The organism is Roseivirga thermotolerans (assembly GCF_014653175.1).
Lineage (GTDB): Bacteria > Bacteroidota > Bacteroidia > Cytophagales > Cyclobacteriaceae > Roseivirga > Roseivirga thermotolerans.
In genome coordinates, this window is the sequence record NZ_BNAG01000001.1 from 1,038,089 (window position 1) to 1,153,431 (window position 115,343).

General features: G+C 44.0%; 102 protein-coding genes and 1 tRNA gene (2 of these 103 running past the window's edge). 56 read left to right on the forward strand and 47 right to left on the reverse strand.

Translation table 11 applies throughout. The annotated features are described in order from the left end of the window. The 3 genes in view from rnr to IE164_RS04450 are tightly spaced (each overlapping or abutting the next) and all read left to right on the forward strand, a layout consistent with a single transcriptional unit that may run on beyond the window. Positions 1–505: the end of a ribonuclease R gene (gene rnr / locus IE164_RS04440; protein ID WP_189628967.1), read on the forward strand. Its footprint begins 1,664 nt before the window's first position; the window shows 505 of its 2,169 coding nt (coding positions 1,665–2,169); its start codon lies off the left edge, out of view; its stop codon occupies positions 503–505. After that, positions 495–1,469, forward strand: coding sequence for a polyprenyl synthetase family protein (locus IE164_RS04445; RefSeq protein WP_189629292.1), 975 nt, complete (start codon positions 495–497; stop codon positions 1,467–1,469). Before rnr ends, IE164_RS04445 begins: the two co-directional genes overlap by 11 nt. After that, positions 1,469–2,080, forward strand: coding sequence for a rhomboid family intramembrane serine protease (locus IE164_RS04450; RefSeq protein ID WP_189628968.1), 612 nt, complete (start codon positions 1,469–1,471; stop codon positions 2,078–2,080). Before IE164_RS04445 ends, IE164_RS04450 begins: the two co-directional genes overlap by 1 nt. 122 nt (positions 2,081–2,202) lie before the next feature. Here IE164_RS04450 and rpmA read toward each other — a convergent pair whose 3' ends face one another. Continuing rightward, the gene (gene rpmA / locus IE164_RS04455; protein ID WP_189628969.1) at positions 2,203–2,478 is read right to left on the reverse strand and encodes a 50S ribosomal protein L27; all 276 of its coding nucleotides are present in this window, start codon (positions 2,476–2,478) and stop codon (positions 2,203–2,205) included. 9 nt (positions 2,479–2,487) lie between these two features. Beyond that, the gene (gene rplU / locus IE164_RS04460) at positions 2,488–2,799 is read right to left on the reverse strand and encodes a 50S ribosomal protein L21 (RefSeq protein WP_189628970.1); all 312 of its coding nucleotides are present in this window, start codon (positions 2,797–2,799) and stop codon (positions 2,488–2,490) included. A gap of 471 nt (positions 2,800–3,270) precedes the next feature. Here rplU and IE164_RS04465 point away from each other — a divergent pair, with 471 nt between their 5' ends. The 11 genes from IE164_RS04465 to IE164_RS04515 all read left to right on the forward strand — a co-directional run bounded on the left by IE164_RS04465 (position 3,271) and on the right by IE164_RS04515 (position 16,164). Further along, on the forward strand, positions 3,271–4,272 hold the full coding sequence (locus IE164_RS04465) for a ribonucleotide-diphosphate reductase subunit beta (RefSeq protein ID WP_189628971.1): 1,002 nt from the start codon (positions 3,271–3,273) through the stop codon (positions 4,270–4,272). Between the two features lie 34 nt (positions 4,273–4,306). After that, a complete protein-coding gene (locus tag IE164_RS04470) occupies positions 4,307–6,676 on the forward strand; it encodes a ribonucleoside-diphosphate reductase subunit alpha (RefSeq protein WP_189628972.1) in 2,370 nt (789 codons plus the stop codon). Between the two features lie 421 nt (positions 6,677–7,097). Further along, complete coding sequence (locus tag IE164_RS04475) at positions 7,098–7,481, forward strand: MerC domain-containing protein (protein WP_189628973.1); 384 nt, start codon at positions 7,098–7,100, stop codon at positions 7,479–7,481. Continuing rightward, a complete protein-coding gene (locus tag IE164_RS04480; RefSeq protein ID WP_189628974.1) occupies positions 7,478–7,894 on the forward strand; it encodes a hypothetical protein in 417 nt (138 codons plus the stop codon). The genes IE164_RS04475 and IE164_RS04480 overlap by 4 nt, the downstream gene beginning before the upstream one ends. A 1-nt stretch (position 7,895) precedes the next feature. After that, positions 7,896–8,261: a hypothetical protein gene (locus tag IE164_RS04485; RefSeq protein WP_189628975.1), complete on the forward strand. Its 366-nt coding sequence runs from the start codon at positions 7,896–7,898 to the stop codon at positions 8,259–8,261. Further along, positions 8,258–9,454, forward strand: a complete 1,197-nt coding sequence (locus tag IE164_RS04490; RefSeq protein WP_189628976.1) for a GTP-binding protein — start codon at positions 8,258–8,260, stop codon at positions 9,452–9,454. The genes IE164_RS04485 and IE164_RS04490 overlap by 4 nt, the downstream gene beginning before the upstream one ends. Positions 9,455–9,458: 4 nt before the next feature. Further along, positions 9,459–10,331, forward strand: coding sequence for a hypothetical protein (locus tag IE164_RS04495; RefSeq protein WP_189628977.1), 873 nt, complete (start codon positions 9,459–9,461; stop codon positions 10,329–10,331). A 119-nt stretch (positions 10,332–10,450) separates the two neighbouring features. Then, the gene (locus IE164_RS04500) at positions 10,451–11,152 is read left to right on the forward strand and encodes an ABC transporter ATP-binding protein (protein WP_189628978.1); all 702 of its coding nucleotides are present in this window, start codon (positions 10,451–10,453) and stop codon (positions 11,150–11,152) included. A 3-nt stretch (positions 11,153–11,155) separates the two neighbouring features. Then, a complete protein-coding gene (locus tag IE164_RS04505; RefSeq protein WP_189628979.1) occupies positions 11,156–12,544 on the forward strand; it encodes a DUF3526 domain-containing protein in 1,389 nt (462 codons plus the stop codon). Between the two features lies 1 nt (position 12,545). Beyond that, positions 12,546–13,946 carry a DUF3526 domain-containing protein gene (locus tag IE164_RS04510; protein WP_189628980.1) on the forward strand — a complete coding sequence of 467 codons (1,401 nt, stop codon included), beginning with the start codon at positions 12,546–12,548 and terminating at the stop codon, positions 13,944–13,946. A gap of 10 nt (positions 13,947–13,956) precedes the next feature. Further along, on the forward strand, positions 13,957–16,164 hold the full coding sequence (locus IE164_RS04515; protein WP_189628981.1) for a DUF5916 domain-containing protein: 2,208 nt from the start codon (positions 13,957–13,959) through the stop codon (positions 16,162–16,164). 488 nt (positions 16,165–16,652) lie between these two features. On the opposite strand, the gene IE164_RS04520 is transcribed toward IE164_RS04515, so the two are convergent. From IE164_RS04520 to IE164_RS04530, 3 genes are all read right to left on the reverse strand, one after another. After that, positions 16,653–17,483, reverse strand: a complete 831-nt coding sequence (locus IE164_RS04520; RefSeq protein WP_229838544.1) for a cation diffusion facilitator family transporter — start codon at positions 17,481–17,483, stop codon at positions 16,653–16,655. Between the two features lie 90 nt (positions 17,484–17,573). After that, on the reverse strand, positions 17,574–18,320 hold the full coding sequence (locus tag IE164_RS04525) for a ZIP family metal transporter (RefSeq protein WP_189628983.1): 747 nt from the start codon (positions 18,318–18,320) through the stop codon (positions 17,574–17,576). A 71-nt stretch (positions 18,321–18,391) separates the two neighbouring features. Then, a complete protein-coding gene (locus IE164_RS04530; protein ID WP_189628984.1) occupies positions 18,392–19,429 on the reverse strand; it encodes an FAD:protein FMN transferase in 1,038 nt (345 codons plus the stop codon). Positions 19,430–19,543: 114 nt separating this feature from the next. On the opposite strand from IE164_RS04530, the gene ruvB reads away from it, so the two are divergent. Beyond that, on the forward strand, positions 19,544–20,572 hold the full coding sequence (ruvB, locus tag IE164_RS04535; RefSeq protein ID WP_189628985.1) for a Holliday junction branch migration DNA helicase RuvB: 1,029 nt from the start codon (positions 19,544–19,546) through the stop codon (positions 20,570–20,572). 46 nt (positions 20,573–20,618) lie between these two features. Beyond that, positions 20,619–21,554 (forward strand): tRNA epoxyqueuosine(34) reductase QueG, encoded by a 936-nt coding sequence (gene queG / locus IE164_RS04540; RefSeq protein WP_189628986.1) that lies wholly within the window; start codon positions 20,619–20,621, stop codon positions 21,552–21,554. A gap of 37 nt (positions 21,555–21,591) precedes the next feature. On the opposite strand, the gene IE164_RS04545 is transcribed toward queG, so the two are convergent. Continuing rightward, positions 21,592–21,780 (reverse strand): hypothetical protein, encoded by a 189-nt coding sequence (locus IE164_RS04545; RefSeq protein ID WP_189628987.1) that lies wholly within the window; start codon positions 21,778–21,780, stop codon positions 21,592–21,594. A 147-nt stretch (positions 21,781–21,927) separates the two neighbouring features. Here IE164_RS04545 and IE164_RS04550 point away from each other — a divergent pair, with 147 nt between their 5' ends. From IE164_RS04550 to IE164_RS04570, 5 genes are all read left to right on the forward strand, one after another. Further along, the gene (locus IE164_RS04550) at positions 21,928–23,388 is read left to right on the forward strand and encodes a BatD family protein (protein ID WP_189628988.1); all 1,461 of its coding nucleotides are present in this window, start codon (positions 21,928–21,930) and stop codon (positions 23,386–23,388) included. Continuing rightward, positions 23,388–24,467 (forward strand): chorismate synthase, encoded by a 1,080-nt coding sequence (gene aroC / locus IE164_RS04555; protein ID WP_189628989.1) that lies wholly within the window; start codon positions 23,388–23,390, stop codon positions 24,465–24,467. The genes IE164_RS04550 and aroC overlap by 1 nt, the downstream gene beginning before the upstream one ends. A 46-nt stretch (positions 24,468–24,513) precedes the next feature. Further along, complete coding sequence (locus IE164_RS04560; protein ID WP_229838522.1) at positions 24,514–25,878, forward strand: dicarboxylate/amino acid:cation symporter; 1,365 nt, start codon at positions 24,514–24,516, stop codon at positions 25,876–25,878. A 49-nt stretch (positions 25,879–25,927) separates the two neighbouring features. After that, the gene (locus IE164_RS04565) at positions 25,928–26,497 is read left to right on the forward strand and encodes a NifU family protein (protein ID WP_189628991.1); all 570 of its coding nucleotides are present in this window, start codon (positions 25,928–25,930) and stop codon (positions 26,495–26,497) included. Between the two features lie 99 nt (positions 26,498–26,596). Then, positions 26,597–27,490 carry a DUF72 domain-containing protein gene (locus IE164_RS04570; protein ID WP_189628992.1) on the forward strand — a complete coding sequence of 298 codons (894 nt, stop codon included), beginning with the start codon at positions 26,597–26,599 and terminating at the stop codon, positions 27,488–27,490. Positions 27,491–27,507: 17 nt separating this feature from the next. On the opposite strand, the gene acs is transcribed toward IE164_RS04570, so the two are convergent. From acs to IE164_RS04585, 3 genes are all read right to left on the reverse strand, one after another. After that, entirely contained in the window at positions 27,508–29,406 is a 1,899-nt protein-coding gene (gene acs, locus IE164_RS04575; protein ID WP_189628993.1) for an acetate--CoA ligase, read from the reverse strand. Between the two features lie 154 nt (positions 29,407–29,560). Then, entirely contained in the window at positions 29,561–30,136 is a 576-nt protein-coding gene (locus IE164_RS04580) for a type 1 periplasmic binding fold superfamily protein (protein WP_189628994.1), read from the reverse strand. A 150-nt stretch (positions 30,137–30,286) separates the two neighbouring features. Next, positions 30,287–30,853 (reverse strand): type 1 periplasmic binding fold superfamily protein, encoded by a 567-nt coding sequence (locus IE164_RS04585; protein ID WP_189628995.1) that lies wholly within the window; start codon positions 30,851–30,853, stop codon positions 30,287–30,289. Positions 30,854–31,031: 178 nt separating this feature from the next. Here IE164_RS04585 and IE164_RS04590 point away from each other — a divergent pair, with 178 nt between their 5' ends. Together IE164_RS04590 and IE164_RS04595 are read left to right on the forward strand one after the other, a co-directional pair. Next, complete coding sequence (locus IE164_RS04590; RefSeq protein WP_189628996.1) at positions 31,032–31,364, forward strand: PadR family transcriptional regulator; 333 nt, start codon at positions 31,032–31,034, stop codon at positions 31,362–31,364. Further along, positions 31,361–34,021, forward strand: coding sequence for an ABC transporter permease (locus tag IE164_RS04595; RefSeq protein WP_189628997.1), 2,661 nt, complete (start codon positions 31,361–31,363; stop codon positions 34,019–34,021). The genes IE164_RS04590 and IE164_RS04595 overlap by 4 nt, the downstream gene beginning before the upstream one ends. Positions 34,022–34,029: 8 nt before the next feature. Here the strand turns inward: IE164_RS04595 and IE164_RS04600 are convergent, their stop codons facing one another. From IE164_RS04600 to IE164_RS04610, 3 genes are all read right to left on the reverse strand, one after another. Then, the gene (locus IE164_RS04600) at positions 34,030–35,733 is read right to left on the reverse strand and encodes an amidohydrolase (RefSeq protein ID WP_189628998.1); all 1,704 of its coding nucleotides are present in this window, start codon (positions 35,731–35,733) and stop codon (positions 34,030–34,032) included. After that, positions 35,723–37,093: an amidohydrolase family protein gene (locus IE164_RS04605; RefSeq protein WP_189628999.1), complete on the reverse strand. Its 1,371-nt coding sequence runs from the start codon at positions 37,091–37,093 to the stop codon at positions 35,723–35,725. Before IE164_RS04605 ends, IE164_RS04600 begins: the two co-directional genes overlap by 11 nt. An 85-nt stretch (positions 37,094–37,178) precedes the next feature. After that, the gene (locus tag IE164_RS04610) at positions 37,179–37,871 is read right to left on the reverse strand and encodes a LiaF transmembrane domain-containing protein (protein ID WP_189629000.1); all 693 of its coding nucleotides are present in this window, start codon (positions 37,869–37,871) and stop codon (positions 37,179–37,181) included. 124 nt (positions 37,872–37,995) lie between these two features. Between IE164_RS04610 and IE164_RS04615 the strand changes: the two genes are divergently transcribed. Then, positions 37,996–38,079: transfer RNA gene (locus IE164_RS04615), tRNA-Leu, on the forward strand. Between the two features lie 47 nt (positions 38,080–38,126). Here the strand turns inward: IE164_RS04615 and IE164_RS04620 are convergent. The 3 genes from IE164_RS04620 to IE164_RS04630 all read right to left on the reverse strand — a co-directional run bounded on the left by IE164_RS04620 (position 38,127) and on the right by IE164_RS04630 (position 39,893). Continuing rightward, positions 38,127–38,816, reverse strand: a complete 690-nt coding sequence (locus IE164_RS04620; protein ID WP_189629001.1) for an NRDE family protein — start codon at positions 38,814–38,816, stop codon at positions 38,127–38,129. After that, positions 38,804–39,319 (reverse strand): hypothetical protein, encoded by a 516-nt coding sequence (locus IE164_RS04625; protein WP_189629002.1) that lies wholly within the window; start codon positions 39,317–39,319, stop codon positions 38,804–38,806. Before IE164_RS04625 ends, IE164_RS04620 begins: the two co-directional genes overlap by 13 nt. Before the next feature lie 61 nt (positions 39,320–39,380). Beyond that, the gene (locus tag IE164_RS04630; protein WP_229838523.1) at positions 39,381–39,893 is read right to left on the reverse strand and encodes a YHS domain-containing (seleno)protein; all 513 of its coding nucleotides are present in this window, start codon (positions 39,891–39,893) and stop codon (positions 39,381–39,383) included. Between the two features lie 42 nt (positions 39,894–39,935). Between IE164_RS04630 and IE164_RS04635 the strand changes: the two genes are divergently transcribed. Then, the gene (locus IE164_RS04635) at positions 39,936–41,837 is read left to right on the forward strand and encodes a sigma 54-interacting transcriptional regulator (protein ID WP_189629003.1); all 1,902 of its coding nucleotides are present in this window, start codon (positions 39,936–39,938) and stop codon (positions 41,835–41,837) included. 109 nt (positions 41,838–41,946) lie between these two features. Here the strand turns inward: IE164_RS04635 and IE164_RS04640 are convergent, their stop codons facing one another. Further along, positions 41,947–42,762 (reverse strand): hypothetical protein, encoded by an 816-nt coding sequence (locus IE164_RS04640; RefSeq protein ID WP_189629004.1) that lies wholly within the window; start codon positions 42,760–42,762, stop codon positions 41,947–41,949. Positions 42,763–43,106: 344 nt separating this feature from the next. On the opposite strand from IE164_RS04640, the gene IE164_RS04645 reads away from it, so the two are divergent. The 5 genes from IE164_RS04645 to IE164_RS04665 all read left to right on the forward strand — a co-directional run bounded on the left by IE164_RS04645 (position 43,107) and on the right by IE164_RS04665 (position 46,984). Beyond that, complete coding sequence (locus IE164_RS04645; RefSeq protein ID WP_189629005.1) at positions 43,107–44,195, forward strand: ATP-grasp domain-containing protein; 1,089 nt, start codon at positions 43,107–43,109, stop codon at positions 44,193–44,195. Next, a complete protein-coding gene (locus IE164_RS04650; RefSeq protein ID WP_189629006.1) occupies positions 44,173–44,802 on the forward strand; it encodes a LysE family translocator in 630 nt (209 codons plus the stop codon). The genes IE164_RS04645 and IE164_RS04650 overlap by 23 nt, the downstream gene beginning before the upstream one ends. Positions 44,803–44,805: 3 nt before the next feature. Then, on the forward strand, positions 44,806–45,489 hold the full coding sequence (locus IE164_RS04655; RefSeq protein WP_189629007.1) for a Crp/Fnr family transcriptional regulator: 684 nt from the start codon (positions 44,806–44,808) through the stop codon (positions 45,487–45,489). A gap of 218 nt (positions 45,490–45,707) precedes the next feature. Further along, positions 45,708–46,385 carry a head GIN domain-containing protein gene (locus IE164_RS04660; RefSeq protein ID WP_189629008.1) on the forward strand — a complete coding sequence of 226 codons (678 nt, stop codon included), beginning with the start codon at positions 45,708–45,710 and terminating at the stop codon, positions 46,383–46,385. Between the two features lie 122 nt (positions 46,386–46,507). Then, a complete protein-coding gene (locus tag IE164_RS04665; protein WP_229838524.1) occupies positions 46,508–46,984 on the forward strand; it encodes a nuclear transport factor 2 family protein in 477 nt (158 codons plus the stop codon). A 538-nt stretch (positions 46,985–47,522) separates the two neighbouring features. On the opposite strand, the gene IE164_RS04670 is transcribed toward IE164_RS04665, so the two are convergent. Next, positions 47,523–49,016 carry a RagB/SusD family nutrient uptake outer membrane protein gene (locus IE164_RS04670; RefSeq protein WP_189629009.1) on the reverse strand — a complete coding sequence of 498 codons (1,494 nt, stop codon included), beginning with the start codon at positions 49,014–49,016 and terminating at the stop codon, positions 47,523–47,525. A 12-nt stretch (positions 49,017–49,028) separates the two neighbouring features. Continuing rightward, on the reverse strand, positions 49,029–52,187 hold the full coding sequence (locus IE164_RS04675; RefSeq protein ID WP_189629010.1) for a SusC/RagA family TonB-linked outer membrane protein: 3,159 nt from the start codon (positions 52,185–52,187) through the stop codon (positions 49,029–49,031). Between the two features lie 261 nt (positions 52,188–52,448). Here IE164_RS04675 and IE164_RS04680 point away from each other — a divergent pair, with 261 nt between their 5' ends. Both IE164_RS04680 and IE164_RS04685 read left to right on the forward strand, forming a co-directional pair. Continuing rightward, positions 52,449–53,192, forward strand: coding sequence for a lysophospholipid acyltransferase family protein (locus IE164_RS04680; RefSeq protein ID WP_189629011.1), 744 nt, complete (start codon positions 52,449–52,451; stop codon positions 53,190–53,192). A gap of 50 nt (positions 53,193–53,242) precedes the next feature. Then, positions 53,243–54,391 (forward strand): hypothetical protein, encoded by a 1,149-nt coding sequence (locus IE164_RS04685; protein ID WP_189629012.1) that lies wholly within the window; start codon positions 53,243–53,245, stop codon positions 54,389–54,391. 353 nt (positions 54,392–54,744) lie between these two features. Here IE164_RS04685 and IE164_RS04690 read toward each other — a convergent pair whose 3' ends face one another. From IE164_RS04690 to IE164_RS04720, 7 genes are all read right to left on the reverse strand, one after another. Beyond that, positions 54,745–56,121, reverse strand: coding sequence for a pyridoxal-phosphate dependent enzyme (locus IE164_RS04690; protein ID WP_189629013.1), 1,377 nt, complete (start codon positions 56,119–56,121; stop codon positions 54,745–54,747). 202 nt (positions 56,122–56,323) lie between these two features. After that, positions 56,324–57,304 carry an alpha/beta hydrolase gene (locus IE164_RS04695; protein WP_189629014.1) on the reverse strand — a complete coding sequence of 327 codons (981 nt, stop codon included), beginning with the start codon at positions 57,302–57,304 and terminating at the stop codon, positions 56,324–56,326. Positions 57,305–57,395: 91 nt separating this feature from the next. Continuing rightward, a complete protein-coding gene (locus tag IE164_RS04700; RefSeq protein WP_189629015.1) occupies positions 57,396–58,322 on the reverse strand; it encodes an aspartate carbamoyltransferase catalytic subunit in 927 nt (308 codons plus the stop codon). Then, positions 58,323–58,871, reverse strand: a complete 549-nt coding sequence (gene pyrR / locus IE164_RS04705; RefSeq protein ID WP_189629016.1) for a bifunctional pyr operon transcriptional regulator/uracil phosphoribosyltransferase PyrR — start codon at positions 58,869–58,871, stop codon at positions 58,323–58,325. An 85-nt stretch (positions 58,872–58,956) separates the two neighbouring features. Beyond that, positions 58,957–60,423, reverse strand: coding sequence for a hypothetical protein (locus IE164_RS04710; RefSeq protein ID WP_189629017.1), 1,467 nt, complete (start codon positions 60,421–60,423; stop codon positions 58,957–58,959). Between the two features lie 18 nt (positions 60,424–60,441). Continuing rightward, positions 60,442–61,992 carry a hypothetical protein gene (locus tag IE164_RS04715; protein ID WP_189629018.1) on the reverse strand — a complete coding sequence of 517 codons (1,551 nt, stop codon included), beginning with the start codon at positions 61,990–61,992 and terminating at the stop codon, positions 60,442–60,444. After that, positions 61,989–62,396: an EVE domain-containing protein gene (locus tag IE164_RS04720; protein WP_189629019.1), complete on the reverse strand. Its 408-nt coding sequence runs from the start codon at positions 62,394–62,396 to the stop codon at positions 61,989–61,991. Before IE164_RS04720 ends, IE164_RS04715 begins: the two co-directional genes overlap by 4 nt. Before the next feature lie 98 nt (positions 62,397–62,494). Here IE164_RS04720 and polX point away from each other — a divergent pair, with 98 nt between their 5' ends. The 3 genes from polX (at position 62,495) to IE164_RS04735 (ending at position 65,606) form a co-directional block, all read left to right on the forward strand. Next, positions 62,495–64,204, forward strand: coding sequence for a DNA polymerase/3'-5' exonuclease PolX (gene polX, locus IE164_RS04725; protein WP_189629020.1), 1,710 nt, complete (start codon positions 62,495–62,497; stop codon positions 64,202–64,204). Next, positions 64,197–65,210 carry a glycosyltransferase family 9 protein gene (locus IE164_RS04730; protein ID WP_189629021.1) on the forward strand — a complete coding sequence of 338 codons (1,014 nt, stop codon included), beginning with the start codon at positions 64,197–64,199 and terminating at the stop codon, positions 65,208–65,210. The genes polX and IE164_RS04730 overlap by 8 nt, the downstream gene beginning before the upstream one ends. 126 nt (positions 65,211–65,336) lie before the next feature. Continuing rightward, positions 65,337–65,606, forward strand: a complete 270-nt coding sequence (locus IE164_RS04735) for a hypothetical protein (protein ID WP_189629022.1) — start codon at positions 65,337–65,339, stop codon at positions 65,604–65,606. 309 nt (positions 65,607–65,915) lie between these two features. Here the strand turns inward: IE164_RS04735 and IE164_RS04740 are convergent, their stop codons facing one another. From IE164_RS04740 to IE164_RS04785, 10 genes are all read right to left on the reverse strand, one after another. Beyond that, the gene (locus tag IE164_RS04740; protein WP_189629023.1) at positions 65,916–66,836 is read right to left on the reverse strand and encodes a M23 family metallopeptidase; all 921 of its coding nucleotides are present in this window, start codon (positions 66,834–66,836) and stop codon (positions 65,916–65,918) included. Positions 66,837–66,875: 39 nt separating this feature from the next. Then, a complete protein-coding gene (gene argH, locus IE164_RS04745; RefSeq protein ID WP_189629024.1) occupies positions 66,876–68,207 on the reverse strand; it encodes an argininosuccinate lyase in 1,332 nt (443 codons plus the stop codon). 259 nt (positions 68,208–68,466) lie between these two features. Continuing rightward, positions 68,467–69,561 (reverse strand): M20 family metallo-hydrolase, encoded by a 1,095-nt coding sequence (locus tag IE164_RS04750; protein ID WP_189629025.1) that lies wholly within the window; start codon positions 69,559–69,561, stop codon positions 68,467–68,469. Positions 69,562–69,850: 289 nt separating this feature from the next. After that, positions 69,851–70,627 carry an acetylglutamate kinase gene (gene argB / locus IE164_RS04755; protein WP_189629026.1) on the reverse strand — a complete coding sequence of 259 codons (777 nt, stop codon included), beginning with the start codon at positions 70,625–70,627 and terminating at the stop codon, positions 69,851–69,853. 133 nt (positions 70,628–70,760) lie between these two features. Further along, positions 70,761–72,098, reverse strand: coding sequence for a hypothetical protein (locus IE164_RS04760; protein ID WP_189629027.1), 1,338 nt, complete (start codon positions 72,096–72,098; stop codon positions 70,761–70,763). 176 nt (positions 72,099–72,274) lie between these two features. Beyond that, entirely contained in the window at positions 72,275–73,216 is a 942-nt protein-coding gene (locus IE164_RS04765; protein WP_189629028.1) for an N-acetylornithine carbamoyltransferase, read from the reverse strand. Positions 73,217–73,393: 177 nt separating this feature from the next. Continuing rightward, positions 73,394–74,521: an aspartate aminotransferase family protein gene (locus tag IE164_RS04770; RefSeq protein ID WP_189629029.1), complete on the reverse strand. Its 1,128-nt coding sequence runs from the start codon at positions 74,519–74,521 to the stop codon at positions 73,394–73,396. Between the two features lie 125 nt (positions 74,522–74,646). Next, the gene (gene argC, locus IE164_RS04775) at positions 74,647–75,600 is read right to left on the reverse strand and encodes an N-acetyl-gamma-glutamyl-phosphate reductase (RefSeq protein WP_189629030.1); all 954 of its coding nucleotides are present in this window, start codon (positions 75,598–75,600) and stop codon (positions 74,647–74,649) included. After that, the gene (gene argG / locus IE164_RS04780) at positions 75,597–76,796 is read right to left on the reverse strand and encodes an argininosuccinate synthase (protein ID WP_189629031.1); all 1,200 of its coding nucleotides are present in this window, start codon (positions 76,794–76,796) and stop codon (positions 75,597–75,599) included. The genes argC and argG overlap by 4 nt, the downstream gene beginning before the upstream one ends. Continuing rightward, positions 76,786–77,469: a GNAT family N-acetyltransferase gene (locus IE164_RS04785; protein ID WP_189629032.1), complete on the reverse strand. Its 684-nt coding sequence runs from the start codon at positions 77,467–77,469 to the stop codon at positions 76,786–76,788. The genes argG and IE164_RS04785 overlap by 11 nt, the downstream gene beginning before the upstream one ends. Positions 77,470–77,825: 356 nt before the next feature. Between IE164_RS04785 and IE164_RS04790 the strand changes: the two genes are divergently transcribed. The 9 genes from IE164_RS04790 to IE164_RS04835 all read left to right on the forward strand — a co-directional run bounded on the left by IE164_RS04790 (position 77,826) and on the right by IE164_RS04835 (position 87,420). After that, on the forward strand, positions 77,826–78,764 hold the full coding sequence (locus tag IE164_RS04790) for a hypothetical protein (protein WP_189629033.1): 939 nt from the start codon (positions 77,826–77,828) through the stop codon (positions 78,762–78,764). Between the two features lie 5 nt (positions 78,765–78,769). Continuing rightward, on the forward strand, positions 78,770–79,660 hold the full coding sequence (locus IE164_RS04795) for a hypothetical protein (protein ID WP_189629034.1): 891 nt from the start codon (positions 78,770–78,772) through the stop codon (positions 79,658–79,660). A 5-nt stretch (positions 79,661–79,665) separates the two neighbouring features. After that, positions 79,666–80,652: a hypothetical protein gene (locus IE164_RS04800; protein ID WP_189629035.1), complete on the forward strand. Its 987-nt coding sequence runs from the start codon at positions 79,666–79,668 to the stop codon at positions 80,650–80,652. A gap of 5 nt (positions 80,653–80,657) precedes the next feature. Then, the gene (locus IE164_RS04805) at positions 80,658–81,980 is read left to right on the forward strand and encodes a hypothetical protein (protein ID WP_189629036.1); all 1,323 of its coding nucleotides are present in this window, start codon (positions 80,658–80,660) and stop codon (positions 81,978–81,980) included. A 5-nt stretch (positions 81,981–81,985) separates the two neighbouring features. Continuing rightward, positions 81,986–83,059 carry a hypothetical protein gene (locus IE164_RS04810; RefSeq protein WP_189629037.1) on the forward strand — a complete coding sequence of 358 codons (1,074 nt, stop codon included), beginning with the start codon at positions 81,986–81,988 and terminating at the stop codon, positions 83,057–83,059. Positions 83,060–83,064: 5 nt separating this feature from the next. Beyond that, positions 83,065–84,045, forward strand: coding sequence for a hypothetical protein (locus IE164_RS04815; RefSeq protein WP_189629038.1), 981 nt, complete (start codon positions 83,065–83,067; stop codon positions 84,043–84,045). Positions 84,046–84,050: 5 nt separating this feature from the next. Beyond that, positions 84,051–85,139: a hypothetical protein gene (locus tag IE164_RS04820; protein WP_189629039.1), complete on the forward strand. Its 1,089-nt coding sequence runs from the start codon at positions 84,051–84,053 to the stop codon at positions 85,137–85,139. A gap of 5 nt (positions 85,140–85,144) precedes the next feature. Continuing rightward, positions 85,145–86,098, forward strand: coding sequence for a hypothetical protein (locus IE164_RS04825; RefSeq protein WP_189629040.1), 954 nt, complete (start codon positions 85,145–85,147; stop codon positions 86,096–86,098). 386 nt (positions 86,099–86,484) lie between these two features. Beyond that, a complete protein-coding gene (locus IE164_RS04835) occupies positions 86,485–87,420 on the forward strand; it encodes a formylglycine-generating enzyme family protein (protein ID WP_229838525.1) in 936 nt (311 codons plus the stop codon). Positions 87,421–87,464: 44 nt separating this feature from the next. Here the strand turns inward: IE164_RS04835 and IE164_RS04840 are convergent, their stop codons facing one another. After that, positions 87,465–88,574, reverse strand: coding sequence for a TolB family protein (locus tag IE164_RS04840; protein ID WP_189629043.1), 1,110 nt, complete (start codon positions 88,572–88,574; stop codon positions 87,465–87,467). Positions 88,575–88,640: 66 nt separating this feature from the next. Here IE164_RS04840 and IE164_RS04845 point away from each other — a divergent pair, with 66 nt between their 5' ends. From IE164_RS04845 to IE164_RS04865, 5 genes are all read left to right on the forward strand, one after another. Next, entirely contained in the window at positions 88,641–89,873 is a 1,233-nt protein-coding gene (locus tag IE164_RS04845; protein ID WP_189629044.1) for a M28 family peptidase, read from the forward strand. A 143-nt stretch (positions 89,874–90,016) separates the two neighbouring features. After that, the gene (locus IE164_RS04850; protein ID WP_189629045.1) at positions 90,017–90,769 is read left to right on the forward strand and encodes an SDR family oxidoreductase; all 753 of its coding nucleotides are present in this window, start codon (positions 90,017–90,019) and stop codon (positions 90,767–90,769) included. Positions 90,770–90,815: 46 nt separating this feature from the next. Then, entirely contained in the window at positions 90,816–91,397 is a 582-nt protein-coding gene (locus tag IE164_RS04855) for a TetR/AcrR family transcriptional regulator (protein WP_189629046.1), read from the forward strand. 57 nt (positions 91,398–91,454) lie between these two features. Beyond that, positions 91,455–91,895 (forward strand): hypothetical protein, encoded by a 441-nt coding sequence (locus IE164_RS04860; RefSeq protein ID WP_189629047.1) that lies wholly within the window; start codon positions 91,455–91,457, stop codon positions 91,893–91,895. 166 nt (positions 91,896–92,061) lie between these two features. Further along, positions 92,062–93,036 (forward strand): YpdA family putative bacillithiol disulfide reductase, encoded by a 975-nt coding sequence (locus IE164_RS04865; protein WP_189629048.1) that lies wholly within the window; start codon positions 92,062–92,064, stop codon positions 93,034–93,036. Between the two features lie 23 nt (positions 93,037–93,059). Here the strand turns inward: IE164_RS04865 and IE164_RS04870 are convergent, their stop codons facing one another. The 7 genes from IE164_RS04870 to recF all read right to left on the reverse strand — a co-directional run bounded on the left by IE164_RS04870 (position 93,060) and on the right by recF (position 103,575). Beyond that, positions 93,060–95,420, reverse strand: a complete 2,361-nt coding sequence (locus tag IE164_RS04870) for an ABC transporter permease (RefSeq protein ID WP_189629049.1) — start codon at positions 95,418–95,420, stop codon at positions 93,060–93,062. Between the two features lie 126 nt (positions 95,421–95,546). Continuing rightward, positions 95,547–98,192, reverse strand: a complete 2,646-nt coding sequence (locus IE164_RS04875; protein ID WP_189629050.1) for an ABC transporter permease — start codon at positions 98,190–98,192, stop codon at positions 95,547–95,549. Then, complete coding sequence (locus IE164_RS04880; protein WP_189629051.1) at positions 98,186–98,524, reverse strand: PadR family transcriptional regulator; 339 nt, start codon at positions 98,522–98,524, stop codon at positions 98,186–98,188. Before IE164_RS04880 ends, IE164_RS04875 begins: the two co-directional genes overlap by 7 nt. Positions 98,525–98,788: 264 nt before the next feature. Further along, a complete protein-coding gene (locus IE164_RS04885) occupies positions 98,789–101,446 on the reverse strand; it encodes an FtsX-like permease family protein (protein WP_189629052.1) in 2,658 nt (885 codons plus the stop codon). Then, positions 101,439–101,780: a PadR family transcriptional regulator gene (locus tag IE164_RS04890; RefSeq protein WP_189629053.1), complete on the reverse strand. Its 342-nt coding sequence runs from the start codon at positions 101,778–101,780 to the stop codon at positions 101,439–101,441. The genes IE164_RS04885 and IE164_RS04890 overlap by 8 nt, the downstream gene beginning before the upstream one ends. Positions 101,781–101,935: 155 nt before the next feature. Beyond that, positions 101,936–102,421: a DinB family protein gene (locus tag IE164_RS04895; RefSeq protein WP_189629054.1), complete on the reverse strand. Its 486-nt coding sequence runs from the start codon at positions 102,419–102,421 to the stop codon at positions 101,936–101,938. A 41-nt stretch (positions 102,422–102,462) separates the two neighbouring features. Beyond that, entirely contained in the window at positions 102,463–103,575 is a 1,113-nt protein-coding gene (gene recF / locus IE164_RS04900) for a DNA replication/repair protein RecF (protein WP_189629055.1), read from the reverse strand. A 110-nt stretch (positions 103,576–103,685) separates the two neighbouring features. Between recF and pdhA the strand changes: the two genes are divergently transcribed. The 5 genes from pdhA (at position 103,686) to IE164_RS04925 (ending at position 108,008) form a co-directional block, all read left to right on the forward strand. After that, complete coding sequence (gene pdhA / locus IE164_RS04905) at positions 103,686–104,717, forward strand: pyruvate dehydrogenase (acetyl-transferring) E1 component subunit alpha (protein ID WP_189629056.1); 1,032 nt, start codon at positions 103,686–103,688, stop codon at positions 104,715–104,717. A 59-nt stretch (positions 104,718–104,776) separates the two neighbouring features. Further along, positions 104,777–105,463, forward strand: coding sequence for a tetratricopeptide repeat protein (locus IE164_RS04910; protein WP_189629057.1), 687 nt, complete (start codon positions 104,777–104,779; stop codon positions 105,461–105,463). A 63-nt stretch (positions 105,464–105,526) separates the two neighbouring features. Continuing rightward, the gene (ribH, locus tag IE164_RS04915) at positions 105,527–106,003 is read left to right on the forward strand and encodes a 6,7-dimethyl-8-ribityllumazine synthase (RefSeq protein ID WP_189629058.1); all 477 of its coding nucleotides are present in this window, start codon (positions 105,527–105,529) and stop codon (positions 106,001–106,003) included. A gap of 16 nt (positions 106,004–106,019) precedes the next feature. Next, positions 106,020–107,339 (forward strand): aspartate kinase, encoded by a 1,320-nt coding sequence (locus IE164_RS04920; RefSeq protein WP_189629059.1) that lies wholly within the window; start codon positions 106,020–106,022, stop codon positions 107,337–107,339. Between the two features lie 225 nt (positions 107,340–107,564). After that, positions 107,565–108,008: a hypothetical protein gene (locus IE164_RS04925; RefSeq protein WP_189629060.1), complete on the forward strand. Its 444-nt coding sequence runs from the start codon at positions 107,565–107,567 to the stop codon at positions 108,006–108,008. Positions 108,009–108,025: 17 nt separating this feature from the next. On the opposite strand, the gene lpdA is transcribed toward IE164_RS04925, so the two are convergent. From lpdA to IE164_RS04945, 4 genes are all read right to left on the reverse strand, one after another. Then, positions 108,026–109,426, reverse strand: a complete 1,401-nt coding sequence (gene lpdA / locus IE164_RS04930) for a dihydrolipoyl dehydrogenase (RefSeq protein WP_189629061.1) — start codon at positions 109,424–109,426, stop codon at positions 108,026–108,028. A gap of 150 nt (positions 109,427–109,576) precedes the next feature. Further along, positions 109,577–109,810: a four helix bundle protein gene (locus IE164_RS04935; RefSeq protein WP_189629062.1), complete on the reverse strand. Its 234-nt coding sequence runs from the start codon at positions 109,808–109,810 to the stop codon at positions 109,577–109,579. Between the two features lie 43 nt (positions 109,811–109,853). Continuing rightward, positions 109,854–111,404, reverse strand: a complete 1,551-nt coding sequence (gene odhB, locus IE164_RS04940; protein ID WP_189629063.1) for a 2-oxoglutarate dehydrogenase complex dihydrolipoyllysine-residue succinyltransferase — start codon at positions 111,402–111,404, stop codon at positions 109,854–109,856. A gap of 12 nt (positions 111,405–111,416) precedes the next feature. Continuing rightward, positions 111,417–114,161 carry a 2-oxoglutarate dehydrogenase E1 component gene (locus tag IE164_RS04945; protein WP_189629064.1) on the reverse strand — a complete coding sequence of 915 codons (2,745 nt, stop codon included), beginning with the start codon at positions 114,159–114,161 and terminating at the stop codon, positions 111,417–111,419. 244 nt (positions 114,162–114,405) lie between these two features. Between IE164_RS04945 and IE164_RS04950 the strand changes: the two genes are divergently transcribed. Both IE164_RS04950 and rimM read left to right on the forward strand, forming a co-directional pair. Further along, positions 114,406–114,972 (forward strand): 30S ribosomal protein S16, encoded by a 567-nt coding sequence (locus IE164_RS04950; RefSeq protein WP_189629065.1) that lies wholly within the window; start codon positions 114,406–114,408, stop codon positions 114,970–114,972. Positions 114,973–114,980: 8 nt separating this feature from the next. Next, positions 114,981–115,343, forward strand: the 5' portion of a protein-coding gene (gene rimM / locus IE164_RS04955) for a ribosome maturation factor RimM (protein ID WP_189629066.1). It continues 180 nt past the right edge of the window; only the first 363 of its 543 coding nucleotides appear in the window; its start codon is at positions 114,981–114,983; its stop codon lies off the right edge, out of view.

Consider the following 115,343-nt stretch of genomic DNA (forward strand, 5'->3'; position numbering starts at 1 on the left):
AACCGAAAAAGGACACTTTGGCTTGGCATTTCCACACTACACCCACTTTACCTCACCCATTCGAAGATACCCCGATATGATGGTGCATAGGCTATTGCAGCACTATCTGGACGGGGGGAAATCGGCCGATAAAGAAGCCTATGAAGAGCTTTGTGTTCATTCTTCCGAACGTGAAAAGCGCGCGGCCGATGCTGAAAGAGCCTCCATTAAGTACAAGCAGGTAGAGTACATGTCTATTGTAGAAAAGAAAGACTTTGCCGGTATAGTGAGCGGTGTTACCGAATGGGGTATTTATGTAGAAATTACAGAAACAAAATGCGAGGGAATGGTTCGTATTTCCGATATGTCAGACGATTTTTACGAGTTCGATGAACAAAACTATCGTGTGGTGGGTAGAAGAAACAAGCGAATGATAAGCCTGGGCGATAAGGTGACCGTACGAGTAAAGGCAACAGATATTGATCGCAGGACTATCGACTTAATTTTTGTAGATGATGACAAATGATTTTAAGGCCCTTGCAGGCCTGATCAATAATAGGCTAAGCCAGATGTCCTATGGCAACCAGCCTATAGAACTTTACGAACCCATTCGGTATATCATGTCTTTAGGAGGTAAGCGCCTACGTCCGTTGTTGGTGCTCATGTCTTATCAACTGTTTAAAGACAACCCCGAAGAAGTGCTCGATCAAGCCTTGGCTGTAGAGGTTTTTCACAACTTTACCCTCATGCACGATGATATAATGGACGATGCCCCTCTGCGCAGAGGCCAGCAAACCGTGCATGAGAAATGGAATAGCAACACAGCCATACTTTCGGGCGATGTAATGCTGGTTAAAGCCTATGATCTTTTGATGGATTCGCCAGGCAACTTAAAAGATATTATTAGAGCCTTTAATGCTTGTGCTGCAGGTGTGTGCGAAGGCCAGCAATTCGATATGAATTTTGAGCACCTACCACAGGTAACCGAAGCCGACTACCTTAATATGATCAGGTTAAAAACAGCGGTCTTGTTAGGTTTTAGCCTGGAATTGGGCGCTATGCTCGCAGGGGCAAAGCCTTCGGAGAGCAAAGCCTTGTATGATTTTGGTGTTGATGTGGGCATAGGCTTCCAGCTTAAAGATGATCTGCTAGACGTATATGGCGACCAGAAAAAGTTCGGAAAACAAGTAGGTGGAGATATTCTTTCTAATAAGAAGACTTTTCTGCTGTTGAAGGCTCTGGAGTTGGCCAATCCTACCCAATTACAAGTGTTGAGTCACTGGTTAAGTCAAACAAGTTTTGATGCCAACCAAAAGGTAAAAGAAGTTACGGCCATCTATGATCAAATAGGCATAAAAGAACTCACCCTTGCAAAAATGAACGAGTACTTTGCCAAGGGTTTTGAGAGGCTCGGTGCCATAGATGCAGCTCCTGAGCGAAAAGAAGTGTTGCGCACCTTTACCCAGTATCTAATCGATAGAGAGAAATAATGCAGGTTACGTATGGTTTAATGGTGGTTATAGGTTTGGTTTCTTACCTAGCCTGGAAGCGCTCCGAGCTTCAGTCCAGGCTACTACTCAATCCTTATGAAACCTATTATCAAAAGCAATACTGGAGGTTGCTTACTTCCGGCTTTGTACATAATGGTCCGCTGCACTTGTTTCTCAACCTGTTCACGCTGTACTTTTTTGGAGCAGCCATAGAGCAAATATTTACAATATTCTTTCAGGAACAAGGTATACTGCTTTACCTTGTGCTATTCTTCACGGCAATAATAGTGGCCAATGTGCCAACTATGCTTAAGCACAAAAACAACCCGAGATACAACTCCCTGGGAGCTTCAGGAGGTGTTTCTGCGTTGGTGTTGGCCTTTATTCTTTTCGATCCGCTGCGTCAGTTGTGCCTGTACCTGTTCATTTGTCTTCCCGGCTATATTCTGGGGGCTATTTTCATTGCCTACTCCATTATAATGGGGCGCAGGGGCAGAGATAACATTAACCACGATGCCCACCTTTGGGGGGCTGTTTTTGGAGTTATTTTCGTGCTGCTTCTCAGGCCTTCTACCGTAATTGCCTTTCTGGATCAGGTGTTTTTGAAATAGAGGCAACAACCTAATCGCATTCAGGGGGCTGGGTTGTAAAGTAAGCAAGGGAGCTGCCAGCGGGCAATAAAAAACCCTGACTTCTTTCGAAATCAGGGTCTAAAAAATCTATCAACCTAACCTTATGCTTCTCCGCCTTCTCCTTCGAAAGGAAGCACAGAAACATAAGATCTGTCTTTTCTGCCTTTTCTAAACTCCACAACACCGTCTGTCAGGGCAAATAAGGTGTGGTCTTTACCAATACCTACGTTTTTACCCGGGTGATGCTGAGTACCTCTTTGTCTTACAATGATGTTGCCGGCTACTGCAGCCTGACCACCATATATTTTAACGCCAAGTCGTTTACTTTCCGACTCTCTACCGTTTTTCGAACTACCGACTCCTTTTTTATGTGCCATGGTATTCTCTTATTTTGAAATTTTTTCGATCAATACTTTCGTGAAATTCTGACGGTGACCATTCTTCACCTTGTAACCTTTTCTTCTTTTCTTTTTGAAGACGATTACTTTGTCACCCTTTACATGTCCGATGATCTTACCGGAAACTTTGGCACCCTTTACTACCGGGGCACCCACTTCTACTTTACCTTCATTGTCGAGCAATAATACTTTCTCGAACTCTACGGAAGCGCCTTCTTCGCCCTCCATCAATGGAGCATACACGAATTGGTCTTGCGTTACTTTGAACTGCTTTCCTGCTATGTCTACAATTGCGTACATTATAAATGTATTTTTCAAAAACGGACTGCAAAGGTAACGGAATAATCGCGAATAACAAACCAAATAGCGATGATATATGCAAGCGATTTTCCAATATTAAATTTTCATTTTTTTTCGCCTTTGCATACGTCAAAAAAAGGAATAAGTCTTACTCCAATCATAGGAGTTTAACTCTCTTTTGTACAATCAGTTATATCAACGTATGAAACAGCTTTCATGCGTAAAATGACTAAAGTTTTCGCATTGATTTTTCAGCCCCTTTTTGTAATATTTGTTTCAGGTTACGACCCCAATAAACAACCTATTATCTGGCTGGGCTCCTACTCCAAAGAGTATCAAGGAATTAGCCAGAAACCCTGAAAATTAAATAGGATTTGCTGCTAATCTTAGGATAAGTAGCACTTGTTTTTTGAAGAACATGAGTTCTTCAACGTGACCTTTTTTATTTCAACCCCAAATAAAAGAAGTAACATGAGCGAATTGACTACCGCAGTAGAGGAACCGTTATTGAAGGAGAACAAAGACCGCTTTGTACTATTTCCTATTCAGCACGATGACATTTGGCAGTTCTACAAAAAAGCTGAAGCCAGCTTTTGGACAGCAGAAGAGATAGACCTTCATCAGGATTTGTCTGACTGGAACGATAAGCTCAATGACGATGAGCGTTACTTTATTAAACACGTGCTGGCCTTCTTTGCCGCGTCTGATGGTATTGTGAACGAAAACCTGGCCGAGAACTTTGTGAATGAAGTACAGTATACGGAGGCCAAATTCTTCTATGGTTTCCAGATTATGATGGAAAACATTCACTCAGAAACCTACTCGCTGCTTATCGATACATATATCAAAGATCCGGTTGAGTCTGATAAGCTGTTTCATGCCATTGAAACTTTCGATGCCATTAAGAAAAAAGCCGACTGGGCTCTGAAGTGGATAGAGTCTCCTTCTTTTGCGGAGCGACTCATTGCCTTTGCAGCAGTTGAAGGTATTTTCTTTTCCGGAAGCTTCTGCTCTATCTTTTGGCTCAAGAAACGTGGCCTAATGCCGGGCCTTACTTTCTCTAACGAACTTATTTCGAGAGATGAAGGCCTGCACTGTGACTTTGCCTGTCACCTGCACAACAACCACCTCATTAACAAGGTGCCTGAAGAAAGAATTAAGGAAATTATAATTGATGCTTTAGATATAGAAAGAGAATTCATTACAGAGTCACTTCCTGTTAGACTTATTGGTATGAATGCCGACCTAATGGCTCAATACCTGGAGTTTGTTACCGACAGACTGCTGGTAGAGCTGGGATGCAGCAAAGTATATAACTCTACCAATCCGTTCGACTTTATGGAAATGATTTCACTGCAAGGCAAAACCAACTTCTTTGAAAAACGAGTTGGTGAATACCAAAAAGCAGGTGTAATGAAAGACAAGGATGATTCGGGTAATTCGCGAACCCTTTCATTCGATGACGATTTCTAGAATTTTTTAAAATCACCCCCAAACCCCAATAAATATGTTAGTAGTAAAAAGAGATGGTAGACGAGAGTCTGTCAAATTCGACAAAATTACCGCTCGGATAGAAAAACTATCCTACGGCCTGGACCCCAGCTTTGTTGAACCTATCGATGTAGCTAAAAAAGTAATCGAAGGACTTTATGATGGTGTGAGCACCCAGGACCTGGACAACCTGGCGGCCGAAATAGCTGCCACCATGACGGTGAAGCACCCTGACTATGCAAAACTTGCGGCCAGAATAGCCATTTCTAATCTGCATAAAACCACGAGTAAGTCATTCTCCAATACCATGAAGAGGCTCTACACCTATGTGGACCCTAAAACAGGAGAAAATGCACCGCTTATCTCAAAAGAAACCTATGGCGTTATAAAGAAAAATGCCGCCCTGCTAGACTCTACCATTATTTATGACAGAGACTTTAGCTACGACTACTTCGGGTTTAAAACCCTGGAGCGTTCGTACCTCATGAAGCTCGATGGAAAGATTGTGGAAAGACCACAGCACATGCTCATGAGAGTTTCGGTAGGTATTCATGGAGAAGACATGGAAAAGGTAGTAGAAACCTATCACCTGCTTTCAGAAAAATGGTTTACCCATGCCACTCCAACGCTCTTCAATGCCGGTACACCAAAACCTCAGCTTTCGTCTTGTTTCTTGCTTACCATGAAAGACGATAGCATAGATGGCATATATGATACCCTTAAGCAATGCGCTAAAATTTCGCAGTCTGCCGGAGGCATCGGCCTTTCTATTCACAATGTAAGAGCCAAGGGGTCGTACATTAAAGGTACAGGAGGGGTTTCTAATGGTATTGTACCAATGTTGAGAAACTTCGACATGACAGCCCGGTATGTTGACCAAGGGGGTGGAAAAAGAAAAGGGTCGTTTGCCATTTATCTCGAGCCATGGCATGCCGATATTTTCGATTTCTTGGATTTGAAAAAGAACCATGGAAAAGAAGAGCTAAGAGCAAGAGATTTATTCTACGCCCTTTGGATTCCCGATTTGTTTATGAAGCGTGTAGAAGCCAATGAGGAGTGGACATTACTTTGTCCGAATGAGTGCCCCGGTTTGGCCGATACCTATGGCGAAGAGTTTGAAAAGCTTTATGAGAAGTACGAAAGAGAAGGCAAAGGCCGCCAGACTATAAAGGCACAAGACCTTTGGTTTGAGATCTTAGAGTCTCAGATAGAGACCGGTACACCTTATATGCTCTTTAAAGACGCTGCTAACAAAAAATCTAACCAGAAAAACCTGGGAACCATTAAGTCGTCTAACCTCTGTACCGAAATTATTGAATACACCGCACCAGACGAAGTGGCGGTTTGTAACCTGGCCTCTATTGCTCTGCCTAAGTTTGTAGACGAAGAAACCAATACCTACGACTTCCAGAAGCTATATGATGTAACCTACGTGGCCACCAAAAACCTGAACAAGGTAATTGATGTAAACTACTACCCGGTAGAAGAGGCGCGCAACTCCAATATGCGTCACCGACCCATTGGCTTGGGGGTGCAGGGATTGGCCGATGCCTTTATTCTGATGGGTTATCCTTTTGAGTCTGAAGAAGCCCGAAAGCTGAACAGACACATCTTTGAAACCATCTACTTTGCGGCCATGACAGCTTCTAAAGACCTGGCTAAAGTAGAGGGGCCATATGAGACCTTTAAAGGTTCGCCAGTATCTAAAGGAATATTCCAATACGATATGTGGGGCGTAACACCTGATTCCGGCCTTTGGGATTGGGACGGTCTTAAAAAGGAAGTAAAGAAGCACGGAGTAAGAAACTCTCTTTTGGTAGCCCCAATGCCAACTGCCTCTACTTCTCAAATATTAGGAAACAACGAGTGCTTTGAGCCATATACCTCAAACATTTACACCCGAAGAACCCTTTCGGGAGAGTTTGTGGTGGTGAACAAACACCTGATGAGAGACCTTATTAAACTAGGCCTCTGGAATTCCGATATGAAAAACAAGCTTATTGCCGCTAAGGGGTCGGTTCAGGCTATTCCGGAAATTCCGCAAAACATAAAAGACCTGTACAAAACAGTTTGGGAAATCTCTCAAAAGGCCATCATCGACATGTCGGCCGACAGGGGAGCATATATCTGTCAGTCGCAGAGTCTTAACATACATATCCAAGACCCGAACTTTGGTAAAATGACTTCTATGCACTTCTATGCTTGGAAGAAAGGGTTGAAGACAGGTATGTATTACTTAAGATCCAGAGCAGCAGCCGATGCTATTCAGTTTACTGTAGATAAGCAGGCGGCCTCCGCACCAACAGCCGAACAAATGGCCAAGAATGCAGCCGACATGGCTTGCTCGCTCGACAATCCGGATGCATGCGAAGCATGCGGTAGTTAGTATGTATGGGGTTGATTACTACTAACCTAGAACCCTGACGGCAACGTCAGGGTTTTTTTATACCTTCCTATTGATGGTGACATGGCCCAATAGGACTACCTTATTTATTTATTTTTCGACTATCCAACCGCAACTTCAATGGGTGTATGATCTTCAGCCCAACCTTCCGTTACAACATCTCCTATATTTCCACCAAGGCAGACCGTCTCAACTATTTCGGATTCGTTAGTGTGCTTTTATACCGTAGCATAAGCCTTATAAATATCAGGGCCACATCCATCTGAGTGAGTGCCTCATTGGCTGCACCGATACACTTTTTAAATACAGGTTCATGACAAGGCAGTCGATGATTGATAACCGGGATTTAAATTAGTATTTGCAACAATGTTGCATTTAATTAAAAATGCAGCTAACATTGTGCATGAATAAAACGGTTAAGACGTCTTCTTTTCTGGACAATTGGGGCATTGGTATTTCGTTCATGTGTTCTTTGCACTGCGCGGCCATGCCCCTTGTTTTTCTTACACCCCTATGGGCCGGACTCAGTACCTCCTGGCTTGAGCAGGGTGAGCTGTGGCTTTTTGTAGTTGCCGCTCTGGTAGGTACCGTATCTATAGGGCATACTTACAGTAAGTGTAAAGATGTGATGCCCGGGGTCTTGCTCCTCATGGGTCTTTCTTTTGTAGTTGCAGGAAGTGCTTTTGAAGCAATATGGACGGAGTCTGTGTTCCGCGTTTTGGGTTCACTTTTACTAATAGGCGCACATGTGAGTAACAAACGGGTACAGAAATCGGTGGGCCAATGAGATTTATCTTATTGCTGATTCTGGTGGTAATGGCAGGCCCCAAGCCGGAGGGTTGGCAACTATTCGAGAAGGTTACCTTCAAGCCAAAATACTTTGAAAGCGAGGAGGCTTATTTTGAGGTACCCACCTTTGACAAAAAACTCAAAAGCCTCGAAAATACAGAGATAACGCTCTCGGGTTACTACATACCCCTCGATCTGGACTCGGCCATAGTCATTTCATCATTGCCCTTTAGCACTTGCTTCTTCTGTGGCGGAGCAGGCCCCGAAACGGTGGCAGAAGTTCAGTTAAAGACAAGACCAAAAGCCCTGCTTCCCGACCAGATTGTTAAGGTGAAGGGCAAGCTAAAGTTGAATGATTCTGATGTCACACACATGAACTTTATTTTAAAGGAGGCCACACTGATCAAGTAATATGAGAAACCTGTTTGTCCTTTATTTAGCTCTTATTCTCAGCACGTCCTGCTCAAGAACCTCTCAAGATCAGGACCTGCTCAACAAAGCCTACCAGAAGCAGCAAGAAGTTATTGTGCTCATAGGTTCGCTCAAAGAAAAGCTTAAGGCTGTCAACTATGCGGAAAAAGACAGCCTGCTTCAGGTAGTTCATAACCTGGAAGAAACCCTGTTCGAAATACCCGGTTATTCGCTCAAGCTTCCCGGCCACGAGGGCCACAGTCATAATCATAGACCCCTAAACCTGAGCCACAAAGAAATCTATCAGGTGCAGGTAGAAATGTATAATCAGCTCAACCACATAGAACAACTGGTAACCATCCGATGAATAAATTACCCGTAACCGTATTGTCAGGCTTTTTAGGAGCCGGCAAAACCACCTTGCTCAATCATGTGCTACACAACAAAGAAGGCCTGCGCGTGGCCGTAATTGTCAATGACATGAGCGAAGTAAACATTGATGCTGAATTGGTAAAACAGGGCAACACCTTGAGCAGAACTGATGAAAAGCTTGTGGAAATGAGCAACGGCTGCATTTGTTGTACCTTGAGGGAAGACCTTATAGAAGAAGTAGCCAAACTGGCACTCGAAGGCAAATATGACTACCTGCTTATTGAGAGTACCGGAATTTCCGAGCCGCTTCCCGTAGCGCAAACCTTTTGGTTCGAGAGTGATGAGCTGGATGTAAACCTCTCAGACATTTGCACTCTAGATACCATGGTTACCGTGGTAGATGCCTTTAACTTTTTAAAAGACTTTGGTTCGTCAGATACTATTGCCGGCAGAGAAATGAACGATGACGAAGACCAAAGGACCATAGTAAACCTACTCACCGACCAGGTAGAGTTTGCCGATGTAATCTTGATAAACAAGGTCGATTTGGTGAGTAAAGACCAGCTTAAGCTCCTCAAAGGCCTAATGAAAAAGCTAAACCCCAAAGCTAAAATTATTGAAACGGAGTTTGGGAGAGTACCACTGCCAACCATTATGGGAACCAAGCAGTTCGACTACGAAACCACCTCTCAGTCGGCTGGCTGGATACAGGAGCTTGAAAATGAACACAAGCCAGAAACGGAAGAATACGGAATCAGCTCCTTTGTTTTTAGGGATAAAAGGCCGTTTCATCCCCAACGATTTTGGAATTACGTTTCCATGTTCTGGCCAGCGAACATCGTCCGTAGCAAAGGACTCTTTTGGCTGGCCTCCCGGCCAGACGAAGCACTGACCTGGAGTCAGGCCGGAGGTTCGCTTCGGGCCGATTTTGCCGGGGTTTGGTGGTGTTCCATGCCCTTTGAGCAAAGAGTTCGCTACGAGGCATTTGTAGAAAATAAAGCCCGCATAGAGGCTGGCTGGAACAAGCTCTATGGCGACAGAAAGAACGAATTGGTAATCATTGGTCAAAACCTCGACTCTGAGCAAATTAATTCAGAGCTACGGAACTGCCTTTGTACTCCAGACGAGATAGAAGCTTGGCAAAGTAAGAAACCATTTGTGGATCCGTGGCCAATACATGTAGACTAACGCTATGAAAAGACTCTTTATACACAGCTGCCTTATACTCGTGCTGGCCTCCTGTGCCGGTACGCAACGGCTAAACCTTGCTTCTAAATCGGATTTGTGGAATATGTCCCATCTCTCCGAAGCCGAGTATCGGATGGCCAATGAGCTGCTCAGTTTTGGGCTTGAACATGAGGCGCTTTACACCCTGCTGGATACACTCAAACCAATCAGTAGCCTGGGATTTCCCCTTTCTTACCCATTGGCCAAAAGTGGTGAGCAGCACGATGGAGATGAGGACGTGGTAGACCTGATGTCTGACTCAACCCAAATGGCCTTTGCCGAACTTACACAATGGAATAAGGTGTTGAGTAGCCTTTCAAATGAGTACTTTTCCTTCCACTTAATTCCCTTTAAAAACACCTACCGGGGCAAGCGGAACCTTCAATTGTTGGTTTGCCGCAGAGACTTAATGGTCAAACTGCTTAGCGAAAAGGCAGAGTTTTTTGGCCAGTGGGGTTTTACAAGCAATTCAGATCCGGCTACAGTGCTTACCACCATTGAATATGAAAGCCGGAATGACCGCTACCGTGCCTACGGTTATCTTTTTGGTTATCCGGACCATGCCGTAGACTTTTTTGTTGAAGCCTCCATTAGTCAGGAGCAAACAGGAAACTTTGTGGAACGTAACTTCTTCCACATGCCCGTTGCTGTGATGCAAGACGGATATTTTACATATGCCTTACCCAAAGACTACACGCCAAGCCGGTCCGATTCTGCGATATATCGTGCGGCTTTGAGCACCTTGCAGCGCTATGAAATGCTCAAGCCAAGATATATCGATTCTACAGGTCGTTTAGAGGCAATTCGTTTATTGTCTGATAGTTGGAACAAACTCTAATATGCCCGATGGTATAGCCATGCAGCCACTCCTCAATTAAGGCGAAATCATTTTTGCATCGTTGTTGCAAAAACAAAATAAGTTTTCATACTTGCATCATTGTTGCAAAAATGAAAGACATGCTGCACGCAGTAAATCTCACAAAAAAGTATCAGGAGCATTTGGCTTTAGACGACCTCAACTTATCCATTGAGCCGGGAGATATCTATTGCCTTTTAGGCGCCAATGGAGCCGGAAAATCGACCACAATTAATCTCTTTCTCAATTTTATTGCACCAACCAGCGGCAAAGCGGTAATCGATAAGTTTGAAGTAACGGAAAACCCTCAGGCCACCAGAAAGCTGATAGCTTATATTCCTGAAAACCTGGTTCTATACAATGAACTAAGTGGCTTGGAAAACCTTGAATATTTTGTAGGTCTGGCAGGCATGAAGTACCACCAGGAGCAACTGGTGGGCTTTCTAAAAGAGGCCGGCCTTCAGGTTGAGGCTTATAAAAAAAGAGTAAAGGCATATTCTAAAGGAATGCGCCAAAAGGTGGGAGTGGCCATGGCCATAGCCAAGAGAGCAAAGGTGCTCTTGCTCGATGAACCAACCTCCGGACTAGACCCAAAGGCCAGCAACGAATTTTCGGAGTTGCTACTTCGCCTAAGCAAGCAAAACGTAGCCACTCTAATGGCTACCCACGATCTGTTCAGGGCCAAAGAGACAGGTACCAACATTGGCATTATGAAGTCGGGTAAGCTGGTTGAACAACTCTCTACCGAAGAAATTAACCATAGCGATCTGGAAAAACTGTATCTCAACCACATGAGTAATTGAAAGATGGTATTTCTGGTTGCAGCTAAAGAAATCAAAGAGATCGTAAGGTCGGGGCAGTTTAAATGGATGCTGGGCATAGTGGTATTGCTCAGCATGGTGGCCACATACATTAGCCACGTGCACTGGCAAGAAAAAAATCGGCAGCGCATTGAGGCTGCAAATCAGGCCAGAGAACTATGGTTGGCTCAAGGCTCTACCAACCCGCACAATGCGGCTCATTATGGCACCTTTGCTTTCAAACCTCAGTTTCCGCTGGCGCTAATAGACCCCGGGGTAGAGAAGTATACCGGAGTGTCTATTTTTCTGGAAGCCCACTCCAGAAATGAGGCTGACCATGTAGCTGCGGCCGATCAAACCGGGCTCTCACGCTTTGGAGACCTGACCCCCGATTTTGTTTTACTCTTTATTGTACCCCTAATGATTATTGCCCTGGGGCACCAGTCGGTTACCAAAGAAAAGGAACAGGGAACGCTGAAAATCATTAAGACTCAGGGAATAAGCAACAGGCAACTTATAGCCGGCAAATGGCTGGGCAACTACCTGCCCGTGGCCATGCTCACTACCTGCCTGTTTGTGGTGGCGGCTTTATTTATCGGAGAATTTGACTGGAAGTTTCTGGCCACTCTATGGTTGGTTTATCTGGCCTATTTTGCCATAGTCAACAGTATTACCCTTGTTGTTTCCTCATTAACAAATAGCTCGGGTATTTCATTGGTTACATTACTAGCAATTTGGATTTGTAGCTGTCTGGCGGTTCCAAAAATCGCCAGCAGCTACACCAATGAAAAACATCCCTATCCTACCCGGCAAGAGTTCGAGGCGGCTATTGCCGAAGACAAGAAAAAAGGCCTGGATGGACACGACCCCTGGAGTGAAGCATCTAAAAAATTGGAACGAGAGACCTTGGAGGCCTATCAGGTAAATAAACTGGAAGACCTGCCTTTCAATTTCGATGCTTTTCGAATGCAAAAGGGAGAAGAGCATGAGGCCGAAATTTACTTTAAGCACAACGAGAGACTAAAGGAGGTTCATAAAGAGCAAACCACGGTATATCAAAAGCTGGCCGTTCTTTCTCCCTTTCTGCCTACCCGCTTCATGTCCATGTCTTTGGCCCACACCGACTACTCCACCCATTGGCACTTTGCCGATGAAGCCGAAAAGCATCGCATAAAAATGCAGGAGATTTTGAATACCAACTTTGCTGAAAACTCCAGGCTAGGAGAGTGGGGATATAAGGCCGATGCTTCGTTGCTCTCCGAGATACCTGAGTTCCATTTTGAGGCGCTCGATTTTAACGAAGTGATGAGTGCCAATAGCAGCAATCTCGGCATTCTCACTGCCTGGCTGCTGGCATCATTTGGTCTGTTAATTTTTGCTTCAACCCGCATTTAATATGGTCAACCTGAACATTCGTCATGAATTAAAACTTTTGAGCCGAAACTTCTGGTTTGTTTCACTCAGTCTTGTGCTGGTGTTACTTTGTCTCTATGCCGGTCACAATGGGTTAAAGCATTATGAAAGAAGGACGGCCGATCAGCAAGAAGCCCTGGCTGCTCAGCAGGCCAAAGAGCAGCTCATCAAAGAGGTGGCCCTAACCCTAAGTAAGGGAGAAGAGCATCCCAATGCCTACAGGCTTTCACCAATGAACCTGGCCATTTCCACCGGACGCCTGGGTACCATGCCGGCCACCCAAATGAGCAAGCTAGCCATAGGGCAAAGCGACCTATACACTCACCAACTGAAAATTGCTCTCAACGAAGATTTGGCTACTCTGAGCTTCAATGAACTTAACAATCCGGTGCAATTGCTCTTTGGAAACTTCGATTTGGCCTTTGTGCTAACCTACCTTGTACCTCTTATAATTATTGCGTTCACCTACAACTTGCGTACCCGGGAGTTAGAATCCGGTCGGTTAAAACTGTTGGCTTCGAATCCTATCAAAATAAATCTATGGTTGTTGCAGCGGTTCATTATCCGTTATTTCTTCCTGTTACTCATACTCACTGCGATTCTCCTGGCCACGGTTCTTATCGCCCGCACAGGTTTTAGTATGCAGTTGTTAGTTTTCTTTCTACTCACTTATGCCTATCTGGCTTTTTGGTTTGCCATCTCTTACTTGGCGAACCTCTTGGGGAGATCTTCGGCCAGAAATGCCGTTTCTATGCTCTCTCTATGGATTCTACTGGTACTGGTTGTACCCACTGTGATCAATCAGGCTGCTAATACGGTGTATCCCATGCCTTCCAGAGTAAAGTTGCTCAATGAGATTCGGCAGACTAAAAAGGAGCTAAGTAAGGAGCAGAATAAAGTGCTGGATGAGTACCTACGAAACCATCCGGAACTGATAAGCAACAAAGGAGAGAATGCTTATGGTTATTGGCAAGGCTATTTTGCCAGCCAGGAACTTACAGAAAAACGGCTCGCCCCGCTTATTGAAAGGTTCGATGCACAGCTAGCCAAACAGCAAAGATGGGTAAATGCCTGGGGGATTCTAAGCCCGGCTGTCATGTTTCACGATGGAGCCACTCGGCTGGCCGGCACCTCTTCTGCACATTACGAACAGTTCAAAGATTATGTAAGGTCTTTTAGCTTGAACTGGAGAGCCCATTTTATGCCCTTCGTGTTCAAAAATGAAATGCTCGGATTGCAAGAGCTCGACAACCTGCCGGAGTTTCAGTTCCGATCGAGGAGCCGTACAGCTGGCGTATTTATGAATATATCTGTTTTACTAGTTTTTTCTGCTTTGACGGTGATTTGGGGGCTTGCATTAGAGGGTAAACGTCAGCTTATATGAACCCAACCCAATGAAACTTTATTCCCTGTTTTTTCTCTTTCTCTTTTGGTCAACCGCCTTGACTGCGCAGCAAGCAGACGGAAACTTTTCGCCTCCAAAAGAAAAAGAGGTTGTTCGGGCAATTCGGGCAAAAGGAGCCATTAAAATTGATGGCAAGCTAAACGAAAGCGATTGGCAAAGGGCTGTACCCATTGCTGATTTCTTTAGAATGGAGCCAAGGCAGGGAGGAGCGTATCGGTACAAAACGCAAGTGCGAGTACTTTTTGATGATAAATACCTGTATGTAGGGGCATTTTGTGCCGATAGCTTAGGCAAACGAGGCATTCGCGTTCAGGATTTAAGGCGTGATTTCAGCTGGGGAGAAAATGATATTTTCGGCATACAACTAGACCCACAAAACCTAAAGCAATATGCCGTTGCCTTCCAGACCACACCTTATGGCAATCAGCGAGACCTGCAGAACTTTAATGACCAGAGCACAGACAACGACTGGAATGCTCTTTGGACGGTGCGAACCTTTCAGGCCGATGAGGGCTACTATACCGAATTTGCCATTCCTTTTAAGTCGCTACGGTACGATTTGCCCATAAAAGGTGAGGAGGTAATCTGGGGTATTACGTTTACCCGTCTGGCCAGAAGGGACTATGAACAAACCGTTTTTCCGGCCATTCCACAGTCGTTTAGTCCATACCGAATGACTTACGCAGCGCAGTTGAAAGGATTGGAGCTGCCGGAGCCAAGCGCTAATGTGCGTGTGGAACCCTATGCTTTGTTTCAATATGAAAACCAAACGGAGGACGGTGCAAAAACTACCGAGAGTAGTTTTAAACTGGGTGGAGACGCTAAGTGGGCTGTGAACCCCAATACGGTAGTAGACCTTACCTTCAATACAGACTTTGCTCAGGCCGATGTAGACAGGGCCGTAAACAATCTGGAGAGGTTCAATATCTTCTTTCCTGAGCGAAGGCAATTTTTTCTGGAAAACTCAGGGATATGGTCTGGCAGTTATCAGTTTGCCATTAGGCCTTTTTTTAGTCGAAAAATTGGTTTGGCCGGTGATTTCAATGCGCAGCCGGCCCCCATTGATGTGGGTGTAAGGTATACTCAACGAGACGAGAAACAGACACTGGCCGGCATGTATATTCATCAGGCCGCTACAGACATTTCGCAGGCCGCCAACTTTGGTGTACTGAGATATGCCCATAACTACGGCAAGGAGAACAACGTGGGCTTTATGTTTACACACCGACTCAATGAAAGCTCAGAGTCGCTAAATAGAGAAACCCAAAACAATTCCACATGGACCATAGACGGGCTCATTAGACCTTCCGATCAGTGGACGGTAAATTACCTTGCTTCTGTTTCTACCGATTATGAAAAGGGTGATCTGGGTTTTGCCGGAAGGTTCTTTGCCGGAAGACAGGCTAATAAGTCTTACTGGGGCTGGGTAACCGAGTACATAGACCAATCCTACAACCCGGCCATGGGATTTATAAGCCAGAGCAATGTAATCAGGCATAACCCCGGAGGCTACTGGATTGTGAGACCCAAAAAACTGAAGTGGATAAGAAGGTGGGATCCGGGGCTGTTTGTGAATTATTATCACGATGCCAACGATCCGGGCAGTTTTCAGCAAGCCAGTCTTTACCTCTTTCCCATATATGTGTTTTTTACTGATGGAAGCTTTGTGGAATACGCCATTACACCCACCTGGCAGAACATCAACTTTAGCTTTGCCCCATTGGGTATTGCTATTCCGCAAGAGGAGTTCTTTTATGTGAGGCACGATATCAATATTAGAACCGATCAGTCTAAGAAGTGGTCGCTTAGCGGAAGCTATGAGTGGGGTGAATTTTACAATGGAAGACAGAAAAAGGTAGTAGGAGGAGCAAGAGTAGCCCCTTCTCCTCACTTTGCCTTAAACGTTGACTATGAATACATTCTACTTGAAGAACTGGGTATTCTACAACAAAATATGGAAACGCACTTAACCACTTTAGGTGCAAGACTGGCTGTGAACCCACGCATTCAAATGTCTTCTTTTTATCAGTACAATTCTTTCGATGATCAGGGCAGATGGAATGTGCGTTTCAGTTGGGAGTATCAGCCCCTTTCATTTTTATACTTGGTTTTTAACAGCAACACCATTAGCACCCACGAGAGAGACTTTCAGCAGCAACAAACCATTGCCAAACTCACTTTCTTAAAGCAGTTTTAGTTTAACAACGGCCGCCATGAATCTTTTAAAACACAAACCAGAGTGTTTTAAGTAAGTAGTTTTTTTAACCGGCTTCTTACTATTTTCAGGAATAAAATAGAGCAGCTATGGATTTATCAAAGGTTCGGCATTTACGGTCGAAAGATCTGTTAACACTGGTTTTGTATAGCTTTGCGGGGCTTTTTATACCTATAACATTATTCGTCTTCGTGCTGCTACTTTTAGGAGTTCCTCTTAACATAAACAATCAAGAGTATATGGGAACAGATGCTATTTTATTCTCTATTCTATTTTTACCAATATCCACTCTATTCGGGGCTATTGTGTTTTGGGTTTATCTGGCCGTTGGGTGGAAGCTGATTCGCATAATCATTCCCTATTTAGGTTTTGGGTTTTCGGGGAAGCGCGCCAAATAGGTTAGCAAAACTCTGCTTTAACGCGAATTGGCTCACTTCTAAGACTAGTTACTTTCTTAAAGCAGTTTTAGTTTAACAGTCTTTGCAGTGTTCGTCCTTGAGTTCAAACTCAAGCGTAGAATGCTCAATGCCTAATTCGTGAAGCAGATATTTCGCTCGTTTTTTAATGGCCGCTTGCAGGCGTAGGTCGTACGACTTGTCGAGTACCAGGTGTGCCGAGAGTACATGGTATTCTCCATCCATAGACCAAACGTGGCAGTCATGAACCTCAATGACCTCGGGGATGGTTCTCAGGCGTTTATGCACCTTTTCCAGATCTATTTCTTCAGGTGTGGCCTGAAGAATAATGCTGAAGCTTTTTTTGATGTTTACAAACACGTTGTAGATAATAAATAAGGCGATAAGCACAGAGAGCAGAGGGTCTATGAAATACCAATCGAAGTACATGATGAGCAAACTGCCCACCAAAACGGCTATCCAACCCAACACATCTTCCAACAAATGAAGGCTAATAACCCGTTCGTTAATAGAGCTTCCCTTTCTAAGTCTTAGTACCGCTACCCCATTTACCAATACACCGAAAATGGCTATGTAGAGCATGCCTTTTTCATTCACCTCGGTAGGGTTAAGTACCTGAGGCACTGCACGGCTGATGATTATGACCGAACCCACAAGCAGCACCACGGCATTAATAATGGCACCTAATAACGAAAAGCGTTTGTAGCCATACGAAAATGTATTATTCCGCTTCTTTTCCGATAGGTTTTGAAAGTACCAGCTCAGGCCTATACTCACACTGTCGCCCAGATCGTGCAGCGCATCCGATAGAATGGCCAGACTGCCCGTAAACAAGCCTCCAATAAATTCAATACAGGTAAAACCCAGGTTCAGGAAAAAGGCCACCTTCAAGTTTTTCGTGCTCGCGTGGCCATGATGATGATGGTGATGATGCCCCATGTCCAAATGTATTAAGAAAAGCTACGCAACAAGGTTTCAGATAACCAGCTGTGCCAATACGGCACACAAGGCTCCAAAAACCGAAACCCCAAACCGCAACCAATTGAGCTTATGATTAGGGTCTGTCTCAAAAAATATGGTTGTAGAAATTTGTAAAAAGCTACCCGCCACAATGGCAAAGAAAATGATCATGTACTTTTCGGGTAATAAGTTGCCATGGCTCATAAACTCGCTTACAAACAGGCCTAAGGGAGAGGCCAGGGCAAATATGAGCAAGGCTGAGTAGGCCTGAAATTTTAGTTTGAATCTGTTGAGCAATAGAGCCATTAGAGCTACTGCAGCCGGTATTTTATGCATTACTATACCCAACAATATTTTAGGAGAGCTGCCGTGCTCATAGGCCAGCTCGGGGCTGTGGTTTGAGTGTATGGAATCCGTCATGATGCTGCCCTCCAAAAATGAATGTAAACAAAGAGCCACCAGCAGATATACTACGGAGTGTTCTGCGTGAGCATGTACGTGCCCATGCTCTACCCCGCTGGTAAAGTTTTCAATAACCTTTTGTAAAAAGAAGCCAATGAGCACATAAAGCCCAATGTTAAATGGATTCTCATTAGAAAGGAATAAGTCCGGAATAAGATGAATGATGGTAACGGAAAACAAGTAGGCACCGGCAAACACCAAAAACAACTGCATGCGCTGTCCAAACATTAGCCCCGTGCGTAGCAATACAGCTCCCGGAATGGCCGCAGAAAGGAACAATATAATAGCATTAACGATCAACTCTTACCCTTACTTTTGCAACAAGATTGCAAAGATGCTAAGAAAATTCGAATTGGAATGAATAAGTTCAACTATTCACTTTTTTCTGTTTTAACCGTTTTGCCTCTCAGGCCGCCAGATATGTAGGTATCTATGTGGCCATTTTCGTCTGCAAAAATCAGGTAACACTCCAGGTTCGGGTCTGCTTCTATCAATTCAATGCTCTTGTCTTTTCCCAGTACCATACAAGCCGTAGCATAGCCATCGGCCAACATACAGTTGGGGGCCACCACTGTGGCACTCAATAGTGTCTGCATCTGAGGAAAGCCCGTTTTTGGGTTAATGGTATGAGCCACCTTTCGGCCGTCTTCAAGAACTCGGAAGTTCCGGTAATTGCCAGAGGTGGCCAATCCAGCATTTTCCAGCCTTACGGCATCGAAAATGCCTCCTATACGCTGTTCATCGGGCACTTCAATGCCAATAACCCAGGCATCGCCATCAAGGTTTTGGCCACGAGCATGTACTTCCCCACCAATTTCTACCATGCAGTTTTCAAGGCCCTGGCTCAGCAGCCAGTTCACCACCACATCTATGGCCTGCCCTTTGGCAATGGCCGAAAAATTGAGTTTCAGTCCTGTTTGAGAAGTACGCACCTCAGAGCTGTCGAAGCTAAGTTTCTCAAAACCTACAAACTGTAGCAATGAGTCTACCTGAGCACTGTCAGGTCCCATAAAACCACCTTCGCCAAAACCCCAGGCATTAATGAGAGGGCCCACTGTTGGGTCGAACGCCCCGTTGGTTTTTTCATACACCACGCGGCTGGCTTCCAGCACTTCATAAAAATAAGGCTGTTTGAAACTATGCTTCCCTGTTTGATTGAACAACGATATTTCAGAGTCAGGTACATAAGTAGAAAGAGCCTGGTTAAAATCGGCCAGCAAAGAGTCTATCTGAGGTTTTAAGTTGCGTTGCTTTTTATCGAGGTATTTTACCGTGTAGCCAATGGTACCGCCCATGGTGGTGCCCCTTACTACCATTTCATGTGGCTGATTTTTACGGTAGGTGTACACCACAAAAATGGCGATCATCAATACAATAAGATAAATCCTAGAGAGCTTATTCCTATCCATTGCCTTATTTTTGGCAAAGATAATTGAATAGCCTGCCAAGCCTATGAGATTAGTTAATTCATTCATGTTTCTGGCAGACTATCCTTATCTTTTCAGATCAATTGAAAAAGAAGAATGAGGGAAGACTATCTTGATGCCAGTGGCGATGAGCTTAATTCGTCTGAGAAAGACATTGAAAGAGCACTTAGGCCGTTGTCTTTCGAAGATTTCTCCGGTCAGGATAAAATTGTGGCCAACCTGAAAATTTTTGTGATGGCTGCCAAGAAACGATCGGAGCCATTGGACCATGTGCTGCTTCATGGCCCTCCCGGTCTGGGTAAAACCACCCTTTCTCATATAATAGCCAACGAACTGGACTCAGAGATTAAAGTAACATCCGGGCCGGTGTTGGACAAGCCCAGCGATCTGGCCGGCTTGCTTACCAACCTGGAAGAAGGCGATGTACTCTTTATAGACGAAATCCACCGCCTTAACCCCATAGTGGAGGAATACCTTTACTCGGCCATGGAAGACTATAAAATTGATATTATGCTCGACTCCGGGCCTAATGCGAGAACAGTGCAAATTGGCCTTAACCCCTTTACACTGGTAGGAGCCACTACACGCTCAGGTTTGCTTACCTCTCCGCTGCGTGCCCGCTTTGGCATCAATGCCCGTTTGGAGTACTACGACTCCAAGCTACTTACCCGGATTGTCATGCGTTCGTGCGATATACTGAATACGCCCATCGATGACGATGCGGCTTTTGAAATAGCCAGACGCAGCCGGGGAACCCCTCGGATAGCCAATAATTTGTTGAGAAGAACCCGTGATTTTGCTCAGATTAAAGGCACAGGCAGAATTACCAAAGAAATAAGCGAAATGGCCCTCAATGCCCTCGATGTAGACTCCCATGGGCTAGACGATATGGATAATCGCATACTGCTTACCATAATCGAAAAGTTTAAGGGTGGGCCCGTGGGTATTTCTACCATTGCCACAGCCGTGGGCGAAGAAGCCGAAACTATTGAGGAGGTTTACGAGCCGTTTTTAATACAAGAAGGGTTTCTAAAAAGAACATCGCGAGGTCGTGAGGCTACCCATTTGGCCTATGAACACCTTAAAATGAAAAAACCAGGGCAAACAGGTACTCTGTTCGGTTAAGCAGTTGCGCTCCGGGACTTATTCAGCCCGTGGAAAAACCACACCTATGAAGTCAGCCATTGTTCATAACACCCGCTTCGTAAAACAGAAAGCCAAAGAATTAGGCTTTCAGTTTTGTGGCATATCCAAGGCCGAGTTTTTGGCCGAAGAGGCTCCCCGGCTGGAGGCCTGGCTAAAAAGCGGCAGGCATGGACAAATGAAATACATGGAAAACCACTTTGACAAACGCCTGGATCCTTCCAAGTTGGTTCCCGGTGCCAAGTCGGTGGTGTCATTGCTTTATAATTACTACCCACAAAAAGATCTGGCCAAAGAGCGTCCGGAGCATTACAAGTTGGCCAAATATGCCTACGGTGAAGACTACCACCATGTGATTAAAGATAAGCTGAAAGTGTTTTTTGAGGCGCTGAATGCAGAAGTTGGCGCCATAGAAGGCCGTTTATTTGTAGACTCTGCTCCTGTAATGGAAAGGCAATGGGCCGAGAAGTCCGGGCTGGGTTGGGTTGGTAAAAACACCTTGCTCATTAACAAACAAGCCGGGAGCTTTTTCTTTTTGGCCGAGCTAATCATAGACTTGCCGCTGGAGCCCGATGGTCCTATAAAAGACTACTGTGGCACGTGTACTCGTTGCGTAGATGCCTGCCCTACCGATGCCATAACACCCTACGCTCTCGATGCCAGTAAATGCATTTCATACCTTACCATTGAGCTTAAGGAAGAGATTCCTACGGAATTTAAAGACCAAATGGAAAACTGGGCCTTTGGCTGCGACATTTGCCAGGATGTTTGTCCCTGGAATCGCTTTTCTTCGCCCCACCAAGAATCGGCTTTTCAACCGTCTACAGAACTAAAAGCACTTTTTAACAATAATTGGCAAGATTTAACAGAGGAGGTTTTTCGGGAAGTTTTCAGAAAATCGGCAGTAAAAAGAACCAAGTGGAGTGGGTTGGTGAGGAACTTAAATTTCCTTAAAAAAAGTTAAGCCCATCGTTTTAGGATGGGCTGGGTTCAAATACTGTTTATCTTATCAATACGAACTGTTTGTCGATAATCGGGCCATACATGTGGCCAAATTTGGTGTAACACCACTTTTTCAGTTCTTCTAACTCATCCGAGATGAGTGATTTAACGGCTTTTCTCAACTCTTTTTCAAAAAGGCGCTTGTCGAAGCTCACCTTTGAGAGAATAGTCTTGAAATACTCCAACATGTTAAGAACGTTTAGGGTTATGAATCTACTTTTAGGTTTGGTCGTACCTACTGTACGTAGGTCAGATAATTCAGGTTATAGTCTTTCAAAAATGAGTTTATCTTTGAAAGCTGTTTCCTGAATGGGTAACGAATTTAATGAAAAATTATGAGAAATTCTCGGGTATTTTTAATGGTTTGGAGCTGTCTTCTCTTTTGTGCAGGCAGCCTATGGGCACAAGATATTTCTATTGAATTGGGTCCAGATGAGGTGGGCATGAATGAAATGTTCACCATCACGGTAACCGTAAGCAACGGTTCTATTAAGAACTACACCGACTTTCCAACCATAGAAGGTTTTGCCAAGAGAGGAACCTCTTCTTCCAGTAAAACGAATATTGTAAATGGCCAAATAAGCTCTTCCCAAAGCATTAGGCAAAGCTATATGCCGCTGGAAGAAGGCACGTATACCCTCGATCCGTTTACTATAAAAGTCAATGGCATAGAAATAAGCTCTCAGGGTAAACAAATTAAAGTAACCCCACCGGTGGAGCGAAGGTCTAACTCCAGAAGAAGGTTCGACCCATTTGGAAGAGATGCTTTTGACGACCTGTTTGGCGGAAGAAACCGAAGCGAACCCGAATTTGTAGACGTTGAAGAAGACGCCTTTTTGGCCCTCACTACAGATAAAGACGAAGTTTTTGTGGGCGAAGGCTTTACCACAACTTTTGCTTTTTATGTGGCCGATGCTAACAGAGCTCCTCTCCAGTTTCACGAAGCCGGTAAACAGCTGTCTACCATTCTCAAAGACCTGAGACCCGAAAACTGTTGGGAAGAAAACTTTAACATAGAAAACATTTATGGAGAACGAGTGACCATTAATGGTAAGAACTACACCCGATACAAAATTTATCAGGCCACTTATTATCCCCTCAACCTAGAGCCTGTTGTGTTTCCATCGGTGCCTTTCGAAATGATTAAGTTCAGAGTTGCCCGCTCACCTTCTTTTTTTGGTCGCGACAGGCAGGAAGACTTCAAGACATTTTATACCAAAGAGAAAACTGTGAAAGTAAAAGCCTTGCCGCCACATCCTCTGAAAGATGTAGTGGCCGTAGGAGACTTTGAACTGGACGAAAAGATTGACAAGACTACGGTAGAAACCGGGGAAAGCTTTTCTTACGAATTCAATATATATGGCGAAGGAAACATTAGTGGTATCAACGATCCGATAGTACCCGGCACTCGCGAAATGGACATTTATCCGCCCAATATTGCCCAAGACATTAACCGCGGTGCAGGAAGAGTTACCGGCTCCAAGAAGTACAGTTACTTTGGCATACCCAATGAGCCCGGTCAATACAACCTCAAAGATTATTTTAGCTGGGTGTTTTTTAATCCCAAAACAGAAACTTACGACACGCTGTATTCAGAAATTAAGCTTGAAGTGACCGGAGAAAGCAAGCAAAATGTTTCTATCTCTTCTACCGATTTGGGTTCGTTCTACGATTCCATAGACCTGGCATCTAACGAACTCAAGCCGCTCAAGAAAGATAATACCACTCAAATTATAGCCAATCTGTTGATAATTGCTATGTTGGCGGGCGCAACGTTTTTGTTTGTTAAGAAATAATGGGAAATACTTTCGGAAAACTCTTTCAGATACATACCTATGGTGAATCGCATGGCCCGGCTTTGGGAGTGGTTATCGATGGCTGTCCGGCAGGACTAACCATCGATGAGGCTTTTATACAGTCCGAACTTGATAGACGAAAACCAGGGCAATCAAAAATTACAACTCAGCGCAAAGAGGCCGATGAGTTTGAAATAGTCTCCGGTGTTTTTGAAGGAAAAACCACAGGAACGCCCATCAGCATTATTATTCGCAACAAAGATCAAAAGAGTAAAGACTACTCTCACATTGCCGATAAGTTTAGGCCCTCACATGCCGACTATACTTTTCATACCAAATACGGTGTGAGAGACTACCGAGGTGGAGGCCGGTCTTCTGCCCGCGAAACCGTGGCTCGGGTAGCAGCAGGAGCAATTGCCAAGTTGCTGTTAAAGCACTACGGAGTAAGCTGCCAGGCCTATGTGTCGCAAGTGGGGAGTCTGCAACTCCAAAAAAAATATACAGAACTTAACCTAGCCACTGCCGAAGACAATATAGTGCGATGCCCCGATAGTGCCACGGCCAGTGCAATGATTGAGCTCATTGATGAAACCAGGAAAAACAGAGATACCATTGGTGGAATTGTAACCGGAGTCATACAGGGCGTACCGGCTGGTTTGGGAGAGCCGGTATTCGACAAGTTGCATGCCGAATTGGGCAAAGCCATGTTGAGCATCAATGCTGTAAAAGGCTTTGAATATGGTAGTGGTTTTGAAGGGGTAAAAATGAAGGGCTCCGAGCATAACGATGCTTTTTACACCGAAAATGACCATGTAAAGACCAAAACCAATTACTCTGGTGGTATTCAGGGAGGTATAAGCAATGGAGAAGATATCTATTTCAACGTGGCCTTCAAGCCGGTAGCCACCATTATGCAAGACCAGGAGAGCATCAACGAAGCCGGGGAGACGGTAGTAGTATCTGGAAAGGGAAGGCACGACCCCTGTGTGGTGCCAAGAGCAGTACCTATCGTTGAGGCAATGTCAGCTTTGGTTATTGCCGATTATTTGCTAATTAGCAGGTCTAATCGACTTAATTAACCCTCACTTTCAGGTCATGAAGAAACTTCCTTTGCATGTCAAAATCATGATTGGACTGTTTGCCGGAGTAATCTGGGCATTCCTCTCAAGTTCTGTAGGCTGGAATCAATTTACCATAGACTGGATCGATCCCTTTGGGCAGATTTTTATTCGTATGCTCAAATACATTGCAGTACCTCTGGTGTTGCTGTCTATCATAAGCGGTATTTCAGGCCTCAAAGACATGTCTAAGTTGGGTCGAATGGGAGGTAAAACACTTGGCTTTTACCTGGTAACCACGGTGGCCGCAGTGGGTATTGGCTTGCTCCTGGTCAACGTGATTAAACCGGGCGCGCTCATCGATGACGAGCAACGCATCAAGAACAGGCTAAGCTATGAGTTTTGGGCATTGGAAAACGGTGTCGAAATACTGGATGGCAAGAACTATCGCGATAACCCCGAGTATGACCACCTGTATGAACATCAGGAGATGTCTGAAGAAGAGAAACAAATGGTAGCCGAAAAGCAGGCTGCAGCTTCAGAAAATAAAGATGCCGGTCCACTTGCCTTTTTGGTAGACATGGTGCCACAAAACATAATACTCTCTCTGGGCAACGATAAACTCATGCTGCAGGTGATCTTTTTTGGGATCTTCTTTGGCATTTGTATGGCTGCTCTGCCCGATGATAAAGTGAGCGGGCTGAGTTCGTTTATTAATGGAGCCAACGAGGTCTTTCTGAAAATGGTGGACTATGTAATGCAAGCCGCTCCGTTTTTTGTGTTTTGTCTTTTGGCCGGAGTAATTGCCAAAATGGCCGATACACCGGCTCAGGTATTCGAGATTTTTAAAGGGCTGGCCTCTTACTCGGTTACCCTCGTTCTTGGCTTGCTTTTTCTCATTTTCGGGTTTTACCCAACCATTATTCGCACCTTTATTAAATCGCTTACCTACCGCAAGTTCTTCAAAAAGGTAAGTCCGGCACAGTTTCTGGCTTTTTCAACCAGTTCCAGCGCGGCTACACTTCCCGTTACCATGGAGTGTGTAGAAGAAAATCTTGGGGTTTCTAAAAACGTATCGAGCTTTGTTTTACCAATAGGAGCAACCGTAAACATGGACGGTACCAGCCTGTATCAGGCGGTAGCTGTAGTATTTATGGCCCAGCTACATATGGTAGATCTCTCCCTAGTGCAGCAGCTAACTATTGTACTCACGGCCACCCTGGCCTCAATTGGCAGTGCGGCCGTTCCTAGTGCAGGCCTGGTAATGATGGTTGTAGTGCTGCAATCGGTTGGGCTTAATCCGGCATGGATAGCCATTATCTTTCCGGTAGATAGGCCACTGGATATGCTTCGAACGGTTGTAAACGTGACCGGAGATACGGTGGTTTCTTCTTTGGTTGCCAAATCGGAAGGCGAATTAAAGGAAGACTAAGAACTTATCCCTTACCTTTGCGGTTAAGACTTAGCAAATTACAATTGATATGAGACCGGTAAATATATATATGGAAGCCAACCCTAACCCAAACTCAATGAAGTTTGTGGTTAACTTTATGTTGCTTCAAGATGGTGTCAGCTTTGATTACCCCAATGCCGAGGCCGCTCAGCAGTCGCCATTGGCACAAGAACTTTTCCAATTGCCTTATGTCGACCGGGTGTTTTACATGAGCAACTTTATTACCGTAACCAAGAAGGAGGAAGTTGATTGGTTGGAAATTCAAGACGAGATAAAGTCTGTAATAAAACCCTATTTGGAAAACGAAAAACCACTGTTGCTGGAAGAGCTGGATAAAGACCCTCTTTTCGATGAAAACGACTCAGAAGTGGTAAAGAAAATAAAGGGTATACTGGATGAATACATTCGGCCAGCGGTAGAACAGGACGGTGGAGCCATTGGTTTCTCTTCATTTCAAGACGGAGTGGTTAAGGTAAAGCTTCAGGGCTCGTGTAGTGGATGTCCTGCTTCAACGGTTACCCTTAAAAATGGCATAGAGAATCTGCTAAAACAGATGTTGCCCAACGATGTGAAGGAAGTAATAGCCGAAGACGCTTAATACCAGGCAGCCGCATCCGTATAGAGAGTTGGCTGCCCGGTCTTCAAAGGTTGAATATCTGCCCAATAGTTGGGTTAGTTACACATAAACCTCTTTGCTATGAAATTTGGAGGCGTTGCCAACCCTGAATCCATCGATTTTACTCTTCCTCCCGACCATGAAGGAACCCTTGCTTTGCTAAGCAGGGGAGAAGGACTTCAAAAGCCTCGTATTTATGTAGGTTGTGCCAAATGGAACCGATCTGACCTGAAAGGTTTTTACCCGAGAGGTACCAAAGATGAATTGACCTACTATGCCACGCAATTCAACAGCATAGAACTTAATGCCACTTTCTATAATTTTTATAGCAAAGAGCAGTATGCGGCCTGGGCGCAAAAGACACCGGATCACTTCAGGTTTTTTCCAAAGGTAAATCAGATGATTAGCCATATGAAAAGGCTGAATGATGTGGACAGATATACCGAGGAATTTTGCGAGTCGCTAATTGGTCTGAAAGAAAAGTTGGGCATGGTATTCTTACAACTGCACAACAACTTTGGACCAAAAAACTGGGATAGACTGGAGCGTTTTCTCAATGGATTCCCCAAAGAAATACCCCTGGCGGTTGAAGTAAGACATACCGATTGGCTGAACCAGGAAGACGTGGCCAACCGCTTCTACCAATTGCTGGAGTCTAAAAGAGTCTCTAATATCATTACCGACACAGCAGGGCGTAGAGATTTGCTTCATATGCGCCTCACAACACCGCAGGTTTTTATTCGCTATGTGGGAGCCAACCATGAGTCGGACTATACTCGGCTAGATGATTGGTTGCAACGAATAAAGGCTTGGGTGGCTACCGGAGGCCTGACAGATATTTACTTTTTTGTACACCAGAATTTAGAGAAAGCTTCTCCATTACTCTCTGCCTACTTTATTAAAAAACTCAATGCTGAACTAGGTTATGAGCTTCAAGTACCCGAAACTCAATCTACTCAGTCGTCTCTTTTTTAAGCAGTAGACCGATTGGCTCAAAGGCCTGCCCCTTTAATAATGTCGTCTACCACTTCCGGATTGAGCAAGGTAGAAGTATCACCAAGGTTTGATAGGTCTTTGCTGGCCACCTTGCGGAGAATTCTGCGCATAATTTTTCCTGAGCGTGTTTTAGGAAGCCCGGGCACTATTTGCACTATGTCCGGTTTGGCAATTGGGCCAATAATTTTGCGCACGGTCTCTTTTATTTCTTCCTTCAGACTCTCCTCAGTGCGTCCTGTCATGTCGCAAATCACAAAAGCATAAATGCCTTGCCCTTTTACTTCGTGTGGAAAACCCACCACGGCCGACTCTACCACTTTTGGATGCTCGTTGATGGCATTTTCTACTTCGGCCGTTCCCATTCGATGTCCCGAAACGTTAATCACATCATCTACCCGACCGAGTATTCTGAGGTAACCGTCATGGTCTCTTTTGGCTCCATCGCCCGTAAAATACATGCCCTTGTAAGTCGAAAAATATACGTTTTTGCACTTTTCATGATCGCCATAAGTGGTGCGCAACATGGACGGCCATGGAAACTTTATGCACAAATTGCCTTCTACATTATTTCCGGTAAGTTCATTGCCTTCCGCATCTACAATCACCGGTTGAACACCCGGAAGAGGCAGCGAAGCATGTGCCGGTTTGTTTGGTGTAATGCCTGCCAGGGCCGAAATCATGATTCCTCCTGTCTCGGTTTGCCACCAGGTATCTACAAGAGGGCAATTGCCTTTGCCTATATGGTCATGATACCAGTGCCAGGCCTCTTCATTGATGGGCTCGCCAACAGAACCTATAACCTTTAGCGAAGAGAGACTATAGGGTTCTACAGGCTCCAGACCGTAAGCTTGCAGGGCACGGATGGCTGTGGGCGCGGTATAGAATTGGTTGACTTTATATTTGTCTACAATTTCCCAGAATCGGCCCGGATGAGGATGAGTGGGGACTCCCTCAAACATTAGCGTGGTGGCCCCTGCCAATAACGGGCCGTAGACAATGTATGAGTGGCCGGTAATCCAACCTACATCGGCCGTACACCAGTAAATATCGCCCTGACTATACTGAAATACATTGAGAAACGAATAATAGCTATATACCATGTACCCCCCCGTGGTGTGCACTACCCCTTTGGGTTTGCCGGTAGATCCTGAGGTGTAAAGAATAAACAGCATGTCTTCAGCGTCCATTTCTTCCGCCTCAAACTCGTAGGGCTGGCCATCAATTGCATTGTGCCACCACAGGTCGCGGTTGGTCACCATATTCACGGGTTGATGTGTTCGTTGCAGTACAATTACCTTTTGCACCGATGTGCATTTGGTCAGGGCTTCATCTACAACCGCCTTTACCTCAATTTGCTTTTGGCCACGAAAGTTACCATCGGATGTCAGTACCATTTTGGCCTGGCAGTCATTAATTCGATCGGCCAAAGAACTAGCCGAGAACCCGGCAAAGACCACTGAGTGAATGGCGCCTACTCTGGCACAGGCCAACATGGCGATGGCTGCCTCCGGAACCATGGGCATGTAGATAATCACCCGGTCGCCTTTACCAATACCCTGAGCCTTTAGTGCATTGCAAAACTGGTTGGTAAGGCGGTATAATTCGCTGTAAGTAAGGGTTCTGTTAGGTTCATCCGGATTATTAGGTTCCCAGATGATGGCAGGAGTTTCTCCTTTAGTATATAAATGGCGTTCAAAAATATTCTCAGTTAGGTTGAGCTTACCATTCACAAACCACTTCACATTGGGGCCTTCAAAGTCCCATTCCAGGGTTTTAGTCCATTTTTTACGCCAGTGGAACGATTCAGCAATTCTGGACCAAAAGGCTTCGGGCTCCAATACGCTTTTTTGATACTCATGAAAGTAACCGGAAAGGGTCTGTATTTTGTGGCTCATACTAGGAGGTTCAAAAGTTGATATTGATGGAATAAGTTAAAAGATTCGACAGAGAGCTACAATGCAAAATGATAAAAGAAAAGGCTGTTTCGGCCGGCAGATGTGTTAACACCTGTTTACCCAAACAGCCCTTAAGTGGTTGCTGTAGTAGCTGCTATTGAATAGTAACATTAAACGTTACCCGCACATCTTCTTCGCCTCCGGCATTGGTTTGGTCTCCCTCTGCAACTCCCGTTTGGAACTTGGCTGGCTCATGCACCAGAATTACCGTAAGAGTACCGGTGCTGGCGTTTCCTGCCGAAGCATTATTCTTGAGCCCAACAGGGTAATCCTGTCCGTCTATGGTATAATCTGTTTCGGTGTCGTTGTATTCTACCAAAAGTGTAAGGCTCGAGCTGATTTCAAAGAAGAGCTGATGGTCTCTGGCTTCTGCCTTTATTTCTGGAGTAATGTTTACAGCCCCATTAAAAAAGGCCAGAGTAAGGTCGTACGTATTGCTTTCTGTAAGAACAATATCGTCAATCACCGGGTCAGAGCCACCGTCTCCATCGGTATCTTCCCAGCTAGCCACTATGGTCTCGTTAATAGGCCCTGTGCTGGTAAAAGTGAGCTCTACTTTGGTAATGAGTTCTTCTTCATTTACCGGATCCGGGTCGTCTTTGTCGCAACCCAGGGATACTGTAGCCAGAAGGGCCACCAGCAACCAGTTCAATTTTATTAGCTTCTTCATGATTATCGGATTAGGTAGTTTATCGGTCAATATTGCAAAAAATTAGGCAAAATACACACCCTGCATGGTATAGATGGTAGGGTAGATGAAACGAAAAAAGGGCAGCTCTTCAGCCGCCCCGTGGGAATTGTATTTGAGAAAACTACTGAGTTATTGTATGGTTGCACTAAAGTTCACCCTTACATCTTCTTCGCCACCGGCATTAGTCGGATCACCCGCGCTTACGCCACTGGCGCTTTTATTAGGCTCATGAATGAGTAATACAGTAAGCGTGCCGTTGCTGGCATCGCCCGTTGTGGCTGTGCCCATTAGGCCCAGCGGCTTGCCATTACCGTCCTCATCGTTGTAAGCATAAGTAAAGTTGAGGCCGCTGGCGGCTACAAAGAATACCTGATGCTCTTCGGCTTCTTCTTCAACCTCTTCAGTAATATCTTCTGTAGGGGTTTCCGACTCATTTAAGAATTCTACTGAAACACTATAGGTAGTATTGGCTGCCAAAGTAGGGTTGGTAATTACCGGTGCATTGCCTCCTTCGCCATCAAGGTCTTGAAATGTAGCTACAATGGCCGAGCCGCCACCGGAGGGAGTAAACGTTACCCGAACGGTAGTGATCAGCTCTTCTTCATTAACTGGCTCTGGATCGTCATTGTCGCAGGCCATAAGACCTAGCAGCAAAAACGCCATTAGAAATGATTTGATCGTGGTTATGTTTTTCATAATCAGAATAACTTTTGTGCAATATTGTTGCAAATGCAAGTCTGTTGCAAGAGTTATTTAGAAAATCTTACAGACGGTCTGATGAGCGGTAGCTTGGTCTGTGTTTTACAATAAGTTCTACAAATGTTGTAGAAATGGGTGGTTCTTGCTTTATTTGTTCTACAATAGTTGAAATAATATGAGTCAAAGTTTGGGAAACTTAGAAGAGACCATTTTGCTCTTAGTGGCTGTAATGCCCGAAGAGGCCTATGGATATACGGTTGCAGAAGCCTATGCAGAGCATATGAAGAGCCGAATTTCTATCTCGGCCATTCACACCGTACTAAAACGATTGGAAAAGAAAGGGTTAATTTCTTCAAAAATGGGAGGAGCAACTGCTGAAAGGGGCGGACGGAGAAAACGAATTTTTGAAGTGACCAAGGTGGGGCTTTCCACTTTGGAGCAAATTCAGGAAAGCCGCCAGAAATTGTGGCAAATGATGCCCAAGGTCAACTTTTCTTACCAGCTATGAAACAAGGCTCCCTCGATCATCAGGATTTGCCCAATTGGGCCAATCGCTTTTTAGAGTGGTACTGTGCCGATGAACTCATTGATGAGATTCAGGGAGATCTTCTGGAAGCATTTTATTATCGTAAACAAACGTACGGCCTAAGGAAAGCCCGGTGGTGGTTCATCTGGGATGTTCTCAAATTCTTTAGGCCCTCATCGTTTAGAAAAAGGTCATTTAACTCAATTCCTATAGCCATGTTTAAAAATTATATTGTAGTGAGCCTGCGCAATTTCAGAAAGCAAAAAGGCTACAGTTTCATTAATCTATCCGGTCTTGTTGCCGGTATTGCCGCCTGTCTGCTCATTAGCCTCCATGTACTCAAAGAGCTTTCTTACGACAATTTTCACCCAAAGGCAGAAAGCACCTACAGGGTGGTAATGGATATGTATGGCAACGGCCAGCTCAAAGTAAAGAGTGCTCCGGTATACCCTGCTGTTGCTCCGGCATTACTGGCCGAGTTTCCTGAAGTTGAAATGGTCACACGCATTTTGCCCTTTGGAGGAGGGGTGTATAGTGTGAAAACAGCCAGCGGCACACTGGTTCGCTATAATGAAGAGCATGCAGTGTTGGCCGATGCCAACTTTTTCGAAATGTTTGGCTTTGAACTAATTGAAGGAGATAAGCGCGAAGCACTCAATGAGGCCAATCGAATTGTTTTGTCTGAGTCGGCTGCAGCCCGATACTTTGGCGATAAGGATCCAATCGGGCAGTCCATATACTGGCGAGGAACACGAGAGCTTATGGTAACGGGAGTTTTTAAGGACTTTCCGGAAAATTCACACATGAAGTTTGAGCTCATTACCTCACTTAAATCATGGAATGGTTATGAAGATTGGCCCAACAACTGGGGTTGGTATGACTTCTACACGTTTGTGAAGACGGCAGACAATGTGGATCAGGAAACGCTTGATGCCAGGCTCGAAACATTTTTAGATGGCAAAAAGGCCGAAATGTACGAGAAGTATAACGCCCGAGAGGTGCTTTGGACCCAGAACATTAGGGATATACATCTCTACTCGGAAGGTCTTGGCTGGGACATGGGCGAAAACGGTGGGGCTGATCAGATTTATTTTTTATCGGTGATTGCGGCCCTCATACTCATTATTGCCTGGGTCAACTATGTGAACCTGGCCACCGCCAGAGCGGTGAAGCGGGCAAAGGAAGTTGGCATTAGAAAAGTAGTTGGAGCTTACCGGTCTAACCTATTGTTGCAATTTTTAGTCGAGTCGTTTTTGTACAATCTTTTTGCGGTGTTGCTGGCTGGTTTGCTAGTAGCTCTTGCCGTTCCGTACATCAACGGTGCTCTTGAGTTTACGCTCGACAGGCATCTACTCTTGTCTACTGAAGTGTTGAGTGGGTTGCTGGTTATGGTTATTGCAGGGAGCCTTTGTTCCGGCCTTTATCCGGCTTTTGTGCTCACCTCTTTTCAACCGGTCAAGGTACTCAAGGGTAAGATTTACAAGCGAAATGGTAGTTTTGGGTTCCGTCAGGTGTTGGTCATTTTTCAGTTTACAGCCTCCATTACACTTATCTTGGGCACCTTTCTAGTGGTCAAACAACTCAACTATATGAGGAATCAGGAGTTGGGTATAAATATAGATCAAACCCTGGTTATTCACTCCCCTTCTTCGGGCAGGGATGAAGAAGACCTGGAGAACAGGCTAAAGCTTTTTAAAGAAGAGCTTAATGCCACTCCGGGAATAGCCGGCTTCACTCTCTCCAACAGTGTGCCCGGCATAGAAAACTTTTTCATAAGCGGCTATACCTCAAAGCACTACCCCAATCAGCTGAGAGATATATATCGCATGTATATCGATGAAAATTTTTTCGATCAGTTTGAAATTGACTTAATAGCCGGACGAAGCTTTGACAAGAACTTAAAAACAGACACGGCTGCCGTGCTACTTAATCTCAACGCCATGAACCACCTGGGGTTCAACACCCCTGAGGAGGCCATTGGAGAGAAAGTAAACCCCGGAAATGAACAGTCCTGGAACATTATTGGAGTAGTAGAAAACTACCATCAGGCTTCTCTGAAAGAAGATCTCGATCCCATTATTTTTTTCTACAACCCCAATGCCGGCAACTATTACTCCCTGAAACTTTCGGGAAGCTCTCTGGGCAGCATTATGGATGACGTTGAGGCCAAGTGGGATGCAATTTACCCCGATAACCCTTTCGACTATTTCTTTTTGGACGAACGATTTGACCGACAATACAAGAGCGATGAGCAATTTAATGCAGTGTTCATTGGTTTTGCGGCACTGGCAATTTTTGTGGCCTGTCTTGGGTTATTTGGTCTGGTGTCTTTTACAGCTGAGCAATCGAAAAAGGAGATTGGAATACGCAAGGTACTTGGCGCCTCTTCCAATGCATTGGTTATGTTACTGGCCAAAGATTATGCTAAACTCATACTTGTGGCCATCGTGTTGGCGTTTCCGCTCGGGTATTATTGGATGAGCTCCTGGCTCAATAATTTTGCCTATCAGACCAATATAGGCGCGGGAATTTTCATTTTTGGGGGAAGCCTCATGGCTCTTATTGCCTTTTTAACAGTGAGTTTTAAGTCGTTTAGCGCAGCTAATAACAATCCGGTAAATGTGCTTAGGGATGAGTAGGCAATAAGCTACTCACCCCGATACACAATTTTTCCACCCATAATGGTGTAGTCGAACCGGGCGTTGAGCCACTGCCGGGGTTCTGTTTCAAAGAGGTTGGTGTCAACCACCACAATATCGGCTAGCATGCCCTCTTTAATTTGTCCTTTCAGGTCTTCTTCAAAAGTGGCAAATGCAGAGCCCTGGGTATAAGCCTTTATGGCAGTGGCTAAATCTATGCGCTGCTCAGGAAACCAGCCGTTTTCCGGCTGACCGTTTACGGTTTGGCGTGTGACAGCCGCATAAAGACCATAGAGTGGGTTAATAGGGTAATAACTGGCGTTGGTTCCGGGCCAATCGGAGCCAAAGGCCAGTTGGCAGCCTGCTTCTTGCAAGGTTTTGAAGGCATAGGCTCCTTTGCACCGTTCGTAACCAATTCGTTCCTCCATCCATCGCATGTCGTCTGTTACATGGTAGGGCTGTACTTCGGCTATAATGTTTCGGCTGCTGAAGCGCGCAAAATCCTCTTCGGCAATCACCTGGGCATGTACCAATCTGAAACGCCTGTCTTTGGCTCCATTCACCATGTCCAATGTATCGAGTATATCGAGGAGAATGGAGTTGGCCTCATCGCCAATGGCATGTACTCTTAATTGAATGTGGCCACTATCGGCTTGAATGAGCATTTTTTTGAATTGGTCCATGTCTTTGGAAAATTCGCGCCAGCCCCCGCGCCAACTATGGTTTTCCATAGAGTTGTCTGAGTAGGGCTCAAAGAAGCGTGCAGATCGGCCACCCATTATACCATCAATGTGGCTTTTGATGGTGCCAAAAGAAATGTATTCATCTCCGGCAGGTGAGGGGTTTTCTCCCCAGTCAATTACCCAGCCGTTTTCCATCATGTTGTAGATTTCACTTAAACGGGAGGGTGAAAAGTTAATTCGGGTAAGAAGGGAGTCCCTTTCCAGCAAATAGCGGTAAATGTCTACTCGGTCCAGGGGAGACATATCCTGAACAGTGGTAACACCCCATTTGGCACACTCTTCCAGAGCCCTTTTCGTTTCGGCCAGTTTACGCTCAAAAGAGCTTTCGGGAACTTGCTCTAAAGCGGCTTCCAGTTGATCTCCCTTTAACAGGCCACTGGCCGATTCAATGCCTAAGTAATCTAAGGCGAGCTGATTGGCCAAGCCTTCCGAACCATCGAAACGGGTCACTAGTACGGGATGTTCAGGAGTAATGCTATCAATAAGTGCTCTATTGGGCTGCCAGCTTTGGCGGTTTCTGTTGCTGCCTTCAGAGCCCATTTCCCAAGCCTCATATGCACCCCAGTCACCACGAGTTATCCAGCTGCCTTTCGGTAGGCGCTGGGTGGTTTCTTTAATGCGTTCTATAAACAAGGCATCTTCGTTTACATCGAGCAGATTAATGCCCAGTAGCAAGGCTCCTGCACTGGCAAAATGAACGTGTGAATCGTTAAAACCGGGCAAAGTAAGCTTGCCCTTCAGGTCTATTTGCCGGGTGGCCTTGGGGAGGTTGCTGCTCCGGCCAACCGTTTTAATGCGGCTGCCTTCTAACAACACCCAATCGGCCCAGGGTTGTTGGTCGTTGCCTGTCCAAATTTTACCGTTGTGGAGCAACAGTGTTTCAGGGGTTTGCTCGTTGCTTTTATGGCATGCCGCCAGTAGAAACAGGCATAGGCACAGCACACTTAGGTTTTTGAGTTTAATGGCCATAGTTTTTCGCAATTTCTTTAAGTCTGTTATCAATTTCTTGCCGGCTTAGCCACTTCCCTCTTACCATTACTCCGGCACGATCTTGTAAGTGGGCAATGTTATCCAGAGGATTTTTTCTAACCAAAATCAGGTCGGCAGAGGCCCCCTCTTTTATGGCTCCAAATTCATGGGGAGCCTTAAAAAACAATGCCGGGTTGAGAGTTCCGGCTCTAATGGCCTCAAGAGGACTCATACCGCTTCTTACCATGGCATCGAGTTCAAGCTGAATGGAAAACCCCGGCACATTAAATACCTGAGGGGCGTCTGACCCAAGCAGTATTCCCACTCCTGCAGCATGAAGCTTCTGGATAATCTTTCTGCGCAGTGTGTTGAATTGGAGGGCTTGTTCGGCATCGTAGGCAGGCGATTCAATGATTTGCTTTTTGGTACGCACCCAGTTGTCTACAGTAGAGGGACTCATGTATTTCATCTCGGTTTCTTGGGCCAGAGTTTCCGGTGCTTCCGGGCCCACCCATCGCTCCATCATGGCCTGAGTTGGCACAATCCATACCTCATTTTCTACGGTGAGTTGTACGAGTTCGTCCAGCAGGTTTTCATCTGCAATTTTGGTGAAGTTAAGACCAAAGAAACCATTGGCGTTTGGGTTTACCCGAATGGAGGAAGGAACCAGACCCTCAATGTAACCATCCACATGATCTATGCTGGCATATTGGGCCTTCAGGGTATTTCTTATGCCCACATCAATACTCACATGACCGGCAAAGGGCATGTTTACCTCTTTGGCTGTTTTTACAATGGCATTGAAATTCTCTAAGGTTAGTCCGGGGTGTAGTTTCATGAAGTCATAACCGGCTTTTTTCTGATCTCTCACCATTTGTTCGGCTTGCTGCACTGAGGTTACAGAGTTGCCGTTGAGGCTTGGGCCCGAAGTGTAAATTCTGGGGCCAAGGATTTCTCCGGTAGCTACTTTTTCCTTCAACTCTAAATGATATGGTTGACCTAGCATGCCTCTAATAGTCGTGATTCCATTAGAGAGGTATAGAAAGAGCGTTTCTTCTAGCAGGCGCATATTTTGGTTGCCGGGAATGTGTGCGTGCATTTCGGCAAGGCCGGGCATAAGGTATCCTCCCTCTCCCGGGCGCACGGTTTGTGTATTGGCCAGGCGTGCTTCATTGCTTGGCACAATAAGACTAATCTTGCCGTCTTTTATAAATACGGTTTGGTTGGCGAGTATTTGTCCGCCTTCAACATCAACAATGTTCACGTTGGTGAAGGCAAAGTCGGCCTCCGGAGCGTTTTGGCAAGATGTGGGTAACATGCCCAGCAAGAGAAGGGCTAGCGAGAGGAAAAGCTTTTTCATTCAGGAATTTAAAAAAATGCACCCAAATGCGCCTTGCCACTAGTCACTTTTTGGCTATAACCAATTGATTATTAGTGCCTATTGGTTAGTTCGATATTTCAGCCCCTCCAAAAATAACAAGTCCTTTTATGACCAGCGTATTACCGGTAGAGTGGCTGTGGCCGGAAATGATTCGCTTGTCTGGCATGCCTCCAAAAATATTGGTTACACGCAGGTCTACGTCCCAATCTTTGGGCACCCGAATTTTGGAGCCTCCAAAAAGGTAGAAGATATTTAAAGTAGCAACCGGTTGTTGCATACTGCTGGTGGTAAGGTCTATGTTGGACCCTCCAAATACGGCAGTGAGCGAACCTCCCTTAAAGTCTTTGGTTTTAACAACCCGGTCTCCTCCTCCAAAAATAGCCATGTCTTCAATAAGGTTTTCAGGAGGTGCGGCCGAAGTATCTTGAGGAGTAGTGTGGGGTGCCGGTACGGTTCGTCTGATAATGTGAATTCCGGCAAAAACCAATATGAGGGGCCAAAGGTCCCAAATAGAAATGTGAATGCGCAACCAGTCATCAATTACCAAAATAAGGCCTACAATTAGCAGAACTGTTCCGGCTTTTCTGTTTTGATCGGTTACAAGTAGAAACAGACCAATAAGAATAAGAATGTTTTCCCACTGAAAGAGGTAATGCCTGACCGACCAGGGAAGCACATCGAAATTGGTGAGCACGGCCACTATGCCTATGACAATGAAGATAAGGCCTAATAGCTTGTTTTGATTTTGCTTATCCATTTTGTTGAATCTACGACTAAAAGTAGAAAACTAGCTTTGATCTCACAAAAGAGAAAGTGCCAATGGCTACGGTTAATTGTTTGAAATAGTTGAATTCTTATTTACTTTTGCCCACCATTCAATCGCGCACGTGGTGGAATTGGTAGACACGCCATCTTGAGGGGGTGGTGCATTAAGTTGCGTGGAGGTTCGACTCCTCTCGTGCGCACTAAAGCCTTTCTGATTTTTCAGAGAGGCTTTTTTTATGTTATCGGTTTAAACCAGGCTTTCGTGAACAAGCTCAAAGTGCCCGTCAGCCTTTTCCGCAGATGTTACACTCACTGTTTTTACTTTATTCTCCCGGTTCATTACAAAGTTGTTCCAGGCATCTCCTTTTCCTCCGAATTTATGGAAGTGTAACACCTGTTTTTGGTCATATTCTTTTTCCCTTTGCCTTTCTAGCCATTGCATAAACCACTGCCTGCGTTCTTCGCGCACGTCTTCAGGATATAAGGTTGAAGACGACCAAATGTGTGGCTGGTTGGCTTGTAGTACATTGTGATGAAGCTTGTTTTCATCCCATACCAACTGATGCAGCTGAAGGGCTTTTTGGTGCTCTACAATTACCAGGGTGAATGGCTCAATTCCTTTAAACTCGAAATGCTCAATAAATTCAATAACACTGTTTTGGTTAAAAAACTCCAGCACCATGAGTCCTCGGCTCAAACGGTATGGGGGCTTGTGGTGGTGTTTTTCGAAGCCTCCGTTGAGCAGGCATAAGGTAAATCGCTTTTTATCGGTAGCCAGCCAAGTGCCCCCGGCTTTTGGGTCTTTAGGAAAATGAACGGGCCGGCCACCAATGGTTTGCCGGCTGAGCTCAAAACTGGCTCTTTGAGGATCTTCGTCTCGGTTGGATGTAAGAATAAAGTTGCCTTTTGCTTTTGGCAAGAAGGTTACTGTGCACATGTAAGCTCTTTTTGATAACGTACCGTGGAATAAGCAACACCAAAATGAGCAGGAAGTTCAACGGCCTTAAAGCTATGTTGCAAGGCTATTTTCACAATGGCCATGTGGTGTATGGCATGCTCAATATTGTATTGGAGTTCTCTGTAATACGAGCTGTTCAGGGTTTGCTCATATTGTTCATTCTCGTGGTAGTTAACTTTTAGTGAGAGCGAAAAGTCGTTCTTTATTTCACTAATGGCCTTTTGCAAAGACTGCATCTTTGTAATGGCCAGGTCGGGATCGGTTTCCAGCATTTTGTTATGATCGCGCTTATCATAATTTACAATTCCTCCGTTTCTTCCGGCCAGCATAAGGTCGAAAAACTCTACAATGTGTCGAATATGCTTGCCTACGGTATTTCCCGATAATATGCTCAGTGGTTGGGCGAAATCGGTTGGTTTAAGCTGCCTGGTAATGTCGATAAGCTGGGATAAGATTTCTTTAGATACTCTCTGAAGTTCCATTGAAAAAAGTGTTAATTAAATATAGCCTTTTAATTGAAATATGGCAGAACCGTACGTGTAGCTATTTGCGAATTATCTCAGACCACCGCTTTTGAGCATTGCTGAGTAGGCTTTTCTCGTTTTTGTTCCAAAGCTCAAGGGTGTTGGTGCCTCTGAAATTGTAAAAGAGATAAAGCTTACGGTCTATGATTTTATAAGTTAGTGGGTCTACTTTTACCTTATCGCCATCGGCAATCGCATAGGCACAATACCCCCCATACTGTGGTTCATAAAGGGCCGGATTCTTTGCAAAAGCGGCTTTATTGGCCTCGGAAACAAAATAATAGATTACCCCGGAATGATTATAGCTAATGGCAGGGCTGCCCTTTTGGGGCTTTTGGTCGAAATAGCTCACCGGATCATAACCTGCTATGGCTACTCCCCGGGTAAGGTTATAATGCTTTTTTGCATAAGGAAGGGTTTGGGCACTTAAGCCCAATGTAAAGCTCAATAATGTAGCTGTAAATAATAACCGATTCATTTGTCCTGTTTCTTGTGGTTTATGTACGGTGTCTTTGTCTATAGCGGCTGACACGAAAGATCATTTGGCCGACATTTTACCTTCTAAAGGGAAACTTTGCCTAAATTACTCACGATATATCGTGAGATGTCTTTGAATAAAACCATAGCAGATCATCCGCAGCTAGCTCGTTTTACAGTAGAAAGAGCCTTGGCGGCTATTCTATGGATGGACGAGCAGGGTTGTATTCACTTTGCCAATAAAACAGCACTGGAGCAATACGGCTACAGCTCTGAAGAATTCAACCGCCTGACCATTTTTGAAATTAACCCCAATTTCGACCGGAAAAAATATGCCATCACCTGGGCCAGGTCAAAACAAGTTCAAAGCCTGAGGTTTGAGTCGAGCCATTTGCGCAAAGACGGCTCGGAGTTTCCGGTAGAGATATTCGTAAACCACATTGAGTTTGAAGGACACGCGTATAACGTAAGTTTTATAGTAGATATATCGCAGCGTAAAAGGCATGAGCGATTGATGAAGTCGCTTTCTGAGGCTACAGCCGCAACCTTAGGTACCGATTTTTTTAAGACACTGGTTGAGCGGGTGTCTATGGCTCTCAATGTGCATATGGTAGTAGTTACGGAATGTACCGACTCCAGCAAATCGAGACTGAGAACCCTGGCCTACTTTAAGGAGAATGAATTTCGAGAGAATGTAGAATATAATACCGAAGGAACACCTTGCGGTGTAATTATGGAAAGCAAAGAACCGTTGCTTATTGAGCGGGGTACCTATAGAAAGTACATTCGCGATACAGGGGTTGAGGGCTACTTTGGAGTTCCTATTATTAACCGTGAGCGAGAGGTTATTGGACACATTGCTCTTTTTAACAATAAACCGCTCCTTTTGAGCAATGAGGAACAGGAAATACTCAAGATATTCTCCGACAGGGCTGCTGCAGAAATAGAGCGAAATGTTTATAACAACAGGCTTGTATTGGCCATGCAAGAGGTGAAGAATCTCAAGGACCGATTGGAGGCTGAGAATGTTTACTTGCAAGAGGAGATACAGGGAGAGTATAATTTTGAAGAAATAATTACTCAAAGCGATCGCTTTAAAGCCATCCTAACGACTTGTGAACAGGTGGCCGTAACTGACGCTACAGTACTTATTTTGGGTGAATCAGGCACCGGTAAAGAACTGCTGGCACGAGCCATCCACAACATAAGCAAACGCAGGAACCGCCCCCTGGTAAAGGTAAACTGTGCAGCATTGCCCGCCAATCTTATCGAAAGCGAACTGTTTGGTCATGAAAAAGGAGCTTTTACGGGAGCTATTAACCGCAAAATTGGCCGTTTTGAGTTGGCTCACGAAGGCACCTTGTTTTTGGATGAAATTGGAGAATTGCCGCTTGAGCTCCAATCTAAATTGCTTAGAGCCTTACAAGAAGGTGAGTTTGAGCGGTTGGGAAGTACGGAAACCATAAAAGTAGACGTGCGGGTAATTGCGGCTACCAACCGACAGTTGGATAAGGAAGTGGAGGACGGTCACTTCCGTGCCGATTTGTTTTACAGGCTCAACGTGTTTCCGGTACATAGCCTCCCACTTCGTGAACGGAAAGAAGATATTGCACTCCTGGTAAAATACTTTACCCATAAATTTGCCGGCAAACTGGGTAAACGAATCAATAAAATACCCAAGCGCTACCTCAATGCCTTACAGGCCTACGATTGGCCCGGCAACATTCGCGAGTTGGAAAATGTAATTGAGCGGGCTGTCATTCTTTCTCCCGGCCACCAATTAGAGTTAGGCGATTGGATTCCTAAGCGTGCCCACGCTACCCACAAAGAAGAGTTCGATACGTTGGAAGCTTTTGAGCGCAAGTACATTCTGGAAGTTTTGCAAAAAACAGCCTGGCGTGTGAGTGGAGAAAAAGGGGCCGCCAAAATTTTGGGAATGAAGCCAACTACTCTTGAAAGCCGCATGAAGAAGCTTGGAATAAAAAGAGGGCTCGATTAAGCGTACCGTTCTGAAAGCCAATTGCTTGTCCACTTCAAAAAAAGCAAGGATTGCAATTTCTGCAACCCTTGCCGTACTATGCGAAAGCCTTTACCGAAGCTGTTGCCATTTACAATTTGAGTACAATATCGATGGCCGGAAAACCACCCTCAAAATAGAGGAGGTCTACGGTCACTTTTTTGGCAATGTAACGCAATCCGCCAGAGATTACCGATGACTCACCCGGCAATAGGTAATTCTCAGTAATAAGTGCCAGGCGACCTGTGAGGCGCGTAATTCCTGCAACAGTGATTACTCCGCTATTGTCAATTTCTCCCTGGGCAAAGGCATAACCGGTACCTATGGTAAGCTGATGTTCGTGTGTTCCGTAAGTCACCAGGCCGTTTATAGTACCAAGGCTCACATCAGCTATTGAAGATGCAATGGTAAGATAACTTACCGAGGCCGCTACATTGAGTTTAGGGGCCACGGGAACTCCGTATTTGGCATTGGCAAAAAGCAGAGGATTACCACTAAAGGTGCTGATTAACTCAAGACCACCCGTAAGGCTTAGCCTATCGGTAACACCGTAGCTCACTAAGTTAAAAACACCATAAATGTTTTGGTAGTAACCCTCGCCTTTAGGTAGAGTATAGGCCGATTGTCCTATAAAATATCGGGTAGGGTTTGGGTTTGGAATTCTCCCTTTCGGGTCTAGCCGAATGATTCGCCTTATTTCGTTTTTCTGAAAGGTTAGCAACCCCAGGCTTTCGCTACGGATGACGATACTTGCATCATTTTCAGAAATGAGTTCACCATTGATTTCCGATTTATCCTCCAAATAGATTATGACCATTTGCGGAGACGATTGGCGCGAATCGTCTTGAGCATAGACGCTAAAAAATGCTGTGCCTAACAGGCAACAGACCAGAATAAATTTGTTCATTGTTTTCCTGATATTTCGTGAGTATAAAAATGTTATAGACCTTCTCTCTTCAAAAACACAGCCAAGATATCAATTAAGCCAGAATTTTTTTTGACTATTTTATTCCTGATATTTCATGTAATTCCTGATATATCAGGAAAAAATCAAAGACAAATCAATCCTTTTTATTTTTCAATTTACTGAAAATCAGTGTATTATGTGTGTTAAATACAGGTTGGCACGTAGATTGTCAAGTGAATGACGGTTTTGCAGACGGCAAAACGACATCGTTTGGTAAGACTCTTTTCCGGAAGTTGCTTAAGCTTCGTAAATGAAATCAGTATGTTTAACTTTCATTACAATTAATGAGAAACAAACTTCCGCTTTTTTGGGTAAGGCTACTTTACTATGAGTATTGGCCCTATTGGATATTCTTTCTGCCCTTGGTGCCCTATTGGCTCTATTTATCGTTGAGAGCGAGGTCGTTCACCTACTTTACGGCCGCCAATCCTGGTATTGAACATGGTGGGGTGTTTGGTGAGTCGAAACGGCAAATCCTGGCCAAAATAGATAAGAAGTATCTTCCCAGGGCCATTTTCTGTAAGCAGAGTGAGTGCTGGGCAGTTGTTGAGCAACGCTTGATTGATGAAGGTTTGAATTATCCGGTTATAGCTAAGCCCGATGTGGGTGAACGCGGTAGCCAGGTGGTAAAGATTGAAAGCGACTCGGCCCTGCAGCAATACCTGAAAGAAGCCGGTGAACCTTTCATTGTGCAGGAGTTTATCGATTATCCTCTTGAGTTGGGTATACTGTATTATAGGTTGCCCATTAGCGGAAAAAGTGGCATCACCTCCATTGTCAGGAAAGAGTTTCTGACAGTCCAAGGCAATGGAAAGAGTACGCTCAGTGAGCTTATTAAGACCAATGAACGTGCTCACTTGCAATGGAAAACCCTGAGTTTGCGGTTTTTTTCCCGGCTTTCTGAAGTTATTCCGGAAGGCGAGAAGATACTTTTGGAGCCCATTGGAAATCATTGCAAAGGCACAAAATTTCTAAGTGCCCAGCACCTCATTAATGCCCGGTTGGTGGAGGTTTTTGATCGCATTTCCGCCTCAATTGAAGGTTTCTGCTTTGGTCGATTCGACCTGAAAGTTGCTTCTGTTGAGGCCCTTCAAAAAGGCGAGCAGATTCGTATACTGGAGTTGAATGGTGTTACTTCCGAGCCAGGTCATATATATGACCCTTCACTCAACTTGTGGAGAGCCTACAGAGATACAGCTCGGCATATGCGCGTTATGTTTAGGGTGAGTCAGGAAAACCGTCAGTTGGGCCAACCAGTTACTCCTTTGCCGGAACTTGTAAGGTTGCTGAGGAAACACTTTGGTGGCAAAAGAGTAGCAGAGGTTGCTATGTCTAATCAAAAGTTGAGCAATGCTCTTGGAGGCACTCAGTAGTCTGGCGTTGGCAACAGTTATAAGCTTTGCCGGCTCCGTACAGTTGGGGCCAGTAAACTTTGGCACCCTACACACTGCACTACACAAGGATAAAAAGTCGGCCATACGTTTTGGTTTTGGGGGTAGCCTACCTGAGCTGCTGTATTGCGGTTTGGCGGTTGCCGGAGCCGGTTGGCTCGGTAGGTTTGAACAGTGGCAAGAAATATTGCAGTACTGTACAGTGGTTGTGCTGTTTGTTTTTGGGGTGTATTTGTGGTTTCAGAAAAGCCATTCACCAGAAGGACAAAGTTCAATTCAAACCTCAAAAGGCAACGAGCTGCTGGTGGGTGCCACCTTTGGACTGCTCAATCCTCAGCTTTTCCCTTTCTGGCTGGTGGTAATTACCAACCTGAAGAGCTATGGACTCATTACATCGACCCATGTGGTGGTACAGGTAGGGTTTGTGGTGGGGGCTGCTCTGGGGGCGTTTCTGTTGCAGCTATTGGTGGCCGAAGTTACCTCCCGAAAACGAGAATTTATTTACATGAGACTTACGAGAAACTACAATAAAGTACTCGGTGCCATCATTGTTGGCATCGCCATTTTACAACTATTAATTAACCTCTAGATTATGCAAAAGGAAATGAAGTATTGGTATCTGAAAAACTTCGATTTGTTTTCAGACCTAAACAAAGAACAGATCAATGATCTTTCGGAAATTGCCCGATTTGTGCGAATGAAAAAAGGCCAGTCTATTTATTTCGCCAACGAACAGGCCCGAAGATTGTATTTTCTGATTAACGGAAAGGTGAAAATTAGCGAAATCGATGGTTTTGGTAATGAGCTTATCAAGTCTATTGTCTTGGGAGGAGAGCTTTTTGGAGAAGTACCCAGCTATAATTTTAAGCAAACACAGGAGTTTGCCGAGATTCTTTCGAGCGAAGTGATAATTTGCTCTTTTCATCTGGAAGAGTTTGAAACCATCATGCAAAAGCATCCGGTGTTAGCCTTGGCTTTTGCCCGAAAAATGACCGAAAAACTGCAAGGTCTTGAGACCCGCTATACCAACCTGGTTTTTAAAGATGTAAAAGCGCGCCTGAAGTCTTTCTTGTTTGAGTGGGCCAATAAAGAAGGTAAACCGGAAGAAGAAGGACTGGTGATAAAAAACTATCTTACGCATAGCGAAATTGCCAATATTATAAGCTCTTCGAGGCAGACCGTGACAACCCTCATCAATGAACTTAAAGAGGAAGGCGTAATTAAATACTCCAGAAGGGTAATTACTATTCCGAACCTTCAGGCATTTGCCGCTTAATACCACTGGCCAAAAGCCAACACACATTTCCTATTCACAAGAGAGAGATTTAGAAAAGCCTTCAACATTTTGTTGGAGGCTTTTTGCTTTTAAGCCCATTTTTGGTTTTGAACCTCTTTTTTCATTAATGGTGTTATTAAAGCTCCCTTAAATGCCGCGGGCATGCAACCCAAGAGCCGCAGCGATAGTCTCTACCTACAGTTTCTAAAACCAAAAACATGAAAACCATTATTACTTTTTTGAGCCTGGCTATGGCTTTTACGCTGGTTGCCCAGGAAAATGACACCAGAAAACTGAGCTCGTTTAATGAAATTAGAGTCTCTGAGGGTATAGACCTTGTGGCCCAAAAAGGGGATGACAATTCAATTAGTATTGAAGTTTCGAGAATAGATATCGAAGATGTAATTACCGAGGTAAGAGGAGGTAAGCTTTATGTGCATCTTTCACGAGGAAACCATCGAAGCAACAAGGTGAGGGCTACCCTTACCTATACCGAGGAGCTTAAGGAAATAGAAGTAAATACCGGGGCTCAGGCTGAGTTTAGAACTGAAATTTCTGTTAGCCGTTTGAGCGTCACTAGCTCCACATCGGGCTATGTGCGCCTTGTAGCGAAGGCCGAAGAAGTAGATCTTTCAGCGACTACATCGGGCCGAATAGATATTGAAGGTACTACAGACGAGCTGGAAGCTACGGCCTCTACCGGGGGCACTATTTATGCATATGATCTTACCAGCAACAGTGCTTATGCCCGGGCCAACACGGGCGCAGATGTACGAATCAATGCCGAAAGGCGGTTGAGAGCTAGTGCCGGTACGGGAGGGTCTGTCAGGTACACCGGTAGTCCAAGAACAGACGTTCGTAGTAATACTGGGGGTAGTGTGCGCAGGGGAGGATAATTAGCAAGTTTCAAAGACTACTCCCTTTCATTTTCGCATAGCTTTGCTGGTTAGAGAATTTTTTAGGGCAGCTCAGAAAGTTGTAATTTCAATTCTTTGTGGCCCTTTCTAAACAATCAGTTATGTATAAGATGAACAGAACATGTGTATTTGCCCTTTTTGCCGTCCTATTCTGTGTGACAGCTCCCCTACAAGCTCAAGACGATGCTGCTGAAATAAGAAAAACTATTCTGACCATGTTTGACGGAATGCGCGAAGGCGATTCGGCCAAAGTACATTCGGTAATGATGAAGGATGTGATTTTTCAGCGCGTGGCAAAAAACAGGGAGGGTAAGACGGTAGTCTCCAATAGCGATTTTCAGCGGTTTTTAGTAGCCATTGGCACCCCTCACGAGAAGGTGTGGGACGAACGAATTGAGTTTGGCCCGATATTGATCGATGGGGATATGGCCTCCGTCTGGACACCCTTTAAGTTTTACTTGGGAGATACTTTTTCTCACTGCGGGGTCAATGCTTTTAAGCTTTGCAAAACCGAAGAGGGGTGGAAGATTTTTCATTTGGTAGATACCAACCGGAGGGATAACTGTGCCATGAACTAGGCCGGCATCAATACTTATTTTTGAACACTTTTGGGCGCAATGCAAAAAACCCTGACAAGGTCAGGGTTTTGCAAGCAAAGAGTTAGGTTTCATCCAATTTCTTACGATGGTGCCGTGGATGACCGTCCACCATCTGTTTCATTAAATTCGGGGTCAAAACTAATGAGGCGTACGACTTTAAAAAACTATTTGCGAAAAATATTCCGATAAAATTCTACGGTATGCCTATGCCGGAGCATTATAAGTAGGAATGACGGTCCGAACCTGGCAACACTCCTTAAAATTAACCTCGATTGATTTAGTCAGAATTGTACACAGGCAGGCTTCAATGTCCAGTGTCAGGCCATAAAAAAACTGTCTCAAAAACTCCCTGCACTTTGTCCTTCCCCCCTGTAGAAACCCCGGTTCTTAAAAACTGGAGGCCGTCATTCGGTTGCGGATCAGAAATGTGAAAAGGATGTTTTTGAGACAGTTTTATTTTAAGAAGACAGGCTGAGTGCCCAAGAATTAATTCGGTGTACTCAGACCATCTAACCTCTTATGGGTTTTGCTGCAATAGTGGGTTAATGTTAATCGCACTAATTGGGAACAAGTATTGCCACTCAGGTCCACCTGGAGCCACGTTGGTAATAGCAGCGTGGGTTAGGTTAAAGCTACCTCTTTGAGGTCTGTTCAAAGGCAGGTTCAAGCGTTTAAGATCAAGGAAGTTAAACCCTTCACCCCAAAGCTCAATTCTACGCTGAACGAGTATTTCATTCAACAAAGCCTGACCGGAGTTGGTGCTTAGTACGGCATTAGGATCTCTTTCAGAAACCAATTCGAAAAGCACGGTTCTTGCGGCCACATCATTGCCCAAATGAGCGTTGGCTTCAGCTTCAATAAGAATCATTTCGGCCACACGCATCAATACTACGTCTCCATCGCCAATGGTGCCGCTGGGTAGTGCCTCGAACTTAGTGTTCATGTAGGCATATTTGGCAAAATTGCTTGGAATATTGATGGCTGCTCTTTCGGCCGGAGTAACCGCCCAAAAGCCTTTTCTTACATCGGTAGAAGGAATCAGGTCATACAAATCGGCATTGATACACTTCGGGTTGTTTCGAATGTGTGTAGAGCTGTAGTTGTAAGACATGTACGCAAAAAATGATGCGAAGAAAGTACCGTGGTCAGGAATCACATGGCTGGCCCAGATCCATCCTGAGGCACCATCGTTATTGAAACCCTGGGTCAACTCCGAATTAGGAGTGAGCGTAAAGCCCTGTCTTGCTGCGCGAGCATAGGTAATGGCATTTGCCCATTCGCCTTTAGTAAGGGCTACTCTGGCCAGAACACCATTAACCACGTTGACTCTGATTTGCGACTTATCGGTATGGCTTACGGTAGACGATGTCAGGTTTTGAAGAGCGGCATTCAGGTCGCTTTCAATCTGATCGTACACTTCGTCTACGGTAGACCTTGCCTTAGGCTCGCCAAGGTTGTTCAAATCGTCCAGGTTAATAACAATACCTAATTGGTTGTTAGCTTCACCGGGTCGATATCTTGGAGCATAAAGTTGCACCATGTTAAAGTGGGCAAAGGCTCGGTAAAAATATGCCTGACCTTTGATGTTCTTCTTCTCATTTTCATCGCCTTCAATGGCATCAATTGAATTGATGATGTTGTTGGCATTGGCAATCATAGAGTAGAAGTAGTCATAGGTGTGGGTTACCAAAGAGCTGGAGTTGTCTCTATGCTCAATCCACTTGTGCACGTTGATGAACCAACCACTACCTCGTTGTGGATTTACCACATCGTGTCCTAAGAAATCGTAATTGATCATCATGTTACCGTATCCGGCTCTCTCATCTTGCGAACCGCCTACTCCGTACATGTGTCTGTGAATACCTTCGAGTGCTGCTCTCTGGTTTTCAATAGTACCAAGCACCTGGTCAGAGCCTAATTGGTCTGTTGGGAAGGTGTCCAGAAAGTCCTCGCTGCATGAGCCCACGGCTAATACGAGCAAGAGCAAAAGTATATTTGAAATGTATTTCATTGTCTTAATTTTTTAGAAGTTTAGGTTAACACCCAGTGTGATAACTCGCGATGGAGGGTACAGACCCACGTTTTGAGTACCATTGAATGTTTCCATAGGGTTCATCCCTTTTCTTGCACTTAGCCAGAACAGGTTTTCTGCCGATACATACATTCTAAGCCCATTGAGGCCAAGGTTTTGTACAGTAGAACGTTGGAATTGATAACCCAGATTTATGTTTCTCAGGTTCAGGTAAGAAGCATCGGTCAACCAGCGGTCTGAAGTAGCAATAATGTTCACATCGTTGTTGATGGAGAGCTTAGGTACGTCAGTAATGTCGCCAGGCTGTTTCCAACGTTTGGCTATGTCTTTGTGTACTGCACTGGCATCGTCAGTACTCATTAAGCTTTGGTAGTTAGAGTCGTAAATTTTACCACCAATACTATAAGAGAAGAGTACAGAAAGCGTAAAGTTTTTGAACGATACAGTGTTGGTGAAGGCACCATACACATCAGGAATAGAAGAACCATTGTAGGTATACAAGGCATGGTTTTGGTTGTTTGTCAACTGAACACCATCTACTGTTTTGAATACGTTGTTTGGTGCTTCTTCAGACTCCGGATCGTATACGTAAAGTGGCTCACCTGTATCAGGATCTACTCCATACCAGTCTCTCAACCAGAAATCGTAGATAGAGCGTCCTTCCAGAAGCTTCTTGGTACCGGTAATGATTCCGTTTTCTCTAGAGTCTTCAGGTAGTCTTGTAATTTCGTTGCTGAACATGGTCGCGTTCAGTCCGAAGTTCCACTCAAAACCGCTGGTAGATTTAATAATGTCTACATTAATATCGAACTCAAGACCTTTGTTTACCATTCTACCTATGTTTCTGTTCTGAGAGGTATAGCCAGACTCACGAGGAATTGGTACTGAGAACAACAGGTTGTCTGAATAGCGGTTGAAGTACTCAATAGTACCTCTCACTTTACCCAGAATTTCAAAATCAATGGCTACGTCTGCAGAGGTATTTTTCTCCCAAACCAGGGCGGTGTTACCTACTGAATAGCTATAGAAGCCAGGGTTGGCAGCGTTGTTTCTTCCTGAAGAGTATAGCGTTTGAGAAGGATAGAATCCGCCTACGTTGTCGTTACCGGTCTCACCATAAGAAGCTCTCAGCTTCAACTCGTCAATCCAGCTCACACTATTCATGAAGTCTTCCTGAGTGATTCTCCAGCTGGCACCTACCGACCAGAAGTTACCCCAACGGGCATCTCTTGAGAATCTTGAGGTACCGTCTCTTCTAAAAGAAACTGAAGCATAGTAACGCTCATTGTGGTTGTAGTTTATTCTGGAGAAATAACCTTCTGTTTTGTAGCGGTCAATTTGAGAGTTGGCCGATACTATGGTGGTGTAGTTATCCAATACAGGGTTATCTAGCACAATGTAGCCGGTTTTGGCTGCGTTGAAGTCGTTGTTCTTCACACTGTAGCTTTCATGACCAAACAACACATCGAAGTTGTGGTTTCCACTCAAGTCGAAGGAGTAGTTGATCAATTGGTTAAAGTTTGAGGTAATGTCGAAGTTGGCACTTCTTGAAGCCCTACCTACAGGAATATAGTCACCTACAAATGGGTTGCCATAGAATTGGCCATTGAAGGTACCAATATCAACACTTCCGTTTAGTGTAATACTCAGGTCTTCCATTGGCTTAATTTCTGCGAAGGCCACTGTTCTAAAGAAAAGGCTCTCATTGTAGTTGTTGTTGAGCAACATTTCTTCTGGTGCATGACGGCCCGAAGTAGTGTTCGGTCTTCTTGGAATACCAAAACGAGCATCTCCACGGTCAAAAGCACGAGAGCCGGTCATTGGATCGATAATGTAGTTGCCCTGATCATCGATGGCATATACAGGGAATATTGGTCCCATTCTACGGGCGTTATAGAAGGCGTTGGCAAACCCGGAACCACCACTGGTTACCGTATTTTGCATACGCACATCGCCAGAGTTGTTCATTCCAACTCTCAGCCAGTCCAGCACATCTACATTCACATTAGTTCTAAGGGTATAGCGTTCAAAGTCAGAGTTTTCAAACACCCCTTTTTCGTTCAAATAACCGAAAGAGGCATAGTAGTCAGCTCGTTCTGACGCTCCCTGAGCGCTGAAGTTGTACTCTTGCCGATAACCCAAACGCTCAATTGGATCGAACCAGTCCAGGTCATTTTCTGAGTATCTGATTCTGGCATTAGGGTTAATACTACCGTCAGTTCCTATAATTTCATTGTTGGCCACGTTGGTGGCGTTGTAATTAAGGAAGCCAATTAATTCATTGGTGGCTTCTTGCGCTGCCTGAGCTTCTGTACGGCCCTGAGTGATTTTGTCGTTTCTCAGAGCTTCCCAGTATACCTGGTAAAAGTCTAGCGGATTAATGCGCTCATACTCCTGAATACCTCTTGCTGAAACCCCTTGTTTGGTAGAGAAAGAGAAAGAAGGAGCTTGATTTTTTCTTCCTTTTTTAGTGGTGATAATTACCACACCGTTGGCCGCTCTGGCACCATATAATGAAGTGGAGGCTGCATCTTTCAATGTAGAGATAGACTCAATATCGTCAGGGTTTATCCTGTTAATGTTGCCGCTAAATGGTACCCCGTCCACTACAAAAAGCGGATCGTTGCTACCGTTTACCGAACCAATACCCCTAAGCCTGATGGCTGGGTTATCGCCCGGCTGACCGGTAGATGTTGTAACCTGAATACCCGGAGCCGATCCACCCAAAGCTGAAATAGGGCTGGTTACGGGTCTTTCCTTAATTTTTTCTGCAGTAAGTTGGGTTACTGAGCCTGTGATACTCTTTGTATCCTGAGTACCGTAGGCCACTACCACTACTTCTCCTGCATCAACTACATCGGGTACCATAGAGACATTCATGGTTGCCCTGTTTCCTACCAGTTCTTCGATGGTCTTGTAACCAAGAAAACGAAAAACGAGCACATCGTTCTCGGAACTTACGCTCACAGAGAACTTTCCGTTGACATCGGTAATCATACCACGGGTGGTTCCTTTTACTGAAACACTCACCCCCGGTAGTCCCATACCGAGCTCGTCAAGAACCGTACCCTCCACCGTACGGTTCTGTCCCATTAAACTGCTACTCAGCAGTAAAAAAATGAGGATAGTTTTGATTTTAAAATTAAGCATTATGGTTAGTTTAAATACATTCCTAACCAACAACCGGAACCGAATTATGCCGCTTTAGAATCCATATAGGGTGAAAAATGAAATATGATGGGTAAAAAATCGATTTGATTGGTAGAAGAAAAAATTGCAATATATGACTAATTCGAAATCCGATTTTTTGCAAGTGAAATCTTGCTTTTTTTGGTTTCTGGGAGTGTAAAAGTTTAGTTGGCGTAGTGCCGGTTGAATCTTAACTTAGTGAAAGATTAATTCAACAGGGGTTTGATCAAGAAGTTTATACAATACTTATATACCGGTTGGTGTGCTGTGGCCTTTGTGGTGCCCATGCTAATTCTGGCCATACCCATAATTATGCCTTTACTTATTTCCAGAAGGCTCGACTTCATTACCTATTTTTTTATTCGGTTTTGGGTGTATTGCTTTAGCCTGCTCACAGGCATTTGGTTTATTGGACACAACAAACAGGTGGTAGACCGAAAGAAGTCTTACATTTTTGTGATTAACCACACCTCGTTTTTAGACGCCCCTGCCATACCCATTGCCATACCCAGCACCTTAGTGGCGCTGGGCAAAAAAGAGCTGTCCAAAATTCCGGTATTTGGCTTGGTAGTAAACCGCCTGGCTATTTGGGTGGACAGGTCTAGTGCCGAAAGCCGAAAAGTGAGTAGCGCAAAACTGAAAGAACTGTTGCGTGGAGGAACTTCGGTATTAGTAGCCCCTGAAGGTACCCGAAACAACACCGATGAACCCCTGCTGCCCTTTCGGTATGGTCCATTTCGATTGGCTATCGAGGCTCAGATACCAATTATTCCTGTAGTAATTCATAATGCCGGCCGATTGATGAAACGAGGCAGTTTGTTATTAAGGCCCGGAGTAGTACATTGTTATTGTTTGCCTGAAATTTCGGTGGAAGGCCTTACAGAGGCCGATTTGGATCAACTCACTCAAACTACTTTTGAACTTATGAAACAAAAAATCATTAGCCTCAATGAAGAAGGCCAATAGAATTGGCATTATTTTCGACATCCCATATTCCAAACCAAACATTAGGGCATATGAACACTTTTTACAAACCGCTGTTTTTAGCACTTTTTTCCCTTATAATCTGGGGCTGTGCTACTGGAAAAAATGCCTTTGACAAGGGCGATTATGCCACTGCTCTTGACCGGGCGGTGAATCGACTTCAGGCCAATCCGACTAACAAAAAAGCCCAGAATGTATTGATGGATGGCTATCGTATGGCTTCACAGTTTCATCTCAAGCGCATTCAGCAATTAAATAGAAGCAACGATCCTTTGAGGTTCGAGAGCATATACAATGAGTATACTTTTTTGAATCGGTATTACAATGACATTCAGCGATGCCCGGCTTGTCTTGATTTAGTTAATCCGAGTGAGTATTTGGTTGAGCAACAAGAGGCTGCGGTTATGGCTGCCCAGGTTCAGGTAGACATGGGCAACCAGGCCCTGCAAGCCAATACCATTGAAGCCGGTCGCCAGGCCTTTGGTCATTTTCAGAGGGCACTGCGATTTAGTAACAACCTTCAGGGTATTGATAGCTTGCTCACTGAAGCAAGAAATATGGGCACGGTAAAGGTTTTGATTGAACCTATTCCCACTCACTCGCGCAACCTAGAGCTAACCAACGAATACTTTGCCAATAGGATGTTCGAGTTTCTGGATGGGTTTAGCCGCGATCGTTTCGTGCAGTTTTTCTCGCATGGCGATATGGAAGCCTATGACATTCGTCCCGATCATATTCTTAGTCTTGAGTTTGACGATTTTGTGCTGGGCCAAACTCTTGTGGAATCTAAGACTAAAGAACTAAAGCGCGACAGCGTAATTGTAGGCCAGTACAAAGACAAGGATGGTGTTTCGCATGATGTATACGGCACTGTAAAGGCCAATTTTACGACTTATCGTAAAACCCTTGCTTCAACCGGCATTCTGAATTTTGAAATCAGAGATGCATACAGCAATCAGGTGCTTATTCAGCGAAAGCTGGGTGGCGAAGATATATGGCAGTATGAGTGGGCTTCTTTTAATGGAGATGAGCGTGCACTAACCAAGGAGGAGCTGCGAATGACTAAGCTAAAGGAGGTGCCGCCTCCTGCTCCTCAGGAATTATTTGCTGCTTTTATTGACAGAATCTACGATCAGGTGCTGGGGCAGGTAAGACAGCTCTATCGGAATACCCGAATATAGGCGTTGAATCCGGATTGCTAAGAAACCTGAGTTCGATGTAAGGAAGTAGTAAAATGCCCCCCCTTAGGACGTCATTGCGGAATTTTCCTCTGAAAACTTTACATACGCAAAGGAAAATATCCGCAATCTCATTTAGGCTCTGTTGAGATACCGGATAAAACAGGCCTTTTTGAGAGTTTAAGGCCTGTTTTATCCGGCATGAAGTTCTTTTCTTACATCGAACTCAGGTTAAGAAATAAAAAGGGTGCTCTAAAGGCCGTGGTTACTCTAACCTCAAACCCATCTTAACAGAAAGAGTTGAGACATGAGTGACTAAGCTTTTGGAGCACCCTTATTTTAAGACAACCCTTAGATTAGCTGGTAGTCATGGCATTTAGCAGGTCGTGACGGGTAAGAATATGCACATCGTTGTTTTCATCTCTCACCAACACGGCCGGGTTGTCTTTAGTTATGACTGAAGAAAGCACATCTAAAGTATTATCGGCCGAAACAAACTGGAACGGACCATCCATAATTTCAGAAACGGGCTTGGTTTTAAGCTCAGGGTCATCGATCATTTGAGCCAATAGCTTACTATCAATGAGGCTTCCAACAAACTGCTCGCCATCTTTTACCGGTAACTGAGAAATACTCAGGCTGGTCATAAGTTTAATGGCTTCGGCAACGGTAGCATTTTTATCGATTGTGGTGAGCTTGCCATTACCGTTTTGGCGGCTAAGTATATCGGCAGCCGAACTAAAGGCCCTGTCTTCAATAAAACCACGGGCTTTCATCCAGTTATCGTTATAAATTTTGCCGAGGTATCGGGTGCCATGGTCTGGCAGAATAATCACCATTACATCGTCTTCCGTAAGGTTTTCTTTGGCATACTCCAGTGCTCCTGCCACAGCCGACCCGCACGACCAACCGCAAAAGAGTCCCTCTTCGCGCGCAAGTCTGCGTGTCATAATTGCTCCATCTTTGTCAGTTACTTTCACAAAATGGTCAATCAGGTCGAAGTCTACGTTTTTAGGCAGTATATCTTCTCCAATACCTTCGGTTAGGTAAGGATAAATTTCTTTTTCATCGAATACACCGGTTTCCTTGTACTTTTTGAAAACCGAACCATAAGTATCGATACCCACTGAAACAATTTTCGGGTTTTGCTCTTTGAGGTATTTGGAGGTACCGCACATGGAGCCTCCGGTGCCTACACCGGCCGCATAGTGGGTAATTTTGCCTTCAGTATCTCTCCATATCTCTGGCCCTGTGGTTTCGTAATGGGCTTTAGTATTCGACAGGTTGTCGTATTGGTTAGGATAGAAAGAATTTGGAATGTCTTTGTTGAGCTTGCGAGCTACAGAGTAGTACGATCTTGGGTCGTCCGGCTCTACATTGGTAGGGCACACAATTACTTCGGCACCTACGGCTTTCAGTATATCTATTTTTTCCTGCGACTGCTTGTCGGCCAGAGTAAATATACACTTGTAGCCTTTGGCTATAGCCCCAAGTGCCAAGCCCATGCCGGTATTACCCGATGTGCCTTCTATAATGGTGCCGCCTGGTTTTAAAATACCGGCCGCTTCTGCATCTTCAATCATTTTAAGAGCCATTCGGTCTTTCATAGAGTTTCCGGGGTTAAAGTATTCTACTTTGACCAGAATGGTACCCGGAATACCTTTGTTTACTGAATTGAGCCGAACAAGAGGCGTGTTTCCTATGGTCTCGATGATTGAATTATAATACTTCATTTGCTTCTATAATAGTTGGGGCAAATTTAGCTTTTCTTCTGATGCCATTGAAATAAAGGATATGTTAACTGTGAGTCATATAGCCGCTGGGCTTACAAACTGTAGTTTTATGTAAGGCCCGGTTTGGTGACTGATTTTTACGGCTATCGAAAATTGCGCTGTAAAAAAGCTTCGGCTCATCTAAGAAAAGCCGTGTTCTGAACTAAAGATCGTTGCTTCTCAAGAAAGTATTTACACGGCTGGTGTATCGTTCTTTGTACTCTTCGCGCGTATAGAGCTTTACGTGCTCACAGTCTTTGAAAAGCACAGGGTAGACGTTAAAAAGCCCTTCTACTTCGGTCTCTAAAATGGAAGCAGGAGTTGTTTTGTCTCCATCGCTATACAGAATGAGCGTGGGGAGTTTTGTATTGTTGAGCAGGTAAGAGAGCTTCATTTTATCGCTGTAACCATTTACTTTTTTATCGAAGCTGCCCCATGCCATATTGAAGATGAAATTGGGAATACCCATGCTTTGTCCTTCCAGGCGAGCTGTTTCTTTAATATTGCTCAGGGGGCTGTCGAGAATGAGCTTATGAACCTTGAGCCCATTTTCCTTTTGAAACTCTACCAGGTCTGGTCGGTTTATGGCCACAGCACTGGCCATAGCTCCCATAGAAAAGCCCCAGAGCACAAAATCAGTTTGCCCGTAGTTCTCGTTGAGCATTTTCATGCTGCCCACAATGTCTTCTGCAAACTCATAGCCCAGGGCCGTCTTGGCTTCTTGCGACTTGCCGGAGTTGCGCAAATCGGGGATGAATACATTGTAGAGCGTGTCGAGACCCTGAGCTTTTACAAGCTCCAGATACTTCATGGTTTTTAGCCTGTTGGAGGTGCGGCCATGGTTAATCATTAGTGTTTGAGTAATGCCTTCTTTGGCTGCGGGCATGTACCATCCGTTGAGTGCAACCTCATCTGTCAGGGAGTTGTAGTCAATTTCACGGTAGGTGTCGAATCCATAGTCTCCCGGTGTTCGTTTCGCTCCAATACCGTAGTTTTCCAGAATCTCCGGATTATCGGTTACATATTCGAAGGTGTGCCGGTCGTAGTCGGTAATGAGCGAGACAAACTTGGGAACGGCTATAAAGTAAAATGCCAGCACGAGTAGTACTACGCTGATGGCTAAAATGCGTAAAAACTTCTTCATTGGTTTCAAAGGTTCCGGACGGTTTATTGTTGCTTAGAGGTCGGTATTTCGGTTGCTGTACAACTAATCTAAGCCAGGTATAATATACCGCTTATTTCGATACGGATGCTAATAAATAGAGTACAGCCATGCGTACGGCTACTCCATTTTCTACCTGATCCAGAATTATGGCGTGTTCTGAGTCGGCCACATCACTGTTTAGTTCTACCCCGCGGTTTATGGGCCCCGGGTGCATTATCACAATTTCTTTGTTCAGGGAGTCGAGTAGCTTTTTATTGACACCATAGTAGAGCGAGTATTCTCTCAACGAGGGGAAGTACTTTATGTGCTGTCGTTCCAACTGAATGCGTAAGATATTGGCCACATCGCACCATTCCAGGGCTTTTTTTACATCGAGCTCTACTTTTACTCCCAGCGAGGCAATGTGTTTGGGTAGTAAGGTTATGGGGCCGCAAACCATTACTTCGGCACCAAGTTTTTGAAGTGCAAAAATGTTGGAGAGTGCCACACGCGAGTGTAGAATGTCGCCAATAATGGCCACTTTTTTCCCGGCTACTTCTCCGAGTCGTTCTCGTATAGAGAAGGTATCGAGCAGGGCCTGGGTAGGGTGCTCATGGGTGCCGTCTCCGGCATTCACTATGTTGGCTTTTATGTGTTTGGCCAAAAAATGGGGTGCTCCGGGGCTCGAATGTCGCATTACTATCATGTCTACTTTCATAGACAAAATGTTGTTCACCGTGTCGAGCAGGGTTTCTCCTTTTTTTACGGAGCTGTTGCTGCTGGAAAAGTTAATCACATCGGCCGAAAGCCTTTTCTCTGCCAGCTCAAACGACAGTTTGGTTCGGGTAGAGTTTTCAAAAAATACGTTGGCTATGGTAATGTCTCTCAAAGACGGCACTTTCTTGATGGGTCTGTTGATTACATCTTTGAATTCCTCAGCCGTCTGAAAAATGAGCTCTATATCTTCTCTAGTAAGATCTTTTATCCCCAGAAGATGCTTTGTGCTCAGTTTCTCCATTTAATCTATCTTGTTAATTAGCCAAACATTGTCTTCTTCTACCCCTTTTTGGTGTTTCCATTCCACCAGTACTTTTTGGCTCTCCAAAGTGTTTACTTCTTTGCCTATGTAGTCGGGGAAAATGGGCAGGTGGCTCGAATATCTTCTTTTAACCAAAACCATTAGCTCCACTTTTTTGGGTCGGCCAAAGGCATGCATAGCGTCCAGAGCTGCCCTAACGGTGCGTCCGGTATAGAAAACATCGTCAATAAGAATTACCTTTTTTTCCTCAATCAGAAAGTCAATTTTGGTTTCATTGGCTCTTACAGGAGAGTCTCTTCTGCGAAAATCGTCCCGGTAAAAGGTAGCGTCCAAATAGCCCAGTTGAATGGAGGTGTTGGTGAGCTCCTGCAGGCGCTCCTTAATTCTTTCGGCCAGATAAATACCTCTAGGCTGGAGCCCTAAAAGAACAGTGTTGTCGAAATTTTGATGTTTTTCTATCAGTTGCTGACAGAGCCGGCCAATGGTGATGGCTAACTGAGGATGACCTAAAAGAAGCCGCTTTTGCATTTCAGAATACAAATATAGTAAAAGGAATTGCTCAGAGAAGTTTGATCAATTTTTTAATGCGGAAAGTCTGATTTACGAACCCCTGCTATTCCACCGTGACGGGTATAACTCTGAACACGCGCTGTACATTGCCCACCTTGTCCATTTGTCCTTCTAAAAGGGTTACAAGGATTTTGTTTTGGTGCCACTCAATGAGCTTTGAGTTGTACACTTTAAACTGCCGGCTGGCCAGATGGGCCTCTAAACTCTGAGCGAATGGGCTTTTATTTTGTGGCTTTATTACTCCCCCATAAAGTTCTTTTTCGTTGCGGGCAATAAGACCCGTTTGACCCTGAAAAGTAGACTGAACGAAATTGTTAAAGCTGGTCTGCTGGGTGTATTGGCCATCTATGTGCAGCGTTTCGGCCAGTTCGCCCTTTTGATTGACCACGGCCAACATGTGATGACTAATGTTCAACGTAAAGCGTAAGGCCAGGTACCTTGTAGACTGGTTCTCAAGAAGGGTAATGACGGAGGAATTTCTGTTTCTCTGCAAAGACCTATAAAATGTCATGCTCAGAAAAAAATGGTTTCCGTCTGTTTGAATGGGAAAAAGGGTGGCCTCTGTTTCGGTAGACCATTTCCCCTTTTTGGCCACTTTTTCTTTGGCTTTGCTCACTACCTTATTGGCTCTTTTTTCTCCCAAATGAGAGAAAAAACCTTCTATTTCAAAAAAAGGGGTAAGCACAATGTCTTTTTTGCTTTCCTGATCGAGCATCACGTGAAAAATGCCGCTGTAGCCCTGAGACTTGGGTAAGGTATAAAAGCCCGCAATTAGTTGCCTTCCCCCGGCAAAGTCTGACACGCTACTTACATGCAACTGATAACCGGGCAGTGGGTTGAATACATGTTGTCTCACCAGCCTGCCCTGAGAATCGTAGTTTTTAAGTTCGAAGCCAAGGTCTTTGTTAGTGTTGTAATGGCTCGTGATTATTGAAACCACTTCCCACTTTTCATCAAAGGTACACTGGACGAGATTGCTTGTTTGACTGTACAGACCTTGAAGTGTTTGAATGGTGCCGTTGGTCATATCCAGAAGAAAGGCGGTAGAACGGGCATCGAACAAGCCGGCAAAGAGGGCCTTGTTATTAACTACTTCAAAAAACCATACTTCTTTAGATTCGAATAGCGGAACTTTTATTTCGGTGAACTCATACTTTTCGTTGAACTTAATAATGCTCAACTCATTTCTCAGTATTGTTTTCTGGGTAAGTAGGTAGAGTTGACCATTGTTGAAGTCTGTTCGCAGTATATTAGTCCGTACATCTAAAGGAAGAATAACCGTTTGTTGCAAGACCAATTGTGGGTTGTAAAAATGTACTTTCAGGTGGTAGCTTCTAGACTTTTCGAGCATGTGTTTTTCGAGTATCGCAAAGCCCTTTTCACCCATGCTCACGGTTTCAAAACTTACGGAGGTAGGATCGGCAACAATTTCGACAGCATTGGTTTGTGCCGAGAGAGGAAATAAGGCCGTAAGGATGAGGCCTGCCATTAGGATTAATCGGTGTGTCATACAGTTTGGGTTGAACGGTTAGTGCTCTATGGCTACTGCGTTTACAAAGAATACCTTGCGGTTGCCATCACCTTCCGGGTTCTTTACGTTCTGAACTCCATAAACCAGAAAGCGATTGCCGAACCAACCTACTATTCCCTGAAATTCTTCTTTTTCGTAGCGTAGCTGATCTTCATCGTCCATCAGCCTCAATTTTTGTACCATCCGTTCTTTTTCGTTGCCATTCAGATGTCTGGCCACTAGTTCCTCATCGAGGTAGTAGGCGTAGTAAGCATCGGCTCCCGACCACTGAAAGGCTCCAAAGGTTCTAAGGGTGCCTTTTAGCTCTTCATCAATATCCATACTGTGATCCCACAACAGCTCGCCTTTGTGATTAATAGCAAAGGCAAAGGCATGGGTAAAATCAAATTCATTGGGTTGGCTGGCACTTCTGAAATTGGAGCGTGTCCAGGCATCGTATGGATTGTAAAAAGGGTCGGTTGGAGCAATCAGCGGACTGGTTACCTGCCGATAGCGCATGTAATTTTGTGTGCTCATGTTCCAGGGCTTGAAAAACTCTCCCATAATTATGAGAGCCTCACGGCTTTCTTCCATTTCGGTAAACAACCCGTCAATTTTATAGCGCCATTCTCTGCCTCTTTTTTTGGCTGTAATGGCTTTGTCTTTTAGCTTTTCGGCCCTGCGTTCGCCATTATGGTCCAGAAAGCTATTGAATTCACCAAAATTGTAATAGCGCATAGTTTGCCGGCCTGTCCGGTCTACATGGTTTACATAGAAGCCGCTGGGGAAGGTGCCGGTTTTTACGCTGTAGAGTCCCACTACCAGTTGCTCTTTGTCTATAATAGAAGATGAAACAGCCGAAAGGAGTTGGTGATCCTTTGCGGTTTGTAACTCATAGCCTCTAATGGCATTGCCATTGTAATCGTAGGTATTTACCACTATGGTGCGGTCTTTCTGAAGGTTTTGCTTGGAGGAAAGCACGTTGAACGTCACACTGTCAGCATTTACTTTTACCTCCAGCAGTTCGGAGTTATTTTGAAACACATTGGGCAGGGTTTTTACCTTGTTGGTGTTAAGGTCGTAAGCAAATACGGCAGGCCTGGACTCAATATAACCACCAATTACCGCATGATCTTGAATAACCTCAAACTCCTGAATGTCCAGATCAACAATAGTTTTAGGTTCAAATTCTTGTAATTCGCGTTGCTTAAGGTCTACTGAAACCAGCTTGATGAGGCGGTTCAGTTGGGTATTTTGAAAGAGTAAAAGGGTTTTGTCTCCCACATAATGATAGCCTTTGAGGTGAAGCTGCCGGTCTACTGTTAACGAATCTGCCCACAAAAAATTCAATTGCTTATCCAGGTGGTGGAAAACCACCGGATATTGTTTATTGTTTCCTTTTAGTTGCGGCTGAACAATAAGAACCCCGTTTTCTTCTTGAGAAATGACCACGTAATCTATATTGTCCCAGTTGTGTTCCAACTCATACCTTCCCAGATGTTGAACCTGAGCCAAAGCCAGGCCAGGCACCCAAAGAATTAGAAAAAGTATGCTTTGCAAACGTGTCATTCCTGAGCCATCTTAAGAATTTGATCAAACTCTTCTTTTTTAACCGGTTGGACCGAAAGCCGCGAGTTTTTGACCAGCACCATTTCCGATAACAACGACTCTCGTTTAATGTCTTCTAAAAAAACCGGTTTTTTAAGCTTCTGTTTAGGCACAAAGTCAACCACCACCCAACGGTCGTCATCCGTTGTGGGGTCGGGGTAGTGCTCACTTACACACTCTGCTATGCCCACCACGGCTTTTTCGTTCACACTGTGGTAGAACAAAGCAAGGTCTCCGGGTTTCATGGCCTTTAGGTTATTTCTGGCTTGGTAGTTTCTCACACCATCCCAATGGTCTTGGCCTTTTTGAACAAGATCATCGTAAGAATAGGTATTTGGCTCAGATTTTATCAACCAATAGTTCATAATCAGTTATTTTTAACTTTGCGTGCTGACAGACAGTAGTTAGTCTTTCCGGCCTAAAAAAGCAAGTATTATCATCGCTCATTAACAAATCAAGTCAATTGGATAACTCAACAATTCTTAAACAACTCAAGCTGCTGGCTTCACTTATGGAGCTGCACGATGAAAACACTTTTAAAATAAGGGGTTATCAGAACGCCATCTTCCAATTAGACAAAATGGATGTGAACCTTGCGGCCATGAGTCTTGCCGAACTTGAATCGTTGCAAGGGGTGGGCAAAGGTATTGCGGCCACCATTCAGGAACTAGCTCAAACAGGAACATCAGAGGCACTGCAAAACTTACTGGAAGCAACTCCCGAAGGCATAGTGGAACTGCTGGATATGAAGGGCATTGGTCCTAAAAAAATCAAAGTGCTATGGAAAGAACTGGGGATTGAAAGTGGCCATGAACTAAAGGAGGCGGCCAATTCGGGCTTGGTGGCTAAACTCAAAGGCTTTGGCGAAAAAACGCATCAAACCATTATTGAGGCATTGGAATTTAAAGAAGCCAATGCCAACAAACTGCACTACGCTGATGCAGAAGTGATAGCCAATGAATTGGTGGAACACCTTAATGGTATGAAAAATGTTGAGAAGGCTACCATTACCGGAGGGCTCAGGCGCAAGCTAGAGGTGGCTGAAAGCCTGGAAATTTTAGTCGCTTCTTCAGACTTCAATGCTCTTGAGGAAGAGCTTGGTGCTCTGGAGCCTTTTGAGCAGTTAGTAGAAGAAAGTGGTCCGCTTGTTTGGAGAGGAACCTTTAAAAAGCACCGCATACCTGTTGAGCTTATGCTCTGTGATCCGGCTCATTTCGTGCGCGAACAATTGCTAAAGACTGGCAGCCAGCGACACATTAGTATTCCTGTTGCCAACGATATGAGTCTTCGCGATATGGCCTACAACGGGAACTTCGATTCTGAAGAAAAAATTTACGAAGCCCTAAACATGGCCTATGTGGCCCCTGAGCTGCGCGAAGGAACATTCGAAATAGAACGGGCCAAAAGCAACTCACTACCTCGCTTGGTTGTAATGGAAGACCTGAAGGGGATTCTGCACAACCACTCTACTTATAGCGATGGTAAACATTCACTCCGACAAATGGCTGAGTATTGCAAAGAGTTGGGTTACGAGTATTTGGGCATTTGCGACCATAGTAAGTCTGCCTTCTATGCCAATGGACTTAATGAAGAGCGGGTGGCGCTACAGCACCAGGAGATAGATGAGCTGAACAAAGAACTAGCTCCCTTTAAAATATTCAAGGGGATAGAGTCGGATATTCTTAACGATGGGAGCCTGGACTATGCCGATAATGTGCTGGCTAGTTTCGACTTTATTGTGGCCTCTGTCCATTCCGTTCTAAACATGAACAAGCAGAGGGCTACACAACGCCTTTTGCGAGCTATTGAAAATCCGTACACCACGATACTAGGTCATCCAACAGGGCGTTTGCTGCTCAGAAGGGCCGGATACCCTATAGACCATAAGGCAGTAATAGACCATTGCGCCAAACATAACGTGGTGATTGAGATTAATGCCAATCCGTGGAGGCTCGATTTGGATTGGAGATGGGTAAACTACGCGTTGGAGCAGGGGGTGAAACTCGCTATAAACCCCGATGCGCATGCTATGGAAGGGTATCATCATATGCAATACGGCTTGCTTATTGGGAGAAAAGGGGGGCTCACAGCCGAAATGACCTTGAATGCCATGAGCAGAGATGCCATAGAAAAGCATTTCTCAGAAAAGAAAGAACAAGTAGCCAATGCCTAAGAAGGTATTAATCATTCGTTTTTCATCCATTGGAGATATAGTACTTACGACCCCGGTAATTAGGGTTATAAAAACTCAAATGGACGATGTGGAGGTGCACTATGCCACAAAAAAGCACTTTTATCCGGTGCTGGAAGCCAACCCATACATCGATAAGTTTCATTTATTGGAAGGCGATTTGAAGGGCCTGATTCGTGAGCTTAAAGCCGAAAAGTTCGACTTTGTGGTAGACCTTCACAACAACCTTCGAACCAGGAGAATTAAGGCTGCCCTACAAGCAGAATCGGCAGCTTTCCCAAAACTCAATTGGGAAAAGTGGCTCATAGTCAACCTCAAAGTAGACAAGTTACCCAATGTACACATTGTAGATCGGTATTTGGAAGCTGCCCGGCCGCTTGGCGTGAAAAATGATGCTCTCGGTTTGGATTACTTCATTCCCGAAAAAGATGAGGTGGAGAAAGACTGGCTTCCCGAAACTCACCAAAAAGAGTTTGTGGCTTTTGCCATTGGTGGCAATCACGAAACCAAGAAGCTTCCGCTGAACCGAATGATTGAGCTTTGCGATAAAATCAATAAACCCATTGTGCTGCTGGGAGGCAAAGAAGATGCTGAAAACGGAGAGCAAATTGCCGGGTTTTTCGATAGAGCGCATGAAACCGAAGACTTTAAAAAGCCGCTCAGTGAATTGGGTAAAAAGGCTCTTATATACAATGGCTGTGGCAAGTTCTCTATCAATCAAAGCGCCTCGATTCTGAAGAAGGCAACGTATGTCTTTACTCATGATACGGGGATGATGCATATTGCAGCTGCACTCAAGAAGAACGTATTTTCTATCTGGGGTAATACCATTCCGGAGTTTGGCATGTATCCTTACCGAACCAAGTTTACCATACTTGAAAAGAAAGGGTTAGGCTGCAGGCCCTGCTCCAAGATTGGTTACAAGAAATGCCCTAAAGGACATTTTAAGTGCATGAATGAAATAGTATTCGACTTCTGGCTACCTTAGCTACTGTTTGTGTGTTGATCTAAGAAATCGGTCATTCTGAATTTATTTCAGAATCTATCTTGGTCGCTAACGAATTGAAGACCCTGAATCAAGTTCAGGGTGACGACTTTTAAAAAAGGCTCATTTATGAAACACAAATCCCTTCAGACCATCTCGCTTGTTCTGGTAATGATCTCTCTGATTTTGGAGGTTGGTTATGATCAGGCCTGGTTTGAGCTCAACAATCCCCAGGCACTTTTCGGGGTTTCGTTAGCCCTTGTGTTAATCTCCATGTCCATTAATGTGAAGATTATCAGAACACTGGGGATTAAGCCGCACACCCGAAAAACCAGCCAGTTGGCATTGGTCATTGCGGCACTATATGCAGTAGCTGTCTTTGGACTGGAGTTAATATGAGTGAATCCACTTGGATATACCTAATAGTACAAGTTCCATTCGTTATGTGGACGCTTAGCATCTATTGGTTAAGTAAGTGGAAAAGGTTTTGGTATTTCTTTTGGATCAATGTTACGATTAGTACTTTGGCTCTGGTTTATTTTCTCTTCATACAGCCAGTTTTTGATGGGGCAGATCCTTACGGATTAGACCTGCTCTTCCGTATAATTTTTTACCTGATGGCACACAGCTTGGTTGGGTTTATCTTTGCATTACTATACAAGCTGTCTGTTAAATATGGCTGGTTTAGATCTAAACAATCCACCTGAGCTATCTTTTTCCAGATAAGTATTTTTTACGTTCACGTTTGCTCATTTCCTGGGTAATGATGTCGTCTGTTAGCCTGGCCTTGTATAGCTTATTAGGTTTCAGCTCACCCTCATGATTTTCAGTAATAAATTTGGGAGTTACATAACCAATAGAGCTCCACTCTTTGTAATCACTGCTCATCTTAGGGTCTACGATTAGATAGGTAACACGAAACATAAGTAGTGCCTCACCGGTATTGGAAGTTTGAGTGGCTATGGCCATAGGGTCTCCGGGAAGCAACTCTTCACCCACTTCAATCAGGGCTGAATTGTTTTTAAAGTTGGTGTACCGGGCCACGGTTCCATCTTCATGCCTTACCCGAATATAATTTCTCTCAGTGGTAAAAGTGTAGTTTAGATTGTCGGTTTGATTGTCTGCTTGTATTTCTTCAACGACCCCTTTGCGTGCAGCCCGGATGGTGTCACCATCAACAAGACTAAAACCAATAGCATAGAAGTTTTCGGGAGTTTCCTGTTGAAATGTTTTAGCCAAATGTTGAAGGGGTTTAACACCTACCTCAATTCCGGACGATACAGGCAAAGCATATAGCACGTCCTCAATCTTAGGGTTGGCCGTTCCCTTCCAGTACACTACGCTATAACTATAGTCCGGATCGCCATACCCATCCTTAGAGAGCTCAAAAAGTTTGGTGTTTCCGGGAGGGACTGCCTTTATAAAAGGAAGTGAGGTACTCGACCTCAGATTATACAGTCTGTTGAACTTAACTACCACTGTATAATAAGTGGTGCTCAAGTTTTTTGCTTCAAAAACATACTCCTGACTTTTAGGGTAGAAAGTGCCATCTACACGCACAATTCGGTCTTGAGCGGTTATGTAGAAAGACATTAAAAGGGTAGAAAGAATCAAGCTAATCCTAGTCATTGTGTTTGTTTTTAAAAGACTAGAATAATAATTCAAAAATTACTTCACAAGCTTTTCAATCCTCTTTTCCCAATGTTCAAAGTTGAAGGAGTTCAATTGTTTTTCCATTGAAGCGCGAATGGCATCGGTCATTAGGTTGCCTATGCTGCCCTCGTGATTGTGATTCACTTTTCTGTCGGCTTTGAATTCTCCAGCATTTACGCCTTTCCCTACCTGAATGTAAGCTTCGCGGAAGGGCACTCCTGAAAGCACCAAACGGTTCACTTCCTCCACTGTAAAGAGGTAATTATACTTGTCCTGATCGATCAAATCATTCTTGATTTTGATATGCTGAAGCATGTATTCAGCCATTTCCAAACAAGCTTTTAAGTCTTCCAGAGCAGGAAATAACAGTTCTTTTAACAACTGCATTTCACGGTGGTAACCCACAGGAAGGTTAGCCGTGAGCATGGCAATGTCATTCGGCAGGGCCACAATACGATTGCACTTGCCACGAATCAGCTCGAAGACATCCGGATTCTTTTTGTGTGGCATTATGCTGGAACCTGTAGTGAGTTCATCGGGGAATGTAAGGAATCCAAAGTCCTGCCCCATGTAGAGGCAAACATCCATAGAAAACTTGCCCAGAGTGGCGGCAATGGACGCCATTCCACTGGCTAATTGCTTTTCTGCCTTTCCGCGCGACATCATCGCGTAAACCACATTATGGTGCATGGCTTCAAAACCCAAAAGATCGGTAGTCATTTGGCGATTCAAAGGGAAGGATGAACCGAAGCCTGCTCCTGAGCCCAATGGGTTTTTGTTTACCATCTGGTAGGCCGAATGAAGTGCGTTCAGATCATCGACCAAACCTTCGGCATAAGCTCCAAACCATAGTCCGAATGAGCTGGGCATGGCCACCTGCATGTGTGTGTAACCCGGAATAAGTACCGATTTGTATTCTTCGCTCAAAGCAGTCATTCTATCGAAAAGCGCCTTTGTGCCTTCCACAATTTCTTTGACCTCCGAACGCATGAAAAGCTTCAGATCCACTAAAACCTGGTCGTTTCTGGAACGGCCACTATGGATTTTCTTTCCGACATCCCCCAGCTTTTCGGTGAGCATAAACTCAATTTGAGAATGAATGTCTTCCACATCATCCATCATCTCAAACTCGCCATTTTCCATGGTTCTATAAATGGCTTTGAGTTCGGTATGAATGGCTTCTTTTTCTTCAGCTGTTAGCAGGCCGATAGACTCCAGCATGGCCGTATGCGCCAGCGATCCCTGCACGTCAAATGGTGCCAGGAATATGTCGAATTCAAGGTCTCTACCTACTGTAAACTGCTCAACTTTGGCCGAGCTTTCTATGTCTTTTTTCCAGAGTTTCATGTTGTGAAGTTAGAAGACGGGAGTCAGAAGACGGAAGTGTTCCTTCGATCTTTAGACTTGGGTCTTCAATTTTATTTTAGTTCTTCCGTCATTCCGAACTTGTTTCGGAATCTCTAGACCCTGAAACAAGTTCAGGGTGACGTTAATTGGGAAGTAAAACTTCTGTCTACTTTGTTTTAATTCTGACCGTCATTGCGAAAAACAAACTGAGCGTTAGCACAAGTTTGCAACGAAGCAATCTCATAATTTCTTAGATATTCTAAGTCCCACGTCCCTGTCTGCCGACAGGCAGGCTCGCAGTGACGTTCATAAATTTCGTTATCAGTTCAATATACAATTCTATTCCCTGCTCAATTTCCTTCAGGTAAATATACTCATCTGCTGTGTGTGATCTTGCCGAATCTCCTGGGCCCAGTTTGAGACTAGGAAAAGGCATTAATGCCTGATCGGACAATGTTGGAGAACCATATTTGGTCATGCCGAGGCTTTCTCCAGCTTTTACAATTGGATGATCTGCCGGAATAGACGATGGATTGAGTCGGGTGGATCTGGCTACCACTTCGCAATCAACCGACTGCTGAATAAACTCCAGTACCTCCTGATTGCTCATGACATCCGTAGTCCGAACATCTACCACAAACTGGCAAAGATCCGGCACTACATTATGCTGAGTTCCGGAGTTCACCTGAGTCACCGACATTTTAATAGGTCCAAGCCAGTCAGACTCTTTTTCAAAACGGTAATTCTGAAACCAATCGATGATGGGCAGAGCTTTGTAAATGGCATTTTCTCCCTCATTTCTGGCGGCATGGCCGGCCTTTCCTTTTACAGAACAGTCAAGCACCATCAAGCCTTTTTCGGCAACAGCCATTTGCATCAAGGTAGGTTCACCAACCATGGCAAAGTCTATCTTTCCCAATTCAGGCAAGGCCAGAGCAATACCATTCTTACCAGAAATCTCTTCCTCAGCCGAAGCCAACAAGATGATATTGTAATGCATTTCCTTTTCATAGAAATGAAGGAAAGTTGCTAGTAATGAGACGAGGCATCCGCCAGCATCATTGCTACCCAAGCCGTAAAGCTTACCGTCTTCCACAATGGCTTTGAAGGGGTCTTTCGTATAACCTGTATTAGGCTTCACCGTATCATGATGGGAGTTGAGCAGTAGCGTTGGTTTTGAAGCATCGAAATGTTTGTTCTTAGCCCAAATGTTATTCTGCAACCGCTCTGTTTCAACGCCACTAGATTTCAATAGTGAATCAATCAGGTCAGCAGTTTTATCCTCCTCTCTGCTCAAGGAGGGAATTTCAATCAGTTGCTTTAGAAGCGATATGGCTTTTTCTTTCAATTCCATTTTAGCAAATCTTCATATTTACAGTCATTGCGAGGAGTTCCGAAAACTCGGGATGACGAAGCAATCTCTCTGTTTGAAAGCACAATGCAACGGATTCCGTCATTCAGAGCGGAACTTAGTGCAGCTAAGAATCTCTTTCGGTATGAGCTGATCGTTTCTGCAACGTCATTCCCGACTTGATCGGGAATCCCCCAAAGGGTTTTTCCAAGTTTGTTAGGGATTTCCCTGTTCAGAGAAATGACGAGTCTAAAGATGACTGATTTATACATTATGTAGCTGTAGCACCACTTCATAGTTTAATCAGCGTTCCGGTTTCAGCCTTGTTCAAATCTGAGAACTGAATAATTCTTACACTTTTCACTCCTGCATTGAGGGCATCAAAGGCATTATCTAGCTTTGGAATCATGCCGCTATTGATTACTCCTGAATCCTTGTATTCCTGATAATTTTTAGGCTCAAGTACCGGAATCACCACTTTGTTTTCAAAGTCAGAAAGCACACCCGGCTGCTCGAAGCAATAAACAAGTTCCACCTCAAACTCCCGGCTCATGGCAACGGCTAATACCGAAGCGATGGTATCAGCATTGGTATTGAGCATATGACCTTCACCATCGTGAGTGAGCGCACAAAACACCGGATTCACACCCTGATTCAATAGGCTTTGCAGTAAGGGAATATTGACACCATCTGCTGTAATATCACCTACAAAGCCGTAGTCAATCTGCTTGACAGGGCGTTTCTTGGCCAGCATTACATTACCGTCAGCGCCAGTTAATCCAATCGCATTGAAACCTTTAGACTGCAGCTGCGCCACAATTTTCTTATTGGTTAAACCACCATAAACCATGGTCACCAGATCGAGGGTCTCAGCATCAGTGATTCTGCGGCCATCGACCATTTTGGCTTCAATACCCAGCTTGTTCCCAATCTGCGTAGCGATTTTGCCTCCACCATGCACCAGAATTGCCGGTTCAGATCGTTGGGCAAAATCAGTAAGAAACTGATCCAATGACTTTGGGTCATCGATCACATTTCCACCTATTTTGATTATGGTTAGTTTGTTCATTTTGTTTCGTTTCGTCATTGCGAGGACTCTCGAATATTCGGGAGGACGAAGTAGCCTGCCTGAGGTAGGCAGGTCTGATAACTCTATCAGGAGATTGCCACACTCCGCTGTGCTCTGTTCGCATTGACGTTCATCAATTTCTTTTTATCAATTTAATTTCCTCTTTCAACTCCTTATTCTCTGTCTCCAATTTTTCCAGGCGCTTATTCTGATCAATGACATACAAAGTCAACTCCTCAATCTTCTTTAGTAATGTAGCTTCCATATCTCCTAAATCCAGTCCATTAGCCTCTACTTCTTTGGCAGAAGGAACTTCGGGTAAATGCCGGTTTTGCTGGATGAATTGTTCTACTTCTTTCAGTGGTTTTAGTTCATAAGTGGGAGAGAAAATATAGTCTGGCCAGTTGCCGGGGGTTTGGGTAACCTTGACCTTCATAGACTCAATATTCCCTTGAAATAGGGCATTGCCGTTGACTTCGAGTTTTTCGTTAGGAGAGGCAGTGCCAATACCTACATTGCCGTTCGAATGAATTCTCATAGCTTCTGCTGTTGTAGTTGAGGTACGATTTGTAAAGGCAATGACTGAACTTGGGTCCCCGGTATTGTCAATGTTTAGAATATTTCCCGTTGAAGTATACTGAATAGTAGCACCACGATCTCCGAAATCTGAGGATCCAGCATTAAGCATCAATTGAGCAGCTGAATTTGTCCCTGAACTTTGATTCCAGGCATATATTCGTGATACTCCATCGATATTATCTTTAGTACCAATGGCGTTTCCATTGCCATTAGGATTTACTTCAAGTTTTGCATTTGGCGAACTTGTTCCAATTCCCACATTACCGTTTGCCTTATCTATGAACAACCGTGTTTGCCCTTGAATTTTGAATTGCATGTTATAGTTGGAGCCTGTAATAAACTCTCCATAGCTAGGCGAATTGGTCCAATCTCCTGTATTGATTCCCCTTGAGTTCACAGCAGCCCAATATCCTGCCTCATTACCAAATTGAACTTGGGAAGCATCGGTATAAAATAATCCACTATTAACTTTAATATTCCCTGCAACGGTTAATAATTGGCTTGGTGAAGTAGTACCAATGCCCACTTTCCCCACTCCGGTAATACGAAATCTTTCTGTATTGTTGGTTTCGATAAAAAAATTTTCATCCGCATTAATTTTTAAATCATAGCTTCCAATTCCATCAGTGCCCATATAATGAGTTGAAACTCCTGAGGTCTCTCTTAGTCCTCGGAAATAAAGCCTTGCGTTATAATCCGAAGAGCTCGTTTCCAGCATCAGGCTAGAGGTTAAAGTACTTTTTAAATGAAGCAGATAGGATGGATTTGTAGTTCCTATACCTACTTTACCAGAATTGTAATAAATGGGACTTGATCCCACCTGAGTGCCTTGAGCAAAAGAGAGGGAAGCAAGGAAGACTACTGCGAGTGTCATAAAAAATATCTTTTTCATGATGAGTTTATTTATTGTTGGTTAATTGTTCCAAGTTAGTAAAAGCCTCACCCCAACCCCTCTCCTAGGAGAGGGCTTTTACCCACTGCAAGAGTAGACCGTATAAGTTTAATCTTGCAGGCTGCTAAGGCCTTCCCCCTTGGGGAATCCCGATTGCTATCGGGATGGATGGGGGCTCACCGAAATAGCTCCGCAAACACCGCCTGAGCGCTATACACCCTGTTCTTGGCCTGCTGCAGATGAATGGCATTTGGGCCATCCAATATTTCATCTTTAATTACCAAATTCCTTCTTACGGGCAGACAATGCATTATTTTGGCATTGTTAGTCACTGCCAATTGTTCTTTGCCAAAACTCCAGCTTTCATCCTGACTCAAAATCTGACCGTATTGCTCGTATGAAGACCAGTTCTTCACGTATACAAAGTCAGCACCTTCAAGGGCTTTCATCTGGTTATATTCTACAGGCACCCCTCCGGCAAACTCTTCTGCCAGCTCATATCCTTCGGGGTGAGTGATGGTCAGGTCTACAGGTGCCTCTCGCATCCATTCCACAAATGAGTTTGGAACCGCCTGAGGCAATGCTTTCACATGCGGAGCCCAAGTGATGACCACCTTAGGTTTTTCAGCTTTCTTCCAGTGTTCTTCTATGGTCATCCAATCTGCCAGACTTTGCAGTGGGTGTCTGGTAGCGCTTTCAAGGCTCACTACAGGAAGGCCGGAATACTTGATGAAAGCATTCAATAACTGCTCGGAATAGTCGGTATTTCTGTCTTTCAGCTCAGGGAAAGTTCGAACCCCCAACACATCAAAGTACTGACCTATTACGCCAGCGGCTTCCTTAATATGCTCGGCTTTGCTGCCGTTCATTTTCACTCCGTCTTGAAATTCCAAAGCCCAGCCGTCTTTTCCAATGTCGAGCACAATAGCTTCTGCACCTAGGTTTTGAACGGCTACCTGTGAGCTTAGGCGTGTTCTTAAACTTGGATTGAGAAATATAAGTCCAGCCCTTTTTCCCCTGGCAAAATCAGGAGTGAAAGGGTTGGCCTTGATTTCCAGGGCCTTTTTTACCAGACCGCCTGGGTCTTTGACATCTTTGACAGAAGTGAAGTTTTTCATTTTTATGCTACCCCTCAGTCCTTCGGACAGCCAGTCTCAAAAACTTCTGTCATTCCCGACAACGATCGGGAATCTCCACATGTTGACTCGAAGGTCGATTGAGATTCCCAGTCAAGCTGGGAATGACAAAGCAAGAACTTTTGAGACAACCTCTGCCCATTTGGCGAAGCGGTTGTTTTATTTATTCAACTCAATTTTTAATGCTTCAAGGAATTGGTTTAACTCTTCCTTGGTAACGGCCAGTGACGGCAATAATCTCATTGTATTTTTATCGCCAGCCGAGCCGGTAAATATTTTATGGCTGAAAAGCAGATTCTTTCTTAGCTCAGCCACCGAGAAATCGAAGCCCAGACCAAGCATAAGCCCCATTCCACGCACTTCTTTAATTTGTGGAATAGACTTGAGTTCGGCTATCAACCATTCTCCCAATTCGGCTGCATTCGCCATTAGGTTTTCCTGTTCTATTACTTCAAGTACAGCCAATGATGCGGCACAGGCCAAATGATTTCCGCCAAAAGTAGTTCCTAACATGCCATGCCAAGGCTGAATGTGAGGGGCAATCAAAATCATAGCTACTGGAAATCCATTACCAATTCCTTTAGCTAAAGAGATTACATCAGGCTGTATACCGCTGTGCTGATATGCGAAGAACTTACCGGAACGACCTGCTCCGGATTGCACCTCATCCATGATCAACAAGGCGCCAGCTTCCTTACAAAGCGCTGAAACCTGCTGCAGATAATCATTGCTTGGTACATAGATGCCCGCAACTCCTTGCATACCTTCGATAATGACAGCAGCTGTCTGATCATCAAGCTCAGCTTTAAGTGCCTCAATGTCATTCATCGGTACAAAAACCACCTGATGATCGGCATTGAATGGCGCTACAATTTTTGGATTGTCAGTAGCGGCAACCGCACCTGAAGTACGGCCATGGAAAGCCTGTTTCATCGCAATGACTTTCTTTCTTCCGGTGTGGAAGGAAGCCAGTTTCAGTGCATTTTCATTCGCTTCGGCACCAGTGCTGCAAAGGAATAACTGATACTCTCCGCAACCGGAAATCTGTCCTAACTTGTCTGCCAATTCCTGCTGAACCGAATTCTGCACTGCATTGGAATAGAAGCCAAGAGCGTTCAACTGATCGGTCAGTCTCTTCACATAATGTGGGTGTGTATGGCCAATTGAAATCACCGCATGACCTCCATAAAGGTCCAGGTATTCAGTTCCTTCTTTATCCCAAAGTTTTGACCCCAGCGCTTTTACAGGCTCAATATCGTAGAGGGGATATACATCGAATAATTTCATTTTCTATCTCTTTGCTGTCATTCCCGCGCAGGCGGGAATCTCCTATTTATGTAGCCTAAGCCCGATAGGGATTCCCCTTTTCAGGGGAATGACGTGTTATAGTTATTGTTGTGAAGGCCGGGGCTCTAAAAAGCACTTGCCTTCAATTTCAATCCGGTGGCTTCTTCCAACCCGAACATCAGATTCATATTTTGTACGGCCTGGCCAGAAGCTCCCTTTAACAAGTTGTCAATGGCAGACTGAACCATCAGATAACCATTGTGCATCTGTAAATGGATAAAGCATTTATTGGTATTCACCACTTGCTTTACATCTAAAGGACTATCGGTCACCCAAGTAAAAGGGTGCCCCTCATAATATTCCTTATACACTCTAATGGCTTCCTCCAAAGGCCATTCGCAGTACTGATAAGCTGAGATCAGAATACCTCGGGTGAAGTTTCCACGATAAGGAACAAAGTTGATGTTGTTTTCAAACCAAGGTTGATATTGCATCAATGACTTTCTGATTTCCGCCAAATGCTGATGCTGAAATTCCTTATAGGTAGAAATGTTGTTGTTTCTCCAGCTGAAGTGAGTCGAATCAGATGGCATCACTCCCGCACCGGTAGAGCCGGTGGTTCCTGAAACATGCACTTCCTTCAACATGCCATTATGAGCCAGTGGAAGCAAAGCCAATTCAATGGCTGTGGCAAAACAACCAGGGTTGGCTACAAAATTGGCCGACTTGGTGGCCTCTCTGTTCAACTCTGGTAAGCCATACACTTTAGTGTCATCCAATCTATAGTCATGAGCAAGGTCTATGATCTTTACGGAATCATCCACCTGATTCGCCTCCATGAACTTCTTGGAGTCGCCATGACCCATGCAGAGGAACAAAACGTCTACTTCGCTGTGCCATTCTGGTACGAATTCCATTTCGGTTTCACCCAACAGATCATTGTGTGAAGAATAAAGCTTTTTACCCGCCTGACTGCGGCTTTGAACAAAGCTGATTTCAGCTTCCGGGTGGTTGAGTAGAAGACGGATCAATTCTCCGCCAGTGTATCCAGCACCTCCTATAATTCCTACCTTAATCATATCTCTTCTTCGTTCACCTGATGGTAAATGGCATTCTGGTTACCGAATATCTTGGCAAAGCCTCTTACATCGTCACCAGTCCATGATTTGTTCATTTCTCCATAGTGGCCGAATTTGGCAGACATTAGGTCGTGAACTGATTCAATACCATTGATCTGATATCTGTAAGGGAATAATGTCAGGAATACATCGCCTGTAACGTTGCGCTGAGTGCTTTTCAGCATGGCCTCAAGGTCGCGCATCACAGGGTCAAGGAATTGGCCTTCGTGCAGCCAGTTGCCGTAGAATGCAGAAACCTGATCTTTCCAGTAAATCTGCCATTTGCTAAGCACGTGTTTCTCCAATGCCTGGTGAGACTTGATCAACAGCACACTGGCTGCGGCTTCAAAACCCACACGACCCTTGATACCTATAATGGTATCTCCCACGTGAATGTCTCTTCCTATTCCAAAAGGACCGGCAATTTTTTCCAGGGCTAAAATGGCTTGGGCCGGCTTGTCATATACTTTATCATTAATAGCCATGATTTCGCCCTTTTCGAAAGTCAGTTTTAATTCCTCTGCCGCTGTCTTTGTTACTTGAGTAGGGAAAGCAGATTCCGGCAGGTTGCCATTAGACTTCAATGTTTCCTTTCCTCCAACTGAAGTACCCCAAAGGCCTTTGTTGATGGAATAAACAGACTTGGTGAAGTCGAAGTCTACGCCTTTAGATTGTAGGTATTCAATCTCGGCTTCTCTTGAAAGACGAAGGTCACGAATAGGAGTGATGATTTCCGCTTCAGGCATAAATGTCTGAAAGATCATATCGAAACGAACCTGATCGTTACCGGCACCTGTGCTACCATGGGCAATGGCCTTGGCACCAACTTCCTTGGCATACTGGGCAATGGCTACTGCCTGTGAAACGCGCTCAGCACTTACCGAAAGAGGATAAGAACCATTTTTTAGAATATTGCCGAAGATGAGAAAGCGTACTACTTTCTGATAGTAGTTGTCTGTCTCATCTATGGTTTTGTGCGATTTTACGCCTAAGCTATTCGCTCTATCTTCAATTCTTTTGATTTCAGCCTCATCGAATCCACCGGTGTTTACAACCACAGAGTGCACTTCCATCCCTCTATCTTCGGCCAGGTATTTTGCACAAAATGATGTGTCTAAACCACCACTGAATGCCAGTACCACTTTGTTATTTTCCATTTTCTTTTTTCTTTTTCCGTTCGTCTATCTTCAGCAATACACTCTTTTTAAATTTAATCCAGCGCTCAAAGAGCTTAAGGTCTTTGTCTAGCTCTCTCTCGGTCCAGACGGTCCTTTTGGGTTTAATATTTTTCTCCCAGGCCGGATTATAAAGCATGGCTGTACAAATGCAGTTCTTTCTGTTTTTTGCGGTGAGAATGTCAAAGTTCACACAGGTCTTACAGCCTGCCCAGAAGTCTTCATCTTGTGTAAGCTCTTCGTAGATCACGGGCTTATATCCTAATTCGGAGTTGATTTTAAGCACGGCTGCCCCAGTAGTTAGACCAAATATCTTTGCTTCCGGGTATTTTTTGCGGGAGAGCTTAAATACCTCCTGTTTGATCCGCTTTGCCAGCCCGTGGCCACGAAACTCAGGATTGACAATTAGGCCCGAGTTGGCCACAAACTGGCCATGGCTCCATACCTCTATGTAGCAGAAACCTGCCCATGTACCATCTTGGGCATAGGCAATGACGGCTTTGCCTTCATCCATTTTTTTGGAGATATATTCCGGAGTGCGCCTGGCTATTCCCGTGCCTCTTTTGGCAGCCGATGAAGCAATTTCATCGACTATAGTTTGTGCATAGTGCACATCGTTGGAGGTGGCCGGTCTTACAGTAAATTTTAATTCCATTTGCGGGTTGGGTATCAAAACTAAGCCTGTAAACAGACTTGGGTTGAAATTCAAAATGATTAAACTAAGAAATATAGGTTAAAGAGTCACCACGTAGGCGACAAAAGGAAGCAGTGGCGACTAGCGCCTATCTTGCCTGATAGTGCAAACAGCCCTCTCTCCTCTTGAAACAGGAGACATACCGGGTGGGGTTACTATGTTAGCTGCGTTTTGCATTGAGGGGACAAAGGAAATAAAAAGTTTGAAATGCACAAATAAGAATTTTTCATAAGGGGTAATGATCGTTGCTTACAATCAATATTTTATTTCTGATTTATCTGTTTCTTTAGCTACATTCATTACAAACAATAAACATTATGAAAAAAACTCTTTATTCCATTCTAATTCTTCTTGCTACAACTTCCTTATTTGCTCAATGGACAACCAGTGGATCGGATATATATTATAGTTCTGGTAATGTTGGGGTTGGTACAAGCTCTCCTTCCGAAAAACTTCATATAGTAGGGAGTATAAGGCTTGAGAATGGATTTGATATCATTTCAAATGACAACTTCGCCATCAATGATGGCGTCTATGATCGCTTTATTTATAACTCCGGTAACTATTATAGAGCAAAATCCATCCACGCTTTTTATAAGGAGAATACCGAATTGATGCGACTGACGGAGAATGGTCATCTAGGTATTGGTACCACTACTCCTTCAGATAAACTACATGTATCAGGTGGCGGTATAATTTTACACAACCTGGGGCGAGACCAAGACAACTCCAACATTATCAAAATTTCAGAAGGGACAAGCGATCAATTCTTCTTACAGGGAATGTTTGCCGGAATAGGCTCAACAGGCAACTCCATAAGGTTTAAATCAGCTTGGCAAGACGATCTACTATTTATGAGAGGTGACGGCAAGATTGGAATCGGCACCTCCTCCCCGTCTGAAAAACTCGAAGTCAACGGTACCATCCGCTCCAAAAAGGTTAAAGTTGAGGCATCGCCTTGGCCTGACTACGTTTTCTCCTCAGATTACAAACTCAGACCCTTAAACGAGCTGGAACAATTTGTCCAGCAAAACCAGCACCTACCCGAAGTGCCCTCTGCCAAAGAAATAGAAGCCAATGGTCAAGACTTGGGAGATATTCAAGTGGTGCTTTTAAAAAAGATTGAGGAGTTGACGTTGTATGTGATTGATCAAGACAAGAGAGATAAAGAGCAGCAAATTCTTATTGAAAGGCTGCTATCTGAGAACACCTCTCTTAAAAAAGAAATTGAAATCATTAAAAACCAAAAACAATAAACATTATGAAAAAGCTCATTTACTCTGTTCTTATTCTTTTATCTTCTACTTGGATGTTTGCTCAAGGCACAAGAATCGACTTAAGTCCCCTGTACTATAATTCGGGCAGTGTCAACGTAGGTGGATTCAGTAATCAAGGCCTGATTGTTAGACATCTTTATGGAAAAGAGCCTAATACAATAAATCAAGATGACCTGTATCTAAATTATGCCAATGGAAAAGCAATCTATGTTGGGTACGGTGGAACGAATTCTAATTTATATGTGAGTGGAACGATTTACTCAAATACCAACTATGGACTAATTCTATCTCCGGTAAGCGGTGATGCAGTTATTAAAAGAGGCAATTCTGGCAACCTCATGATCAGTTCTGGTGGTACGGGAACAGATGTAAGGTTCAATTATAATTATGGGGGAGGTAGTGGTGGAATCCGTATCTACGATGGGGGTATTAGCAATCATGCTCAATTAAAGGTTAACTCAAGTGGCAATCTATCCATCATTCCCACTGGAGACAAAGTACTTTTTGAAAGCGATATTGAGACCAAGAAAGTCAAAGTAACCCAAACTCCAGGTAACTGGCCAGACTATGTCTTTTCCTCTGCATACAACCTCAGGCCATTAATCGAGCTAGAGCATTTTATCCAGCAAAATCAACACCTACCCGAAGTACCTTCTGCCCAAGAGATTGAAACCAACGGTCAGGACTTGGGAGATATTCAAGTGGTGCTTTTGAAGAAGATTGAGGAGTTGACATTGTATGTGATTGAGCTGGAAGACGGTAGACAGAAGCTGGAAGCCGATAATTCACAACTCAAGGTTGAAAATTCAGAGATGAAAGCCCTGTTTCTGGATTTGAAGAAAGAGATTGAATCCATTAAAAACCACAAACAATAAACATTATGAAAAAGCTTATCTATTCACTTCTTATACTTTTCTCATCAAATCTAGCATTTGCTCAATGGACAACCAGTGGTTCCAACATCTACTACAATTCTGGTAACGTAGGTATAGGAGTAATATCACCCGTTGATAAGCTTGATATTAATGGGAATATTTCGACCAATGGAATTCTAAAGATATCTAAAAGTGGTGCAGGAGGTGCTCAATTGAGACTTTACAATACTTATGGTTCCTCGGAAGATTGGAGAATTCAAGCAGGTATTCCCGCGATAAGCGATAATACTTTAGCCATTCAGACCATAAGTAATTCTACCACTCATTTTGCTATTAAAAATGATGGTAGTGTAGGTATTGGGACTTCTTCACCAACAGGCAAGTTTCAAAGTTATATTAGTGCAACACGTTATTTTGGGCATAATGTTAATGGGGCTGACCTCTCTGTTCTGAGTGATAATAATACTGCTCCTGTCTTTAAGGTCGTAGGAACCGGAAATGCTGATCTTGTAAATATTCTAGATGGTAGTACCGAGGTCTTTACCATAAAGGATGGTGGTCAAGTAGGAATAGGCACAACCTCACCCTCTGTGAAACTAGAAGTCAATGGCAACGCCTTATTCCAAGGCAACATTGAGTCCATGAAAGTTAAGGTCACACAAGACCCTGGCAATTGGCCAGATTACGTCTTCTCACCCAACTTTAAACTTAGAACCTTAACCGAGTTGGAAACTTATATCCAACAAAATCAACACCTACCCGAAGTGCCCTCTGCCAAAGAAATAGAAGCCAATGGTCAAGACTTGGGTGATATTCAGGCAGTTCTCTTGAAGAAGATTGAAGAGTTGACGCTCTACCTTATTCAGGAGAATAAGGAAAACTCAAACCTCAAAGAGCAAATCACAAAAGTAGAAGATGAAAATCAAGAACTAAGAGAAATGCTTCAGGAAATAAAGAAGGAAATTGAAACTATCAAAAACGACAAACAATAAACATTATGAAGAAGATCATCTACGCCCCAATTTTTCTTTTCTTTTCGGTATTTACCTTCGCTCAAAACTCATTTCCAAGCTCAGGGCAGGCCAATATTGACTATGATGCTGCGGCCGCTTTAAAAATCAAGAACTGGAATAGATTTGGATCTACTAATGGCGGACATTATCCATACTGGGGCATGGGTATTGAGCATACGAATGCGGGATGGAACAGTTTTCAGTCAACTATTAGAGGATCCTTGATTCTTAATTGGGGAAATGCAATTCATTTTTCCAGTGCTCCAGCCAATACTACCAACGCCTCCTTAACAACTCATATGTCCATTAATACGCTTAATGGGAATGTGGGTATTGGAACAACAACCCCAAGCGCGAACTTGGAAATCTTTGGTACTGAACCTTCATTAAGGATAAGACCTTCTAGCCCGGATGAGCATGCACGCTTAAAATTGGATTGGGGGACAACTGATGATTCTGGTCTTGAACTTTCTTATCATCCCAATTCTGCCGTTGGTTTTATTGATAACAAGTATGAAAATGAACCCAATAGGGTTTGGGGCGATATTCAGTTTAGGAGAAGAGACTCAGGTGTTATGACACCCACGATGACACTCAAGGCAGAAACGGGTTTTGTAGGAATCGGTACTACTTCCCCTAGTGCCAAATTTGATTTAAGAGACGGGCATTTGTATGTTGGAGATGACACATTTAATAACCCCGGAAGTTGGGGGGCCACAATAAACCTAGATGATAATGTTCATTCACGTATTCTGATTGAAGAGCGAGCTACTGGAGTTCAAACATCTTTGTGGGCTCACACTGGGGGCAATGCAAAGGTTGGGACTATTTCCAATCACAATTTTGGGATTATTACTAATGGTCGTGAAAAGCTTACAGTTCTGACTAATGGCAGTGTTGGGATTGGTACCGTATCTCCTAATGAAAAACTGGAGGTGAACGGCAACGCACTTTTCCAAGGTAATATAGAATCCATGAAGGTAAAGGTTACCCAAACCCCGGGTAACTGGCCTGACTACGTTTTCTCCTCAGATTACAAACTCAGACCCTTAAACGAACTTGAGCATTTTATCATGCAAAACCAGCACCTACCTGAAGTGCCTTCTGCTCAGGAGATAGAAGCTAACGGCCAAGACTTGGGGGATATTCAGGCAGTTCTCTTGAAGAAGATTGAAGAGTTGACATTGTATGCCATCCAGCAAGAAAAGAGACTTGAGACTTCAGATGCCAGATATCATAAGTTGGAAAGCCAATACAATGAGCTTAAAGTTCTTTTACAAGAAATCATCAAAAACCAAAAACAATAAATACTATGAAAAAACTTGTCTACGCACTTCTTATACTTCTTTCATCAACTCTAGCATTTGCTCAATGGACAACAAGTGTTTCAGGTATTTACTATAATTCCGGTAAGGTTGGTATCGGTACTGCCACACCTACAGAGAAACTGACTGTAGCAGGCAATATAAGGCTTTCCAACTATGCCTATCAGGAATTTACAATTGGCAATACTAAAGGCTATATATGGGGTAATCATGACTACAGTGGTACAGCAGGAGCTTTTCAGGATGATTTGGTTATTTCAGCTAACTGGCAAGGTGTAAATTCTAATAGTGACAATATTGTCAATTCCAGTAGTTTCCTTAGAAATGGAGCAATAAGTGTAGGTAGACATGGAATAAGATTTTTTATGTCTGACAATTCTACATCTGCTCCAAGTGAACGCATGACTATTGCATCTAATGGCAATGTTGGTATAGCAACTTCCAGCCCAGGAAAACTTTTGGAATTGGGATCTAATACTGGCCGTCAAGGCTATATTCGTTTAAGAAGTCCAGGAAACTCTTATGAGGGTAATATATATCACACTTCAGACTATAGTCTATATTTTGATACCAATAGTAATCAAAGACCTATAAGGATTGATGGGTCTGCACTGATTACGGGTATGACAGGCAACGTTGGTGTAGGAACCACCTCCCCAAATGAAAAACTCGAAGTTAACGGCACCATCCGCTCCAAAAAGGTTAAAGTTGAGGCATCGCCTTGGCCTGACTACGTTTTCTCCTCAGATTACAAACTCAGACCCTTAAAAGAGCTGGAACAATTTGTCCAGCAAAACCAACACCTGCCAGAGGTACCATCTGCTCAAGAGATAGAAGCCAACGGTCAGGACTTGGGAGATATTCAGGCAGTGTTATTGAAGAAGATTGAGGAGTTGACTTTGTATACTATTGAGCAGGAAAAAAGACTTGAGACTTCAGATGCCAGATTTCAGTCTTTAGATTCCAAATATCAGAAGTTGGAGAGTGAGAATGCAGAGTTGAAAACAATGCTTCTTGAGATGAAGAAAGAAATTGAAACCATTAAAAACCAAAAACAATAAACATTATGAAGAAGACACTTTTATCAGCGATCGTACTATTTATCAATTCATTTATGCTGGCCCAAAGCAATACTTTTCCATCAAGTGGAAATGTGGGTATTGGTACTTCAAGCCCAGCATATAAGTTAGATGTAAAAGGAAGTGGTTGGATTGGTAATGGACTGAATGATGGGATTTACGTTGGTACTGGAAATCACGCTATTTGGACTCGTACTGGTAATACTCTTGGAAAGCTTGTCCTCTTTTCTGGCAATGCCGATCGACTGACTATTGATGGTGATAATGGTTATGTTGGGATTGGGACTTCCTCTCCAACAAAACTACTTGAAGTCAATGGGGATACCAGAATTGGAAATCTTACATCAAGAAACTATCTCAAACTTTCATCATCACTATGGCCAGAGGTAAGATTTCAGACTCCGAGCAATGATGAAAGTATTCGGCTTGGTATGGCTCATTCCAATGATTCAAATTATGGAATTGAAGTAGGTGATTTCTATGTGTGGTCAGATTTAGTTAATCAAATGCCTTTAATAGTCAGAAGAAATGGAGATTTATCCCTAAGTCTTCAAGGGGGTAACGTTGGTATTGGAATGTCATCTCCAAACGAAAAGCTTGAAGTCAACGGCACCATACGCTCCAAAAAAGTAAAAGTAGAAGCAACCGGTTGGCCTGACTACGTTTTCTCCTCACATTACAAACTCAGACCCTTAAAAGAGCTGGAACAATTTGTCCAGCAAAACCAGCACCTACCCGAAGTGCCCTCTGCCAAAGAAATAGAAGCCAATGGCCAGGACTTGGGAGATATTCAAGTGGTGCTTTTAAAAAAGATTGAGGAGTTGACGCTATACCTTATTCAGGAGAATAATGAAAACTCAAACCTCAAAGAGCAAATCACAAGAGTGGAAGGCGAAAATCAGGAATTAAGAGAAGTGCTTGAGGAACTGAAGAAGGAAATAGAAGCTATTAAAAATCAAAAACAATAAACACTATGAAAAAGACTCTTTATTGTCTGCTCATTTTTTTCTCTTCCGTTCTGGTCTGCGCTCAATCAACGGTTATTTCTGATCGTCTTCAATTCGCAGGAACCAATACTTTAAATACAAGTCTAACTCATGGGCAAATAATCTCATATAATTGGGGGAGCCTCCAATTAGCCAGTAGATCAAATGCTGATAAACATATGTCTTTTCATACAGGAATCGGAGCTATTGAGAGAGTCAGAATTGAACCTAATGGGAACGTGGGAGTAGGAACTACAACCCCTTCTTCAATACTCCATGTCAATGCTCCCATAAATCACTACTCAGACGATGGCTCAAAAAGCACACTTAAACTTGCTTACAATAACACTGATTACGCAAGACATTTTATTGGAACAAACTGGGACTATTACATTGAAAACCCATATTCAAGCACGGCAAGGGGTGGGGTTCATATTCGCACGGCCGGAGTCACTCGAATGAGTATTGCAAAAGACGGCCGCATCGGCATAGGAACTAATACTCCAACGGCATCACTTGATATAAATAATGGAATATTAAAGGTTAGGGGTAATTCATCACTTGGTCAGGAATCCGCAAGGTTTATTGTAGACACAGGTACTTCATCCGGCCATGTATTAATGGTGTTGAGAAATACTCCTAATGGTGAGGTTTTAAGGGTTAATGGAAGTGGCTCAATGATTCTCAATGGAGATTTAGAATCTAAAAAAGTCAAAGTCACCCAAACCCCGGGTAACTGGCCTGACTACGTGTTCTCTTCAGATTACAAGCTCAGGCCATTAAACGAACTTGAGCATTTTATCATGCAAAACCAGCACCTACCTGAAGTGCCTTCTGCTCAGGAGATAGAAGCTAACGGCCAAGACTTGGGGGATATTCAGGCAGTGCTTTTAAAGAAAATTGAGGAGTTGACGCTTTATACCATTGAGCAAGAGAAAAGACTTCAGACTTCAGATGCCAGATTTCAGGCTTTAGATTCCAAATATCAGAAATTGGAGAGCGAAAATAATGGGTTAAAAAGTCTGCTTCTCGAAATGAAGAAAGAGATTGAAACTATTAAAAACCAAAAACAATAAACATTATGAAAAAGGCTCTTTATTCCCTACTAATTCTTCTTGCTACAACTTCCTTATTTGCTCAATGGACAACCAGTGGATCGGATATATATTATAATTCTGGTAATGTTGGGATTGGTTTAGACGACCCTCGAGTTAAACTCCAAATATCAGGTTCTGTTGAATCGCATGGGGCTCTAATATCAAAATTTAGTAATCTAAGTCCCAGTGATTTCATTACAAGTAATACTTATCGAAGTTTTACTGCCTCTGCTTATACAGATGGGAGTGGAGTTTCCATCAGTAGATATTTTAATTATCGGTCAGTACATGGAGGATATGTAGATTATAATTCTCAGGGTTATGGATTCTACAGTCAGGGTGCTTATCCTCGGATGTTCATGGAAGTCATTTCGGGAAACCATGGGGCGTATGGTTACTTGCCAAGTGACTCCCCAGTAAGAAATGGCTATATCTATCAGCAGATTAAAGGGCCTTCGGGGAGTGGTTTAAGTACTCCAATCAAAGCGACATCCTCCAATTCATCTTTTTTATGGGGTGTTAAATCAAATGGTGATCTCATTGTTGATCATAATGTTGGTATTGGCACGACATCACCCTCAGAAAAACTCGAAGTCAACGGCACCATCCGCTCCAAAAAGGTTAAAGTTGAGGCATCGCCTTGGCCTGACTACGTTTTCTCCTCAGATTACAAACTCAGACCCTTAAAAGAGCTGGAACAATTTGTCCAGCAAAACCAGCACCTACCCGAAGTGCCCTCTGCCAAAGAAATAGAAATAAATGGCCAAGATTTGGGAGATATTCAGGCAGTTCTTTTGAAAAAGATTGAGGAGTTAACTTTGTATCTCATTGATGAGAATAAAGAAAACGAAGCCTTAAAAAAGGAGAATCAAGACCTAAAAGAATTGTTATTGAGCTTGAAGCAAGATGTAGAAATTCTAAAAACCAAAGTGAACTAAATCACTTTGGCTTAAAAAACATAGTTAGGATTCTCATTAAAAAGTATCCTGCAAATGGCAGAATGGGTGTGGCATAAGTATATGCCCACCAAATTTCAGAGGCATTATCCTGTCCGCTGAAGCTGGCCGACCAGTTGCCTGAAAGCAGATAGGTTACGGGAATCCAAAGAACTCCTAGAACTAAGCTCGCTAGAACACAGATTCGAAATACTTTAAGCGGAATTGGATGAACTTTCCTGGTACTTCTAATGATGAGAAAGTTGAGAGGAAACAGCACGAACATAACCGCAGTCATTAAGTTGCCCCAAGGCAAACTACCTCCTTCCACGACCGGCATGGTCAATAGGGGCGATCCTGTGGCCAGTGAGGTTATCACAAACATCTGAATGAGCACTGAGGCAAGAAAGAAGTATTTGATTCGTTTATTGTTCATCTTAAACTTCAACTTAAAAACAATGAACAAAGCTAACACACTTTTGCTGGCAATACTGCTATTCTCAACACCATCATTCGCTCAAAATAAAGCTCCTCAAATTCCTGATATACTTTCCGAGAAACACTGGGCGTACATTCCTGGACATGCAGGTGAGGCTGGATTTTATATGGCAAAGTTTGAGACAAGAGTAGTAGACTACAGGAGGTTTTATGGAGATGGTGGAGAAAAGAACACTAAACATGAACCAGAAGTAAGTGTCTGGAACTTTCGGAAAAACCTCGATGAATCCAAGCTCATGCACTACTATGAGCATACAGCTTTTGACAATTATCCAATTGTTGGTGTAGACTTAAGTGATGCCAAAGCCTATGCTGAATGGCTTACTGTAGCATATAATAATCAACCGAAACGTGAGTTCAAGAAAGTCCTTTTCCGCTTGCCAACTGAACAAGAATGGGAATGGGCAGCTCGAGGAGGTAATGATGTTGCTCCTTTTCCCTGGGGTGGACCTTACATTAGAAACTCTAAAGGAGATATTCTCGCCAATATTTTAAGAGTAAGTGACACCAACATAATCAGCCAAGTTCAAGAAGGTGGTTCAATTGAATTTAGCCTTGCTCAGGAACAGATTGACAAAGTCAACCCCACCAGCTACACGAGCCCGGTAAATCAATTTATGCCAAATCGCTATGGCTTGTACAACATGAGCGGCAATGTGAGTGAAATGACAACCTCACCTTATAGTGAAGGAAAAAATTCAACAGTGGCTAAAGGAGGAAGTTATCTTCAAACACCCTATTGGGCTATGATAAGTTCAAGACAGGAGTTCTCCAAGCCAACTGCTTATACTGGTTTCAGATTGGTAATGATGGTGGTTGAGAAGTAGTTTTATGTTTGAAGTCACTTTGAACTTAAAACATTGAACTAGGATCACCCCCCAATCCACTCAGCTACAAACAGGTTGGTATCTCTTGTGCCACCATTGTTTCTGTTAGATGAGAACACAATGTATTTGCCATCATTGGAGAAGACTGGGAAAGCATCGAAAGTCTCATCTCGGGTGATTCGGGTCAATCCAGTTCCATCAATATTGATCATGTACAGGTTAAAAGGGAAGCCTCTTGTAGCCGTGTGATTACTGGCAAAAATGATTTTCTCCCCTGAAGGATGAAAAAACGGTGCCCAATTGGCCTGGCCAAGATCTGTGAGTTTCCTTAGGTCGCTTCCATCCGCATTGCAAATGTAAAGCTCCATATCCGTTGGCATTACAAGCCCTTGTGCTAACAGGTCTTTATATTCCTTTATTTCTTCTTCAGTTTTTGGTCTGGAAGAGCGAAAAATCAGCTTCGAGCCATCAGGAGAGAAAAATGCACCCCCGTCATAGCCCAACTCGTTGGTAATTTGCTTTACATCCGAACCATCTATATTCATAGTAAAAAGCTCCAGATCGCCTGTTCGCATTGAGGTAAAGACAATCTTATCCCCCTTAGGAGAAACAGTTGCTTCAGCATCATAACCCGGCTCGTTGGTCAACTGACTTATAATATTGCCATCAGGGTCAGCAGTGAAAATGTCAAAGCTCGGATAAATAGGCCAAACATATTTACCATCGGCTCTGCGCTCAGGTGTAGGAGGACAAGCTTCATCACCTAAGTGGGTGGAGCCATAGACAATGGTTTGATTGCCCGGTAGAAAGTAGGAGCAGGTAGTTCTGCCGAGTCCCGTACTTACCATTGTCGGTTTGTTGTTTTTTAGATCATCGTTGCGCCAGTCGGTCACAAAAATCTGGTCGCAGTTCACTCCCCATTCTTTATAATCACTTTGGAAGACCAGAAACCTGTCATCAAAACTCCAATAAGCCTCGGCATTGTTGCCACCAAAAGTAATCTGCCTTATGTTCTTAAGGTATTTCATCTCTTCGGGGTGAAGAAGAAGAGAGTCGGTGGCCGATCGGGCCTCGCTAGTAGAAGACTGGTTAGATTCTTTACCGCCACAAGAGAGAATAGCCAAGGCGACTATCAGGAAGGAGAAACGTTTCATTAAATTGAAATTTTCGATAATGCCGCGAAGATAATCATTATTATCTTTGGCCTTAAAACCGATGCCATGAAGATGCCACTGTTCGTGTTGGTGATAGCGCTGATCGCTGTAGCCTGCACCGATTTTACCACTGATAAAGAACTTTTAACCAGACTCAAACAGGATGTGGAGTATTTGGCCAGCGATGACCTGGAAGGGCGTGCTATTGGCACAGATGGTGAGGTGTTAGCGGCCCGATACATTGCTGATAAGTTCAAAGAAATAGGGCTTGAGCCAAAGGGCACCGACAAGTACTTTCAGGTTTTTCGGGTAAACAAGCCTACAAATCCACATGAACAGGCCGTAATTGGAACCAACGGTGAAGGCATTGCAGGTAGAAATGTAGTAGGTTTCATTGACAACGGAAAACCATTTACTATTGTGCTGGGAGCACATTACGATCACCTTGGCTATGGCAGTGAGGGTTCCTTGTATAGGGGAGAACCGGCCATTCATAATGGAGCCGATGATAACGCCAGCGGAACAGCGGCACTCATTCAATTGGCAAGAATTCTGAAAGAGAAGAAGTCAGACTATAACTATTTGTTCATTGCCTTCTCCGGAGAGGAGAATGGGCTATGGGGTTCCAATTACTTCTCTAAAAATGCAACGGTGGCGGTGGACAGCCTCAATTTTATGATTAACATGGATATGGTTGGGCGCTTGAATAAAGAAAAAAGCCTGGCCATTAATGGTGTTGGCACCAGCCCGGTATGGAAAGATGTACTCAATAAAATTAATTATGACTCGCTGAAGCTGGTTACCTCGGAGTCAGGGGTTGGGCCATCAGACCATACCTCTTTTTACCTGCAAGATATTCCCGTATTGCACTTCTTCACCGGTCAGCATGAAGACTACCACAAGCCTTCGGACGATGCCGATAAAATAAATTATGAAGGTATGGTAAAGGTGATTCGTTTCATAGAGCGCCTTATGGGTGAGTTAGATTCCAAAGAGAAGCTTGAGTTTACTAAAACCCAGGACAATAGTGGAGACTCACCACGTTTTACCGTAACCCTTGGTGTAGTTCCGGACTACCTGTATGATGGAGAGGGCATGAGGTTAGATGGTGTTACCGATGGAAAGCCTGCCGCCATGGCTGGCATGCAAAAGGGTGATGTGGTAATAAAAATGGGCGATTCTACCATAGTGGATATGATGAGCTACATGCGCGCGCTCAGCGCCTTTACTCCGGGTGATGAGACCACCGTTCAATATAAACGCGGAGACCAGATTAGTACAGTAAAAGTTAAGTTCTAGCTTCTATTCTCCCCATTGGGCGTCTGCCTAAAGCAGAATTTTTGAAAATGTTTCATTAGACGGCTTCGTTTGGAACTCTTTATTGGAACGATTGTTCTGAATTAGTAATTAAAATTTTGGAACATTCATTCTAATTAACCAACATGAGCAAATTAAAAAACAAAGTAGCCGTCATTACAGGTGGCAGTACAGGGATTGGGCTGGCAACAGCCAAACTATTTTTAAGAGAGGGAGCCCGCGTTGTCATTACCGGCCGAACATTGGAAACACTGGAAAAAGCACAAAGAGAGATTGATGATGACAACCTTCAAATTGTGCAGTCCGATACTTCAGACCTTACGGCCATCGATACACTTGCGGGTAAGTTAAAGGCAAGCTATGGCCAAATAGACATTCTTTTTGCCAATGCAGGTATAGCTTGGTTTGCACCGATAGAGCAAGTAGATGAGGCTTTTTTCGATGCTCACTTCAACACCAATGTAAAAGGCCTTTTCTTCACCATTAAAAAGCTATTGCCTCTAATGAACAATGGAGGAACCATCGTGCTTAATGCCTCAGCGGTTATTCACAAAGGTTTCGAAAATAGCTCGGTATACTCGGCCACCAAAGGGGCTGTCAGAAGTTTTGCCCGTACCTTGTCGGCTGAGTTGGCTCCACGCCATATTCGGGTGAACACAGTGAGCCCCGGTCCGGTGGAAACACCCATTTACAACAAAATGGGAATGACTGAAGAACAGCTTAGGTTAATGGCAGAAGATTTTGCCAACCGTGTACCGCTGAAGCGATTTGGAAATGCCGATGAGGTGGCCAATACCGTATTGTTTCTGGCCTCTTCAGACTCCTCCTTTATAGCCGGAGAAGAGATTTTGGTGGATGGCGGGATAGCTACCATCTGATAATTTTAGTTATTTTTGGAACGATCGATTTGAAAATGAGATCGTTATGGCCAGGAAGAAGAATTTTGATGAGCAGGAGGTGTTGGATAAGGCACTACAACTCTTTTGGCGCAAAGGTTATCATGCCACCTCCATTCAGGATTTGGTAGACGAGCTCGGCATCAATAGAGCCAGTATGTACGATACCTGGGGCGATAAACATCGTCTGTACCTTGCGGCACTGAAACGCTACCGCCAATATGCTTCTTCCTGGTTTTTAGAAGAAATCAGATCTGAAAAGCCCGCCCGGCAAATCATAGAAAACTTTCTTAAGCACTTGGTCAACGACATGATTGCCGATGCAGACAGAAAGGGCTGTTTTGTGGTGAATTCAACCACCGAACTGGCGACTATGGATAAAGAAGTACAGGCCATGGTGGAAGAAAACAGACGGACGGTAGAGCAGGTTCTTGCCGAACTCATTAAAGAAGGTCAGGCCAGTGGCCAATTCTCTTCGGCCCACTCTCCCGAGTCATTGGCACGGTTTATTTTTAGTGTAATTAGCGGTATTCGAGTGGTTTGTAAAACGCAAATCTCCAATAGAGAACTTCAGGAGGTCATCGATATCACACTTTCGGCATTAGATTAATCAGAATCACTTTTCTGATTAGTCATTTTATCTATATTAGAAGCCAATTTTTGGATTATGGCACGTGTAGTATCGGTTTTTTTAGAGCGCAATCAGTTTAAGATTCTCAGAATTTGCATTGGGGTGCTTTTTTTGTGGTTTGGGGGCCTGAAGTTCTTTCCCGGCCTTAGCCCTGCTGAAAGCCTGGCTTCTGAAACGGTAGACATTTTAACCTTGAGACTACTGCCTGACGCCATGATACTTCCCAGCCTGGCACTCTTAGAGGTAGCTTTAGGCGTTATGCTGGTGTTTACGCGCGAATTCAGGTTTACTTTTTGGTTATTGCTCTTTCACATGCTTTGTACCATTATGCCAATGGCCGTATTGCCCGAAGTTACCTTTCGTTCCTTTCCGTTTCAATTGACCATAGAAGGACAATACATTGTAAAAAATATTGTCATTATTAGTGCTGCCTTTGTCTTGCTCTTTCATCATAAAAGCAATCGAATTCACAATTAATTGCGGGGAGGAGAACTTTTCATACACTATTTCATTTAAGTTAAGATGAATGGAAGGAGCTGGGAAGCCTCCTTTCGGTCGGTGGTTGCTATGCTCAAAATCACAAGCACCAGCGGCACTTCTGAGTAAATCCATTTAAGTTAGTGTATCAAAAAAGTACAGTAGGTTGACATACGATCTGATTATTATAGGAGGAGGGCCAATAGGAATGGCGTGTGCTATAGAGGCAAAAAAGGCCGGGCTCTCATACATTGTGTTAGAAAAGGGTGTACTGGTCAATTCCATTTATAATTTTCCTACCAACATGACCTTCTTTTCTACCTCTAATTTATTGGAGATAGGTGGAGTTCCTTTTATTGCTCACAACGATAAACCCACCCGCAGAGAGGCTCTGGAATATTTTAGAAGAGTACAGGAAAGTTGGGGGCTCCGAATACAATTGTATACGGAGGTGCTGCGCATGAAGCGCAGTGGAGCAAACTATCTTTTGCATACATCTAAAGGAGATTACGAGGGCCGCCATGTGGTGGTGGCCACCGGTTTTTATGATACCCCACGCCTGCTCAATGTGCCAGGAGAAGAACTTAAAAAAGTAAAACACTTCTATGATGATCCACACCCCTATGTAGATCAGAAAGTTGTGGTTGTAGGAGCGGCCAACTCGGCTTGCGATGTAGCCTTAGAAACCTACTACAAAGGTGCAGAGGTAACAATGGTGATTCGAGAGCAAGAAATATATCCTAAAGTAAAATATTGGATCAGACCCAACATAGAGAACCGAATTAAGGAAGGTAGTATAAAGGCGTATTTCAATTCGAGAATTGTGGAGATACGGCCTTCGGAGGTAGTACTGGACACTCCTGAAGGAGAGCGTATTATAGCCAATGACTTTGTGCTGGCTATGACCGGCTACATGCCTAATTATAAGCTGTTTGAGCAACTTGGGCTACCCATATCCGATGATGAGGACAAAACGCCTTTGCACAACCCTGAAACGCTTGAGACCCCATTACCGGGAGTATATGTAGCGGGAGTTATTAATGCCGGCTTACAAACCAGCAAATTGTTTATTGAAAACACACGAGTTCATGCTCAAATAATCTTAGCGCATATGGTAAGCAAAGATTCGGTCTCTGCCTAAGTACCGAATCTTTGCATGCGTGGCTATTCGTAGCGTAAGCTCTTAACCGGGTTGGTGCTTGCGGCCTTTAGTGCATGGTAACTCACCGTGAGCACAGTAATGAAAAGTGCGGCTGCTCCTGCCAACACAAAAACCATGGTTCCAATAGCAATTCTGTATTCAAAGCCATTAAGCCAGTCGTTCATGAACCAATTGGATAAAGGCGCTGCAATGACAAAACCAATGCCTACCAGCACCAAAAAACTCTTAGACATAATAAGCATCAGGTTGCCAAGGCTGGCTCCAAGTACTTTACGTATGCCTATCTCTTTTATGCGCTGCTCGGCTGCAAAGCTGGCAAGCCCAAAAAGACCCAATAAAGAAATAAAAATAGCTATGCCTGAGAAATAGTTGGCCAACAACCCAATGGTTGTTTCTCCACGGTATAAATTCTCATAGCTCTCATCCAGAAAATTATAAGTAAACGGATAGTTGGGGTTCATCTCTTTGGCAAGGTTTTCCAGGTGTTCTATTCCTGCCTGAGTATTGCCCCCATCCATTTTGGCAATGAAATAGCTGGCATTTTCCGGTCTTAGAGAAATAACTATCGGGTCAATGCTTTGGTGAAGAGAGCTAAAGTGAAAGTCCTTTACAATACCAATTACCTTACCCGTTCTGCCCCAGAAAGTAATGGGATAATTAAGTGGGTTTTCTACGTTCATGGCCTTTGCGGTCTGCTCATTAATAATTACGTGCAGCGAATCGGTAGCCAGGTTAGGGTCAAAACTTCTTCCCTCAATAATTTCCATATTCAGGGTTTCAATAAAGTTATGGCCTACCTGCAAAACGTTGAACAAGGTTTCGTTTTCCTCCGTTTTGCCTTCCCATCGATATCCTCCGGAGGTAGAAGAGCCAATATTGATGGGCGTATTGCTAGAAACGGTAATGTTGCTGAAGTTAGGGTTGTCTAGCACCCGTGCCATAAACAGGCGAGCGCTTTCTTCACTGGCAAGGTCGCCCTCAATTGGTAAGTAAACAATGTTTTCCTTGTTGTAGCCCAGGTTTTTATTCTTCACAAACTCCATTTGTTCATGAATAACCAGTGTGGAGATAATTAGAAAGGTGCTAATGACAAACTGAACAATGACTAACCCTTTGCGCAGTCCGTTAGACCAACCTGAAGTTTTGAAACTTCCTTTTAACACACTAACCGGTTTGAAGCCCGACAGGAAGACTGCCGGGTAGCTGCCCGCTAGTACGCCCACTACCAAACCAAGACCCAGTAGCAGTGCCAATTGGTTGATGTTCTCAAAATTGAAGCTTAAATGACCATTAATAAGCTCGTTGAGCGAAGGCACAAGCAGGGCCACAAGCAGGCCGGAAAGGATTGCCGAAATAATGGACATGAGTACCGACTCGCCAATGAACTGAAAGACCAGTTGTCTGCGCGATGAACCCACCACTTTTTTTACCCCTACCTCTTTGGCTCGTTTGGTAGAACGGGCGGTGGCCAGGTTCATAAAGTTTATGCATGCAATTACCAGAATGAAAACCGCTACAATACTAAACAGCCTTACATACACAATGCGACCACCTGAAGCCTTGCCATTTTCAAAGCTTCCTTTCAGGTACATGTCTTTGAAAGGAAAAAGAAAAAGGTCTACCACCGAACCCTCATTTTTCTCCTTTACGTAGCCTTTTATTTTCTTATTAAACTCCTGGTAATCTACACCGGCCTGGAGTTTTACCACTCCGCGAATGCCATTGTTGCCCCAGTCTTGCAACCAGGCATTTCGTTCTCCCCACGGAGCGTAAGGCATTACAAAGTCGAATTTTAAGGAAGCGTTCAGGGGAGCATCCTCATATACTCCTCCCACTTTGTATTCACCCCAACCATTTACCGTCAGGGTTTGCCCAATAGCAGGTTCTTGCCCAAAAATTCTTTCTTTGAGACTTTTCGAAAGGTAAAGTACCGAAGGTTCGGTCAACGAGTTTTCGCGTGTTCCTTCTATAAATTCGTTGCTGAAAATATGGAAGAAATCTTCACTGGCCACCCGGCCTCGCTCCTTAAAACTCTGTCCGTTGTGTAAAAACAGGCGCTCCTGCTCCCAGGTGAGTTGGCTAAAATATTCTACCTCAGGCATTTCCGCCTTCAGAGCATCTTTTAGCGGTCCGGGATTGGCCGAGGTGGTGAAAATTGTCCCCGAGTAATCCTGGTTTTCCATTACCTGATAGATGCGATCTATGTCCTGATGAAACTGATCTACCGATCGTTCGCTTTGCACATAGAGGAATAGCAGCATGCTGGCTGTTATGCCAACCGTTAGTCCAAGAACATTGAGAAAAGCATAGGCACGTTCCTTCCAGAAAATGCGCAGAGCAGTTTTAATGATTGTTTGTAGCATGGTTTGAGTTTTTTGACCAAAAAATGAATTCAGTCGGAAGACGATTTCTGCCTGAATTCATTACACAGACCTCAAAAAACCCAAATGGTTGCAGTTTTATAGAGACAATTTCTGGATTGTTCTTATCTACTCATATCGCAAATTGTCTACCGGGTTTCTACGAGCCGCTTTTAACGACTGGTAGCCAACAGTTAGCCATGAAATAATCAGCACTCCTGCTGTTCCTGCCAGAAAAATAAGCGGATCTATGGCTATTCTAAACGGATACGCACTCAGCCAATCTTCCATATACCACCAGGCCAGTGGAATGGCCAGAGCAGCCGACAGTAAAATAAGCCAGGTAAAATTATTGAACAGCAGGGTGAGTAGGGTAAAGGTAGAGGCACCTAGTACTTTGCGTATACCAATCTCTTTTTGACGTTGCTCGGTTACAAAAGCTGCCAAACCAAAAAGACCCAAACAAGCAATGGTTATGGCTAAAATGGCAAAAACCATAAAGATTGTTTTCACTCGTTGCTGGCTTCTAAACTGATTTTTAAAAATCTGATCCAGAAAGGAATATTCGAAGGGCTGCCCACCGGCAAAGTTGTCCCAGGTGTTTTGAGCGTAATCGACTACCTCAGCGGCAGCTTCGGGTGCAAAGCGAATACTCAATGCGCTGTTGCTTTTGCCCAAAAACAAGGCATGAGGGGTAATGTTGGTGGTCATGTTTCTAAAGTGAAAATCCTTCATTACACCAATAATGGTAAAAGTCTCGGATCGATTGTTGACCACACCTTCCAGTGTTTTAATCCGCTTGCCGATTGGATTTTCGGTGTATCCAAAGCGTTTAAGGGCTGTTTCGTTGACAATAACGGCCGAAGAGTCTGAAGCAAGGTCTTTGTCGAAAAACCTACCGGCTACCAACTCTATATCAAAAACCCGTGCATAGTCTTCGTCTACATACCAATTTTGGGTAGAAACAGCTTCGTCTGGCGAAGAAGCTTCTTCGCGCAAAAAAGGAAAGTCATTGAGTGCATCCGTTGCAGGAATGTAACCGCTCACGCTAGCCCCTTCAACCATTGGGTTGCGTTCCAACTCTGTTTTGAAAGCGTTGAGTTGTTCTCCCAGAAGTTGAGTTTCGTGTACAATGAGAATTTGATCTTTATTAAAGCCCAGTTGCTTGTTTTGCAGAAAGCTCAACTGTTGGTATACCATCAATGAACCGACAATGAGGAAAATGGAAATAGCAAACTGAACAATTACCAAAGTGTTTCTTAGCCATTTTGAGGCTTTTCCTTTGGTGATTTGACCCTTAAGTACCTTTACCGGGCTAAAAGAAGAAAGTATGAAGGCCGGGTAAGAACCAGCCAGCAGGCCTACTACAAAGGTGGCTAATAAAAGGTAGGGCCACAGACCACCGGTGCCAAAAATGGGGTTTTCCATAGACTTCTCGGTGAGCTCATTGAACGCGGGTAGGAAAGCATAAACCAGCAGAATGCCAAATACCATGGCCAGCGATACATTTAGTATTGCTTCAGTGATAAACTGACCAATGAGTTGGTGCCTCATAGAGCCAAGCACTTTTCTAACCCCTACTTCTTTGGCTCTTATGGCCGCCCGCGCAGTGGCCATGTTCATGAAATTGATGCAGGCAATTAGTAGAATAAATGCACCTATTATGCTGAAGAAATACACATTTTGAATGGTGCCTGTTTCGCCCAACTCAAAATCGAGTGAGGAGTACAGGTGTATGTCTTTGAGCGGCTGTAGGTAATAGCGAATGTCCATGGCTCCGGCATCCAGACCTTCCTGCATGTCGGCCCCCATAAATTGCTGTACCTGCTGCCCCATGTGTTTAATGAGGAAATCCAGCATTTTGCCATCGAAGGCAGCTTGCTGATCGGGGTTTTGCAGCTCCACATAGGTTACAAAATTATTGCTTAGCCAGAAGTTCTGGCGGGCGTCTTCCCGGTTGAGCATAGAAATGAACATATCATAGTCGAAATGGGTGTTTTCCGGTATATCGGCAATTACTCCCGTTACCTTCATGTCGGTGGTATTGTCTACCCGAATGGTTTGGCCAATGGGATCTTCATTGCCAAAAAACTTGCGGGCGGTAGATTCTTCCAACACCACGGTGTTGGGCTCGTCCAGCAAATGTGCTTTGTCTCCACTAATAAGGCTAAACCTAAATATGTCCATGAACTCCTGGTCGGCCCAGGTAATGCGTGGCTGTTGAAAATACTGATCTCCCACCCGAATCAACATGCTGGTGTTGCCCCGTGTTCTACCTGCCCTTACTACTTCAGGAAACTCTTCCTGAACCGTCTTGGCGAAAGGATCGGGAGCTGTTGGCAGGTTAAATTCATTATCGGCAAACTTCAGGTAGTTGGCTACTCTAAATATGCGTTCTGAGTTAGGAAAATGCTTGTCGTAGCTTAGCTCATGCTTTACATACATGGCTATAAAAATGCATGCGGCCATGCTCACCGCTAAACCCAGCAGATTGAGCATTGAATAGAATTTGTGGCGCATCATGCTCCGATAAGCCACTTTGATGTTGTTTTTGACCATTGTTGTATAGATTATATTTTGAGTTAACCAATTGCTTCTGAGTAGTGACACTCTGAAAAGAAGCAGCACATCTATAAAAAACTTTCGGTTGGCATAGGCCTGTCCTTTTACGTTTAAGTTGTGCTCATAATACTCTTCCAGATCTCCCAGAATGTCTTCTGCAAAATCGGGGTGACAGTACAGCCTGAATATTTTCTCACCGAGGCTTTTTAGCATAGTTTGTATTGAAGCGCCACGTTCTGAATCTCTTTGTAAAGCTCCATTCGGGTTTGCATGTTGTAGTCCAGTGCCTTTTTGCCAAAAGCTGTGATTTTGAAGTAGCGCTTACGCTTTCCTCCTCTGGCTTTGGTTGTTTCTCCCAGCTCCGAAACTATGAACCCCTTCTCTTCCATTCGTCTGAGTGCAGACTGAAGGGCTCCTATAGAAACCTTTCTTTTCAGGCGTTTTTCTATTTCCTCTTTAATTGAAACCCCGTAGGCATCGCCATGCAATACGCCCACTGTTAGAAGTACGTATTCCTCAAATTCACCCAGTTGATATTTCTTCATAATTGAAATTAATTCCTAAATGTAGTTTTTTTGATGAAAGTAAAAAATTAAAATTTCCTAAATGTAGTTTTTATTACCTCGATTTAGGGCCTGTTGCTGTTAAAGGTTTGATCAAGATTGCCTGCCGGTTGGCATAGGAATTGACTTTTTTGCCTTTCAATAAAAAGCAAGAGGCTGTCTCAAAAGCTAGGTGAGCGTCACCCTGAACTTACCAGTTGGTAGACAAGTTGAGATGACGAGTTTTGAGGCAGCCTCTATTGAGAGTTATTCGCTCCTTAGGTTGTTGGCTGGGTTAGCCTTAATGGTTTTAATGGAAATGAGGCTTATGGTCAAACCAATGAGCATTAATATTCCCACAGAAGTGACGCCATACACCAAAGGGCTTATGCCTGCCTGGTAGGTAAAGTTACTGAGCCAATTGCGCATGAAAATCACAGAGGCAGGTATGGCTATTAAGAGAGCTATGGCAGCTATAAGAAGGTGTTTTAGGTTTATGAGCCATAGAATGTTTTTGGCCGATGCACCAAGTACCTTTCTAATGCTAATTTCTTTTACCCTTTGGCGGATTACAATGGATATTACACCTAGCAATCCTCCGCAGGCCAAGAATATGGAAATGGCAGAAAGTATTACTGTCAGCCTAAAAGTGCGAGCTTCTTCCTGGTAAAGCTCTTCAATTTGGCTATCTAAAAACCTATAACTGAAGTCGACCTCGGGAACAATCTCAGTGAATTTTTCTTCAACCTGCTCTATGATCTGAGGCAAGCTATTTGGGTCGAATTTGGCGATTAAATGGTTGTAGGCATTCTGGTTCATCATCATAATGATCGGCCTAATCGGAACATGAAGAGAGTTATAATGGAAATCTTTAACCACACCTACAACAGTGCCTTTTACCAGCTCTTCATTATTCACCCAAAAAAGCTGTTTGCCAACCGGATCCTGCACGTTCAATTCCCGAACGGCTGTTTCGTTGAGTACAAATGCAGTACCTGCAGAATCTGCTGCAAACACATCATCGAGCATTCGGCCCTCTACTATTTCCAGATTCAGTGTGCTGGCAACATCTTTATCTACGAACATTTCAGAGGCATCAACTCTCAATTGCGGATTCTCCTCCATGTACAATGGATGCTGGTTGAACTGCCCTCCCGGAACGTTTGACACCATGGATGTCTCGCCTATTCCCGAAATAGACTCTAACTCCGATTTTAATGTTCTTATTTTCTGACTGTAGGTTTGCCCCACAATGGTAAGCACCATTAAATTATCCTGATCGAAACCGAGGTCTTTATCTTTAAGAAACTGAATCTGATTACGAATGGTCAGACTACCACTAATAAGAATCACTGTAGCCACAAGCTGAACTCCAAGCAAACCATTTCTGAGGTTTGAACCACCAAGCTTGCTCAGCTTCAGTCCACGAAGAATACTTCCTGCTTCGAAAGAATTGAGATAAACTGAGGGATAAAGAGCCGAAACAATTGCCGTAAAAATTGCTGTAAGCACCATAAAGGTTACCGTTTCGGTCTGCCATAAGTTTTCGATAGCAATGCTTCCATTCACCAAATTATTAAATGGCGTTTCCAACCAATTCATTACAAAAACCGAAAGTATCAGCGCCAGAAAAGTAGTTACCAAAGCCTCTATACTGAACTGGGTAAAGATTTGAGACCTGAATGCGCCAAGGGTCTTTTTCACCCCAACTTCTTTTAGGCGTTGAGCAGCCCTTGCTGTGTTCAGATTCACAAAGTTGATGATAGAAATGAGCAGTATGAAAAGAGCGCTAACTCCGTAAATAATCAGGTAACTATAACTACCATTTGGTTCAAGTTCCCATCGAATATTGGAGTGCAAATGAATGTCTTGAATGGGTTGAAGCTTGAAACCAATTTCTCCGGCCTTTAAACTTTCAATATTGTCCTCTGACCAATTGAGGTACTTCGGAATCCAATTGGGGATTTTAGACTCTACCACTTCTGGGTTTGTTCCCGGGCTAAGTTTCACATAGTTGAAATGCCCGAAATCGTCCCATGAAAGCCAAGGGTCGTTAAAAGGAAGTGACTTTAAAGTAACGTAGGAAAGCATAAAGTTAAAGCGAAAATGAGATGCTTTAGGCGCATCTTTAACCACAGCAGCTACTTCCAAAAGATCTACCATTCCGTTGAAAGATAGTCTTTGACCAACGGGGTCTTCATCACCAAAAAACCGCTTAGCTGTAGATTCAGAGAGAACAACTGCCCATTCATTCTGAAGCGCTTGTTTTGGGTTTCCATATATCGGCTCATAAGTAAACACATCGAAAAAGGTGGTGTCTGCAAAATATCCGTCTGTGATTTCATGAGTCACGTTAGAGGCATCATGTGTAATGAGAATGACGTCTTTGGTTAAACCCGGACCATAGATTGGGGAAAAAGTCACTGCTTTTACAACTTCTGGAAACTCACTAACCAGTGCCTGAGCCATGGGGTGAGGCGTACGGGTTTGTGGATTTTCATTCATCCAGGCAATACGATAGATGTCGTCTGCATCTTTATGGTGAGAGTCATACGAGGTCTCGAATTTTAAATGCAGGTAAATGAGTCCGCAAACGGTAAAGGCCAATACTAGGCCCAGCAAGTGGAAACTTGTCTGCATTTTATGGCGCATCATTCCGCGCCAGGCAAATTTGAAATAGCTTCTGTACATGATAATTATGTTTGAGTTTTGACCAATTTTCTTTAGAGCAAAGGGGCGTAAAAAATGAAAGAGATGAAACCAGTAGAGCAGGTTAGCTTTCCACTTTGGTTTTGCTTCGCGCTCTATTTGATAGTACTCAAGGAGGTCTCCTTCTATTTCTTCCAGAAGACGATCTTTGCAAAACCAACGAAGCAACTGGCTTCCAAGGGTTGGAGGGCTATAAAGTGGTTTGTTGTTAGACAAGCTTGGCTAGTTTTAAGGCCATATTTGGTATCTGATTGAACAGCGAGTTTCTGAGCTCATGGTTTTTCTGAAGAGCCTTTTTACCTTCTGCGGTAATGGTAAAAATGCGCTTTCTACGGCCTCCTCTCTCATGGGTGGCTTCGGCTAATTCAGACTTTAAAAAGCCTTTATCCTCCAACCGGCTTAGGGCAGAATGCACGGCACCAATAGCAACTTTTCGCTTGGTCTGGTTAATGATTTCTTCCCGAATACTCAAGCCGTAGGCTTCGGGATAAAGCACCCCGACAATTAAAAGAACTAACTCTTCAAATTCACCTAGCTGCGTTCCTTTCATCTTTTCAATTTTCGTATTTGTAGAACAAACTTAGCATCAATTTCTACAATTATGAAATTTGTTTCTTAAAAGACACAAAAAAACCACCTTTGTCAGGTGGCTCGACTTTATCAATTCTCCCTCAATTTAGAGGAGGCATCCGCAAGGCAGCTTGGTCAACGATACTGCGGTGGATTGATGCCTTTCATTCTCAAATAGGTTACAATCTGTCCTCTGTGATGGGCATTATGATCGAGATAAGAGATGAGTCCGGCTGTGAGCTGGTCATTATTTTCCTGGGCTAAAATGAAGGCATTCATTTCATCAAACTTGGTTTTGGCCCACTCAATGAGTTCTTTTTTAGATTTGCTGTTTTCATCGCCTGGAGCCCATTGCGCTTGCCCCCCATTGGCAAAAGCTCTGTGAAAATAGTCTATGCTGTAGGCAATATGATAAGCTTGAGCCGCAAAAGTTCGTTGTTCATCGTTGGGTTTAAAGTTGTAGCTATCTTCCGGCATAGCCTCCAAAACAGCGAGGGTATATGCCTTACTGGCTTCCAATCGCTGCTTAAGCCAGTCGTAGCCTCCGTGATCCGCCATTGCAGAGCCGGTTGTAATCAACAGAGCGAAAAAGGTATAGGTAAGGGTTTTGGCAATTTTCATAAAGTTTGGGTTTTTGATACAGGTTACTTATACGTAAGAACTTACTGAATTTGTTTCCTTACCTCAACCTTACCCTGGCTTACGGTAAAAAGCTTATGTTCTTGCTTAATCTTCTCAAAAATGGAGATAGAGCGTTCTGGCCGTGCATCGGTAACGAAAATTTGCCCGAAAGCATCTGAGGCTACCATTTGAATTAGCTTTTCAATGCGTAGGTCGTCTAGCTTATCGAATATATCATCGAGCAAGAGAATGGGCTTTACGCCCAGTTCATTCTTAAGGAAATCGAAGTTGGCTAGTTTAAGCGCTATCAGATAAGATTTCTGCTGTCCCTGAGACCCAAATTTCTTTACTGGCTTTCCGTCCATTAGAAAAACAAATTCATCTTTGTGTGTGCCCCTGTTTGTTCTTTTAAGAATAAGGTCCTTTTTCTGCGAATGACGGAACTTCTCTTCAATTCCCTCCGAAAAATCAGACTCATAGTCTATTTCTATGGTCTCCCGTTGTCCGCTCAACATGGCATAGTGCTTTACCAATAATGGCTTAAATACAGCTATAAACTCCTTACGTACCTCATACACCTTTTGACCTAAATCGAGCAACTGCCTGGTAAAAGGCTCCAGTAAGTCGGCATCGAAGCGGTCTTGCTCGGCAAACTGTTTCAGCAAACTATTTCTTTGTTTCAGCGCGTGGTTGTAGGCGATAAGGTTGTTTAGATAGCTTTGATTGACCTGCGAAATAATGGCATCGAAAAATTTACGTCTGTCTTCGCTAGTACCTCTGATTACATCGGTATCGTTTGGAGCGATAAGCACTGTAGGGAACTTGCCAATGTGTTCACTAGCCCGTTTGTAGGGTTTGTTATCCAGCTTGATGCTCTTTTTTTTGCCTGCCTGATAGGCACAAAGCACTGTCCGTTCTTTTTGGTTTTGAGAAAAAGTGCCCTTTATAGAAAAGAAGTCTGCCTCGTGTAAAATACACTGCAGGTCTTGGGCTTGGTCGGCACTTTTGGTAAAAGACAGATAGAAAATGGCATCCAGCAAATTGGTTTTGCCACTACCGTTTTCTCCCAGAAAACAGTTTATCTGGCTGGAAAAGGCCACATGAGCTTCTTTATAGTTTTTATACTGAATGAGTCGAATGGATTGAAGATGCATTTTCTAACCGAAAGCCGATTTAATTTCAAAGTTGAACGTTTTTGTCTTATTTTCGCACTCCTATTTAAACGATTGAGAATTAAAGGTTTCAACCTTTTAAAAAACAATACATGGCAGCAGCAAAAGGTAGCACTAAAGCTAAAGCAAAAAAAGAGTCTAAGTTTTCGAAAGAGACTTACATGTTTTGGTACGAAAACATGCTTTTGCAGAGAAGGTTCGAGGAGAAAGCGGGAATGCTTTACGGCCAGCAGAAAATTAGAGGTTTTTGTCATTTATATATTGGGCAGGAAGCTTGTTCGAGCGGAGCAGTTACTGCTCTAAAGGAAGGCGATAAGTGGATTACCGCGTACAGAGACCATGGCCAGCCTTTGGCTCTGGGTTCTGACCCAAAGAAGGTTATGGCCGAACTTATGGCCAAAGCCACCGGAATTTCCAAAGGTAAGGGCGGATCTATGCACATGTTCGACAGAGAGAAAGGATTCTTTGGTGGACACGGAATAGTAGGTGGCCAGGTGCCGCTTGGAGCTGGTATTGCTTTTGCCGAGAAGTATAACAAAACCGATAACCTGTGTATCTGTATGATGGGTGATGGTGCCGTGCGTCAGGGAGCTTTTCATGAAGCACTCAATATGGCCATGACCTGGAAGTTGCCCGTGATTTTTGTTATTGAAAACAACGGATATGCTATGGGTACTTCTGTGCAACGCACATCGAACGTAACAGAACTCTACACCCTGGGTGAGGCCTACGACATGCCATCTGCTCCGGTAGATGCCATGAATCCGGAAAATGTTCACGTGGCCGTGGAAGAGGCTGCCGATAGAGCCAGAAGAGGTGATGGACCAACTTTGTTGGAGTTTAGAACCTACCGATACAAAGGGCATTCAATGTCGGATCCGGCTAAGTACAGAACCAAAGAGGAGCTGAACGAATATAAGGATCGTGACCCCATAGAATATGTGAAGTCTAAGATTCTTGAAAACAAGTGGGCCACCGAAAAGGAGCTCAAAGAAATAGACACTAAAATAAAGGCTCAGGTAGAAGAGTGTGTGAAGTTTGGAGAGGAGTCTCCTTATCCAGATCCTTCAGAAGCTTACAAAGATGTTTACGTTCAGGAAGATTACCCGTTCATCACTGAATAGGTTTTAACCCTTTGTTTTACAACAATTTCTTTATATTTGCGACCTAATTTTTGAGAGAGATGGCGGAGAAAACTTCATCAGAAGGAAAAAGCACTAACAAGCCCGAAGGCACTATTGAAAAGTTCAAGAAAGAAGTAGGCCCGGTGGGTTTTGTGGGGGCAATCGTTGGTTTGGCAGTTATTGTATTGGCTAGTGGTATCTTCCTTTGGAATTACCGCACACAGCAGCGCAATATCGATGCTCAAAACGAAATTTTTCAGGCACAGTATTACTACGAGAGCGATAGCCTGGAGCTAGCACTTCTTGGCGATGGTAGAAACCTGGGCTTTTTGGACATTATGGATATTTACAGCGGAACAGAGGTAGCTAACTTGGCTCACTTCTATGCCGGTGCCAGCTACCTGAAGCAAAGAGACTTTGAAAAAGCTCTGGAATACTTAAAAGGATTCTCTACTTCTGAAATTTTGGTTCAGGGCAGGGCATACAGCCTTATTGGCGATGCCTACATGGAGTTAGGCAATTTTACAAAAGCTGCCGATAGCTATGAGAAAGCCGCTAACACAGTAGACGATTCGTATTTTTCTCCGGCATACTTATTAAAGGCTTCACTGGCCCATGAAAAGGCCTCTGATCTTAAGGCCGCTATAGCCGCCTTAGATAAGATTGTAAAGGAGTATAAAAATGCTCCCGAAGTAATGGAAGCACGAAAGCAGAAATCACGTTTGGAAGTCCTTGCCGGGCGTTAATAAAAACAAAAAATTAACGAGAAAGGTAAGGCACATGTCTTACCTTTTTTTATTCATAAGAAAATGGCATCTAACGAAAAAAACCTTAGCGAATACAGCAGCACAAACATAAAGCCCATTGGCGAACGTAAGTTTGCCATTGTGGTGTCTGAGTGGAACGAAGAAATTACAGAAGCGCTCTACCATGGAGCTTACAGTACGTTGATACAGCACGGAGCCTCTAAACAGAACATTATCAGAAAAAATGTTCCCGGAAGCTTTGAGCTGACACTGGGCGCACAATGGATGGCTCAAGATAACTCAATTGATGCAGTAATCTGTATTGGCTGTGTCATTCAGGGAGAAACGAAACATTTCGATTTTATATGCGATGCAGTGGCCCATGGCATTACCAATGTGTCGCTCAAGTATAATAAGCCGATAATTTTTGGTGTACTCACCCCCAACACTAAGAAACAAGCGCTCGACAGATCAGGAGGTAAATATGGCAATAAGGGCGATGAAGCGGCCATAACCGCAATTAAAATGTTGGGCTTCTAATTGTTTTCGAAAAACCATGCAGGTATACAAATTTGGAGGAACTTCTGTGGGCAGGCCGGAGCGCATGCATGCAGTGGCCGATCTTATAACGAGAGACTCAGAGCGTAAGGTAGTGGTGCTATCGGCACTTTCAGGCACTACCAATAGTCTGGTGAGTATAGGCGAGTCTTTGGCGGCCGATAGACGAGAGGAGGCTTTGGAGAAGATCAATTCACTAAGGCTACACTACAACCAGTTTATTCAGCAACTTCTTGGTACCGCAGAGAAACGGGCAGAGGCAGAGGAGGTAATTCACGAACACTTTGAATTTCTAAAAATAACGCTCAAAATATCGTTCAATGAAGCCCTGAGCAGAGATATTCTTGCCCAGGGTGAGCTAATGTCTACCAAGCTTTTCACCCTATTGTTACAAGAGCGAAATATTGAGGTGCAGCTTTTACCGGCCTTGGAGTTTATGCGAACCAATGAGGACCATGAGCCTGATTTGGAGTATATCTCCAAGCACCTGCAGGCAAAGATCGACCAGTTTGCCAACTGTGGCCTGTTCATTACTCAGGGCTATATATGCAAAAACCACAAGGGAGAAATAGATAACCTTCAGCGTGGAGGAAGTGACTATACAGCCTCGTTAGTAGGGGCGGCTATTCGTGCCGATGAGGTGCAGATTTGGACGGATATTGATGGCATGCATAATAACGACCCTCGCGTGGTAGATAAGACCTATCCCATAGCGGAGCTGTCGTTCGATGAAGCGGCTGAGCTGGCTTACTTTGGAGCCAAAATATTGCATCCGGCATCGATCTGGCCTGCTCAAAAATATGGAATCCCGGTCAAGCTGCTCAACACCATGCAGCCCGAGGCCAAAGGAACAGTGATCAGCACCTCCACCATTTCGGCCGATGTCAAAGCTGTGGCGGCTAAGGATGGTATTACTGCTATAAAAGTGAAGTCTACCCGAATGCTTCTGGCCTATGGTTTTCTGCGTAGAATTTTCGAGATATTCGAGAAATACAAAACACCTATAGATATGATCACCACCTCTGAGGTGGCCGTTTCGGTAACTATAGATCACGATGAGTTTTTAGACAAGATTGTGGCAGAGCTAAGTCAGTTTGGACAGGTGGAAGTTGACAAAGGCCAAACTATAATTTGCATTGTGGGTAATTTTGTGGCCGAACAGAAGGGTATAGTGAGCAATATATTCGATGCCCTAAAGGATACCCCTATCCGAATGATTTCTTATGGGGGCAGCAGACACAATATTTCATTACTGACTGATAGTACTAATAAAGAACATGCACTTAAAGTCTTGAATCAACATTTATTTAACCTGTAATCTCATATTGGGAATTTAGTCCATATTGGGTTTTTAGGAAGCTGAAAAAAGAGTATGTCTGATAGGCATACTCTTTTTTTTGTTTTGAAATATCTGGCGTTAACTATCTAATAATCAGTCGACTGGGTTTTCTTGAGCTTAAGGTGATTACCAAGATTGTGCAGAAGAACTCATTGGGCAAAATGTGGAAGGGCCTTTGTAATAAGTTTTGGAAAGACCAGAACTATGAAAAAAATTATCGCTCTTTTAACCTTACTTGTTGCCGCATTTTCATGCGCTAACGAGACATATCTCTTTGCCGATAAAAAGCAAGAAGAGGCACTGGCACAGCACAGCCAGGCACTTTTGGGTCGGTGGGCTCCTGAGAAGGCTCCTAACGACCAGTTTATGGTTGGGTTTAAACAGGTAGAAGAAGGCATGGCCTTGCAGACGCCATCGGGAACTAAAATGGTTCAGAATATTCAACCGGTTGGAGCATTGGGCCTGGCTATTCATTTGACTGATGGTAATGTGAGCCGTAAGGTTATGGCGCAGTTCACTTCTTACCAACGCACTACTTTGGTGCTCATGAATACTGAAGGATTAGACCTGGGAATAGGCTCTCAATACCCTCTTGTATTGCGCAAAACAAAAGAGGAGACCGTTACTACAGCCTCCTCTATGAAGTAAGTTGGTTTTATGTGGCCTTAAATATGCAGCGCTCTGTTGTCGGTGGCTGCCAAACAGGCCTCTTTAAACGCTTCGGTGTAAGTTGGATGCGCATGAGACATGCGGCCAATGTCTTCTGCACTGGCTCTGTATTCCATGGCCACTACGGCTTCTGCAATCATATCGGCTGTTCTTGGGCCAATCATATGAACACCGAGAATCTCATCGGTGTTTTTGTCGGCCAGCACTTTCACAAGTCCATCAGTATCCATAGAGGCTCTGGCTCTGCCCGATGCCTTGAAAGGGAATGATCCTGTTTTGTACGCAATGCCTTTCTCTTTGAGTTGCTCTTCGGTGTAGCCTACAGCGGCTACTTCAGGCCAGGTATATACCACCCCTGGAATCAGGTTGTAGTTAATGTGTGGCTTTTGCCCGGCCATTACTTCTGCTACAAACGAACCTTCTTCTTCAGCCTTGTGAGCGAGCATAGCCCCTTTAATTACATCGCCAATAGCATAAATGTTATCGGCAGAAGTTTTGAGGTGCTCGTCTACTTCTATTCTGCCTCTGTCGTCTGTTTTGATCCCCACATTTTCTAGTCCTAAACCTTCAGTGTAAGGCTTTCGGCCTATAGAAACCAGGCAATAGTCGCCTTTAATTTCTACAGTTTCACCCTTTTTGTTCTCGGCCTTTACCGTTACCGTTTTGGCGGTGCTCTTTACCTCAGTTACTTTATGACCCAAATAGAAGTTGAAGCCTAGCTTCTTCAGCGACTTCTTTAGTTCTTTTCCCATAGTGCTGTCCATAGAAGGAATGATCTCATCCATAAACTCAACCACAGAAACTTCAGCTCCTAGTCTGCCATAAACCGAGCCCAGCTCCATACCAATTACTCCACCACCAATCACAATCATGTGTTTTGGCACTTCTTTGAGTTCAAGGGCTTCGGTAGAGGTAATGATTCTTTTCTTGTCAATTTCTATAAAGGGAAGAGAGGCGGGTTTAGAACCGGTGGCAATAATTACCTTATCAGTTTCCACAGTGGTTTCTTTGCCTTCCTTATCGGTAACTTTAATATGCGTTTTGTCTATGAACGAACCCAGGCCGTGGTGCACGTCTACTTTGTTTTTCTTCATTAAAAAAGAAATGCCATTCACATTGTCCTTTACCACCCCTCTTTTGCGCTCAATCATTTGATCGAGATTTACCTTTAGATTGTCTAACTCAATACCGTGTGTCTTAAAGGTATGGGCAGCGTTGTGGTAATGCTCGGAAGAATCGAGTAGAGCTTTGGAGGGTATACAGCCTACATTCAGGCAGGTTCCACCAAGCGTATCGTATTTTTCTATGATGGCAGTTTTCATGCCTAGCTGAGCGCATCGGATTGCTGCTACATATCCACCAGGGCCTGAACCAATAACTGTTACATCGTATTTCATATTGTCGTATTTAGTTCTAAGTACATTGTACTTAGATGGGTTTGTTTTTGAGACTTTTTGTCGTTCGAACAAGCTCATTAGTTCTTTGGAGAACTTACGTTGCGTCTCCCGTTAGAAACCTGAGCCTTTCGGCTATGATTAGTTCTGTTTCTACTCTAAAGTAGAATTCTGGGCTAATCCATTAAGCTGGTCGAGTTCTTCACCTGAACTACCGCCAGCACCTTTTGCAATCTTTAATGAAGCTGACAAGGCAGCTCTTTTGATTTGACTCGTTAGCCTAATCCTTTCATTATCACGAATGTGCCCGTTCAGGGTATAAACTTCAACCGTTAGGGTTGTTACTTTTTCTAAACAGCCACTCCATGTTTTTGTGTATGTGTTCATGGATTTATATCTGCCGGCCGGGCCAGGTATCAGATAATCCAGGCTAAACACCGAGCAACAGTCTGGTTGGGTCTTCCAACAATTCTTTCACTCTTACAAGGAAGCTCACTGACTCACGACCATCAATGATTCTGTGATCATAAGAAAGAGCTACATACATAATAGGTAGGATTTTTACCTCGCCATTAACCGCCATGGGCCGCTCCACAATGTTGTGCATACCAAGTATGGCCGACTGAGGAGCATTAATGATTGGAGTAGATAGCATAGAGCCAAAGATTCCTCCATTGGTAATGGTAAAGGTTCCTCCGGTCATTTCATCGATAGTAAGCTTATTGTCACGGGCTTTGGTAGCTAATCTTACCACTTCTTTTTCTATCTGGTCAAAGCTTAAGGTTTCTGCATTTCTTATAACAGGAACCATCAATCCTTTTGGAGCCGATACGGCAATGGAAACGTCTACGTAGTCGTGGTAAACTATTTCATCGCCATTAATTTGAGCGTTTACGGCAGGCCATTCTTTCAGGGCCATCGTAACGGCTTTGGTGAAGAAAGACATAAAGCCAAGGTTTACCTCATACTTCTCCTTGAACTTCTCCTTGTATTGCTTTCTCAAATCCATAATGGGCTTCATGTTCACCTCGTTGAAGGTGGTGAGCATAGCGGTTTCGTTTTTCACAGAAACCAGCCTTCTGGAAACCGTCTTTCTTAGCGAAGACATTTTTTCCCTTCTTTCCCCTCTTCCTTCAGTGCTATGGGCAATGCTGGTAGAAGTACCGGCTGTGCTTGGTTGCTTCGGAGCTTCTTTGGAAGGAGCTTTGGCGTTTTCTGCGTCTTCTTTGGTAATACGGCCGTCTTTACCTGTGCCTTTAATTTGAGAGGCATCGAGGCCTCTTTCGGCAATAATCTTGGCAGCTGCCGGAGAAGCATGACCGGTGGCATAACTTTCTTTAGAAGGTGCTCCAGATTGATTTGCTGAACTGTTTTCCTGGCTGTCTTTATTTCCGGAAGAACTAGCCGGAGCTCCCCCTTCAGTTACTTCTATTTTGCAAATGAGTGCGCCAATTTCCAGTGTAGAGCCTTCCTCTGCAACTATTCTTAAAATACCATTGGCTTCGGCCGGAAGCTCAAAAGTGGCTTTGTCTGAATCAACTTCAGCAATTACTTCATCAAGCTCCACATAGTCTCCATCACTCTTAAGCCAACTGGAGATGGTTACTTCTGAAATGGATTCTCCAACAGTTGGTACCGTCATTTCCTTTATTTCTCCGGTAGACTTTGGTCCTGCGGAAGAATCCTGAGCCTGAGAAGATGAACCAGAGGTCTCTTCTTTAGAAGAGCTGCTGCTATTTCCCTGGGCTTCTGTGTCAATCAGGCAAACCACCTCTCCGATTTCAAGGGTAGCTCCTTCTTCGGCTTTGATGGTTAGTTTACCCGCTGCTTCCGCATTCAGTTCGAAAGTAGCTTTGTCTGATTCCAGTTCGCAGATGACTTCGTCCATTTCTACAAAGTCTCCATCCTTTTTAAACCATTGTGCAATGGTTACTTCTGTGATCGATTCGCCAACGGCAGGAATTTTTATTTCCAAACTCATGATGCTAATATTTTATGCGAAAGCTTTGTCTAAAATTTGTTCTTGTTCTTGTGCGTGTACTTTGGCAAAGCCGGTTGCTGGTGAAGCACTGGCCTTGCGAGAAATAAGCTTAAAGCTTCTTTCCGGGTAAATGCGCTGAATGTAGTTCCAATAGCCCATGTTCTCGGGCTCTTCTTGCAACCACATAAACTCCTTGGCTTTGTTGTACTGGTTCAACAGTTCTTCTACCTGAGTTTTTGGGAATGGATGCAGTTGTTCTATTCGAATAAGCGCTACATCTTTGGTTTTATCTTTTTCCCTTCTTTCCAGCAGATCGTAATAAACTTTTCCGCTACAAAGCACAACTTTTCGGGCAGATGCAGCTTTTACTTCAGGGTCGCCAATTACTTCTTTGAACCTTCCTGTGCTAAACTCTTCTAATGGGGAGATAGCTTTAGGATGTCTCAACAAAGACTTGGGAGACATAACCACCAATGGTTTTCTAAAGTCCCAGGTAAGTTGTCGTCTTAAAGCGTGGAAGAAATTGGAAGGAGTGGTAATGTTGGCCACTATCATGTTATACTCTGCACAAAGCTGCAAATAGCGCTCGGGGCGAGCATTAGAGTGTTCAGGTCCCTGACCTTCATAGCCATGCGGCAACAGAAGCACCAGTCCGTTCATGCGTTGCCATTTAGACTCTGAGCACGAAATGAACTGATCGATCATTACCTGAGCCCCGTTAGCAAAATCGCCAAATTGGGCTTCCCAAATGGTTAACGCATTTGGGTTGGCCATGGCATAACCAAACTCAAAGCCCATAACACCAAACTCTGAGAGTAGTGAATTATATATTTCAAACTGCTGCTCGGATCCTTCCAGATGATTAAGGCTGTTGTAGGCTTCATTGGTGTTGGCATCGTGCAAAACGGCATGTCTGTGAGAGAAGGTGCCACGCTGAACATCTTGTCCCGTAAGCCTTACAGGCTTGCCATCGAGCATTAAAGTACCGTAAGCCAATAGTTCTCCTCCGGCCCAGTTTACCTGTTTATCTTTGAAGAACATGTCTTTACGTTGCTTCAGCTGTTTTTCAATTTGCTTAATGGGCTTAAAGCCTTTTGGCAACTTGGTGAGTGCTTCGGCAACCTTATTGATCTTAGCCTCTGAAGCCCCGGTTTCTGGTGAAAGATCGAAATCTTCCGGTTTGGATCTCCTAAGGTTTCTCCATTCTTCCTCCAGCGGTTGGTATACATAGGGTAAAGGTTTTTGCTTTACCATATTAAGTCTGTCTTGAAGCAGCTCCCTGAACTCCGCATCCATGGTTTTTGCTAGTTCTGCTTCTACCTCACCCATTTCTATAAGTTTCTTATTGTAGACCTCTCGCGGGTTAGGGTGTTTGCTTATCACATTGTATAGCGAGGGCTGGGTGAATTTGGGCTCGTCACTTTCATTGTGTCCATGTCTGCGGTAGCAAACCATATCCACAAAAATGTCATCGCCAAACTTTTGTCGGTATTCCGTGGCAAACTGTACGCAGAAAACCACTGCTTCAGGATCGTCACCATTTACATGGAGAACCGGGGCATCTATAATTTTAGCTACATCTGTACAGTAAATGCTTGAGCGGGCATCGTCAAAGTCGGTTGTAAACCCAACCTGGTTGTTAATTACAAAGTGAATGGTACCACCGGTTTTGTAGCCATCTAACTGGCTCATCTGCACTACTTCGTACACAATGCCCTGGCCGGCAACAGCCGCATCGCCATGAATTAATACAGGCAATACTTTGGAACGATCGCGGCTGTATTCAGCATCGCCTTTAGCGCGCACAAAACCTTCCACAACCGGGTTTACAGCTTCCAGGTGCGAAGGGTTGGGGGCTAGTTTTATCTCTATGGTGTTTCCGCTTGGGGTATTTACCTGGCTGGAGAATCCCATGTGATATTTTACGTCACCATCGCCCATGGTTAGGTCTGGTGTGGCATTCCCTTCAAACTCATTGAAGATTTGTTCGTAGGTTTTGCCCATAATATTGGCCAAAACGTTTAGCCGCCCGCGGTGAGCCATTCCAATCATCACTTCCTGCACACCCAGTTCGGCTCCTTTGTTAATAATGGCGTCTAAGGCGGCTATGGTAGTTTCACCACCTTCCAACGAAAATCTTTTTTGGCCGAGATATTTCGTGTGAAGGAAATTTTCGAATACCACCGCTTCATTTAGCTTTTTCAGAATTCGCTTTCGCTGTTCTTTCGATGGCTTAAAGTTTAATGCGTCTTTTTCAATTTTTTCACGAAGCCACTTCAGCTTTTCAGGGTCGCGAACATACATGTATTCAAACCCAACGGTTCCTTCGTAGATGTACTTTAACGATTCGATAATCTTTCGAAGGGGGGCTCGGCCAATACCAATTTCTTCACCACAATTGAACTCTGTATCCAGATCAGCATCGGATAGGCCAAAGTCTTGAAGGTCGAGAATAGGCTTCCTATCTTTTCGCTCCCTTACCGGGTTGGTTTTTGAGCGTAGGTGAGCACGGGTTCTGTAGGCGTGTATCAGGTTGCGAACATTTACCTCCTTGTCTGACACAATGCCAGACGGTGTTGAGCTTTTAGCGGCTTTTTCGCTGCCCGGGAGCATAGGAAATGCCTCTTGAGCAAACTCGAAACCTTCGAAAAACTTCTTCCAGCCCTCATCGACACTCGAAGGGTCTTGTGCATACTGCTGATACAACGATTCTATTGCCTTGGGGTCGGCATTACTGATGTATGAAAATTTATCCATGTGCAGGAAATTACCTCTGAATGCGACAAAGGTACTCTATTCGTTTAGCTATTAAAAACCGTATAAACGGTTTTACGAATTCGATTGATATTGAGTTGTTAACTTACGTTTTGAGTGAGCTTTGTTCATAATTTTCAAGAGCGGTGTGTTTTTATTTAAAAAGCCCTTATCTTTGCAGTCCTTTTTCGGGACGTGTTCCCAATGAAGAAGTGAGGACGTGATCCTCGTAAACCATAAATGTAAAATGGCAGTAAAAATCAGATTGGCCAGAAGAGGCCGTAAGAAAAGAGCAATGTACGATGTAGTCATTGCCGATGCTAGAGCACCACGAGATGGTCGCTTTATTGAGAAAATCGGAACGTATGATCCGAATACTAACCCGGCATCAATCAACTTGGATAACGACAAGGCGTTCCAGTGGTTGATGAACGGAGCTCAACCAACCGATACTGTGAAGGCTATGCTTTCATACAGAGGGTTGATGTTGAAAAAGCACCTTCAAATAGGTGTTATTAAAGGAGCACTTACTCAGGAAGAAGCTGATAAGAAATTTGAAGCTTGGTTGGCTGAGAAGGACGCTAAAATCCAAGGCAAATCAGACAAGCTTGCTCAGGAGAAAGAAGCAGCCAGAAAAGCTAAGCTGGAAGCTGAAGCCAAAGTAAATGCTGCAAGAGCAGAAGCGTTGGCGGCTAAGAAAGCAGAAGCAGAAGCTGCTGCCAAGGCAGAAGAAGAGGCTACCGAAGAAGCTGAGGCAGAAGTAGAAGCATCGGCCGAGGAGCCTGCTGCTGAAGAAGGCGAGTCTAAGGAATAAGTCCGGCCATGACGCTTGATGATTGCTTTCAGTTGGGTTATATCATCAAACCGCATGGTTTAAAAGGAGAGCTGCAGTTGTTTTTAGATGTGGATTCTCCTTCAGACTACCGAAATTTGGAATCAGTTTTTGTTCGCAAAGGACAACAGCTGGTTCCTTTTTTTATTGAAAGCCTTCAGGTGGGGCCTACCAAAGCCATAGTAGCGTTTGAAGACATCGTTTCATTAGAGCAAGCAGAGGAGCTTAGAGGGCTGGAGTTGTATCTTCCTCTTAGTTTTTTACCTGCTGCAGGAGCCAATGAGTTTTACCTGCACGAAATTGAAGGCTTTATAGTAGTTAACCAGGAAGGGCAGCCCCTTGGCGCAATAAAT

Bases quoted from the DNA above. Each gene is read 5' to 3' on its own strand.
- IE164_RS04925 (WP_189629060.1), top strand. From the start codon at position 107,565: ATGAAAAAAATTATCGCTCTTTTAACCTTACTTGTTGCCGCATTTTCA.
- rpmA (WP_189628969.1), bottom strand. From the start codon at position 2,478: ATGGCACATAAAAAAGGAGTCGGTAGTTCGAAAAACGGTAGAGAGTCG.
- IE164_RS04835 (WP_229838525.1), top strand. From the start codon at position 86,485: ATGAGCACTGAGGCAAGAAAGAAGTATTTGATTCGTTTATTGTTCATC.
- IE164_RS04485 (WP_189628975.1), top strand. From the start codon at position 7,896: ATGAGAAACCTGTTTGTCCTTTATTTAGCTCTTATTCTCAGCACGTCC.
- IE164_RS04675 (WP_189629010.1), bottom strand. From the start codon at position 52,187: ATGCTTAATTTTAAAATCAAAACTATCCTCATTTTTTTACTGCTGAGT.
- IE164_RS04450 (WP_189628968.1), top strand. From the start codon at position 1,469: ATGCAGGTTACGTATGGTTTAATGGTGGTTATAGGTTTGGTTTCTTAC.
- IE164_RS04550 (WP_189628988.1), top strand. From the start codon at position 21,928: ATGAGAAATTCTCGGGTATTTTTAATGGTTTGGAGCTGTCTTCTCTTT.
- argC (WP_189629030.1), bottom strand. From the start codon at position 75,600: ATGATTAAGGTAGGAATTATAGGAGGTGCTGGATACACTGGCGGAGAA.
- IE164_RS04560 (WP_229838522.1), top strand. From the start codon at position 24,514: ATGATTGGACTGTTTGCCGGAGTAATCTGGGCATTCCTCTCAAGTTCT.
- ruvB (WP_189628985.1), top strand. From the start codon at position 19,544: ATGAGGGAAGACTATCTTGATGCCAGTGGCGATGAGCTTAATTCGTCT.
- IE164_RS04920 (WP_189629059.1), top strand. From the start codon at position 106,020: ATGCAGGTATACAAATTTGGAGGAACTTCTGTGGGCAGGCCGGAGCGC.
- IE164_RS04805 (WP_189629036.1), top strand. From the start codon at position 80,658: ATGAAGAAGATCATCTACGCCCCAATTTTTCTTTTCTTTTCGGTATTT.
- IE164_RS04945 (WP_189629064.1), bottom strand. From the start codon at position 114,161: ATGGATAAATTTTCATACATCAGTAATGCCGACCCCAAGGCAATAGAA.
- IE164_RS04770 (WP_189629029.1), bottom strand. From the start codon at position 74,521: ATGAAATTATTCGATGTATATCCCCTCTACGATATTGAGCCTGTAAAA.
- recF (WP_189629055.1), bottom strand. From the start codon at position 103,575: ATGCATCTTCAATCCATTCGACTCATTCAGTATAAAAACTATAAAGAA.
- IE164_RS04495 (WP_189628977.1), top strand. From the start codon at position 9,459: ATGAAAAGACTCTTTATACACAGCTGCCTTATACTCGTGCTGGCCTCC.
- IE164_RS04935 (WP_189629062.1), bottom strand. From the start codon at position 109,810: ATGAACACATACACAAAAACATGGAGTGGCTGTTTAGAAAAAGTAACA.
- IE164_RS04580 (WP_189628994.1), bottom strand. From the start codon at position 30,136: ATGAAGAAGCTAATAAAATTGAACTGGTTGCTGGTGGCCCTTCTGGCT.
- IE164_RS04570 (WP_189628992.1), top strand. From the start codon at position 26,597: ATGAAATTTGGAGGCGTTGCCAACCCTGAATCCATCGATTTTACTCTT.
- IE164_RS04690 (WP_189629013.1), bottom strand. From the start codon at position 56,121: ATGAAGTATTATAATTCAATCATCGAGACCATAGGAAACACGCCTCTT.
- IE164_RS04700 (WP_189629015.1), bottom strand. From the start codon at position 58,322: ATGGAGAAACTGAGCACAAAGCATCTTCTGGGGATAAAAGATCTTACT.
- IE164_RS04685 (WP_189629012.1), top strand. From the start codon at position 53,243: ATGAACACTTTTTACAAACCGCTGTTTTTAGCACTTTTTTCCCTTATA.
- IE164_RS04890 (WP_189629053.1), bottom strand. From the start codon at position 101,780: ATGAAAGGAACGCAGCTAGGTGAATTTGAAGAGTTAGTTCTTTTAATT.
- IE164_RS04735 (WP_189629022.1), top strand. From the start codon at position 65,337: ATGAAACACAAATCCCTTCAGACCATCTCGCTTGTTCTGGTAATGATC.
- IE164_RS04500 (WP_189628978.1), top strand. From the start codon at position 10,451: ATGCTGCACGCAGTAAATCTCACAAAAAAGTATCAGGAGCATTTGGCT.
- IE164_RS04510 (WP_189628980.1), top strand. From the start codon at position 12,546: ATGGTCAACCTGAACATTCGTCATGAATTAAAACTTTTGAGCCGAAAC.
- IE164_RS04445 (WP_189629292.1), top strand. From the start codon at position 495: ATGACAAATGATTTTAAGGCCCTTGCAGGCCTGATCAATAATAGGCTA.
- argH (WP_189629024.1), bottom strand. From the start codon at position 68,207: ATGAAACTCTGGAAAAAAGACATAGAAAGCTCGGCCAAAGTTGAGCAG.
- IE164_RS04660 (WP_189629008.1), top strand. From the start codon at position 45,708: ATGAAAACCATTATTACTTTTTTGAGCCTGGCTATGGCTTTTACGCTG.
- IE164_RS04790 (WP_189629033.1), top strand. From the start codon at position 77,826: ATGAAAAAAACTCTTTATTCCATTCTAATTCTTCTTGCTACAACTTCC.
- queG (WP_189628986.1), top strand. From the start codon at position 20,619: ATGAAGTCAGCCATTGTTCATAACACCCGCTTCGTAAAACAGAAAGCC.
- pyrR (WP_189629016.1), bottom strand. From the start codon at position 58,871: ATGCAAAAGCGGCTTCTTTTAGGTCATCCTCAGTTAGCCATCACCATT.
- IE164_RS04715 (WP_189629018.1), bottom strand. From the start codon at position 61,992: ATGACACGTTTGCAAAGCATACTTTTTCTAATTCTTTGGGTGCCTGGC.
- IE164_RS04545 (WP_189628987.1), bottom strand. From the start codon at position 21,780: ATGTTGGAGTATTTCAAGACTATTCTCTCAAAGGTGAGCTTCGACAAG.
- IE164_RS04880 (WP_189629051.1), bottom strand. From the start codon at position 98,524: ATGAAGAAATATCAACTGGGTGAATTTGAGGAATACGTACTTCTAACA.
- odhB (WP_189629063.1), bottom strand. From the start codon at position 111,404: ATGAGTTTGGAAATAAAAATTCCTGCCGTTGGCGAATCGATCACAGAA.
- IE164_RS04645 (WP_189629005.1), top strand. From the start codon at position 43,107: ATGAGAAACAAACTTCCGCTTTTTTGGGTAAGGCTACTTTACTATGAG.
- IE164_RS04530 (WP_189628984.1), bottom strand. From the start codon at position 19,429: ATGGATAGGAATAAGCTCTCTAGGATTTATCTTATTGTATTGATGATC.
- IE164_RS04765 (WP_189629028.1), bottom strand. From the start codon at position 73,216: ATGAAAAACTTCACTTCTGTCAAAGATGTCAAAGACCCAGGCGGTCTG.
- IE164_RS04760 (WP_189629027.1), bottom strand. From the start codon at position 72,098: ATGAAAAAGATATTTTTTATGACACTCGCAGTAGTCTTCCTTGCTTCC.
- IE164_RS04480 (WP_189628974.1), top strand. From the start codon at position 7,478: ATGAGATTTATCTTATTGCTGATTCTGGTGGTAATGGCAGGCCCCAAG.
- IE164_RS04810 (WP_189629037.1), top strand. From the start codon at position 81,986: ATGAAAAAACTTGTCTACGCACTTCTTATACTTCTTTCATCAACTCTA.
- IE164_RS04610 (WP_189629000.1), bottom strand. From the start codon at position 37,871: ATGGATAAGCAAAATCAAAACAAGCTATTAGGCCTTATCTTCATTGTC.
- IE164_RS04490 (WP_189628976.1), top strand. From the start codon at position 8,258: ATGAATAAATTACCCGTAACCGTATTGTCAGGCTTTTTAGGAGCCGGC.
- IE164_RS04740 (WP_189629023.1), bottom strand. From the start codon at position 66,836: ATGACTAGGATTAGCTTGATTCTTTCTACCCTTTTAATGTCTTTCTAC.
- IE164_RS04875 (WP_189629050.1), bottom strand. From the start codon at position 98,192: ATGCTAAAAAGCCTCGGTGAGAAAATATTCAGGCTGTACTGTCACCCC.
- IE164_RS04585 (WP_189628995.1), bottom strand. From the start codon at position 30,853: ATGAAAAACATAACCACGATCAAATCATTTCTAATGGCGTTTTTGCTG.
- IE164_RS04470 (WP_189628972.1), top strand. From the start codon at position 4,307: ATGTTAGTAGTAAAAAGAGATGGTAGACGAGAGTCTGTCAAATTCGAC.
- IE164_RS04625 (WP_189629002.1), bottom strand. From the start codon at position 39,319: ATGGAACTTCAGAGAGTATCTAAAGAAATCTTATCCCAGCTTATCGAC.
- IE164_RS04860 (WP_189629047.1), top strand. From the start codon at position 91,455: ATGGCACGTGTAGTATCGGTTTTTTTAGAGCGCAATCAGTTTAAGATT.
- IE164_RS04710 (WP_189629017.1), bottom strand. From the start codon at position 60,423: ATGACACACCGATTAATCCTAATGGCAGGCCTCATCCTTACGGCCTTA.
- IE164_RS04640 (WP_189629004.1), bottom strand. From the start codon at position 42,762: ATGAACAAATTTATTCTGGTCTGTTGCCTGTTAGGCACAGCATTTTTT.
- IE164_RS04465 (WP_189628971.1), top strand. From the start codon at position 3,271: ATGAGCGAATTGACTACCGCAGTAGAGGAACCGTTATTGAAGGAGAAC.
- IE164_RS04785 (WP_189629032.1), bottom strand. From the start codon at position 77,469: ATGGAATTAAAATTTACTGTAAGACCGGCCACCTCCAACGATGTGCAC.
- IE164_RS04695 (WP_189629014.1), bottom strand. From the start codon at position 57,304: ATGAAGAAGTTTTTACGCATTTTAGCCATCAGCGTAGTACTACTCGTG.
- IE164_RS04845 (WP_189629044.1), top strand. From the start codon at position 88,641: ATGAAGATGCCACTGTTCGTGTTGGTGATAGCGCTGATCGCTGTAGCC.
- IE164_RS04655 (WP_189629007.1), top strand. From the start codon at position 44,806: ATGCAAAAGGAAATGAAGTATTGGTATCTGAAAAACTTCGATTTGTTT.
- IE164_RS04650 (WP_189629006.1), top strand. From the start codon at position 44,173: ATGCTCTTGGAGGCACTCAGTAGTCTGGCGTTGGCAACAGTTATAAGC.
- IE164_RS04565 (WP_189628991.1), top strand. From the start codon at position 25,928: ATGAGACCGGTAAATATATATATGGAAGCCAACCCTAACCCAAACTCA.
- rplU (WP_189628970.1), bottom strand. From the start codon at position 2,799: ATGTACGCAATTGTAGACATAGCAGGAAAGCAGTTCAAAGTAACGCAA.
- IE164_RS04720 (WP_189629019.1), bottom strand. From the start codon at position 62,396: ATGAACTATTGGTTGATAAAATCTGAGCCAAATACCTATTCTTACGAT.
- aroC (WP_189628989.1), top strand. From the start codon at position 23,388: ATGGGAAATACTTTCGGAAAACTCTTTCAGATACATACCTATGGTGAA.
- acs (WP_189628993.1), bottom strand. From the start codon at position 29,406: ATGAGCCACAAAATACAGACCCTTTCCGGTTACTTTCATGAGTATCAA.
- IE164_RS04855 (WP_189629046.1), top strand. From the start codon at position 90,816: ATGGCCAGGAAGAAGAATTTTGATGAGCAGGAGGTGTTGGATAAGGCA.
- IE164_RS04750 (WP_189629025.1), bottom strand. From the start codon at position 69,561: ATGGAATTGAAAGAAAAAGCCATATCGCTTCTAAAGCAACTGATTGAA.
- IE164_RS04515 (WP_189628981.1), top strand. From the start codon at position 13,957: ATGAAACTTTATTCCCTGTTTTTTCTCTTTCTCTTTTGGTCAACCGCC.
- IE164_RS04665 (WP_229838524.1), top strand. From the start codon at position 46,508: ATGTATAAGATGAACAGAACATGTGTATTTGCCCTTTTTGCCGTCCTA.
- IE164_RS04590 (WP_189628996.1), top strand. From the start codon at position 31,032: ATGAGTCAAAGTTTGGGAAACTTAGAAGAGACCATTTTGCTCTTAGTG.
- IE164_RS04840 (WP_189629043.1), bottom strand. From the start codon at position 88,574: ATGAAACGTTTCTCCTTCCTGATAGTCGCCTTGGCTATTCTCTCTTGT.
- pdhA (WP_189629056.1), top strand. From the start codon at position 103,686: ATGGCAGCAGCAAAAGGTAGCACTAAAGCTAAAGCAAAAAAAGAGTCT.
- IE164_RS04475 (WP_189628973.1), top strand. From the start codon at position 7,098: ATGAATAAAACGGTTAAGACGTCTTCTTTTCTGGACAATTGGGGCATT.
- IE164_RS04595 (WP_189628997.1), top strand. From the start codon at position 31,361: ATGAAACAAGGCTCCCTCGATCATCAGGATTTGCCCAATTGGGCCAAT.
- IE164_RS04600 (WP_189628998.1), bottom strand. From the start codon at position 35,733: ATGGCCATTAAACTCAAAAACCTAAGTGTGCTGTGCCTATGCCTGTTT.
- IE164_RS04815 (WP_189629038.1), top strand. From the start codon at position 83,065: ATGAAGAAGACACTTTTATCAGCGATCGTACTATTTATCAATTCATTT.
- IE164_RS04620 (WP_189629001.1), bottom strand. From the start codon at position 38,816: ATGTGCACAGTAACCTTCTTGCCAAAAGCAAAAGGCAACTTTATTCTT.
- argB (WP_189629026.1), bottom strand. From the start codon at position 70,627: ATGAACAAACTAACCATAATCAAAATAGGTGGAAATGTGATCGATGAC.
- IE164_RS04895 (WP_189629054.1), bottom strand. From the start codon at position 102,421: ATGAAAATTGCCAAAACCCTTACCTATACCTTTTTCGCTCTGTTGATT.
- IE164_RS04800 (WP_189629035.1), top strand. From the start codon at position 79,666: ATGAAAAAGCTTATCTATTCACTTCTTATACTTTTCTCATCAAATCTA.
- IE164_RS04820 (WP_189629039.1), top strand. From the start codon at position 84,051: ATGAAAAAGACTCTTTATTGTCTGCTCATTTTTTTCTCTTCCGTTCTG.
- IE164_RS04795 (WP_189629034.1), top strand. From the start codon at position 78,770: ATGAAAAAGCTCATTTACTCTGTTCTTATTCTTTTATCTTCTACTTGG.
- IE164_RS04950 (WP_189629065.1), top strand. From the start codon at position 114,406: ATGGCAGTAAAAATCAGATTGGCCAGAAGAGGCCGTAAGAAAAGAGCA.
- IE164_RS04825 (WP_189629040.1), top strand. From the start codon at position 85,145: ATGAAAAAGGCTCTTTATTCCCTACTAATTCTTCTTGCTACAACTTCC.
- IE164_RS04850 (WP_189629045.1), top strand. From the start codon at position 90,017: ATGAGCAAATTAAAAAACAAAGTAGCCGTCATTACAGGTGGCAGTACA.
- IE164_RS04730 (WP_189629021.1), top strand. From the start codon at position 64,197: ATGCCTAAGAAGGTATTAATCATTCGTTTTTCATCCATTGGAGATATA.
- IE164_RS04605 (WP_189628999.1), bottom strand. From the start codon at position 37,093: ATGAAAAAGCTTTTCCTCTCGCTAGCCCTTCTCTTGCTGGGCATGTTA.
- IE164_RS04670 (WP_189629009.1), bottom strand. From the start codon at position 49,016: ATGAAATACATTTCAAATATACTTTTGCTCTTGCTCGTATTAGCCGTG.
- IE164_RS04870 (WP_189629049.1), bottom strand. From the start codon at position 95,420: ATGCTACAAACAATCATTAAAACTGCTCTGCGCATTTTCTGGAAGGAA.
- IE164_RS04910 (WP_189629057.1), top strand. From the start codon at position 104,777: ATGGCGGAGAAAACTTCATCAGAAGGAAAAAGCACTAACAAGCCCGAA.
- argG (WP_189629031.1), bottom strand. From the start codon at position 76,796: ATGGAAAATAACAAAGTGGTACTGGCATTCAGTGGTGGTTTAGACACA.
- IE164_RS04505 (WP_189628979.1), top strand. From the start codon at position 11,156: ATGGTATTTCTGGTTGCAGCTAAAGAAATCAAAGAGATCGTAAGGTCG.
- ribH (WP_189629058.1), top strand. From the start codon at position 105,527: ATGGCATCTAACGAAAAAAACCTTAGCGAATACAGCAGCACAAACATA.
- lpdA (WP_189629061.1), bottom strand. From the start codon at position 109,426: ATGAAATACGATGTAACAGTTATTGGTTCAGGCCCTGGTGGATATGTA.